At 71.5% G+C, this 91,131-nt stretch carries 84 protein-coding genes, 1 tRNA gene, 1 pseudogene and 1 riboswitch; of the genes and pseudogenes, 45 read left to right on the top strand and 41 right to left on the bottom strand.

Annotated elements, in window-relative coordinates:
• Window positions 1-8: 8 nt before the first annotated feature.
• On the bottom strand, window positions 9-2,111 hold the full coding sequence (locus ADL15_RS24890) for a glycosyl hydrolase family 95 catalytic domain-containing protein (protein ID WP_067695931.1): 2,103 nt from the start codon (window positions 2,109-2,111) through the stop codon (window positions 9-11).
• A 45-nt stretch (window positions 2,112-2,156) separates the two neighbouring features.
• Between ADL15_RS24890 and ADL15_RS24885 the strand changes: the two genes are divergently transcribed.
• Both ADL15_RS24885 and ADL15_RS24880 read left to right on the top strand, forming a co-directional pair.
• On the top strand, window positions 2,157-4,154 hold the full coding sequence (locus tag ADL15_RS24885) for a beta-galactosidase (protein WP_067695928.1): 1,998 nt from the start codon (window positions 2,157-2,159) through the stop codon (window positions 4,152-4,154).
• A gap of 10 nt (window positions 4,155-4,164) precedes the next feature.
• The gene (locus ADL15_RS24880; RefSeq protein ID WP_067695925.1) at window positions 4,165-4,752 is read left to right on the top strand and encodes a hypothetical protein; all 588 of its coding nucleotides are present in this window, start codon (window positions 4,165-4,167) and stop codon (window positions 4,750-4,752) included.
• Here ADL15_RS24880 and ftrA read toward each other — a convergent pair.
• Complete coding sequence (ftrA, locus tag ADL15_RS24875; RefSeq protein WP_067695922.1) at window positions 4,731-5,711, bottom strand: transcriptional regulator FtrA; 981 nt, start codon at window positions 5,709-5,711, stop codon at window positions 4,731-4,733. The genes ADL15_RS24880 and ftrA overlap by 22 nt on opposite strands.
• Window positions 5,712-5,782: 71 nt before the next feature.
• Here ftrA and ADL15_RS24870 point away from each other — a divergent pair, with 71 nt between their 5' ends.
• Window positions 5,783-6,205 (top strand): rhodanese-like domain-containing protein, encoded by a 423-nt coding sequence (locus ADL15_RS24870; protein ID WP_067695920.1) that lies wholly within the window; start codon window positions 5,783-5,785, stop codon window positions 6,203-6,205.
• Between the two features lie 207 nt (window positions 6,206-6,412).
• Here ADL15_RS24870 and ADL15_RS57120 read toward each other — a convergent pair whose 3' ends face one another.
• Both ADL15_RS57120 and ADL15_RS24860 read right to left on the bottom strand, forming a co-directional pair.
• Window positions 6,413-6,652: a maleylpyruvate isomerase N-terminal domain-containing protein gene (locus ADL15_RS57120; RefSeq protein ID WP_067695917.1), complete on the bottom strand. Its 240-nt coding sequence runs from the start codon at window positions 6,650-6,652 to the stop codon at window positions 6,413-6,415.
• Window positions 6,649-7,878: an FAD-binding protein gene (locus tag ADL15_RS24860; protein WP_067695914.1), complete on the bottom strand. Its 1,230-nt coding sequence runs from the start codon at window positions 7,876-7,878 to the stop codon at window positions 6,649-6,651. The genes ADL15_RS57120 and ADL15_RS24860 overlap by 4 nt, the downstream gene beginning before the upstream one ends.
• Before the next feature lie 156 nt (window positions 7,879-8,034).
• On the opposite strand from ADL15_RS24860, the gene ADL15_RS24855 reads away from it, so the two are divergent.
• From ADL15_RS24855 to ADL15_RS24840, 4 genes are all read left to right on the top strand, one after another.
• Entirely contained in the window at window positions 8,035-8,592 is a 558-nt protein-coding gene (locus ADL15_RS24855) for a PadR family transcriptional regulator (protein WP_067695911.1), read from the top strand.
• An 82-nt stretch (window positions 8,593-8,674) separates the two neighbouring features.
• Window positions 8,675-9,556, top strand: a complete 882-nt coding sequence (locus tag ADL15_RS24850; protein WP_067695908.1) for a response regulator — start codon at window positions 8,675-8,677, stop codon at window positions 9,554-9,556.
• Window positions 9,557-9,886: 330 nt separating this feature from the next.
• Window positions 9,887-10,765, top strand: coding sequence for an MHYT domain-containing protein (locus tag ADL15_RS24845; protein WP_067695905.1), 879 nt, complete (start codon window positions 9,887-9,889; stop codon window positions 10,763-10,765).
• Between the two features lie 95 nt (window positions 10,766-10,860).
• Window positions 10,861-11,847 (top strand): 3-oxoacyl-ACP synthase III family protein, encoded by a 987-nt coding sequence (locus ADL15_RS24840; protein WP_067695902.1) that lies wholly within the window; start codon window positions 10,861-10,863, stop codon window positions 11,845-11,847.
• Between the two features lie 88 nt (window positions 11,848-11,935).
• Here the strand turns inward: ADL15_RS24840 and ADL15_RS24835 are convergent, their stop codons facing one another.
• Entirely contained in the window at window positions 11,936-12,265 is a 330-nt protein-coding gene (locus tag ADL15_RS24835) for a hypothetical protein (RefSeq protein ID WP_067695899.1), read from the bottom strand.
• A gap of 235 nt (window positions 12,266-12,500) precedes the next feature.
• On the opposite strand from ADL15_RS24835, the gene ADL15_RS24830 reads away from it, so the two are divergent.
• Complete coding sequence (locus ADL15_RS24830; RefSeq protein ID WP_157441586.1) at window positions 12,501-13,133, top strand: hypothetical protein; 633 nt, start codon at window positions 12,501-12,503, stop codon at window positions 13,131-13,133.
• An 89-nt stretch (window positions 13,134-13,222) separates the two neighbouring features.
• On the opposite strand, the gene ADL15_RS24825 is transcribed toward ADL15_RS24830, so the two are convergent.
• The 4 genes from ADL15_RS24825 to ADL15_RS24810 form a co-directional block, all read right to left on the bottom strand.
• Window positions 13,223-15,820 (bottom strand): lipopolysaccharide biosynthesis protein, encoded by a 2,598-nt coding sequence (locus tag ADL15_RS24825; protein ID WP_157441585.1) that lies wholly within the window; start codon window positions 15,818-15,820, stop codon window positions 13,223-13,225.
• Between the two features lie 229 nt (window positions 15,821-16,049).
• Complete coding sequence (locus ADL15_RS24820; protein WP_083971695.1) at window positions 16,050-17,246, bottom strand: magnesium and cobalt transport protein CorA; 1,197 nt, start codon at window positions 17,244-17,246, stop codon at window positions 16,050-16,052.
• 80 nt (window positions 17,247-17,326) lie between these two features.
• Entirely contained in the window at window positions 17,327-18,064 is a 738-nt protein-coding gene (locus ADL15_RS24815) for an ABC transporter permease (protein WP_067695890.1), read from the bottom strand.
• A gap of 2 nt (window positions 18,065-18,066) precedes the next feature.
• Window positions 18,067-18,993 (bottom strand): ABC transporter ATP-binding protein, encoded by a 927-nt coding sequence (locus ADL15_RS24810; RefSeq protein ID WP_232344318.1) that lies wholly within the window; start codon window positions 18,991-18,993, stop codon window positions 18,067-18,069.
• A 62-nt stretch (window positions 18,994-19,055) separates the two neighbouring features.
• Here ADL15_RS24810 and ADL15_RS24805 point away from each other — a divergent pair, with 62 nt between their 5' ends.
• Window positions 19,056-20,012 carry a helix-turn-helix transcriptional regulator gene (locus tag ADL15_RS24805; RefSeq protein ID WP_067695886.1) on the top strand — a complete coding sequence of 319 codons (957 nt, stop codon included), beginning with the start codon at window positions 19,056-19,058 and terminating at the stop codon, window positions 20,010-20,012.
• A 102-nt stretch (window positions 20,013-20,114) separates the two neighbouring features.
• Here ADL15_RS24805 and ADL15_RS24800 read toward each other — a convergent pair whose 3' ends face one another.
• Window positions 20,115-20,651, bottom strand: a complete 537-nt coding sequence (locus ADL15_RS24800) for a GNAT family N-acetyltransferase (protein ID WP_067695883.1) — start codon at window positions 20,649-20,651, stop codon at window positions 20,115-20,117.
• A 25-nt stretch (window positions 20,652-20,676) separates the two neighbouring features.
• Here ADL15_RS24800 and ADL15_RS24795 point away from each other — a divergent pair, with 25 nt between their 5' ends.
• The 3 genes from ADL15_RS24795 to ADL15_RS24785 all read left to right on the top strand — a co-directional run bounded on the left by ADL15_RS24795 (window position 20,677) and on the right by ADL15_RS24785 (window position 24,887).
• Window positions 20,677-22,068, top strand: a complete 1,392-nt coding sequence (locus ADL15_RS24795; RefSeq protein ID WP_067695880.1) for a beta-N-acetylhexosaminidase — start codon at window positions 20,677-20,679, stop codon at window positions 22,066-22,068.
• 205 nt (window positions 22,069-22,273) lie between these two features.
• Window positions 22,274-24,211: a M48 family metallopeptidase gene (locus tag ADL15_RS24790; protein WP_067695877.1), complete on the top strand. Its 1,938-nt coding sequence runs from the start codon at window positions 22,274-22,276 to the stop codon at window positions 24,209-24,211.
• A gap of 175 nt (window positions 24,212-24,386) precedes the next feature.
• A complete protein-coding gene (locus ADL15_RS24785) occupies window positions 24,387-24,887 on the top strand; it encodes a hypothetical protein (RefSeq protein ID WP_067695874.1) in 501 nt (166 codons plus the stop codon).
• 75 nt (window positions 24,888-24,962) lie between these two features.
• Here ADL15_RS24785 and ADL15_RS24780 read toward each other — a convergent pair whose 3' ends face one another.
• Window positions 24,963-26,081: a hypothetical protein gene (locus tag ADL15_RS24780; protein ID WP_067695869.1), complete on the bottom strand. Its 1,119-nt coding sequence runs from the start codon at window positions 26,079-26,081 to the stop codon at window positions 24,963-24,965.
• Between the two features lie 12 nt (window positions 26,082-26,093).
• On the bottom strand, window positions 26,094-26,798 hold the full coding sequence (locus ADL15_RS24775) for a hypothetical protein (protein ID WP_067695867.1): 705 nt from the start codon (window positions 26,796-26,798) through the stop codon (window positions 26,094-26,096).
• Between the two features lie 379 nt (window positions 26,799-27,177).
• On the opposite strand from ADL15_RS24775, the gene ADL15_RS24770 reads away from it, so the two are divergent.
• Genes ADL15_RS24770 through ADL15_RS24755 form a run of 4 tightly spaced genes read left to right on the top strand, consistent with a single transcriptional unit; the run spans window position 27,178 to window position 31,381 of the window.
• Window positions 27,178-30,009 carry a sensor histidine kinase gene (locus ADL15_RS24770; protein WP_067695864.1) on the top strand — a complete coding sequence of 944 codons (2,832 nt, stop codon included), beginning with the start codon at window positions 27,178-27,180 and terminating at the stop codon, window positions 30,007-30,009.
• A complete protein-coding gene (locus ADL15_RS24765) occupies window positions 30,009-30,428 on the top strand; it encodes a roadblock/LC7 domain-containing protein (protein WP_067695861.1) in 420 nt (139 codons plus the stop codon). The genes ADL15_RS24770 and ADL15_RS24765 overlap by 1 nt, the downstream gene beginning before the upstream one ends.
• Entirely contained in the window at window positions 30,418-30,804 is a 387-nt protein-coding gene (locus ADL15_RS24760) for a DUF742 domain-containing protein (protein WP_067695858.1), read from the top strand. The genes ADL15_RS24765 and ADL15_RS24760 overlap by 11 nt, the downstream gene beginning before the upstream one ends.
• Window positions 30,785-31,381: a GTP-binding protein gene (locus tag ADL15_RS24755; protein ID WP_067695855.1), complete on the top strand. Its 597-nt coding sequence runs from the start codon at window positions 30,785-30,787 to the stop codon at window positions 31,379-31,381. Before ADL15_RS24760 ends, ADL15_RS24755 begins: the two co-directional genes overlap by 20 nt.
• Before the next feature lie 33 nt (window positions 31,382-31,414).
• On the opposite strand, the gene ADL15_RS24750 is transcribed toward ADL15_RS24755, so the two are convergent.
• Window positions 31,415-32,893 (bottom strand): BTAD domain-containing putative transcriptional regulator, encoded by a 1,479-nt coding sequence (locus ADL15_RS24750; RefSeq protein ID WP_067695852.1) that lies wholly within the window; start codon window positions 32,891-32,893, stop codon window positions 31,415-31,417.
• Between the two features lie 140 nt (window positions 32,894-33,033).
• On the opposite strand from ADL15_RS24750, the gene ADL15_RS24745 reads away from it, so the two are divergent.
• Complete coding sequence (locus tag ADL15_RS24745) at window positions 33,034-33,813, top strand: hypothetical protein (RefSeq protein WP_067695849.1); 780 nt, start codon at window positions 33,034-33,036, stop codon at window positions 33,811-33,813.
• An 18-nt stretch (window positions 33,814-33,831) separates the two neighbouring features.
• On the opposite strand, the gene ADL15_RS24740 is transcribed toward ADL15_RS24745, so the two are convergent.
• Window positions 33,832-34,890 (bottom strand): LacI family DNA-binding transcriptional regulator, encoded by a 1,059-nt coding sequence (locus ADL15_RS24740; RefSeq protein ID WP_232344316.1) that lies wholly within the window; start codon window positions 34,888-34,890, stop codon window positions 33,832-33,834.
• A gap of 130 nt (window positions 34,891-35,020) precedes the next feature.
• On the bottom strand, window positions 35,021-35,218 hold the full coding sequence (locus tag ADL15_RS24735; protein WP_067695843.1) for a hypothetical protein: 198 nt from the start codon (window positions 35,216-35,218) through the stop codon (window positions 35,021-35,023).
• 110 nt (window positions 35,219-35,328) lie between these two features.
• Here ADL15_RS24735 and ADL15_RS24730 point away from each other — a divergent pair, with 110 nt between their 5' ends.
• Both ADL15_RS24730 and ADL15_RS24725 read left to right on the top strand, forming a co-directional pair.
• Window positions 35,329-36,387 carry a lactonase family protein gene (locus tag ADL15_RS24730; RefSeq protein ID WP_067695840.1) on the top strand — a complete coding sequence of 353 codons (1,059 nt, stop codon included), beginning with the start codon at window positions 35,329-35,331 and terminating at the stop codon, window positions 36,385-36,387.
• A 248-nt stretch (window positions 36,388-36,635) separates the two neighbouring features.
• Entirely contained in the window at window positions 36,636-38,363 is a 1,728-nt protein-coding gene (locus ADL15_RS24725) for a substrate-binding and VWA domain-containing protein (RefSeq protein WP_067695837.1), read from the top strand.
• 66 nt (window positions 38,364-38,429) lie between these two features.
• Here ADL15_RS24725 and ADL15_RS24720 read toward each other — a convergent pair whose 3' ends face one another.
• A complete protein-coding gene (locus ADL15_RS24720; protein WP_067695943.1) occupies window positions 38,430-39,551 on the bottom strand; it encodes an ROK family protein in 1,122 nt (373 codons plus the stop codon).
• A gap of 86 nt (window positions 39,552-39,637) precedes the next feature.
• Here ADL15_RS24720 and xylA point away from each other — a divergent pair, with 86 nt between their 5' ends.
• The 3 genes from xylA to ADL15_RS55610 all read left to right on the top strand — a co-directional run bounded on the left by xylA (window position 39,638) and on the right by ADL15_RS55610 (window position 44,768).
• Window positions 39,638-40,822: a xylose isomerase gene (gene xylA / locus ADL15_RS24715; RefSeq protein WP_067695834.1), complete on the top strand. Its 1,185-nt coding sequence runs from the start codon at window positions 39,638-39,640 to the stop codon at window positions 40,820-40,822.
• 2 nt (window positions 40,823-40,824) lie between these two features.
• Window positions 40,825-42,225, top strand: coding sequence for a xylulokinase (gene xylB, locus ADL15_RS24710; protein ID WP_067695831.1), 1,401 nt, complete (start codon window positions 40,825-40,827; stop codon window positions 42,223-42,225).
• A gap of 179 nt (window positions 42,226-42,404) precedes the next feature.
• Window positions 42,405-44,768, top strand: a complete 2,364-nt coding sequence (locus ADL15_RS55610) for a pectinesterase family protein (RefSeq protein WP_083971693.1) — start codon at window positions 42,405-42,407, stop codon at window positions 44,766-44,768.
• A gap of 5 nt (window positions 44,769-44,773) precedes the next feature.
• On the opposite strand, the gene ADL15_RS55605 is transcribed toward ADL15_RS55610, so the two are convergent.
• Both ADL15_RS55605 and ADL15_RS55600 read right to left on the bottom strand, forming a co-directional pair.
• Entirely contained in the window at window positions 44,774-45,040 is a 267-nt protein-coding gene (locus tag ADL15_RS55605; protein WP_232344319.1) for a glycosyltransferase, read from the bottom strand.
• A 184-nt stretch (window positions 45,041-45,224) separates the two neighbouring features.
• Window positions 45,225-45,704, bottom strand: a pseudogene (locus tag ADL15_RS55600) (glycosyltransferase); the annotation flags it as partial.
• 82 nt (window positions 45,705-45,786) lie between these two features.
• On the opposite strand from ADL15_RS55600, the gene ADL15_RS24690 reads away from it, so the two are divergent.
• Window positions 45,787-47,250 carry an MFS transporter gene (locus ADL15_RS24690; protein ID WP_067695828.1) on the top strand — a complete coding sequence of 488 codons (1,464 nt, stop codon included), beginning with the start codon at window positions 45,787-45,789 and terminating at the stop codon, window positions 47,248-47,250.
• On the opposite strand, the gene ADL15_RS24685 is transcribed toward ADL15_RS24690, so the two are convergent.
• The 7 genes from ADL15_RS24685 to ADL15_RS24655 form a co-directional block, all read right to left on the bottom strand.
• A complete protein-coding gene (locus ADL15_RS24685) occupies window positions 47,164-48,774 on the bottom strand; it encodes a glycoside hydrolase family 13 protein (RefSeq protein ID WP_067695825.1) in 1,611 nt (536 codons plus the stop codon). The genes ADL15_RS24690 and ADL15_RS24685 overlap by 87 nt on opposite strands.
• 63 nt (window positions 48,775-48,837) lie before the next feature.
• A complete protein-coding gene (locus tag ADL15_RS24680; RefSeq protein ID WP_232344315.1) occupies window positions 48,838-49,533 on the bottom strand; it encodes an HD domain-containing protein in 696 nt (231 codons plus the stop codon).
• A 66-nt stretch (window positions 49,534-49,599) separates the two neighbouring features.
• Window positions 49,600-50,646: an MHYT domain-containing protein gene (locus ADL15_RS24675; protein WP_067695820.1), complete on the bottom strand. Its 1,047-nt coding sequence runs from the start codon at window positions 50,644-50,646 to the stop codon at window positions 49,600-49,602.
• A 196-nt stretch (window positions 50,647-50,842) separates the two neighbouring features.
• Complete coding sequence (locus ADL15_RS54400; RefSeq protein WP_014688232.1) at window positions 50,843-50,986, bottom strand: GPGG-motif small membrane protein; 144 nt, start codon at window positions 50,984-50,986, stop codon at window positions 50,843-50,845.
• 47 nt (window positions 50,987-51,033) lie between these two features.
• The gene (locus ADL15_RS24665; protein WP_067695814.1) at window positions 51,034-51,786 is read right to left on the bottom strand and encodes a metallophosphoesterase family protein; all 753 of its coding nucleotides are present in this window, start codon (window positions 51,784-51,786) and stop codon (window positions 51,034-51,036) included.
• Window positions 51,783-52,031, bottom strand: a complete 249-nt coding sequence (locus tag ADL15_RS24660; RefSeq protein ID WP_067695811.1) for a hypothetical protein — start codon at window positions 52,029-52,031, stop codon at window positions 51,783-51,785. Before ADL15_RS24660 ends, ADL15_RS24665 begins: the two co-directional genes overlap by 4 nt.
• 8 nt (window positions 52,032-52,039) lie before the next feature.
• Window positions 52,040-52,624, bottom strand: a complete 585-nt coding sequence (locus tag ADL15_RS24655; RefSeq protein WP_067695808.1) for a nucleotidyltransferase — start codon at window positions 52,622-52,624, stop codon at window positions 52,040-52,042.
• 140 nt (window positions 52,625-52,764) lie between these two features.
• On the opposite strand from ADL15_RS24655, the gene ADL15_RS24650 reads away from it, so the two are divergent.
• Window positions 52,765-53,520: a nucleoside/nucleotide kinase family protein gene (locus ADL15_RS24650; RefSeq protein ID WP_067695805.1), complete on the top strand. Its 756-nt coding sequence runs from the start codon at window positions 52,765-52,767 to the stop codon at window positions 53,518-53,520.
• A 24-nt stretch (window positions 53,521-53,544) separates the two neighbouring features.
• Here the strand turns inward: ADL15_RS24650 and ADL15_RS24645 are convergent, their stop codons facing one another.
• Window positions 53,545-54,228 (bottom strand): SDR family NAD(P)-dependent oxidoreductase, encoded by a 684-nt coding sequence (locus ADL15_RS24645; protein ID WP_067695802.1) that lies wholly within the window; start codon window positions 54,226-54,228, stop codon window positions 53,545-53,547.
• Between the two features lie 546 nt (window positions 54,229-54,774).
• On the opposite strand from ADL15_RS24645, the gene ADL15_RS24640 reads away from it, so the two are divergent.
• Complete coding sequence (locus ADL15_RS24640; RefSeq protein ID WP_067695799.1) at window positions 54,775-55,776, top strand: sigma-70 family RNA polymerase sigma factor; 1,002 nt, start codon at window positions 54,775-54,777, stop codon at window positions 55,774-55,776.
• Window positions 55,777-55,842: 66 nt separating this feature from the next.
• Here ADL15_RS24640 and ADL15_RS24635 read toward each other — a convergent pair whose 3' ends face one another.
• The 3 genes from ADL15_RS24635 to ADL15_RS24625 form a co-directional block, all read right to left on the bottom strand.
• The gene (locus tag ADL15_RS24635; RefSeq protein WP_067695795.1) at window positions 55,843-56,805 is read right to left on the bottom strand and encodes a C40 family peptidase; all 963 of its coding nucleotides are present in this window, start codon (window positions 56,803-56,805) and stop codon (window positions 55,843-55,845) included.
• A gap of 13 nt (window positions 56,806-56,818) precedes the next feature.
• Window positions 56,819-56,967: riboswitch (cyclic di-AMP (ydaO/yuaA leader) on the bottom strand.
• Window positions 56,968-57,145: 178 nt separating this feature from the next.
• Entirely contained in the window at window positions 57,146-57,469 is a 324-nt protein-coding gene (locus tag ADL15_RS24630; RefSeq protein ID WP_067695792.1) for a DUF3817 domain-containing protein, read from the bottom strand.
• Window positions 57,470-57,522: 53 nt separating this feature from the next.
• A complete protein-coding gene (locus ADL15_RS24625; protein WP_067695788.1) occupies window positions 57,523-57,954 on the bottom strand; it encodes a hypothetical protein in 432 nt (143 codons plus the stop codon).
• 99 nt (window positions 57,955-58,053) lie between these two features.
• Here ADL15_RS24625 and ADL15_RS24620 point away from each other — a divergent pair, with 99 nt between their 5' ends.
• Window positions 58,054-58,575: a DUF1360 domain-containing protein gene (locus ADL15_RS24620; RefSeq protein WP_067695785.1), complete on the top strand. Its 522-nt coding sequence runs from the start codon at window positions 58,054-58,056 to the stop codon at window positions 58,573-58,575.
• Window positions 58,576-58,899: 324 nt separating this feature from the next.
• The gene (locus ADL15_RS24615) at window positions 58,900-59,739 is read left to right on the top strand and encodes a GAF and ANTAR domain-containing protein (RefSeq protein ID WP_157441584.1); all 840 of its coding nucleotides are present in this window, start codon (window positions 58,900-58,902) and stop codon (window positions 59,737-59,739) included.
• A 115-nt stretch (window positions 59,740-59,854) separates the two neighbouring features.
• Here ADL15_RS24615 and ADL15_RS24610 read toward each other — a convergent pair whose 3' ends face one another.
• The 5 genes from ADL15_RS24610 to ADL15_RS24590 all read right to left on the bottom strand — a co-directional run bounded on the left by ADL15_RS24610 (window position 59,855) and on the right by ADL15_RS24590 (window position 63,640).
• Window positions 59,855-60,166 carry an antibiotic biosynthesis monooxygenase family protein gene (locus ADL15_RS24610; protein WP_067695782.1) on the bottom strand — a complete coding sequence of 104 codons (312 nt, stop codon included), beginning with the start codon at window positions 60,164-60,166 and terminating at the stop codon, window positions 59,855-59,857.
• 53 nt (window positions 60,167-60,219) lie between these two features.
• Window positions 60,220-61,926 (bottom strand): MDR family MFS transporter, encoded by a 1,707-nt coding sequence (locus tag ADL15_RS24605; protein ID WP_067695779.1) that lies wholly within the window; start codon window positions 61,924-61,926, stop codon window positions 60,220-60,222.
• Window positions 61,923-62,342, bottom strand: coding sequence for a MarR family winged helix-turn-helix transcriptional regulator (locus ADL15_RS24600; protein ID WP_083971698.1), 420 nt, complete (start codon window positions 62,340-62,342; stop codon window positions 61,923-61,925). Before ADL15_RS24600 ends, ADL15_RS24605 begins: the two co-directional genes overlap by 4 nt.
• 143 nt (window positions 62,343-62,485) lie before the next feature.
• Window positions 62,486-63,085: a class I SAM-dependent methyltransferase gene (locus ADL15_RS24595; RefSeq protein ID WP_067695773.1), complete on the bottom strand. Its 600-nt coding sequence runs from the start codon at window positions 63,083-63,085 to the stop codon at window positions 62,486-62,488.
• Between the two features lie 63 nt (window positions 63,086-63,148).
• Window positions 63,149-63,640 carry an AfsR/SARP family transcriptional regulator gene (locus tag ADL15_RS24590; protein WP_067695770.1) on the bottom strand — a complete coding sequence of 164 codons (492 nt, stop codon included), beginning with the start codon at window positions 63,638-63,640 and terminating at the stop codon, window positions 63,149-63,151.
• 214 nt (window positions 63,641-63,854) lie between these two features.
• Between ADL15_RS24590 and ADL15_RS24585 the strand changes: the two genes are divergently transcribed.
• Window positions 63,855-64,514 (top strand): response regulator, encoded by a 660-nt coding sequence (locus ADL15_RS24585; protein ID WP_067695766.1) that lies wholly within the window; start codon window positions 63,855-63,857, stop codon window positions 64,512-64,514.
• Between the two features lie 102 nt (window positions 64,515-64,616).
• Window positions 64,617-66,029, top strand: coding sequence for a hypothetical protein (locus tag ADL15_RS24580; protein WP_067695763.1), 1,413 nt, complete (start codon window positions 64,617-64,619; stop codon window positions 66,027-66,029).
• Window positions 66,030-66,068: 39 nt separating this feature from the next.
• On the opposite strand, the gene serA is transcribed toward ADL15_RS24580, so the two are convergent.
• The 3 genes from serA to ADL15_RS24565 all read right to left on the bottom strand — a co-directional run bounded on the left by serA (window position 66,069) and on the right by ADL15_RS24565 (window position 69,427).
• A complete protein-coding gene (gene serA / locus ADL15_RS24575) occupies window positions 66,069-67,286 on the bottom strand; it encodes a phosphoglycerate dehydrogenase (protein ID WP_083971697.1) in 1,218 nt (405 codons plus the stop codon).
• Between the two features lie 387 nt (window positions 67,287-67,673).
• A complete protein-coding gene (locus ADL15_RS24570) occupies window positions 67,674-68,774 on the bottom strand; it encodes a sensor histidine kinase (RefSeq protein WP_067695760.1) in 1,101 nt (366 codons plus the stop codon).
• Complete coding sequence (locus ADL15_RS24565) at window positions 68,771-69,427, bottom strand: response regulator transcription factor (RefSeq protein WP_067695757.1); 657 nt, start codon at window positions 69,425-69,427, stop codon at window positions 68,771-68,773. The genes ADL15_RS24570 and ADL15_RS24565 overlap by 4 nt, the downstream gene beginning before the upstream one ends.
• Before the next feature lie 124 nt (window positions 69,428-69,551).
• Here ADL15_RS24565 and ADL15_RS53205 point away from each other — a divergent pair, with 124 nt between their 5' ends.
• From ADL15_RS53205 to ADL15_RS51710, 5 genes are all read left to right on the top strand, one after another.
• Window positions 69,552-70,130, top strand: a complete 579-nt coding sequence (locus ADL15_RS53205) for a hypothetical protein (RefSeq protein WP_067695754.1) — start codon at window positions 69,552-69,554, stop codon at window positions 70,128-70,130.
• On the top strand, window positions 70,127-71,182 hold the full coding sequence (locus ADL15_RS24555) for an efflux RND transporter periplasmic adaptor subunit (protein WP_067695751.1): 1,056 nt from the start codon (window positions 70,127-70,129) through the stop codon (window positions 71,180-71,182). The genes ADL15_RS53205 and ADL15_RS24555 overlap by 4 nt, the downstream gene beginning before the upstream one ends.
• The gene (locus ADL15_RS24550; RefSeq protein ID WP_067695748.1) at window positions 71,179-71,838 is read left to right on the top strand and encodes an ABC transporter ATP-binding protein; all 660 of its coding nucleotides are present in this window, start codon (window positions 71,179-71,181) and stop codon (window positions 71,836-71,838) included. Before ADL15_RS24555 ends, ADL15_RS24550 begins: the two co-directional genes overlap by 4 nt.
• Window position 71,839: 1 nt before the next feature.
• Window positions 71,840-73,033 carry an ABC transporter permease gene (locus ADL15_RS24545; protein ID WP_067695746.1) on the top strand — a complete coding sequence of 398 codons (1,194 nt, stop codon included), beginning with the start codon at window positions 71,840-71,842 and terminating at the stop codon, window positions 73,031-73,033.
• A gap of 92 nt (window positions 73,034-73,125) precedes the next feature.
• Complete coding sequence (locus ADL15_RS51710) at window positions 73,126-74,166, top strand: hypothetical protein (RefSeq protein ID WP_083971689.1); 1,041 nt, start codon at window positions 73,126-73,128, stop codon at window positions 74,164-74,166.
• Between the two features lie 72 nt (window positions 74,167-74,238).
• Here ADL15_RS51710 and ADL15_RS24535 read toward each other — a convergent pair.
• Window positions 74,239-74,314 (bottom strand) — tRNA-Arg (locus tag ADL15_RS24535).
• A gap of 13 nt (window positions 74,315-74,327) precedes the next feature.
• Entirely contained in the window at window positions 74,328-75,407 is a 1,080-nt protein-coding gene (locus tag ADL15_RS24530) for an alpha/beta hydrolase (RefSeq protein ID WP_067695743.1), read from the bottom strand.
• 187 nt (window positions 75,408-75,594) lie between these two features.
• On the opposite strand from ADL15_RS24530, the gene ssb reads away from it, so the two are divergent.
• The 9 genes from ssb (at window position 75,595) to ADL15_RS24485 (ending at window position 85,687) form a co-directional block, all read left to right on the top strand.
• Window positions 75,595-76,224, top strand: coding sequence for a single-stranded DNA-binding protein (gene ssb / locus ADL15_RS24525; protein WP_067695740.1), 630 nt, complete (start codon window positions 75,595-75,597; stop codon window positions 76,222-76,224).
• A 248-nt stretch (window positions 76,225-76,472) separates the two neighbouring features.
• Window positions 76,473-76,931: a hypothetical protein gene (locus ADL15_RS24520; RefSeq protein ID WP_067695737.1), complete on the top strand. Its 459-nt coding sequence runs from the start codon at window positions 76,473-76,475 to the stop codon at window positions 76,929-76,931.
• 22 nt (window positions 76,932-76,953) lie between these two features.
• Window positions 76,954-77,931, top strand: a complete 978-nt coding sequence (locus ADL15_RS24515; RefSeq protein ID WP_067695734.1) for a cobalamin biosynthesis protein — start codon at window positions 76,954-76,956, stop codon at window positions 77,929-77,931.
• A gap of 67 nt (window positions 77,932-77,998) precedes the next feature.
• Window positions 77,999-79,525, top strand: coding sequence for a cobyric acid synthase (locus tag ADL15_RS24510; protein WP_067695731.1), 1,527 nt, complete (start codon window positions 77,999-78,001; stop codon window positions 79,523-79,525).
• Between the two features lie 126 nt (window positions 79,526-79,651).
• Window positions 79,652-80,731, top strand: coding sequence for a M48 family metallopeptidase (locus ADL15_RS24505; RefSeq protein ID WP_067695728.1), 1,080 nt, complete (start codon window positions 79,652-79,654; stop codon window positions 80,729-80,731).
• A 44-nt stretch (window positions 80,732-80,775) separates the two neighbouring features.
• The gene (locus ADL15_RS24500; protein WP_373872916.1) at window positions 80,776-82,122 is read left to right on the top strand and encodes a dipeptidase; all 1,347 of its coding nucleotides are present in this window, start codon (window positions 80,776-80,778) and stop codon (window positions 82,120-82,122) included.
• Between the two features lie 18 nt (window positions 82,123-82,140).
• A complete protein-coding gene (locus tag ADL15_RS24495; protein WP_067695720.1) occupies window positions 82,141-83,619 on the top strand; it encodes an FAD-dependent monooxygenase in 1,479 nt (492 codons plus the stop codon).
• A gap of 29 nt (window positions 83,620-83,648) precedes the next feature.
• Window positions 83,649-83,984, top strand: coding sequence for a hypothetical protein (locus ADL15_RS55595; RefSeq protein WP_232344320.1), 336 nt, complete (start codon window positions 83,649-83,651; stop codon window positions 83,982-83,984).
• Between the two features lie 182 nt (window positions 83,985-84,166).
• A complete protein-coding gene (locus tag ADL15_RS24485) occupies window positions 84,167-85,687 on the top strand; it encodes an ATP-dependent DNA ligase (protein WP_067695717.1) in 1,521 nt (506 codons plus the stop codon).
• A gap of 4 nt (window positions 85,688-85,691) precedes the next feature.
• Here the strand turns inward: ADL15_RS24485 and ADL15_RS24480 are convergent, their stop codons facing one another.
• Window positions 85,692-86,159 (bottom strand): hypothetical protein, encoded by a 468-nt coding sequence (locus ADL15_RS24480; protein WP_067695714.1) that lies wholly within the window; start codon window positions 86,157-86,159, stop codon window positions 85,692-85,694.
• 10 nt (window positions 86,160-86,169) lie between these two features.
• Window positions 86,170-87,144, bottom strand: coding sequence for an SURF1 family cytochrome oxidase biogenesis protein (locus tag ADL15_RS24475; protein WP_067695712.1), 975 nt, complete (start codon window positions 87,142-87,144; stop codon window positions 86,170-86,172).
• A 138-nt stretch (window positions 87,145-87,282) separates the two neighbouring features.
• Here ADL15_RS24475 and ADL15_RS55590 point away from each other — a divergent pair, with 138 nt between their 5' ends.
• Both ADL15_RS55590 and ADL15_RS24465 read left to right on the top strand, forming a co-directional pair.
• Window positions 87,283-90,171, top strand: coding sequence for a cobyrinate a,c-diamide synthase (locus ADL15_RS55590; protein WP_232344314.1), 2,889 nt, complete (start codon window positions 87,283-87,285; stop codon window positions 90,169-90,171).
• 306 nt (window positions 90,172-90,477) lie between these two features.
• On the top strand, window positions 90,478-91,128 hold the full coding sequence (locus ADL15_RS24465) for a TIGR03086 family metal-binding protein (RefSeq protein WP_067695709.1): 651 nt from the start codon (window positions 90,478-90,480) through the stop codon (window positions 91,126-91,128).
• Window positions 91,129-91,131: the final 3 nt, after the last annotated feature.

Genomic DNA, 91,131 nt, shown 5'->3' with positions numbered 1-91,131 from the left:
GGGGTGGGTCAGAGCGGCAGGTGCAGGTGGAGCGGGGTGTTGGCGGTGAGGGGGACGGTGCGGGTGCCGCCTGGCCAGGTGATCACGGCGGTTCGAGGGGATGCGGAGGTCAGCGTGGCCTTCAAGGAGTCCGGTGCCCAGGACAGGTCGACGCGGACCGGGCCTCGGGCGAGCAAGCCGGTGACGCACCCGGTGGGCCACTCGGCGGGTAGTGCGGGCAGCAGGCGCAGCCGGGCCACGCCGTCCGGGAGTACGTCGCGGCTGGCCAGCAGCATGGCCGCGACCAGGGCGGGCAGGCCGCCGGCCAGGTCCACGTTGAACATGTGGTCGCGGTTGTGGGTGGGCACCAGGTTCGGGCGCCAGTAGGCCGACGAGATGCGGGTCAGCGCGGCGTGCGCCTCGGCGGCCAGGCCCAGGCGGGCGGCGGCGACGCCGAGCAGGGCCAGGCCGTACCCCATCTCGTCGGAGGCCTCGCTCAGCCACCACCGCAACCGGGAGCGGACCGCCTTGACCGCCGCGGCGCGCAGCGCCGGATTTTCCTCGATCACCGGGTCGCCGGAGTAATAGAACGGGTAGAGGTGGCTGCAGTGCCGATGTGCGTGGTTGTCGTCGAAGCGCGGGTCGAGCCACTCGGCCAGCTCGCCGTCGGCGGTGATCCGGTAGGGCGGCAGCGCGTCCAGCAGGGTGCGCCAGCGTGGCGCGTCGGCTGCCGCCGGGTCGAGGTGGAGCAGCGCACGCAGCACGTCGCCGACTGCCTGCACGTCCAGGGTCGCGTCCACAGTGGCCTGCGAGCCGGTGTTGCCCGGGTGGTTCTCCGGTGAGTAGGACGGGCTGAACCGGGCGCGGCCGTCGACGATCTCGGCGAACGCCAGGTGGAACGCGGCGACCTCGCGCAGGTAGGGCAGGGCACGATCGGTCAGGAAGTCCACGTCGCCGGTGTGCTGCCAGTGCTCCAGGTAGAGCCGGCCGAGCCAGGCCGCGCCGGCGGTCCAGAAGGTCAGGCACCAGATCGGTCCAAAGTGGTTCTGCCGGCCGTGCGTGCCGAGGTGCGCCGGGGCGTAGAGGCCGGGCAGGCCGTAGAGGCGGCGGGCGTTCTCGCGCAGGTCGTCGCGGAGCTCGTCGAGCAGGTCGAAGAGCGGTGGCATCAGCTCCGGGGTGCCGGTGGTGTGCACGGCGAGCAGTGCGGCCTGCAGGTTGCCGTCGATCGTCCAGGCGCTGCGCCACGGCGGCGACCAGGTGCCGCTCCAGACGCCCTGCAGGGTCGGCGGGCGGGTGCCGGTGCTGCTGATGATCGCGTAACGGCCGGCGTCGAAGAGCTGCTGGGTGCGCGGGTCGGGCAGCTCGAGGCGGACCCGGTCGAACAGGTCGCCGTGCTCCGCCGCGTGCGCGGCGAGCAGCTGATCAAAAGAAGGCAGATCAGGGAGGGCGTCCGGTTCCAGGCCGGGGGTGGTCCGGGCGACGATCAAGACCCCATTTCTGGTACGCCATGAGCGCGCCGTCACGGTGTACCCGGGCAGCGCCTCCGGCCAGTCCGCGCCGGTGAAGCGGGCGGTCAGCGCGAGGTCGTCGACGCGCACGTCGATCGGGCGTTCCGGGGTGCCGTCGATCGGGGCGAGCGACACCGTCCCGCCGCACCCGGTGACCCGGATGATCAGGGCGTCGGCCGGGCGGGACACGAACGCCTCGCAGGTCACCCCGTCCCACGCCGACACCACGACACCGGTGCGGAAGTCGGTGCCCCGCGACCAGCCCGGCCCCGGCCGGTCCGGGGTGAACGTCAGGGTGGCCGTTCCGATCAGGGGGTCGATCCAGCGCGTCGATGCGTACCCCGGATGGTCTTTGATCGCGAGGTCGCCGACCTCGGTGGCGGCCTCGGCGAACCGGCCCTCGGACAGCATTTTCCGCAGGCGCGGCAGCGCCGAGGCGGTGTCCGGCGCCGGCAGCGGCTCGGTGACCGGCTGGAACACCGCCTCGTGGGCGAGGGTGAAGCGCAGCGCGGCGGGGGAGCCGTAGCAGAGCGCGCCCTGCCGCCCGTTCCCGCTGATCAGCGCGTGCTCCCAGTCGTCCGTGGTGATCGGGGAGTGGAAGGCCGGATTGACGTTGATGCTCACGCCACCTACTTTGTTTAGAATCAAAACTAAAGTCAAGGTGGTGCGATGCTGTTCTTCGGCGGCGACTACAACCCCGAGCAGTGGCCGGAAGAGGTCTGGGCCGAGGACGTCGCGCTGATGCGGCAAGCCGGCGTCACGATCGTCTCGCTCGGCGTCTTCGCCTGGTCGCATCTGGAGCCGGAGGAGGGCCGCTTCGACTTCGGCTGGCTCGACCAGATCATGGATCAGCTGCACGCCGGTGGGATCAAGGTCGCGCTGGCCACCCCGACCGCCTCGCCGCCGCCCTGGTTCACCCTGGCCCACCCGGAGGGCCTGCCGGTCACCGCGGACGGCGTGCGCCTCACCCACGGGAGCCGGGACACCTACTGCGTGTCCGCTCCGGCCTACCGCGCCGCCGCCCGGGGCATCGCCGGCGAGCTGGCCGCGCGCTACGCCCGGCACCCGGCGCTGGCGCTCTGGCACGTGCACAACGAGTACGGCACGGACTGCCGCTGCGACCTGACCGCCACGGCGTTCCGCGGCTGGCTGCAGAAGCGGCACGGTGACCTGGACACCTTGAACGACGCGTGGACCACCGCGTTCTGGAGCCAGCGCTACTCCGACTGGGCGCAGATCATGCCGCCCCGGGCCACCCAGTACCTGCCGAACCCGGCGCAGGTGCTGGACTTCCGCCGGTTCCTCTCCGACGAGCTGCTGGGCGCGTACGTCGAGCAGCGTGACCTGCTCCGCGCGGCCAACCCGGACATCCCGGTCACCACGAACTTCGTGCAGGGCGGCTGGGTCAGCGTCGACCACGCGCGCTGGGCGTCCGAAATGGATCTCGTTGCGGTCGATCACTACCCGGCCGCCGCGGACCGGAACGCCGAGGCCGAGACGGCGTTCGGCGGCGACCTGGCCCGGGGCTGGGCGGGCGGCGGCGAGTGGCTGCTGATGGAGACCGGGCCGAACCTGATCTACACGCCCGGCCGGATGCACGCCAAGGAGCCCGGCCGGCTCACCCGGCACAGCCTGAACTACCTGGCCCGGGGCTCGCGCGGGGCGATGTACTTCCAGTGGCGGCAACCGCGCGGCGGCGCCGAACTGTTCCACTCGGCGCTGGTGCCGCACGCCGGCCCGGACAGTCCGGTGTTCCGGGAGGCGGTCGGGCTGGGGCGGACCCTCAAGGCGCTGGACGGGCAGGTGACCGCGCCGGTGCCGGCGCAGGTGGCGATCGCCTGGGACGCGCCGTCGTGGTGGGCGCTGCAAGGGGGCGGGCTGCCGGCGGCCGACATTGATTACCTGGGGGCGGTGCAGCAGGCACACCGGGCACTGTGGACCTCCGGGGTGGCCACCGACTTTGTCTTCCCGGGGCGGGACGGGTTCGCGGCGGGGCTCAGTGCGTACAAAATAATTGTCCTGCCGCATCTCTACCTGGTGTCGGATGAGGTCGCGGCGGCGCTGCGCGACTTCGTCGCGAGCGGCGGACATCTGGTGACCGGGCATCTCAGCGGGATCGCGGACCCGGCCGGCCGGATCCGTCTCGGCGGATATCCCGGCGCCTTCCGGGATTTCCTCGGGGTCCGGGTGGTCGAGTGGCGACCGCTTCCGATCGGTACGACGATCGCCCTCGACAACGGCGACCAGGGCGTGCGCTGGAGTGAACGGGTCGAGACGGCCGGCGCCGAGACCCTGGTCCGGTACGCCGGCGACGTGCTGGCCGGCGCCCCCGCGATCACCCGTCACCGGCACGGCGCCGGCACCGCCTGGTACGTCTCGCCCGGCCTGGACGACGACGCGCTGCGCCGGCTGCTGGACCGGGTGGCCACCGAGGCCGGCGTGCCACCGGTGCTGCCCGGCCTGCCACCGCACGTCGAAGCGGTCCGCCGCGGTGACCTGGTGTTCCTGTTCAACCACGGCGAGACCCCGGGCACGGTGCCGCTGCCCGCACCGGCCACGAACGCGATCACCCGGCGGCCGCTATCGGAATCGGTCACGGTGCCGCCCGGCGGAACGATGGCCATCGAACTCGAGTCCCGCTCCGACGCCGGTTGCCCGGCCGGGTGACACTGGTGCGGTGAGTGACCTCGGCACCGAACAGCCCGTCGACGCGCCGGCCCCGGCCCCTCGCCGCCGCCGAAAAGCGACCTTCATCGCGCTCGGCGTCCTGGTGGCCGTGGTGCTGGTGCTCGTCCTCTGGGGCCGGCTCAACCCGCCGTCGGCCACCACGATGCGGGACACCGCGCTGAGTGGCGTCCTGGCGACCGGGGGCCCGGCCGGTTGGACCGCGGTCCGCGAACCGCTTCTGCAGTCCACCGACAACTCCGACGTGGTCGACGCGGGCACCTGGGAGGACCGTGACGGCGTGCCGGTGCTCGTCGGTGACACCACGTTCACCGTGGTCTGGTCGGTGTCCCCGGGAACCGCGGAGGCCTGCACCGCGCTGGGTGACTGGGTCGGCAACCGGATCGTCGGCGAGGCCCGGGCCGAGGCGGCCACCAGCTGCCGGGAGGCCCTGACGACGAAGCCCGCCGGGACCGGCGCGTTCGACGCCTACGGCACCGAACCGACCGAGAAGAACGGCTCCGGACGGTATCTCTACAACGGCTGGAGCACCACGGACGGCCTGTTCGCGAGCCTGACCTACGAGGCTCCGACCGCCTGACCGTCCTTCTCTCGGAATGCTCGGCGATAGGCGGACGGTGACGTCCGCATGGTGCGGGTGAAGTGGTGCCGGAAGGTGACCGCGGTGTCGAAACCGACCGCGGCCGCCACCTCCTCGATCGGTGACCCGGTCGTCTCCAGCAGCGCCAGGCTGGCGTGCACCCGCTGGTCGATCAGCCAGCGGATCGGTGACCCGCCGGTGGCCCGGGCGAAGTGCCGCAGGTACGTCCGCGCCGACATGTGCGCGCGCCGGGCCAGCACCTCGACGGTGATCGGCTCGACCAGATGGCCGAGCGCCCACTCCATGCTCCGGGCCAGCCGGTCGTCGGCCGGGTCGTCGGTCACCGGCGCCTCGATGAACTGCGCCTGCCCGCCGTCCCGGTGCGGCGGCACGACCAGGCGCCGGGCGACCGCGTTGGCGATCGCCGGGCCGTGGTCACGGCGGACCACGTGCACGCAGAGGTCCAGCCCGGCGGCGCTGCCCGCGCTGGTCAGCACGTCGCCGTCGTCCAGGTAGAGCACGTCCGCGTCGACCTCGACCTGCGGGTGGCGGGCGCGCAGGATCTCCGCGTACCGCCAGTGCGTGGTGGCCCGGCGGCCGTCGAGCAGGCCCGCTCCGGCCAGCGCGAATGCTCCCGAGCAGATCGACATGATGCGGGCGCCCCGGGCGTGCGCCGTGCGCAGTGCCGTGACCAGGGCCGGCGACGGGTCGACCCGGACGTCGGGCACGCCCGGGACGATCAGGGTCTGCGCGGCGGCGAACGTGTCGAGGCCGTGCTCGGTGTGCAGGGCCGCGCCGCCGACCACCCGGACCGGGCCGGGGGTCTCGGCGCAGATGGTCAGGTCGTACCAGGGGCGGTCGAACTCCGGGCGGGGCAGGCCGAACACCTCGGTGACGATGCCCAGCTCGAAGACCGACATGCCGGGGTAGGCCAGCACGGTGACCGTCCGTCGTGACATGGCGAAATCTTAGCGGTGGATGGCATTCGCGCCACTGGGCCGATCGGTCGCGCGGCGGCACGATCAGTGCCATGACCAGCGCTATCGAGCATTTCAGCAACCGGCTCCGCTACGAGACCGACGTCAGCGACGTGCACCACGACCTGGAGGCCGGTACGCCCGGCGTGGTGGTGGTCGACTCGCGCAGCACCGAGTCCTGGGACCAGGGACGCCTACCGGGCGCCGTGCACCTGCCGACCCGGGAGATCGCGGCCCGGGCCGCCGAGCTGATCCCGGCCGGCACCTCGGTGATCACCTACTGCTGGGGGCCGGGGTGCAACGGGGCGACCCGGGCCGCGCTGGAGTTCGCCCGGCTCGGCTACCCGGTCAAGGAGATGATCGGCGGCTACGAGTACTGGGTCCGCGAGGGCTTCCCGGTCCGGTCGGCGGCGGGCGACCACTCCCGCCCCGCCGACGAGCTGACCGCCCCCGCCGGAGTCACCTGCGGCTGCTGACCCGCCGCCCGCCCCCAGCTGGTCCCGCCGCGCGCCGCCCGCCCCCGGCTGGTCCCCAGGGGTGTCTCAGGGTGCCGGAGGCACCCCTGAGGCCCCGCCACGGTCCGGTCGCGGTCCAGCTTGCGGTTCGTGCGGCTGGTTGTCGGGGGTGTCTCGGGGTGCCGGAGGCACACCTGAGAGCCAGCCGGGGTGGGGGTCAGCTGAGGGTCAGGGGGTGCGGTGGTCCGGGCGGTAGTAACCGGCGGCGGAGACCTGCGCCGCCTCCGGCGCCGGCGCGGTCAGCATGCCGGGCAGCCAGGCGAGGGCGACGTGGACGTGGGCGAACAACTCGCGTACGGACCACGGCGCACACCGGGTCGGCCGGCCCCAGTCGTCCCGCGCCCACCGGGAGGCGACGTGCCCGAGAGCGTCCGCCTCCGCCCGGAACGTCGCCAGGACCGTGCTCATCCGAGCAGTCGCTCGAGGAGCTCGTTGCGGAACTTGCCGGCCGGGTCGAAACGCCCGGCCAGCGCGGTGAAGTCGGCGAAGCGCGGGTACTCGGCGAGCGCCGCGGTGGTGAAGACCTTGCCGAGGTGCGGGCGCGCGCCGAGCGGCCCGAGCACCTTCTCCAGGTCGGCGACGACCGGCAGCACCGCGTCGGTGTCGGCGATCCAGGTGAAGTGCAGGGCCAGGCTGTCCCGCTGGTGGTTGGGGGAGAGCCACAGGTCGTCGGCGGCGATCGTACGGATCTCGCAGACCTGCAGGACCGCCGCGACCCGCTCGCGGAGCTCGGCCACCGCCTCGATCGCGGCACCGGCCACCGACCGGGGCAGGTGCCACTCGGACTGCAGCTCCTCGCCGCTGCTCGGGGTGAACTCCATCCGGAAGTGCGGCAGCCGCTCGTGCCACGGGCCGGGCACGCCGCCCTGCTCGGTGCAGCTCTCGGCGGGCATGCCGGGCACCGGGTGCCGCGGGCCGTCGGCCAGGGTGGCGCCGAAGTAGTCGTCGCCGGTCATCGGCTCGACCCGCTTGAGGAAGACCTGGTCGATGTCGGTGCCGGCCCAGGTGGTGAACAGGCTGACGCTGTACCCGCCGGCGAGGATCTGCTCCAGCTGCGAGCGGACCGCGGCGACCGGCAGGTTCTCGTAGACGTACTGCCGGAGCTCGAAGGAGGGCTGCACGTCGAGGGTCAGGGCGACGACCGGGCCGAGGGCGCCGAGGGCGGCCACCGCGCCGGGGAAGTCCGCGTCGCCCCGGGCCAGCGTGATCAGCTCGCCGTCGGCGCGGACGATCTCCAGGCCGGCCACTGCGGTGGCCAGGTTGCCGTGCCGGACCCCGGAGCCGTGTGTCGCGGTGGCGACCGCGCCGGCCACCGAGATGTGCGGCAGCGACGCCATGTTGTGCAGGGCGAGGCCCTCGGCGTGCAGGCGGGTGGCGAGTTCGCCGTACCGGATGCCGCCGTCCACCCGGACCGTGGTCCGGTCCGGTCCGATCTCGACGATCCGCGGCAGGCCGGCCAGCGACAGCAGGTCGCCGTCGGTGTCGGCGAGACGGTTGAACGAGTGCCCGCTGCCCAGCACGCGGAGCTTCGAGGCGGCCGCGACCATCTCGCGGACCTCGTCGACCGAGCGCGGATGGAGCACCCGCCGCGCGCCGAAGGTGATGTTGCCGGCCCAGTTCGTCAGAGGTTCCACCGAGCCAGCCTACGACCACCGGCGGGCCCGCGATCGGCGTGATCCATCAGGCCGGTGATGCCACATTGTGGGACGGCAGGTGCCAACACCGGCCTAATCGGAGAGCAGGGTCAATATTGGGTTGTCTCTAGGTGTATACGCCCATAACGTTGGTCCATGCCGCTGGATGCCTCACGGAACAGTCTGGTGCTGCCGATCCTCGGGTTCCTCGGGGAGCGGCCGGCGCATGCCTACGATCTGGCGACCCGCCTCCAGGAGCGGTACGCACACCTCACCGCGACCCGCAGCACGGTGACCACCCTGCTCAAGTCGCTGCACCGGAACGGGCTGGTGTCCGCCCGCGAGCCGGGCCAGGTCGGCAACCGGCCGCCCCGCACCGAGTACGAGCTGACCGCCCGCGGGATCTCCGGCTTCCGGGCCAAGCTCGAGTCCGGGCTGCGGGACAGCCCGGTCGCCTCGATCGACTTCGCGCTCGCGGTGGCCTATCTGGGCAGCCTCCCCGCCGATCAGGCGGTCGTCCTGCTGACCGCCCGGGCCGAGCGGCTGGCCGCGGAGCAGGCCGGGCTGCCGTCCGGATCCGGGGCGATGGCCGAGCTGCACACCCTCGAGCACGGGTACTGGAGTGGCCTGGTCTCGGCCGAGCTGGCCTGGATCGCTGCCCTGGTGGAACGGATCCGGAGCGCCGAGCTGGCCTGGGCGGCCCAGCCCTCCTGACTATGTCCCGATTCTGCGGATATCGGGGCTTCCGTGGGTCTACAGTCGGTGCGATCGTGCGACCGACCGAGGGGGGCAGGTCATGGCGTCCATCGTGATCGCGGAGGACGACAAGGACATCGCCGACGTGCTGTCGGCGGTGCTGGCCGGCGCCGGACATGCCGTGCAGGCCGTCCCGGACGGCCCGGCGGCGCTGGACATGATCGTTCGGGTCGCGCCCGACCTGGTCATCCTCGACCATCACATGCCCGGGATGAGCGGCATCGAGGTGGCCTACCGGCTGCGCTCGGAGAAGTCCACCGCGGCGATCCCGGTGATCATGTTGTCCGCGGCCACCCCGGCCGCGGCGCGCGGGCTCTGCGACATCACCATCACCAAGCCGGTCCGCGCCAAGCACCTGCTGGAAGCGGCCGACGAGCTGCTCGCGGCACGGGCGGTGGACCGGGTGGCGCCGGAGATCACCAACCAGATGACCGACGTGCCCCGGCTGCTCGCCGTCTCCGGCTTCCTCGCCCGGCCGGACTTCGCCGCCGGGCTTGACGCGTTCGCCGAGCGGCTGGCCGAGCTCGCCGGGGTGCCGACTGCGGTGATCACCCTGATCCTCAACGACACCGTGGTGGTGGCCGGGTCGTACGGGTTGCCGACGTGGGTGCGGGAGGCGGGCGGGGTGCTCGCCGAATGGTCGCCGGACACCATCGTGGTGGCCGAGGACGTACCGGTGCTGATCGGCGACAGCCGGGCCGGCGACGAGTACGCGGACACGCCGCTGTTCGCGGTGAGCGGGGTGCGGTCGTACGCGAGCGTCCCGTTGCACTCGCCGGAGGGCCACATCATCGGCACCCTCTGCGTGATGTCCGAGACGCCGGGCGCCTGCACCGAGAGCACCGTGCAGATCCTGCACTCGCAACGGATCTCGGCGCTGGATCTGCTCTCCCCGGCGGGGCACGCGTCCGCTGCGTCATAACGCCATCACGCTGCGCTCTTCGCATTCACCGGTCCCATGGGGGCCGGTGAATTTCGTTTTAATTACTGAACGTTACTATTAATCTTGCAACTATAAGATCGTCCGATTTGTAGTCGGATCATGACGGATCTGACATCAAGGCCCTTGATTAGGCAAAACGGGTCGTGGTATCGGCGATTCGGATGATGCTTCATCGGCCATGACCCCAAATCGAGATCATCTGCTCGTGCGCACGTAACGAAACATGGATCACAATCGGTGACGGCTGCAACGAGTGTGGGGCAGTATGCAGCGCGGCAAGGCTCTTCACCAGAGAGGGAGCGCGGCACCATGGCGGAGATCCATCACTTCGATCACGGATGGGTTACCCCGGCAGTCAGTTACCTGCTGTCGGTGCTCGGCTCATTGCTTGGTCTGACCAGCGCGGTCCGGTTGCGGTCGGCCCGCAGCAGCGCCGAGCGCGGCTGGTGGCTGGTCCTGGCCACCGTGGCGATCGGCGCGACAGGTATCTGGAGCATGCACTTCGTGGCGATGCTCGGCTTCGAGGTGCAGGGCACCCCGATCCGCTACGACGTCGGCCTCACCGCGGCCAGCATCGTGATCGCCCTGGCGGCGGTCGGCGCCGGGCTGGCCATCGCGCTGCTCGGCACCGCGGCCCGGCAGGTACGGATCCTGAGCGGCGGCGTCCTGGCCGGCCTGGGCGTGGCCGCCATGCACTACACCGGCATGGCCGCGATGCGGCTGAACGGCGAGATCCACTACGCCGGCGCGCGGGTCGGCCTCTCGGTCGTGATCGCCGTGGTCGCCGCCACCGTCGCCCTCTGGCTCACCCTGGTGGTCAGCAAGCCGGCGATCCTGTTCGTCTCCGCGCTGGTGATGGGCATCGCGGTCAACGGCATGCACTTCACCGGCATGTCCGCCATGTCGGTGGTGGAGGAGCCCAGCTTCGGCACCATCGAGGGCGCCACGGCCGGCTCGCTGCTGGTCCCGATCGGCCTCGCGGTGATCTTCGGAATCATCGGCATGGTGTACGCGCTGATGGCCGCGCCCAACGAGGAGGACCGCGCGGCGGCCGACTACCTCAACGCGCGGATCGACGCCCGGCTGGCCAAGCAGGCGGAGCAGCAGCAGCAGGCCAGTGCGAGCGCGACCGGCCGGGGCACGCTCGGCAACGGGGCCTGGACGTACCGGGACCGATCGCAGAAGTAGCGCCACCCGATTGACGAAGCCCCCGGTCCACACCGGCCGGGGCTCTTCTAGTGCTGGGCAAAATATCCGTCTATTTCCGGCAATTGGAGGCAGTCATGGCGGTCGGGATTCTCGGGACCGGTTCGTATCTCCCGGCTCAGGTGGTGACCAACGTGGACCTGGCGGCGCGGGTGCCGGACGCCGACCCGGACTGGGTCGCGCGGAAGACCCTGATCGAGGCCCGCCGGTTCGCCGCCCCCGACGAGGCGGCCTCCGACCTGGCCGCGCACGCCGCCCGGGCCGCCCTGGAGCACGCCGGGGTCGCGGCCGCCGAGATCGACTACGTGGTGGTCGCCACCTCCACCGGCGACTCGCCCCAGCCACCCACCTCCAACCTGGTGCAGAACCTGATCGGCGCGGACCGGGCCGCCTGCTTCGACGTGAACGCGGTCTGCGCCGGCTGGGTCTTCGCCCTCGGTGTGGCGAACGGCCTGGTGGCCACGAACCCGGGCGCGCTGGTCCTGGTGATCGCGGTGGACGTCTACTCGCGGATCCTGGACTTCGGCGACCGGCGCACCGCGGTGCTCTTCGGCGACGGTGCGGGCGCGGCCGTGGTCGGCGCCGTACCGGACGGGTTCGGGATCATCGACCTGGAGCTGACCTCGAACGGTGCGGCGAACGGCCTGATCTACGTCAAGGCCGGCGGCAGCCGCCTGCCGGCCTCGCCGGAGACGGTCGCGGCCGGCGACCACTACTTCCGGATGAACGGCCGCGGCGTGCGGGACTTCGTGGCCACCGCGGTGCCGCCGGCGCTGACCGCGCTGCTGGCCCGCTCCGGGCGCAAGGCCGGCGACGTGGACCACTTCGTGCCGCACCAGGCCAACGGGATCATGCTGCAGGAGCTGGTCACGGCGGCCGGTCTGGAGAGCGCGCGGACCCACCTGACCCTGCAGCGGTACGGCAACGTGGGCAGCGCGTCGCTGCCGGTCACCCTGGACGACGCGAACCGGGCCGGCGCGTTCCGGCCGGGTGACCTGGTGCTGCTGGCCGGGTTCGGCGGCGGCATGTCCCTGGGCGCGTGCCTGCTCCGCTGGGGCCGCTGACCGCTCCCGCTCCTCCGGCTGGTGGTGGCGGCTGCCTCGTGGGTCTTGAGGCAGCCGCCACCACCAGCCGGGGAAACCCTGCGCTGGGCTACTTCGGCTGGACCAGCCAGTTCCAGGCTTTTCTGAGGCCGCTGTCCTGGCGCGCGGCGGGCAGGTCGGCGCTCGGCCGGGCCAGGCGTTCGGCCGGCTCGGTGACGATCGCGCCGTGCTCGTAGAGGCCGGCCACCTGGTCGCCGGTGGCGAACCGTGGCCCGTCCGGTGTGCTGATCAGCAGCCCGTGGAAGATGTCCTCGCGTTCGTCGGCGAGCACGCGTGTCACGGTGCCGACCGGGTCGCCGCTGGGTGTGCAGACCGGGACGCCCTCCCGAAGGACCAGGTAGGCGACCGGTTCGCCGAGGTCTTCCGCGTTCTCCGTCATGGGCGTGGCTTTACCCCGCCGGGCTCGTTTCAGTCACGCGTAACGGAAATCTTGCGCGGCCCGGCATCGGCTTTTCGTATGACCGAATGGTGGCGATTTGTCCACATTAAGGTTGGTGTCCGGAAACGCCGGAAATTAAGGGGTGTTCGGTAGGCCATTTCCCATATTGTCCTTTTCGCCGGGCGGCCCACCGCCGACCGGTTGAACAGAGGGCATCGGAGGATTCGTAATGCACATGAGTCGGCGAATCGGAACAATTTTCGCGCTTGCCACCGCAGCGGCCGGGATGGCCACCACGGTCGCGGCGACGCCGGCGACTGCGGCACCCGCGGCGCCTCGGGGCCCCCAGCCGACCAGCATGTGGCTCAAGCCGGTGCAGGCCGGCGCGGCCAGCTGGGTCGACATCGCGTGGCGGACCGACCGGAACATCTGCGACGCGCAGGTGCAGGTCCGGGGCGAGCGGGTCCGGGTGGACTACGCGGGCAACCGCCGCTCGGCGATGTTCCTGCGCGGTGCCGCCCTCTCCACGCGGCGCGGCGACGTCACCCGGATCCGGGTCACCCCGGACCGCAACCTGGTCGGAGTGACCAAACTCTGGGCGACCATCTCGTACGACGACTGCGGGCGGCGCGCTCGCACTCAGACGCGCACCACGGTGCTCTCGCTGCCGGTGCTGCGCTCCACCTCGCCGGGGGGTCACGGCGGTCCGGGCGCTCCCGGGACCGGCCACCCCGGCGGGCCCACCGGCCAGGGCAACCACGGCAACCACAACCAGGGCGGCGCCCACCCCGGCGGCGGCCAGCCCGGCGGCGGTGACCAGGGTGGCTCGAACCACGGTGGGCCGGGGCAGGGCGGCGGTCACCACTGACCTGAGCCCCGGATGAAAGAGGGCGCGCGGCCGGCTTCCCCCCGGCCGTGCGCCTTCTTCATGCGTACAAGATCGGGGTCGTGAGATCGTCAGCGACGAGCCATGATCAGTCCGGCCGGGTCGCTGCAGACCAGGTCCAGGGCGCGCTCGAGCAGCTGCGGGTCATAGGTCGAGGCGTGGAACGTGGCCTCCAGGTGCAGCACGCCGTTCATCTCGCTGGTGGTCAGCGTGATGCCCTCGGGACCGTTGAGCGTCGGCACGCTCTGGTTGATCCGGCCGGTCGCGTCGACCGCCCACGGCAGGTCGCTGAGCATGTCGTGCCGGCCCTGGTTGCTGAAGGTCAGCCGGGGCTGCGGCTCGACCGCGATCTCGGCCGGGAACGGGTCCGGCATGCCGGGCGCGCCGGTCAGCATGATCTTGCCCTCGCGCAGCACCATCATGGTCAGCAACCGGCCGGTGGCCAGCTCGGCCTTGAGCGTGCGGTGGATCGACAGCGGGTCGGTGAGGCTCGCCGGCCGCAGGTACGGGCCCATGCAGAAGTTGCTGTCGATGCTGACGCCCTTGCCCAGGTAGCGCCGGGCGTCGGCGAGGAACGTGCCGCCGGTCAGGTCGGGCCGCAGGCCCAGCTCGACCAGAGCCGAGGTGAACGCCGCGAAGGTGATCGCCGAGGTGGTGACGCCCGGGGCGTACTCGTCGCGCCAGCTGCGCATGTCGGCGAGCACCAGGGCCGAGCGCGCGGTGCGCACGGTCAGGTCGGCCCGCCACGGCCGGGTCGGCGCGGGTGCCTGGTGTGGCGGCTTCGGGAAGCTCAGTCCCGCCTTCCACCGGTCCGGGTGCAGGCCGAACTGCTTCCACCAGGCCTTCGGCAGCGCCGCACGGTGCCGTACGGACGGGGCGATCCGCGCCGCCCGGCCCTCGTTCGCGGCTTGGATCAGCTCGTGCAGCAGGGTGTTCACCGGGCCGGCGTCGCCGTACGCGTGGGACACCTTGAGCGCCACGTACCCGCCGCCGGCCAGGATCCGCACCGGGTGGTGTGCCCTCGGCTCGGCCTGCAACCGCCGGGTCATCTCGTCGAAGTCCACCGGGCCCGGGCCCAGATCGGTGACCGCGTCCAGCACGTACGTCGCGAAGCTGGCCGCGTCCATGTGCTGCCACTTCGCGCCGGCCCGATCCAGCCGGGAGACGGCGCGGTGCGTCGCGTCGGCGGTGTGCAGGCCGACGAGCGCGGCGCGCAGCCGGTCCGCGGTGACACCGGTCAGCGGGCCGACCGTGCGGATGTACTCGAGCGGCAGCCAGGCACGCTCGTGCAGGGTCAGGCTGGTGGTGGACATGACATTCACTCCCTCTGCCATCGCCGTCTCGTCGACGACGGGCGCGAATACAACCTTCAGCACGATCGGTGCGACCAGCACGGCCTCGATCGCCATCACCACGGCCACCCAGGTGACCAGGTCGTTCAGGTCGCCGTGGCTGCCACCCCACCAGGCGGCCAGCAGCTCGGCGGCGCCGGCGAAGACCGAGAAGATCCCGGCGCCACGGACCCGGTTCTGCACCCGGGAGACGGCCAGGAAGAAGTGGTGGAAGACGAACGGCACGTAGGTCAGGGTCAGGATGGCCAGGGCGGTGTCGGCGGTGTCCGCGTACTGCTTGCCGAAGACCGACATGATCGGGTGGGCCAGCACCATCACCACCAGCGCGACCGGGAGCCCGCCGCCGAGGCAGATCAGCAGGCCCATCCGGACCTTGCTGCGCAGCGCGGCGCGGTCCCCGCTGGCCACCGCGAAGAGCGTGAGCGCGACGTTGCCCGGCACCATGGCCAGGAACGACAGCACCATGAACGCGGTGTAGAAGGCGGCATTCGCCTCGGCCGACAGCACCGCGGTGACGATCAGCGGCAGGGCCGCCCGGGGCAGGTAGGTGGCCAGGTTCAGCAGGTTGTGGTCGAGGGTGGCCCGGCCGCGGCCGCGCAGCAGCGACACCCGGGGCCGCAGCGAGTCGAGCATCCCGCGCCGGCGGATCGCCCCGTGCAGGATCGCTGTCGACGCGACCACGCCGGCCACCCAGGTGAGCAGCAGCTCGCCGCCGGTCAGCGTGATCGGCAGCAGCGCCAGCAGGCCGAGCAGCACCAGCTTGATCACCGAGAACCAGGCGTTGCGCATCAGCTGCAGCGGGCCCTGGAGCAGGCCGACCATGGCCTCGTCGAGGACCAGTGTCATGGCGTTCAGCGCGATGCCGGTGACCAGCAGCGCGGTGGCCGGCACGCCGCCCATGGCCTGCTGCAGGCTCGGGATCCAGAGGTGCGCGACGGCCACGTAGAGGACGCCGCCGACGGTCGCCGCGGCGCCCGCCACCAGCAGGCACGTCGAGATCAGGTCCCACTTGCCGCGGGAGATCGAGGGCAGGTCGGAGATCAGCATGGTGCCCATGCCGAACATGCCGATCGTGCCGATCAGGGTCATCGCGGACACCGCCGCGGAGGCCTGGCCGACGGCCGAGGGGGAGGCCACGTGCGCGGCCACCCACCAGTACGCGAACCCGAACGCCGACGTGATCAGCGTGGTCGCCATCAACGAGCCGGCGTTCAGGAAGAGGTCGACGTGACCGCGCAGCGAGGCGAGGACGCCGCGCTCGCCGGGCGGTGCCGTGCCCTGCCGCGGAGCGGCGTCTAGTGCCGTCACTTCAGTCATCCCCCAAAGATCGACGCCACCAGAAACTAGTAACTCGCCGTGTTTGCGGGGAGAGGGTAAGCCGCTGGGCTTCGCCTACCGTCCGGTGTAGAAGTCGGCCGAACGGATAGCCGACTCGACCCGATCAGGGGAAAAGGGTCAGCTCAGCGAGGATAGCGGTCCGAAGTGGACTTCTGGACGGCTGCTCGCTGTGACCTTGGTCGCCGCTACTCTGGGTGATTGCTGGCGCTCAGAGCCAGCCGGCCTTCTTGAGCCGCCAGTAGAGGCCGCCGCCGAGCCCGGCCATCGCCGCGATGGCGCCGGTGAAACCGTACGGCGAGTCCAGTCCGGGCATCACCGCGAAGTTCATCCCGTAGATCCCGGCGATCACCGTCGGTACCGCGGCGATCGCGGCCCACGAGGCGATCTTGCGCATGTCGTCGTTCTGGTCGATCGAGATCTGCGCCAGCCGGGCCTGCAGGATCGAGTTGACCAGGTCGTCGAAGCTCGCCACCCGGTCCACCGCGCGGCTCAGCCGGCCACGCACGTCCTCCAGGTAGGGCTGCAGCCCGGCCGGGAGGTTCCGGGCCTCCAGCAGCCGGGTGAGCGGGTCGGCCAGCGGCAGCACCGCGCGCTTGAACTCCACCATCTCCCGTTTGAGCTGGTAGATGTGGGCGATCCCGTCGGTGCGGACGGTCGCGAAGGTCTCCTCCTCAAGGCGCTCCAGGTCGCGTTCGACGTGGGCGGCCACCTCCAGGTAGTTCTCCACCAGGCGGTTGCCGACCGCGTACGCCACCGACCACGGGCCGTGCCGCAACACGTCCTGGCGGGTCTCCAGCTCCTCGCGGACCGCCCGGAGCGGGCCGACCGGGCCGTGCCGCACGGTGATCGCGAACCACGGGCCGATCAGCACGGTGATGTCACCGGTCTCGACCACCTCGGAGGTGGCGGTCAGCCGGTCGTGCTCGACGTAGCGCGCGGCGCGCAGCACCAGCCGGGTCACCTCGCCGACGGTCTCCACCCCGGGCCGGTGGCCGCCGCTGGTGGCGTTCTCGGCGACCAGCTCGTGCAGGCCGAACACCTCGGCGACCACGGTCATGGTGGCCTGGTCCGGCTCGTGCAGGCCGAGCCAGACGAACGCGTTGCGGCGGCGCCGGGCGATCCGGGCCGCCTCCGGGTAGGGCACCTGGCGCGGGTGACCCGGCTCGGCGCGGCGCGCGCCACCGGCGTAGACCGCGCAGTCCACCACCGCGTCCGGGTTGCCGTGGCGCTGCGCCGGTGCGTGGCCGGCCGATCGGCGCAGCCCGTCCAGGCGCAAGCCGTCCAAGAACTGGCGGAAATTCCCGGGCAACAGCTCGCCGCGCAGCAGGGCGCCGGGCCGCTGGAGGATCCTGCGCGGGGACTCGTCCCGAGCAGTGTCACGCCGGCCTCGTTCCCGACCGAGCATCCGCCCGCCACCTTCCTGCTCCATCACCCCGGTCGCGGTTTCGCCGGGCGATGCGAGAAAGAAGGTAGCGGGCGGGCGGGTCAGTCGGAGCGTTGCATCGCCCGGACACCGACGAACAATCCGAGCAGGCCCACCCCGGCCGCGGCGATCAGTCCGTGGACCGTCGTCCGGGACCAGACGTCGCCGTCGAAGAGCGCCCGCTCGGCGTTCACCACGTACGTCATGGGGTTGATCTGGGACAGCGACCGCAACCAACCCGGACCGTTGTCGATCGGCAACAGCACCCCGGCCAGCAACAACAGCGGGAAGAGCAGGGTCTGCTGCACGGTCCAGAACAGCCACTCCTGATTCTTCGAGGCGAGCGCCAGGGTGTACGACAGCGCGCCCAGCCCGACGCAGAACCCGGCCAGGATCAGCAGCCCGAGCACCGCGCCGGTCAGGTGCAGCCGGAAACCGAACGGCAGGCAGGCCAGCACGATCACCGCGGCCTGGGCGATCATCGGGACGATCTCCTTGAGCGCCCGCCCGATCAGCAGCGCGGGACGTCGCAGCGGGGTGACCAGCATCCGCTCGTGCGAGCCGGTCTGGATCTCGTAGAGCAGGTTCGAGCCGGTCATCGACGAGCCGAACAGGCAGGACATCACGATGATCCCGGGGACGAACCACTGCAGCGACGACCCCTCGGGCAGCAACGGCGCGAACAGGGCCAGGAAGAACAGCGGCTGGACCATCGAGAAGACGATCGAGAACGGGCTGCGCAGCACCGGACGAAGCTCCCGGCTGAAGACCACGCGGGTGTCGGCGACCAGGGAACTCATGATCAGGCCTCCTCGTTGCGCAGGCTGCGACCGGTCAGGGTCAGGAAGACGTCGTCGAGGGTCGGGCGGGTGACCTCGACCGAGTGCACCGCGACGCCGGCGGTCCGCAGCTCCTCGATCGCGCCGGGGACCATCCGCGGCCCGTCGTCGGCGGAGACCTGGACCCGGTCGCCCTCGCGGACCCCGTTGAGCAGCCCGGCAGCCGTCGTCGCGTCGGTCTCCGAGCCGAAGCCGAGGAACACCCGGTCGCCGACGTGCTTGGCCTTCAGCCGCTGCGGGGTGTCGTCCGCGATGATCCGGCCGTGGTCGATGACGATCACCCGTTCCGCGATCGAGTCGGCCTCCTCCAGGTAGTGCGTGGTCAGCACGATCGTGGTGCCGTGCTCGCGACGCAGCCCGACGATGTGCTCCTGCAGGTTGGCCCGGTTCTGCGGGTCCAGCCCGGTGGACGGCTCGTCCAGGAAGAGCAGCTCGGGCGCGTGGATCAGGCCCATCGCGATGTCCAGGCGGCGGCGCTGGCCGCCGGAGAGCGAGGAGACCGTACGGTCGGCGACCTCGCCCAGGCCCAGCGACTCGATCAGCTCGCCGGCCCGGGCGCGCGCCTGACGGACCGGCAGGCCGTACGCCCGGCCCTGGCTGATCAGCTCGTCCCGGCCGCGCTGGCTGTGCCCGGCGCCGTTGCCCTGTCCGATGTAGCCGATCCGGCGCCGCACCTCGCGCTGCTTGGCGACCACGTCGAAACCGGCCACTTCGGCGCTGCCCCCGGTCGGCGGGATCAGCGTGGTGAGCATCCGCAGCGTGGTGGACTTGCCGGCGCCGTTCGGCCCGAGCAGGGCGACCAGCTCGCCGTCCGCGACCTCGAGCGTGATGCCGTCGACCGCGGTCACGCTCTTGAACCGCTTCGTCAGTTCTCGTGTCGCAATCATCATGGCTTCGACGCTAGTTTTCATTGCGGCCAACTCCTGTCCGCAATGAAAGGTTGTCTGGGCTGATGGCGAACACGAGTGCCCGGATGCTGCGACTGCTGTCGCTGCTGCAGACCCACCGCTACTGGCCCGGCACGGAGCTGGCCGACCGGCTCGAGGTCAGCCCGCGCACCCTGCGCCGGGACGTGGACCGGCTGCGTGAGCTGGGCTATCCGGTGGACGCCAACCGTGGCGTGGCCGGTGGGTACCAGCTGCAGGCCGGCGCCGCCATGCCACCGCTGCTGCTCGACGACGAGGAGGCGGTGGCCATCGCGGTCGGGCTGCGCAGCGCCGCGGCCGGCGCGGTCGCCGGTTTCGAGGAGACCTCGGTGCGGGCGCTGGCCAAGGTGATCCAGTTGCTGCCGCCCCGGTTGCGCCGCCGGATCGACGCGCTGCAGGCGGTGACCAGCCCCGGCATCTTCGGCGGCGGCCCGACCCTGGACGCCGGGGTGCTGACCACGATCGCGATGGCCACCCGGGCCGAGGAACGGCTGCGCTTCGACTACACGCCGCGCGAGGGCGCCGGCTCGCGACGGCACGTCGAACCGCACCGGCTGGTACCGCTGGGCCGCAAGTGGTACCTGCTGGCCTGGGACCTGGACCGGGCCGACTGGCGCAATTTCCGGGTGGACCGGATCGCCGGCCCGGTGCCGACCGGCGCCCGCTTCCGGCCCCGGGAGATCCCGGGCGGAGATCCGGTGGCCTGGTTGCGGTCGCGGATCAGGGCAATCCCCAATCGGTACGAGGTGTCCGTGCTGATCCGGGAGTCACCGGAGGCGATTCGCGCCTTCGTCGGCAACTGGGGCGATTGTGAACCGGTGCGCGACGGCGTCTGTCGACTTCGGATGAACGTCGACGACCTGCGCTGGCCGGCCATGGTGCTGGGCGTGCTGGGCGCGCCCTTCACCGTCGAATCCCCGGACGAGCTGCGCGAACTGGTCCGCACGGCGGGCGCGGCGCTGTCCCGCGAAGGATCACTCTGATGTGGACGGACCGACGCCCCCGTGGCGTCGGTCCGCATCAATGAAGGTAGCGACCGGGTGCGACACTTTCGCGTCACGTTTCGGTCGTGGCTTATATAAAAATCACGTGATGAGATGCCGGCTGCGGATGTGGTCGTCGTGCCACTCCGCGCCGACCAGGAACCGCTTGACGCCGATGATGTCGAAGCCGTGCTTGGCGTAGAACTTGGCGGCCCGGACGTTCTGCTGGTTCACCCCGAGCCAGCAGGTCGCGGCGCCGGTCGCGGCGGCCGCGTCCAGAGTGGCCGCCATCAGGGCCGCGGCCGCGCCCGAGCCGTGCCGCTCGGCGGAGAGGTAGAACTTGCTCAGCTCGACGCTGGTGTCCGGGTCCACCACGGCGGCCACGTCCGGATCCGCGATCGGGCCGCGGACCAGCATCGCGTAGCCCAGCGGCTGATCCTGATCCGACACGATCAGCACGGTCCGGTCCGGGTCGGCGAGGTAGTCGGCGAACCGGGCCACGGACAGGTGGGTGGCGATGAACGTATCGATGTCTGTCTGTTCAGTGCCCGGTGGGCAGGCTAATCCGAAGGTAAGTGTCGCCAGGGCGTGTAAAGGTTGCTCGTCGCCATGGGTGGCGTGACGCACAGTTATCGCCATAGCGAAACAGTTTAGAGTGTTCAGAGTGCGCCCTCTGACGAAGCGGCTCGGCGATGTGATCCCGGCGCCCGCTCTGGTAGTTCCGGAACCGGCCGTGACCTTCACTCTCTCCCCTGACACGACGACCTGGCTGGCTGCTCTCCCCGGCGCCGGTGACGAGAACGGGGGAGTCCGCCTCGAGCTTGACGACGCCGCCGGGCTCGGCGCGGAGGGCTACCGCCTGGCGATCGCCGGCGACGGCGTGACACTGCGGGCCGCCACCCGGGCCGGGCTCTTCTGGGGTGTGCAGACGCTGCGCCAGCTGGCCGCCGGGGACGGTGTGCTGCCCGGCGGGGTGATCGAGGACCGGCCGCGCTATGCGTACCGCGGGGCGATGCTCGACCTGGCCCGGCACTTCTTCACCGTCGACGAGATCAAGGCGCATCTCGACCTGTTGATCCAATTCAAGATCAACCACCTGCACCTGCACCTCACCGACGATCAGGGCTGGCGGCTGGAGATCCCGGGCTGGCCCCGGCTCACCGAGATCGGCGGGGGCCCGGGCACCGGCTGCGACGGCGCCGGGCCCGGCTTCCTCACCCTGGCCGAGTACGCCGAGGTGACCGCGTACGCCGCCGAGCGGTTCGTGACCGTGATCCCGGAGATCGACATGCCCGGGCACGTGAACGCGGCGCTGGTGGCGTACCCGGAACTGACCGTGGACGGGCAGCCGATCGCGCCGCGTACCGACGCCGAGGTCGGGTACAGCTCGCTGGTGGCCGGCAAGGAGGAGACGTACGCCTTCGTCGAGGCCGTCCTCAAGACCGTCGCCGACGCCACCCCGGGGCCGTACCTGCACATCGGCGGCGACGAGTGCCTCTCCACCTCGCCCGAGGACTACCGCGCGTTCCTGGCCCGGGTGCTGCCGCTGCCCGCGAAGTACGGCAAACGGGCGATCGGCTGGCACGAGATCGCCGGCGTCGAGCTGCCCGCGGACACCGTCGTGCAGTACTGGCGCCCGGAAGCCGAGGCGCCGAGCGTGGTCGCGTCCGGCCGCCAGGTGATCATGTCACCGGCCGACCGGGTCTACCTGGACATGAAGTACGACGAGAACACCCCGATCGGGCTGGACTGGGCCGGCCTGGTCCCGGTCGCCCGCTCGTACGACTGGGACCCGGCACACCGCCTCGCCGGTCTCCCCGAGGAGTCGGTGCTGGGTGTCGCCGCCCCGCTCTGGTCGGAGACCCTGCGCAGCCCGGCCGACGTGCAGTACCTCACCTTCCCCCGGCTGCCCGCCGTCGCCGAGGTGGCGTGGACCCCGCAGAGCGGCCGGGACTGGGCGTCCTTCCGCGACCGGGTGGCCGCGTTCGGGCCGCGCTGGGAGGCCGCCGGGGTCAACTACTTCCGCTCCCCGGAGATCGACTGGCCGTCGGCCTGATCGGCTCGGGGCTCCCAGCCGTACCTCCAGCCACACGCCTACGCTGTCGGCCCGTCCGTTGTTTCGGCCGGGAGCAGGTGTCGGCCCGTCCGTCGTTTCGGTCGGGAGCCGGTGTCGGCCCGTCCGTTGTTTCGGCCGGGAGCGGTGTCGGCTTGTTGAGGAGCCGGGTCGGGTGACCGGCTTTGATCGGTAGGAGGAGAGCGGCTTGAGCAACGACGCGCGAGCGGCAACCAGGTCGGCCACCGCCCTGGCCGGGTTCCTGGTCGTCGCCGGACTGCAGCTGGCGGTGGTGCTCGCCGTGCTGTGGACGGTGCTGAAACTGCTGCCCTCGGACTTCGCGTTGCGCGCCGGCGTGCCTCTGAGCCTGGCCACCTTCGGCGCGCTCGGGTACGCCACCTGGCGCGCCCTGCACAGCCGTCGCCGGGTGCCGGCCGGGGTCGCGGTGACCCGGGCCGACGCGCCGGAACTCTGGGCGCTGGTCGACGGCGCGGCAACCGCCGCCGGGGTGAGCCCGCCGGACGGGCTGACCGTGGTCGCCGACGCCACCGTGGTGACCGGCGAGCAGACCCGGGCGCTCGGCCTGGTCGGCGGCCGCCGCGATCTGTACCTCGGGCTGCCGCTGCTGCAGGCCTGGGACACCGCGCGGGTGCGCGCCGCGGTCGCCCATGAGCTGGCGCACGGCTCGACGCGGCTGGGCCGGTGGGCGCCGGCGGCGTACCGGGGCCGGGTCGTGGTGGGGCGGCTGGCGTCCCGCTGGGGTCGCGGCCGCAACCCGGTCGCGGTGGTCCTCCGGGCGTACGCCGAGGTCTACCGCCGCCGGGACGCGCCGTTCAGCCGGGCACAGGAGCTCGCCGCCGACCGGATCGCGGCCGAGTACGCCGGCCCGGTGGCGGCCGTCGCCGTGCTGCGCGACCTGCCGGTGCTGGCCGGGATGCAGCGGCTGTTCCACGCCGAGTACGTCGGGCCGGGCTGGCAGGCCGGGCACGTGCCGGAGGACGTGTTCGGCGGGTTCCTGCGGGTGCTCGCGGCGCGCGGGGAGGACGTGGCGATCCTGCGAGCGCGGGGTGCGGAGCCGGGCGGCGCCTGGGACACCCATCCCCCGCTGGCCGAGCGGCTGGCCGCGCTGACACCGCCGGCCCCTTCCGAGGAGGCGGCTACCGACGAGGCGCCTGCGGTCGAGCCGGCGCCCGAGTCGGAGGAGACCGCCGACGAGCTGGTTCCCGACCTTCCCGGGCTCGGCAAGGCGCTGCAGGCCGTGGCCTTCCCGTCGCACGGTCGTACCGAAGTGGGGTGGGACGACTTCCTCAGCGTGGCGCGCACCGCCGAGATGGAACGGGAAGCCGAGGCCGCACTCGCGACCGTGTCCCGGGCGGTCGGTGTGCCGGTACCGGATGCCGAACGCGTCCTGGAGCTGGCGGCCGACGGCCGCCTCAAGACCGCCGCGGCCACCATCTTCCCCGGCCTCTCCCCGGAGGAGACCGCCGACCGGATCGTCGACCTGCTCTCCCTGATGCTGGCCCTGGCCGCGCTGCGCAGCGACGTGGCCCGCTGGCGGCACAACTGGACCGGCACCGCCGAACTGGTGGCCCGGGACGGCAACCACCTGAACCTCACCGACGTGGCCGCGGCCGCCGCCGACCCGGAACAGGCCGAGGCGGTCCGCGCCTACCTCACCCAGATCGGGGTGGATCTGGCCGCGCCGGTCGGCGACCGCCCGGCGGCCCGGGCGCAGGTGCTCGGCGGCCTGGTCAACCTGTCGGCGGACGGCGGGCGGACCGACCTGCTCGTCACCGACCTCGGTTTTCTGCTGGTCCCCGGACTGGCCCGGGGCAAGGGCGGCGACGCGAAGCGGCGGCTCCACCAGATCGCGGCGACCGGTGTCCCGGTTTCTTCTGCTGCTCCGGAGTCTCCGGAGGGGCAGACCGCGGTGGCCACCATGGAAGCACCGGTGGACGGGCGCCGGTTCGTGCCGTTCGTGGACGTGGCCGCGGTGACCGCGCTGCCCGGGCGGCGGCGGGGCTGGGTGCTCGGTCTGCACGACGGCGGCAGCCTCACCCTGCGGTCGTCGTTGGACACCGAGGAACTTCCCGGCGGCTGGGCGGCCTGGGAGGACGCGGTCACCTTCCTGGCCGGCACCCGGTGACCCGCGGGTCCGGCCCGGGTCCGGAAGTATCCCGAGTCTCGTCTGCGACGAATGAATACCCCGGGCGTCACTTCAGGCGACAATGACCTCAGTTGTTGGCTTCGGGTACGCCTTAAATGGGTAGCAGGAGTCCGTCCCCTGCCGGGACGATGGCAGGGACGCTGGGGAGGCGCTGATGGAACGGGGCCCGATGGCGCTGTTCGGGGCCATCGTCGCGGTCGGAGTGGGTCCGGCACTGTGGCTGGGCGTGCAGCTCGGCGCGGTCGACGCGCCGGTCAGGCCGCCCGGCACGACCATTCTTCAGCAGCTTCCGGCGGCCGAGGCCGACCCGGGTGGCGCCGGCGCCGGCGAGGAGTCCGAGACCAGCGCCCCGACCGTCCGGTGGACCGTGCCGGCGTCGAACCGGCGTCCACTGACTGCCAGCCCGTCACCCTCGCCGTCGGTCAGCGCCTCGGCCAGCCCGTCGGCGTCGGCCTCGCCCAGTGCCTCCGACTCGCCGGGGACTCCCGAGGCCACCGAGTCGCCGGCGCCGTCGGCGGAGCCGTCCGAGCCGTCGTCCGAGCCGAGCGACCCGCCCACCGAGTCCACCCCCGAGCCGGAGCCGTCCACCTCGTCGGCGGACCCCAGCGACGAGCCGACCGAGCCCGGTACCGACCACCCGGAGTCGGAGCTGTAAAAGCACTGGTCAAGGACGCTGGACATGCGAAAGGGGGAGCCGATTCAGGCTCCCCCTTCTCGGTACGACCTGAGCTCAGAGCCCGAGCAACCGGTCCAGGATGTCCCGGTACGCCCGCAGCTCCACCCGCAGCGCCTCGGTGTCGTCGCCGCCACCGGAGAGCGAGCCGCGGTGCTCGCGCAGTGCGGTGGTCAGCTTCTCGATGGTCTCGTCGACGAGCGCGGCCGCCTCGGCGGTGCTCGCCTTCGGGTCGTCGACGAAGTGCAGCTGGACGTCGCGCCACCGGTCCCGCAGCGGCTGGGTCTCAGCCTCCGGGAAGAACGACTTCGAGCCGCTGATCTCCGAGGTCACCGGCGCCACGGCCGGTACGGCGGCGACCGCCACCACCGGCTCCGGCTCGGTCACCACGACGTCGTCGGCCTTCGCCTCTTCGACCTTCTCGACAGTGCCCTGTCCCATGGAACGCTCCGCCTCGTCCTTTTCGGCCTGCTCCTCGTCGGCGACCTGCTCGTCGGCGACCCGATCCTCTTCGCCGGCCCGATCCCAGGTGGCCGCCTTGTCCGTGGTGTCCTCGACGTCGGTGGTGTCCCGGTCGCCGTCGAGGGCGTCCTGGTCGGCCTTGACGGTGTCGTGGTCGATCCCGGCGGTGTCGCGGTCGGCTTCGACGGTGTCGTGGTCGGTCCCGACGGTGTCGTGGTCGGTTCCGGCGGTGTCGCGGCCGGCCTCGACAGCAGCCTCGTCGGTCGTGTGATCGTCGAGGCTGTCCCTGCGGTCGAGATCGTCCTTGCGGTCGATGTCGTTCGTGCGGTCGTCGAGATCGACGTCAACGGCGTCGTTGTCGTCGGTCTTGGCGCCGCTGTCGGACCAATCGGTCGTGCTGCTGTCGGATTCATCCGACGTGCCGGTCCGGAACGACGTGTCGTCGCTGAGGTCCGGGCGAGCGTCGAGGTCGCTCTGGTGGCCGCCGATCGGCTGGGTCACGTCGCTGCCGGCGTCCTGGTGCACGTCATTGATCTTCGTGGTGTCGTCGTCGCTCAGATCGCGGTGGGCGCCGGACTCGGCCGGCCGGCCGTCCGGGCCGTCACCGGCCGGTGCGTCCTGCCACGGCGATCCGGCCCGCTGCTGCGGCACGGCGCCGCTGCGCTCGTCCTGGTCGTCGACGTTGTCCTTGGCCTCGTTGGAGAAGAAGCGCATCGTGGGTGCTCCTCAGCGGCTGGTGGCGTCGGGCCGGGAAGGGGCGACGCCGGATTCGGGGGCGGGCTGCTCGCTCACGGAACGGTCCTCGGCGGTCGTGGTGACGTCCTCCGTGGCCGTACGCGGTGCGGGTACTGACGCGGTGCTGCCGGCGCTCGACACCGGGTCCTCACCGAGCAGGTCGGCGAAGAGGGCCCGGTAGTGGACCAGCGCCTGGCGCAGGTCCTCGGTGCCGGTCTCGTCATTCTCGCCGGACTCGCTGGTGTTGTTCTTACTGCGCTGGCTGATCTCGTGCGCGGCGCGGTAGTGCTCCAGGGTGGTGGCATGCTCGACGGAGAGGTCGGCGACCCGCTCGTCGTAGTCGCCGGTCGGGTAGCCACGTTCGCCGATCAAGCTCGTGACCAGCTCGTCGGCGGTCTCCACCGCCTCCTTCGGACTGTCCACGAACCGGATCTGGACCTCTTCCCAGGCGGCGGCGTACGTCGCCCGGTGCTCCGCGGAGAGCGGCTTCAGTTCCAGCTTGGCGTGCCGCTTGGTGCGCTCGGTCAGTTCGCGTTCCGCCTCGGTGCGGTTGCCGGTGTCGGCGACCACGCGGTCGTATTCGGGCCCGAAGGTCTGCTGCAACCGGCGTCGCCGCGCGGCGCGGACCCCGAGCACGATCGCGGCCAGCACGAGCAGGACAGCGACGATTAGGACGATGGTGGCGGTGGGGGACATCAGGCTTCCTCCTTCTTCCCCGGTAGGTATTCCCACTCGGACCCGTTCATCAATCGCGTTCGGCGAAACCGTCCGGAAATCGGGCCCGATGCCGGGCTGTCACCCTCCGGTGGCCGAGAGTTCGCAGCCGGGGCGGGTCGCCGGGCGCGATCTGTCGTAACTCCGACGATCGGGGAACGAAGATCCACCACGGTCTCCGGTGGACAAACGGAATGGAAGGGAAGTTTTCGATGACTTGAGAGCTAGCTGTGACGCACGTCTTTACGTATTCTTCCGGAGCGCATCTTGCCCGGGGCGCAGCCGTCTGCTTCTGATCGGTCGTTTCCCGGACCGGTGGTGTGCCGCCTTTCCCCTACCGGACCCACTCGGGCGGAGCTTGATGAGAAGCCGCAACTGGTCGATCAGATCGAAGATCATCGCGATGGTCTCGGTGCCTCTGGTCGCGCTGCTCGCGCTCTGGGGTTTCGCGACCGCGGCGACGATCGGTCCGGCGATGGACCTGCTCTCGGCTCGCGACGCGGTGCACCGGCTCGGTGACCCGGCCCTGCAGTTGATCGCGCAGTTGCAGCGCGAGCGCCACTTCTCCGCTGTCTACCTGTCCGCGCCGAAGACCCCGATCACCGATCTGAAGGCCCAGCGGGCCGCCACCGATCAGGCGATCGCCGGGTTCCGCTCGGCGGCCGGCGATCTCGAGATGAGCGACGACCTGCAGGTCCGGTCCGAGGCGCTGTTCTCCAAGATCGACGACCTGGAGGGCACCCGGACCCGGGTCGACCGCCGCGAGGTCGAGCTGCTCAACATGGTGACCGCGTACGACGACGTGGTGGACGCCGGCTTCAACGTCTCGTCGGCTGCCGCGGTCTTCTTCCACGAGCGGGTCGACCGCGAGGTCCGTGGCCTGATCACCGGCTACCGCGGCCAGGAGTACCTGAGCCGGGTGGACGCGATGCTGGCCGGCGCGAACGCGGCCGGCACGATCGACCAGCCCTCCCGGGGCCGGCTGATCGAGTACATCGCCACCTCGCGCTACCTGCTCAAGACCGGTGTGGAGGACATGCCGGAGGGCGCACAGGGCGACTACTCCCAGCTGATCACCAGCGGCAAGTCCTTCGTACGGCTGGACGAGCTGCAGAACCTGCTGATCAACCGGAGCTACACCGGTGGCCAGCCGCCGGTCAGTGGCGCCGAGTGGCAGCCGATCTACGACCAGGTCTCCGCCGACCTGCGCGCGTTCGAGTTGCGCACGGTCGACGAGGTGGCCTCGGACGCGACCCCGTTCGCGGTCCGGGTCTTCCTCTGGCTGGGCCTGTCCGCGCTGCTCGGCCTGGTCGCGTTCATCCTGGCCATCTGGGTGTCGGTGCGCGTCGGCCGGTCGATCGTGGGCCGCCTGATCAAGCTGCGCCGGGAAGCCCTGGAGATGGCCACCGACCGGCTGCCCACCGTGGTCCGCCGCCTGCAGCGCGGCGAGGCCGTCGACGTGGACGTCGAGACGCCCCCGCTGGAGTACGGCCGGGACGAGATCGGTCAGCTCAGCCAGGCCTTCAACGACGTGCAGCGCACCGCGGTGCAGTCCGCCGTCGAGGAGGCGAACGTCCGGCGCGGCATCAACGAGGTGTTCCTCAACATCGCCCGGCGCAGCCAGACGCTGCTGCACCGCCAGCTCTCACTGCTGGACAAGATGGAACGCCGGGAGACCGAGCCGCAGGAGCTGGAGGACCTCTACCGGGTCGACCACCTCGCCACCCGGATGCGGCGGCACGCCGAGGACCTGGTCATCCTGGCCGGCGCGGCACCCGGCCGGGGCTGGCGCAACCCGGTCCCGGTGATCGACGTGGTCCGTGGCGCGATCAGCGAGGTGGAGGACTACAAGCGGGTCGACATCCGCGCGGTGGGCCAGTCCGCGCTGTACGGCCGCTCGGTCGGTGACGTCATCCACCTGCTCGCCGAGCTGATCGAGAACGCCGCGTCGTTCTCCCCGCCGCACACCCGGGTGCAGGTCTCCGGCCAGGTGCTGCCGAACGGCTACGCGATCGAGGTCGAGGACCGTGGCCTGGGGATGACCCCGGCCGGGCTCGAGGAGGCGAACCGGCGGCTGGCCGAGCCGCCCGAGTTCGACCCGGCCGACAGCGCCCGGCTCGGCCTGTTCGTGGTGGCTCAGCTGGCCACCCGGCACAACATCCGGGTGTCGCTGCAGCCCTCGCCGTACGGTGGCATCACCGCGATCGTGCTGGTCCCCGGCGACCTGGTGACCGAGGCGCCCGGTCCGGCGATGCCGGCCGGCGCCTCCAACGGCAACCCGCAGGGTGGCGGCAGCGGCTCCCCGAAGGGCGGGAACACCCCGCTGGTCGGTTCCGGCCGCGACGATCCGTCCCGCAACTCGCTGGCCGCCCTGCAGTGGTCCGGCAGCGGCGAGCTGCAGCAGGTGCCCTCGATCCCGCGGCCGCGGGTCAACGGCGAGAACGGACCGGCCGCGGTGACCGCGCCGGCGGGCCTGGAGAACGGGAAGCGGGCCACCGCCGAGAACAACGGACCGGCGCCGAGCTCGGTCGCCTCCGGGTTCACGCCGGACGGCCTGGTCCAGCGGCGACGGGTGCGGCGGATCCCCGAGGTCCCGCCCGCCGAGCTGCCGCCCGAGGCCACCCCCGGACGACTCGACGACGTGGCCGGCGCGCTCGGCGCCCGATCGGTGCCCCGCAACTCGGCGCCGGCCGCGCCGACGTCCGCACCGCCGGCGGTCACACCGGAGGCGGAGGCGCAGGCCGCCACGCCGGTCGTGCCCGACGAGGAGACCGTGCAGCTCGGCGTGGACGGCCTGCCCAAGCGGGTCCGGCAGGCCAGCCTGGCGCCGCAGTTGCGCCAGCCGGTGGTGGAGCAGGAGTCCACCGCACCGGAACGCACCCCGGAACAGGTACGTACGCTGATGAGCGCGTTGCAGATGGGCACCACCCGGGGCCGCATCCAGGCGTCCCGGACGCCTGCGGCGCCGAACGAGGAGAAACCGCCGGTCAGCACGGACGGCGACCAAGACGGGAGTGCCGCGCAGGCGAGCGGCACCGGGTTCGCGGAAGCGGCTACCGTCATTTTCCCGGCTCTCGTGGATCTCGCGGGCGCCGGTGACGAGACAGCATCCGGGGCGGGGGACGGCGCGGACGGCGACCACGCCGACAGCCCTGGCGGCATTCAAGTGAACAGGCCGGAGAAGGACGCATAGTGGCACAGACGACGAAGCAGAGCGCGAATCTCACCTGGCTCCTCGACGATCTCGTCGAGCGGGTGCCGACCGCACAGCAGGCCGTGGTGCTCTCCGCGGACGGCCTGATGCTCGGGGCCTCGGCCGCGATGAGCCGCGAGGACGCGGAGCATCTCTCGGCGATGGCGGCCGGATTCCAGAGCCTGGCCAAGGGCGCGAGCCGGCATTTCCAGGCCGGGCAGGTCCGCCAGACGGTGGTGGAGATGGAGGAGGCCTTCCTCTTCGTCACCGCCGCCGGGCAGGGCGCCTGTCTGGCCGTCCTCGCGTCGGCCGACGCCGACCTGGGCCTGATCGCGTACGAGATGGCGATGCTGGTCACCCGGGTCGGACAGACGATGAGCGCCCCGGAGCGCACCATTTTGGCGCCCGATGCCCTCTGAACCTTCGAACACGGCGCACGACTGGATGGACTATGACGCCGGTCCGGTGGTCCGCCCGTACGCGATGACCCAGGGTCGTGTCGCACCGTCCGGTGGCGACTTCGACCTGGTCGCGTTCGTGGTGGCCACCGTCCCGGACCTGGCGTCCGGCATCCAGATGCAACCCGAGCACCACGCCATCGTGGCCGCGGCCTGGGAGCCGATCTCCGTGGTCGAGGTGGCGTCCCACCTGGACCTGTCGATCGGCGTGGTCCGGGTTCTCCTTGGTGATCTACGCTCAGCGGGTCTCATCTCGCTGTACGAACCCCCGGCGGCCACTCAGCCGCACGACGTCGACGTACTCAAGGCGGTTGTCAATGGACTCCGTGCGCTCTGACCGCAGTGGCGGCTCGCGCATCCCCGTCGCGCTCAAGATCTTGATCGCGGGCGGCTTCGGCGTGGGTAAGACCACCATGGTCGGTTCGGTCAGCGAGATCCGGCCGCTGCAGACCGAGGAGATTCTCACCGGGGCCGAGGGCGCCGACGATCTGTCCGGCGTGGAGGGCAAGACCACCACCACGGTCACCATGGACTTCGGTCGCATCACGATCACCGAGGACCTGCAGCTCTACCTGTTCGGCACGCCCGGGCAGGACCGGTTCTGGTTCCTCTGGGACGAGTTGTCGCAGGGTGCGCTCGGTGCCGTGGTGCTGGCCGACACCCGCCGGCTGGCGGACTGCTTCCCCTCGATCGATTACTTCGAGCAGCGGGGCACGCCGTTCGTGGTCGCGGTGAACTGCTTCGGCGCCGACCAGCGGTTCGGCCCGGAGGCGGTGTCCCGCGCCCTCGACCTGGACCCTGGTGTGCCGGTGGTGCTGTTCGACGCCCGTGACCAGGTGGCCGCCCGTAACGTCCTGATCGAGCTGGTCGAGTACGTGGCCCGCCGCCAATACGCGTCCGCCGGCAGCCGCTAGGAAGCCGGCAGCCGCTAGGAAGCCGGCAGTGAGCTAGAGCCCCGGCAGGCAGATCAGCCAGGACTCGACCCGCCGCAGCCGCGAAGGTGGCAGCAGGCCGCGCAGCACCAGGTCGGCCGGCTGCCGGAACGGTCCGTTCTGGTGCCGGTCCAGGCCGATCCGGTGCGCGTCGAACGGGGTGACCCCGGGCAGCCGGGTGAACTCCTGCGGCGGGGCGTGGTTCAGGTCGATCAGCCCGCCGTCGTCGAAGTACCGCAGCAGGTCGGGCCGGCCGATCCCGGCCTGCACCGCGCCGAGCGGGTTGACCGCGGCGAACCGGCGGGCCAGGTCCCGCCGGGTGCGGGCGGCCCGGGTGTCGCCGCGCTGCGACGCGAGGATCACGCCGTGCAGGATGGACGACAGCGTGAGCACGAACAGCGAGGCGACCGCGACGTCCTCGGCGGTGCTGGTGACGTCGGAGTCGAGCGGGCTGGGGTCGACCGCGAACCACACGACGATCCACGGCACGGCGGCGAAGTAGAGCGCGGCGACCAGGTAGTGCCGTCGCCGGCCGCGCTGGATCGCCGCGTACAGGAAGTAGACCCAGCCCGCGAGCCCGCAGGTGAACAGCGGCAGCAGCCCGGCACCGACGATCTCCAACCAGTGTGCGGCGTCGCGCCGCGGCTGGGTCATCGCGGCCGGGAACGTGATGCCGGGCATCGGCGACACCGGCGCGGCCGGCGGGCTGTAGGGCTGCGGAGGTGGCGAGACCGGGTCGGGTGACGGCGGCTGCTCCAGCTCGCCGCGCAGGATCCGCCGGTGCACGTCCTGCATCCGCTCGCCCGGCTCGGCGCCGATCTCGTCCAGGAAGTACTCCCGGGCGTCCCGGAACACCGCGAGCGCCTCGGCCTGCCGACCGGCCCGGTGCAGCGCGACCATCAGGTGCGCCCGGAGCCCCTCGCGCAGCGGGAACTCACCGGTCAGCCGGGTCAGCTCGGTCACCAGGCCGTGCTCGTCGCCACCGGCGAGCCGGAGCTCGGCCCACAGCTCCCAGGCGCCGGCCCGGTCCTCGCTCAGCCGGGTGCGCGCGGCGTCGAAGACCGGCCCGGTCAGCCCGGCGAGCGCGTCGCCGTGCCAGCGGGCGAGCGCGTCCCGGACGATCGCGGCGGCCGGCTCGGGCCGGCCCGCCCGGTACTCGGCGCCGGCCCGGGCGATCTCGGTACGGAACAGCTCGGCGTCCACCGCGCGGGCGTCGACCTCCAGCGAATACCCGCCGCCGGTCAGCGGGAGCCGTTCCCGGCCGAGGGTGCGCCGCAGCCCGGCCACGTACTTCTGGACCACGTTGGCGCCGTTCTCCGGCGGGTCCTCGCCCCACACCGCGTCGACGATCCGGTGGGTCGGCACCGCCCGGCCCGGTTGCAGCAGCAGGACGGCCAGCACGGCCCGCTGTTTGGCCGGGCCCAGGTCGACGGGATCGGTTCCCCGGAAGGCACGCAACGTGCCGAGGATCTCGAACCGCGGTTCCGGCTCCACCGCCGGTTACCCCCTGTGAGCAGCACTTTTACGGAAACGGCAGCGGGACGGCAGCCGGCAGCAGCATATCCGCAGCGCGACGGCAGACCCACCCCGGAGGCTTCGATGTGTCGATGTGACCTTCGTAGAGAGACAAGGCGATGACTGTGCTGACCAAGCGACTGGCCGCGGTGGCCGCCATCGGAATCCTGGCCGGCTGCGGGCAGGCGACCGAGGCCGAGCAGCCGACACCGCCGACGCCCGCGGAGACCCTGAAAAAGGCGGTGCCGGCGGCGTCGGCCGAGCCGTTCCACTACGTGATCAAGGGCGGGACCCAGGGGTTGTCGGGTGTGGTCGACACCGCGGGCAAGGCGATGACGACGGAGATCAGCGAGAAGATCCCGGAGGCCGGCCTGACCCTGAGCATGACGTTCATGGTGATCGGCGAGGACTCCTGGGCGAAGATCTCGTTCGGCGACGCCCCGGCGAACCTGGGCCTGCCCAAGCTGCCGAAGAAGTGGATGAAGCTGGACCTGTCCCGACTGGGCGCCGACGCGAAGAAGGACCTGACCTACGACGGGCAGAGCGACCCCGGCTTCGTGAGCACCCTGATCGACGCGGCCGACGGGCTGACCGAGACGTCGCCCGGCCACTTCACCGGCACCGTCGACCTGACCGAGGCGACCGAGGCCGACGTGGTGGAGGCGGCCACCCTGACCGCGCTGGGTGCGAAGGCCAAAGCGGTGCCGTTCGAGGCGGTCCTGGACGACCGGGGCCGGATCAGCACGGCGACCGTGAAGGTGCCCGCCGCCGGCAAGGTGAAGGCCGACACCTATCTGGTCACCTACGACCGGTACGGCAGCGCCCCGTCCCCGCAGGCGCCGGCCGGCTCGGCCCAGGTGGCGGCGCCGAAGGCGGCGTACGAGCTGCTGAACGGCTGAGGGCGGACGGCGCGCGGGTCAGACGGGGGTCCGCGCGCCCTCCGCCGGCGCCGGCCCGGTGCTGCCACGGACCACCAGGGTCGCCGGCAGCACCATGTGCGGCGCCTCGCCGGGGGAAAGCCGCAGCGCCGCGTTCAGCAGCGCTGCGGCACTGCGGCCTTTCTCCTCCACGTCCTGCCGGACGGTGGTCAGGCCGGGCTGGATCTGGGTGGCGATCGGGCCGTCGTCGAAGCCGACCAGGGACAGGTCCTCCGGGACCCGCAGCCCGAGGTCGGCGGCGGCCTGCCGGACGCCGAGCGCGGTGACGTCGGAGAAACAGAGCACGGCCGTCGGCCGGTCCGGCCGGGAGAGCAGTTCCCGGGCGTCGCGGCGGACGTCGTCGACCCGCTCGAACGGCTCCCGGATGACCGGCGGGTGGATGCCGGCCGGTGTCAGCACGTCGTCCCAGCCGAGCCGGCGCTGGACCGAGGCGTATCCCTCGACGGGCGTGGCGGCGTCGGTGAGCAGCCCGAACGGCCCGTGCGCGCCGACCACCGCGTATGCGATCCGGCGGTGACCCAGGTCGATCAGGTGCTGGGCGGCGGCCCGGGCGCCGTCCCGGTCGGCGACGTTGACGCAGGCGTAGCCGTCCACCGGGGCCTGGTCGACGAAGACCAGCGGCAGCCGGCGGCGGTGCAGCCAGGAGACCGCGGGTGAGGTCGGGTCGCAGGAGTAGACGAGCGCGCCGTCCATCGCCACGTCCCGGGCCGGGATCAGGTCGCCGGTGCCGGCCGAGGTGAGCAGCGTGATGGCCAGGCCGGTGGGCGCCAGCTCGTCGGCGATGGCGCCGAGGAAGCCGCCGGCCACCAGGTCGGTGAACGCGTACCGCAGCGAGTCGGTGAGCAGGATGCCGATCGTGCCGGTGGTGCCCTTCGCGAGCGCCCGGGCGGTCGGGTCGGGCCCGGCGTAGCCGAGCTCCTGAGCGGCGTCCAGGATCCGCTGCCGCAGCTCCGGCGAGAGCTGGTCGGGGCGGGAGAACGCGTTGGAGACGGTCATCCGGCTCACACCGACGCGGTCCGCGATCGTCTGCAACGTCACCCTGGGCACCCCTACACCGTAGGTCGGGCCGGCGGCGCGCCTCCAGCCGGACGGTGGCCGGAGCGGCACCCCTACACCGTCGGGCGGGCGGCGCGCCTCCAGCCGGACGGTGGCCGGAGGCGCGCCCCCGTCATCGGAAGAGGGCTTCGGGGCGGCGTCCGGCCGGTGCGATCGCGGCGGACACCCGGTAGAGCGTGCGGGCGAGCGAGAGCCGCAGGTACGGCGGTCGCGGCGGAGCCTCCGGCACGACCGGGGCGTCCGGCCGTGCGCTCAGGAGTTCGCGGTTCGTGGCGTGCAGGCCCCGGAGGTAGGTGGTGGGCAGTTCCATGACTTCCTCCCCTGACTGGTTTCTATACCGGTACAGTAAGCCGCCCTTCTGTACCGGTCAAGAGGGCACCCTGCCACGTTTCCGGTGCGGCCTGTGGTGGGATCTGTGGCATGGGCGCGAACGCTGAGTACCTCTTCGTCGGTTGTTACACGGGTGACAAGGGAGGCGACGGTGACGGCATCGACCTGCTGCGGCGGGATCCATCGACCGGAGGGCTGACCCGGCTCGGCCTGGCCGCGCGCACCCCGTCGCCGTCCTTCCTCGCGCAGCACCCCACCCTCCCGGTGCTCTACGCGGTGAACGAGCTGGACGAGGGCACGGTCTCCGCCTTCGCGGTGGCCCCGGACTGCTCGCTGACTCCGCTCGCGGTCCGGCCCACCGGTGGCGCCGACCCGTGCCACCTCGCGGTCACCGCGGACGGCCGGCACCTGGTGGTGGCGAACTACGCGAGCGGCTCGGTGTCGGTGCACCCGCTGGACGCCGAGGGCGCGCCGGGGGAGCGCAGCGACCTGCTCACCCTGGCCGGTTCCGGGCCGGACCAGGAGCGCCAGGCCGGCCCGCACGCGCACCTGGTGGCGCCGGACCGCAACGGGCCGGACGTGCTGATCTCCGACCTCGGCTCGGACCGGGTCTGGCGGTCCCGGCTGGACCCGATCTCCGGTCGCCTCGGCCGGCCCGAGCCGGCGGTGGAGGCCAAGCCCGGCACCGGTCCGCGGCACCTGACCCACTCGGCCGACGGGGCGCTCGTGCTGGCCGGCGAGTTGTCCGGAACGCTGAGCTGGCACCGCCCGGCCGGTGGTCCGACGTGGGCGGCGCGCGGCGAGGTGGCGGCGAGCACCGCGACCGGCGCGGTCTATCCGTCCGAGGTGGCGATGGGCCGGGACAGCCGGTTCGTATACGTGGCGAACCGCGGTCCGGACACCGTGTCGACCTTCGCGTGGGACGGTGAGAACGCCACTCCGATCGACGAGTCGCCGACCGGTGGAGTGTGGCCGCGACACATGATCTTGATTGGCGATCACCTCTACGTAGCCAATCAGCGTTCACACAACGTGACGGTATTCCGCGTCGATCCGGACAGCGGAATTCCCTCTTTGCAGGGGGATCCGACCAGTGAGCCGAGCCCCACCTGTCTGCTCCGATGGAACCGGACGATGATCAGGCCATAGGCGTCATCGGTCACCCGGGCATGTCCGTGATCTTTCCAACTAAATCCGGCGCCCGGGTGGCCAGAGGCGATACTGATCGAGATCGAGCAGTCACTCTCTGTCGCTTCTAGATCAAAGAACGCCAATCTGAGTAAGTTTCGGCCGAACGTATATGGCATTCAGGTCTTGGGATGCGCAGTATGGAGCGCGTGTCTGGCCGCCATCGTAGGAACTTCAACTTAAAAGGGGCGAGCGTCGTCGGTGGTGCGATGGCGATCGTCGTCGTAATCACGGGTACGTGGTTCGCATATAGCCGTCTGACGGATTCGAGCTGCACCGGTTCCATCAAGCTCAATGTCGCGGCGGCTCCCGAAATATCACCCGCTGTCACTCAGGCCGCCCAGAAGTGGTCGCAGGAGGGCGGCAACATCGACGGCACCTGTGTCTCGGTCGCCGTTGCCGACGTGGCCTCTGCCGACGTCGCCAGCGTGATCGCACGTGAGCACGGCGTGAACCTGACCGGACTGGGTGACCCATCCGGCTCGGTCGCGGTGCCCGACGTCTGGCTCCCGGACTCATCCACCTGGCAGCTGCGCCTGCAGAACGAGGCGTCCGGCTTCGTGCCGACCAAGTCCACCTCGGTGGCGCAGAGCCCGCTGGTCATCGCAGTGCCCAAGCCGATCGCCGACAGTCTCGGCTGGCAGGGCAAGAAGGTCTCCTGGAACGCCCTGCTGGGCAAGCTGACCGCGTCGGCTGACACGCTGAAGTTCGGCATCGTCAACCCGGCCCGGGACGCCTCCGGTCTGATCACACTGATGTCCGTCGGTCAGTCGATCGGCACCGGCGCCGGTGCGCTGGAGAAGCAGGTGTCGGCACTCACCTTCGTGTCGCAGAACCTGTCGCAGCTGCGGGACGAGCTGCTGCAGCGATTCCCCCGGGCGGCCGACGAGGCCTCCATCGCGGACAGTCTCGGAGCGGCTCCGCTCTCCGAGGAAGACGTGATCTCGTACAACGCGAAGCGTCCGCCGGTCGAGCTCAGCGCGGTCTACCTGGAGCCCAGCTCCGTGCCGCTGGACTACCCGTACCTGGTGCTCCCGCAGGTCGTCGACGGTCAGAAGATCAGTGCCGCGCAGGCCTTCCTGCAGCAGCTGACCTCGGGCTCGTTCAAGAACCTGCTGGCCACCCAGGGGCTGCGGTCGCCGGACGGCACGTACGGTTCCGGCTTCGTGGCTCCGGTCGGCGCCCCCGCGGCGTCCCCGGCGATCACCACCGGCAACTCCGCTCAGGGTGGCGGTGACCAGGGCGGCACCGCCGCGGCCGGTCTCGACGCCAGCGCGGTGAGCAAGGTGGTCGGTTCCTGGAACGCGATCACGCAGGCCGGTCGGGTGCTCGCGGTCTTCGACGTCTCCGGTTCGATGAACAACGTCGTGCCCAACGCGGGCAACAAGACCCGGGCGCAGGTGACCCAGGCGGCCGCGGTGACCGGGCTGTCGCTGTTCAGCGACGCGTGGTCGGTCGGTGTGTGGCGCTTCTCCACGGACATGGGGCCGAAGAACCGGCCCTGGGAGGAGCTCATCCCGATCACCTCGCTGGCCGGCACCGGCCGGGACCGGGTGCAGGCGACCATCCCGAAGTTGTTCCCGAAGCCGGAGGGCAACACCGGTCTCTACACGACCGTGCGGGACGCCTACAAGTACGCCCAGGCGAACTGGAAGGCCGGCAAGGTCAACTCGGTCATCCTGTTCACCGACGGCGAGAACCAGGACGAGGCGGGCATCTCCCAGGGTGCCCTGCTGAACGAGCTGAAGAAGATCCAGGACCCGAAGCACTTCGTGCGACTGGTGCTGATCGGCATCGGCGACGAGGTCGACAAGAACGAGCTGAACACGATCCAGAAGGCGGTGAAGGGCAGCGGCGTCTTCTTCGCGCCGGACCCCGCGAAGATCACCGACATCTTCCTGCAGGCGATCGGCTCGCGGACCGGCGTCGACAACTGACCCACGGATCCTTCGCGGTCGCCGTCCCTGCCGGGGCGGCGACCGCTTTCCTTTTCCGGTACGACCTCAGCCCGCCCGGCGCAGCCACCCGGCCGGGTCGTCGCGCACCCCGCGGATCACCGAGTCGGCCGCTCCGCGCACCGCGGCATCGGTGCCCAGTCGTGCCGCCCGGAGCGTGACCGGCGCCAGCCCCGCGGTCAGCACCCGCCGCCGCAACTCCGTCTCGATCCCGGCGCGCAACCGCTCGAAGTGCAGCGCGTACGCCCCGCCCAGCACGATCATCGGCACGTCGAGCAGGTTGACCGCCGCGGACAGCGCGATACCGAGCGCGGCGGAGGCCAGCGGCTCGTCGGCGGTGAGCGCCTCCTGGCCGGCGTACTGCTCCAGGCAGCCGCGCGAGCCGCACCGGCAGGGCCGCCCGTCCGGATAGACGGTGAGATGCCCGATCTCGCCGCTCCAGCCCCGCACACCGCGGTACAGCTCGCCGTCGATCACCAGTCCGGCGCCGATGCCGATCTCGCCGGACACGTACAGGAAAGTGGCTTCGGCCCCGGCGACCCGCAGCTCACCGAGAGCGGCGAGATTGGCCTCGTTGTCGACGACGACCGGCAGGTCGGCGATCTCCGGCACACCGCGCAGCAGCGTCGGCGCGTCCACGTCCTGCCAGCCCAGGTTGGGGGCGACCCGGACCAGGCCGGTGGGTGAGACCAGGCCGGGCACGGCGAGCGCCATCCCGGCCACCACGAGCCCCTCGGCCTCGGCCGCGAGCCGGGCCCGGGCGGCCAGCCGGCCCAGTGCGGCGAGCGCGTCGGGTGCGGCGGCCGGGCGCTGGTCGGCGTGCTCGGTGAAGCGCTGCCGGACGGCGCCGGTCAGGTCGACCACGCAGGCGGCCAGGTAGTCGACGTTGATCTCACAGCCCAGCCCGGCCGGCCCGGCCGCGGTGAGCGCGAGCCCGGCCGCCGGACGTCCGGCCCCGGTGCGCGGCGGCGGGTCCAGCTCGGTCAGCAGGCCACCCGCGATCAGGTCGTCGACGAGCGCCGAGACGGTGGCCCGGGTGAGCCCGGTGACGGTCGCGAGGGCGGCCCGGGACGGCGGATCCGCGCTGTTCGCCACGGTGTTGAGGAGGAGCGCGAGATTATGGGCTCGGATGCTCGACTGCCGGACGGGAACACTCGAAGGGTTGATCATCCGGGCCGTCACGGCCTTGACAATGCCATACGCCCGCCAAATAATTCAACCAATAAACAAATCGAAGGCGTTTCCCGGAGGTAACCGTGTCGGTTCAGCCCACCCGTGAAGACAAGTTCTCCTTCGGTCTTTGGACCGTCGGCTGGCAGGCGCGCGACCCGTTCGGCGATGCCACCCGCGCGGCCCTCGACCCGATCGAGGCGGTGCACAAGCTCGCCGAGATCGGCGCGTACGGCATCACGTTCCACGACGACGACCTCGTGCCGTTCGGCGCCGACGCGCAGACCCGGGACGGCCTCATCGCCGGGTTCAAGAAGGCGCTCGACGAGACCGGCCTGATCGTCCCGATGGTGACCACCAACCTGTTCACCCACCCGGTGTTCAAGGACGGCGGTTTCACCAGCAACGACCGCACGGTCCGGCGGTATGCGCTGCGCAAGGTGCTGCGCCAGATGGACCTCGGCGCCGAGCTGGGCGCCAAGACCCTGGTCCTCTGGGGGGGCCGCGAGGGCGCCGAGTACGACTCGGCCAAGGACGTCCGCGCCGCCCTGGACCGCTACGCCGAGGCGCTCAACCTGCTCGCGGAGTATTCCGAGGACAAGGGCTACGGCTTCCGCTTCGCCATCGAGCCGAAGCCGAACGAGCCCCGCGGCGACATCCTGCTGCCGACCGCCGGCCACGCCATCGCGTTCGTGCAGGAGCTGGAGCGCTCCGAGCTGTTCGGGATCAACCCCGAGGTCGGCCACGAGCAGATGTCGAACCTGAACTTCGCGCAGGGCATCGCCCAGGCGCTGTGGCACAAGAAGCTGTTCCACATCGACCTGAACGGTCAGCACGGCCCGAAGTACGACCAGGACCTGGTCTTCGGCCACGGTGACCTGCTCAACGCGTTCTCCCTGGTCGACCTGCTGGAGAACGGCGCCGACGGCAGCGCGGCCTACGACGGCCCGCGGCACTTCGACTACAAGCCGTCGCGCACCGAGGACTACACCGGCGTCTGGGAGTCGGCCAAGGCCAACATCCGGATGTACCTGCTGCTCAAGGAGCGGGCCAAGGCGTTCCGCGCCGACCCGGAGGTGCAGGAGGCGCTCGCCGCGTCCAAGGTCGCCGAGCTGAGCGCGCCGACCCTGAACCCCGGCGAGACGTACGCCGACCTGATCGCCGACCGGGCCGCGTTCGAGGACTACGACGCGGACGCCGCCGGCGCGCAGGGCTACGGCTTCGTCCGGCTCAACCAGCTCGCGATCGAGCACCTGCTCGGGGCCCGCTGACCATGGCGCTCGTTGCCGGGATCGACAGTTCGACCCAGTCGTGCAAGGTGGTCATCCGGGACGCCGAGACCGGGAAGCTGGTCCGGGAGGGCCGGGCCGCGCATCCGGACGGCACCGAGGTGCATCCGGACGCCTGGTGGGCGGCGCTGCAGCAGGCGATCGCCGAGGCCGGTGGCCTGGACGACGTGGCCGCGGCCTCGGTCGCCGGGCAGCAGCACGGCATGGTCGTGCTGGACGAGAACGGTGACGTGGTCCGCCCGGCGCTGCTGTGGAACGACACCCGCAGCGCCGGCGCGGCCGCCGACCTGATCACCGAGCTGGGCGGCGGTGCCGCGTGGGCCGAAGCGGTCGGCATCGTGCCGGTCGCCAGCTTCACCCTGACCAAGCTGCGCTGGCTGGCCCGCAACGAGCCGTCGCTGGCCGATCGGGTCGCCGCGGTCTGCCTGCCGCATGACTGGTTGACCTGGAAATTGTCCGGGTCTACCGATATTGCGGACATCAGGACCGACCGCAGCGACGCCAGCGGGACGCTCTACTGGTCCGCCAAAACCAACCAGTACCGTCCTGACCTGCTGGAACTAGGGTTCGGCCGACGGATCCAGGTGCCCGAGGTGCTGGGCCCGACCGGGATCGCCGGTCACCTGCCCAACGGCGCGCCGCTGGGGCCGGGCGCCGGCGACAACGCGGCGGCCGCCCTCGGCACCGGCGCGCTGCCCGGCGACGTGATCGTCTCGATCGGCACGTCCGGCACGGTCTTCGTCTCGTCCGACGCGGCGCCGGTCGACCCGAGCGGCACGGTGGCCGGTTTTGCCGACACCACCGGGCGGTTCCTGCCGATCGTGGTCACGCTCAACGCGGCCCGGGTGCTGGACGCGGCGACCAAGCTGCTCGGCGTCTCGCACGACGAGCTGTCCCGCCTGGCGCTCTCCGCGCCGGCCGGTGCGGACGGCCTGGTCCTGGTGCCATACCTGGAAGGGGAGCGGACCCCGAACCGGCCGGACGCCACCGGCGCGATCCACGGGCTGACCCTGAAGACCTCCGACCCGGCGCACCTGGCCCGGGCCGCGGTCGAGGGGATGCTCTGCGCGCTGGCCGACGGCTTGGACGCGCTCGTCGGCCAGGGTGCGCAGGCGAACCGGATCGTGCTGGTCGGCGGCGGTGCGCGGAGCGAGGCGGTGCGCCGGATCGCGCCCGCGCTGTTCGGCAAACCGGTGCTGGTCCCGCCGCCCGGCGAGTACGTCGCGGACGGTGCGGCACGGCAGGCCGCGTGGGTCACCGCGGGTGGGGACGTCCCGCCCGCCTGGTCCGCGGAAACCCCTTCGTCGTACGAGGACGAGCCGGTCCCACTGATCCGCGAGCAGTACGCGGCCGCCCAGCACGCCGTGCTGGACCGCCCCCGCTGACCAGTCCCGGTCCCGGCTGGCTCCCAGGGGTGCCTCAACGCAGGTGAGGCACCCCTGAGCACCAGCCGGTGACATCTTTTTCGCGGAAACCTGTTGTCGCCCCGCCGCGGCCACATCTACGTACTCGACAGCCGGCCGACCCCCCTCGGCCGATCCCCGTACGTAGGAAGGGATCCGCAGTGGCATCTCGCAAGCGGAAACTGTTCGGCGCGGCGGCCGCCCTGGTCGTACCGGCCGGCCTGATCGGCTGGGCGGTGCTGCCGTCGAACGCCGCGACCGTTCCGGCGGCCGGCACCACGTACACCTTGGCGGTGACCAAGAGTGGCAAGTGCCTCGACGTGCCCGCGGCCTCGAAGGACAACGGCGCCCTCCTGCAGCAGTGGGGCTGCACCGCAGGTGCGGCCTGGCAGCAGTTCACCCTCGTCGCGTCCGGCGCGAACGTCCTGATCCAGAACGTGAACAGCGGCAAGTGTCTCGACGTGCCGGGCGCCTCGACGGCCTCGGGCACGCAGCTGCAGCAGTGGGGCTGCGTGGGCTCGCAGACCAACCAGCAGTTCAAGCTGACCGCGAGCGGCACCGGCACCTACCAGATCGTCAACGTCGGCAACGGGCTCTGCGTCTCGGACCAGGGCGCGTCCACCGCGTCCGGTGCGGCGATCATCCAGGAGACCTGCACGGCCAACTCGAACAAGCAGTGGGCGTTCACCCCGGTCACCACCGGTGGCGGATCCTTCACGGTGGCGGCGGACGGCACCGGCACCTACAAGACCGTGCAGGCGGCGATCGACGCGGTCGGCACCGGCAACACCAGCCGCAAGACGATCACCATCAAGCCGGGCACCTACCGGGAGATCGTCACGGTCCCCAGCACCAAGCCGTTCCTCACGCTGCAGGGCGGCGGCGACTCGGCCGACGACGTGGTGATCGTCAACAACCGCAGCTCGGCCGGCGGGTACGGCACCGCGGGCAGCGCCACCGTCACGGTCAGCGGCAAGGAGTTCGCCGCCACCAACCTGACCGTCGCCAACGACTACGGCGAGGGCAGCCAGGCGGTCGCCGCGAACCTGAACGCCGACCGGCTGGTCTTCGACAACGTCCGGTTCCTCGGCGCGCAGGACACCCTGCTGGTCAACACCGGGCGCAGCTACGTCACGAACTCCTACGTCGAGGGCACCGTCGACTTCATCTTCGGCGGCGGCACCGCGGTCTTCAACGCCACGAAGGTCTACCAGAAGCGGACCAGCGGCGGCCCGATCACGGCGGCCAAGACCGATGCGGCGGCCGCGTACGGCTTCCTGTTCTACAAGTCCACGGTGATCGGTGCCGCGAACAACGTGACCCAGCTCGGCCGCCCGTGGGGCGCCGCCGCGCAGGTGCTCTACCGCGAGTCGAGCCTCAGCGCGACGATCAAGACCGCGCAGCCGTGGACCGACATGTCCTCGAACACCTGGCAGAACGCCCGCTTCCTGGAGTACAAGAACACCGGCTCGGGCGCGACGACAAACAGCAACCGGCCGCAGCTGACCGACGCGCAGGCCGCCACGTACACCCCGCAGAAGTATCTGGCCGGCTCGGACAGCTGGAACCCGATCACCGCGGTTGCCGCCACGCCGACACCGACCGCGTCCGCGTCCACCGCCCGGACCTGGTCGAACACCGCGGACGGGTTCGCCTCCACCGGCGGCGGCACGACCGGTGGCGCGGCCGGCACCACGGTCACCGTCACCACGCTGGCCGACCTGACGAAGTACGTCACCGCCACCGAGCCGTACGTGATCAAGGTGGGCGCGGCGATCACCGTCACGCCGAAGGGCGCCGAACTCAAGGTCAAGTCGAACAAGACGATCGTCGGAGTGGGCACCAAGGGGCAGATCCTGCAGGGCGGGTTCTTCCTCGGCGCCGGGGTCCGCAACGTGATCATCCGCAACCTGACGATCAAGGACGCGGCGATGACCGAGGACGACCCGGACGACAAGGTCTACGACTACGACGGCATCCAGATGGACACCGCCGACCACATCTGGATCGACCACAACACGATCACCAACATGAACGACGGACTGATCGACAGCCGCAAGGACACCACGTACCTGACCGTGTCGTGGAACGTGCTGTCGAACGAGAACAAGGCGTTCGGGATCGGCTGGACCGACAACGTGACGGCCCGGATGACCATCCACCACAACTGGATCCACGACACCAACCAGCGCAACCCCAGCGTGGACAACGTGGCGCTGGCGCACCTCTACAACAACTACATGCAGAACATCACCTCGTACGGGAACCTGTCCCGGGGCTCGACGAAGCTGGTGCTGGAGAACAGCTACTTCGACAACGTGGCCAACCCGTACAACGTCGACGACCTGACCAAGGGCCAGCTCAAGCAGTCCGGCAGCGTGGTGGTGAACTCGACCGGCAAGCAGGTCACCAACGGCGCCGCGTTCACGCCGTCGACCTACTACGCGTACACCCTGGACGTCGCGGCGGACGTGCCCGCGCTGCTGAAGAAGTACGCCGGCCCGCAGGCGACCATCGGCAACTGACCCCCTCAGGCGACGGCCGGGTCCGCCTCGCGGGCCCGGCCCAGCCGATGCGCGTCGAGAAACCCGTCGACCGCTTTCGACCAGGGAAACCGCTCGGCCTGCGCCCGGGCCGCCGCGCGCCGCTCGACGACCGGCCGCTCCAGCAGGTCGCGGACCGCCGCCGCGTACGCCACCGGTGTCCCGTCCGCCGCCACCCCGGCCGTGCCGATCACCTCGGGCAGCGCGCTCACCGACCGGGCCACCACCGGCGTGCCGCTGGCCAGCGACTCCAGCGCGGCCAGCCCGAACGTCTCGATCGGTCCGGGCGCCAGCGTGACGCCCGCAGTGCAACAGCACCGGCTGCTCCGGCGCGGCCCATCGGCGGCGCAGGCGCGGGTCCCGGTTCGCCGGCCGGAACCGGGTCAGATCAACACCCAGGGGTACGCGGACCGGCGCCGCCCCGAGCCGGGTGAACTCACGTTCCGCCCAGCCGGTCGTGCAGACCACCGAGTCAAAAGCCTTCACCGTACGAGCGTTGAGCCGGTCCGCCGCGCGCAACCCGAGTGACCGGCCCGGCCCGAACATCCGCAGCAGACCGTCCAGGCTCTCGTGCGACACCATCATCGACGGCACCCCGGCGCGCCGGGACCACGCGCCCAGCCAGCGCAGCGTGGACCGGTCGTGCACCTCGATCCGGTCCGGCCCGAGGCGCTCCAGCAGCCCGCCGACCGCGACCCGGTTCAGCAGCACGCGGTATCCGCCGAGACCGGGCACGAGCGGGCCGGGGACGGTGAGCACCCGCCCGTACGAAAAATGCTCGTCGGAGGCACGCGGACCCGGCACGACCAGGACCGCCCGGTGTCCCGCCTCCTGATATCCCCGGCCGAGTTCCCGCAGCGCGGTGCGCAGACCGCCGGAGGTCGCGTGGACGAAGTTGGCGATCCGCACGATGAGCATGTGACCAGATCATCGAAAACCGGGGTCGGCCCGGCAACGCGGCCCTGTCCACCGGCCGAACTCTCGCTAACCTCTACCCGTGATGGGCAGCGGCGGGACCGCGCACCGGGTGTACAGCGTCGTGGTCTTCGTGATCCTGGCGTCGCTCGACAACGTCGCGATCGGCATCGTGCCCCCGCTGTACGGCAGCATCGGCGACGACTTCGGCCTCGGCGAGGGCCACATCGCGCTGGCCACCACGATCATGTTCCTGACCAGTGCGGTGGCCGCGATCGGCTGGGCGTACGCCGGCGACCGCACCGACCGCAAACCGGTGCTGCTGGCCGGCACCGGGATCTGGATCGCCGGCACCGCCTGGTCCGGCCTGGCCGGCGGTTACGCGTCGTTCCTCGGTGCGCAGATCGTGGCCGCGGTCGGGCTCGGCGCGGTCGCCTCGGTGAGCTTCTCGGTGGTCAGCGACCTGATCTCGCCGAAGCGCCGGGGCCTGGTGATGAGCTTCTGGGGCCTGTCGCAGGGCGTCGGCACGCTGGCCGGCACCCTGGTCGGCGGGATTCTCGGGCACACCGACTGGCGCCAGCCGTTCCTGGTCACCGCGGTCGCCGGGTTCGTCGCCGGGGTGGCGTACCTGTTCACCTACAACGTGCCGCGCGGCGACAGCCAGCCGGAGCTGGCCGGGGTGGAGTACGACGAGCGGATCCACCACGACCACCTGCCGGTGATCCTGGGCCGGCGCACCAACATCTGGCTGATCCTGCAGGGCGGCACCTCGCAGATCGCGTTCGGCTCGCTGGTCTGGCTGCCGGTGCTGTTCCGGGCCCGGGCCGAGGACCAGGGCTACTCCACCGGTACCGCGGTGCTGGTGGGCAGCGTGTTCGCGACGATCTTCCAGCTCGGTGCGGCGCTGTCGATCCTCGGCGGGCTGGCCGGTGACCGGCTGCAACGTCGTACACCGCGGGGCCGGGCCCTGGTCGCGGCGGTCGGCGTGCTCGCGGCGGTGCCGTTCTACATCGTGCTGTTCTTCGTCCCGATGACGATCACGGTGCCGGACGGCGCGGCCACCGGCGCGGTGATCCGCGGGGTGCTGGACAACGTGGTGACCGAGCCGACCGTCGCGGTCTGCCTGGCCGTCGCGGTCTTCGCGCTGATGCTGACGTCGGCGAACTCGCCGAACTGGTTCGCCATGATCGCCGACGTGAACCCGCCCGAGCACCGGGGCACCGTCTACAGCCTCGGCAACCTGGTCAACGGCGCCGGCCGGGCCGGCGGCAACGCGCTGGTCGGAGTGGCCTTCCAGCGGCTGTCCGGGGTGTTCCCGCCGCCGCTGAACTACGCGGTCGGGCTGGCCGCGTTCCAGCTCTTCTTCATCCCCACCGGGATCATGTACTGGCTGGCCAGCAGGACGGTGGCGGCGGACATGACCGCCACCCACGCCGCCCTGCTGGCCAAGGCGTCCGCGAGGTCAGACCGCGGCCCAGACCGTGACGTCGGTGGGCACCCGCCCGTCGCCGTCGAGCGGCTCGCTGCTCAGCAGGACCCGGGCACCTGACGGCAGCTCGGCGGCCTCCTGACCGAAGTTGGTCAGCACCAGGATCTCGCCGTTGCGGAAGGCCAGGACGTCGCCCTCGGTCGCCGACCAGACCAGTGCGCCGTTGCCGAGGTCATGCTCGCGCCGGGCGGCCAGCGCCGACCGGTACAGCTCCCAGGTGGAGCCGGCCACGCCGATCTGCCGGTCCAGGGCGTACTCGGCCCAGATCGCCGGCTGCGGCAGCCAGCTGTCGTCGCCCGGACCGAACCCGTACGACGGCGCGTCCGCCTCCCACGGGATCGGCACCCGGCAGCCGTCGCGCCCGCGCTCGGTGTGCCCGGACCGTTCCCAGGCCGGATCCTCCCGGACCTCGTCGGCGAGCGTGGTGTGCTCCGGCAGCCCCAGCTCCTCGCCCTGGTAGAGGTACGCCGAACCGGGCAGCCCCAGCATCAGCAGGCTGGCCGCCCGGGCCCGGCGCAGGCCCAGCCCGGTGTCCGGCTGCGGGTCGCCGATCCCGATGCCGGGCTTGCGTCCGGTCTCGGCCGGGAAGCCCAGCCGGGACGCGTGCCGGACCACGTCGTGGTTGGAGAGCACCCAGGTGGTGGTCGCGCCGACCGCGCCGGTGGCGGCCAGCGAGGAGTCGATCACCGCGCGCAGCTCGGCGGGCAGCCAGGGCGCTTCCAGGTAGGGGAAGTTGAACGCCTGGTGCATCTCGTCCGGGCGGACGTAGCGGGCCAGCCGCTCCTCGGGCTGCACCCAGGCCTCGGCGACCAGGATCCGGGCCGGCGAGTAGCCGTCGAGCACGGTGCGCCACTCGCGGTAGATCTCGTGCACGCCCTCCTGGTCCCACATCGGCGGCGGCGGGCCGACCGGGTCCAGGCCGCCGAGCACCACCGACGGCTGGGTCCAGTCGGTCAGGTCGGCGTCCTTGATCAGGCCGTGCGCCACGTCCACCCGGAAGCCGTCCACCCCGCGGTCCAGCCAGAACCGCAGGATGTCGAGGAACTCGGCGCGCACCTCGGGGTGGTCCCAGTTCAGGTCGGGCTGGGAGACGTCGAACAGGTGCAGGTACCACTGGCCGTCGTCGGTCCGTTGCCACGCGGAGCCACCGAAGACGCTCTGCCACGAGTTCGGCGGCTCGGCCCCGTCGCGGAAGATGTAGCGCTCCCGCTCCGGGCTGCCGGGCGGCGCGGCGAGGGCGGCCCGGAACCAGGCGTGCTCGCTGGAGGTGTGGTTCGGCACCAGGTCGACGATGACCTTCAGACCGTGGTCGTGTGCCGTGGCGATCAGCTTGTCGGCGTCGCCGAGGCTGCCGAAGCGCGGGTCGACGTCGCGGTAGTCGGCCACGTCGTACCCGGCGTCGTGCTGCGGGCTGACATAGAAGGGTGAGAGCCAGACGGCGTCGATGCCGAGCTCGCGGAGACGGGGCAGGCGCGTGGTGATGCCGGGCAGGTCACCCATGCCGTCGCCGTTGGCGTCGGCGAACGAGCGCGGGTAGATCTGGTAGATGACGGCATCGCGCCACCAGGCGTCAGTGGAGGGCATGCCATCAGCGTATTCGGGCGGCCGGGCCCGCTCGTCCAGGATGGCGGCTTCGGGCGGCCGGGCTCACTCGTCCAGGATGGCGGCGAAACGCTCCTCGGCGAGGTCCAGCTGGTCCAGGATGTGCTCCTTGGCCTGGGTGGAGAGCGGCGTGTCCGGCCGCCCGATCAACTCGCGCAACTTCGGCACCAGCGGGCGGTACTTGGTCGCCGACCGGTGCGCCTTGTCCAGCGTGGTGTGGATCACGCCGACCCCGTTGTCGGTGAAGTCGGAGATCTTGATGACCCGGGCCCACGGGCTGCGGTCCAAGCTGTCCGCGACGTGCTCCCGGTACTGCTCGTGCCGGTCCCGGAGCGGGTCGTACTCCGGGTTCGTGACCGACCGGACCAGATCGGAGACCCGCGGGTTGAACCGGTTCGCGAGCACGCCCAGGGCCGCTTCAGTGGCTTTTTCGTACGACGTGTCCGGCGGCAGCCCGGCCAACTCGGCCGGATGATCCTCGACCGCGTCGTGCAGCAGCGCCGCCACCAGCACGTCGACGTCCCGCACCGCGTAGTACCGGATGATCCGGATGGCCACCCGCAGCAGATGGTTCAGATACGGCTCCCGCACCCGCCGGTCGGCCGCGTGCAGCGTGGTGGCCAGTTCCAGGGCCTCGGTCAACTGTTCCCGTTCCCCGTCGGGGAAGGTCTCCAGCTCCAATCCGAACCGTTGCCGGAGGCCGGCCTCGCCGTACACCTCGGTGATGGCGTGCAGTGGCATCGAGAGCAGCATTCTTGGTGCCATGCGGATCAGATATACCGGATCTTCGGCCGTGGCGGGGAACCCTTACGTGCCGGATGTGGCCGGACCCGCGACCGGACCCATCGGACCACCCGGTTCAGCGAACGGCTCCCGGGGGATCAGCGGCGGGATCGGGGTGACCGTGGGGACGTTCGCCACCACCGGCTCGAACGTCGCCGAGCCGGTCGCGGTGCGGGGTGCCGGCGACGGGCGGCCCGCACCGGCGGCCCGTCCGGTCGCCACCGCACGGGCGGCCGGGGACATCCGGATCGCGCCGATCGAGCCCTGCCGCAGCGCCCAGGGCTGCGCCGGTTCGGCGTGCACGCCGCGCTTCGGGGTGCCGGCCCCGTCGGTGAACTCCTCCTCGGTCATCGCCTGCAGCGCGCTCAGCGCCACGCCGACGATGGTGGCCGCGGTGATCAGGGTGATCGGCACGATCATGGTGAGCGGCCGGATGCCGCTCTGGACCGGGACGATCGCCGGGTCCATCCGTACCGACATGGCGGCCATCCCGGTGTAGTGCATGCCGCAGACCGCGATCGCCATCACCGCGGCGGCGCCGGCCACCCGGCCCAGGCCGCGTACCGAGACGGTGAACCACAGCGCGGTCGTGCAGGCCACGATCGCGATCAGGGCGGACGCCCCGACGAGCGTCGGGTCGTAGTGCACCACCGCGGAGAGCCGCATGCCTTCCATCCCGGTGTAGTGCATGGCCAGCACCCCGCCACCGGTCAGCACGCCGGCCGCGACCGTCTTGGCCGGGCTGGGCGCGCCGTGCCCGACCACCATCAGCCCGATCCCGACCGTCACCACCGAGAAGAGCAGGCTGAGCAGGGTGACCGGCAGGTCGTAGCGCACCGGGCTGTCCGGGACGTCGAAGCCGAGCATCGCGGCGAAGTGCATCAGCCAGATGCCACCCCCGCCGATCGCGAAGGCCGCGATCACCAGCCACCGGTTGCGCCGGCTGCGACTGTGCGCGTTACGGGCCCGCTCGGTGCAGAGCAGCCCGGCGAAAGATCCGAGGTACGCCAGCAACGTCGCAGCTACCGGGTTGAATGCGCCATAGGTGAAGTGGTGAACGTGAGCTGCCACTGACTTACCTCGCGAAGGTCGGCATTGGTCCGCGGGGGATTGAGTCAGAAGTCAGCTGTCCTACATCGCACCTTGTGTGCGTTGATGCACCAAAGAGACCGGAGACGCGGGCAACGAAAAACCGGGACCGTCCCGCGTCTGGCGCGAGGCGATCCCGGTTGCCGATGCCGACAGTTGGGGGTGTGGGGGATGCCGATCAGGTGAAGATGCTGACGCCACCGGGGCCCACGAGGAGGCCGACGATGATCAGCACGACACCCCAGAGGATCTGGCGCCGGAACAGCGCGAGGATACCGGCGACGACGAGGATAACGGCGAGAATCCAGAGCAGTAGGTCCATGTCACTGCTGGTACCCGATGTCCGAAAATCGAAAACCTGGTTCCGGATCACACATTTACGAGAGCGGTGTCCTTCGTGTCCACGGTGTCGCTGAGCAGCTGATACACGTTGTACGCCTGCTTGATGACCGGGTGCGCGACGTTGCGAACCGGCACACCGCCCGGCGTCCGGCCCCGCTCCGAGCCGTGGTGCGCGTGCCCGTGCAGGGCCAGCGCGGTCGGCGCCTCGTCGATCGCCTGCCCGAGCTGATAACAGCCGAGGAACGCGTAGATCTCCAGCGGTTCCCCGGCCAGTGTCTCCGGGACCGGCGCGTAGTGGGTCAGCGCCACCAGCGCGTCGCACTCGATCGATCGGAGTGCCTCGCGCAGGGCGGTGGCGTACCGCTCGCTGGTGCCGACGAAGTCCTTCATCTCGCGTTCGCCGAAGTTGCTCGCGCAGGCGCCGGCGAACCCGCCGCCGAACCCCTTGGTCCCGGCCACCCCGAGCCGGTGCCCGTTCAGCTCCAGCACGGTCGTGGTGCCCTCCAGGACGGTGATCCCGGAGTCGGTGAGCACCCGGGTCACGTCGTCCTGCGCGTCGCTCTGGTGGTCGTGGTTGCCGAGCACCACCACGACCGGCACCCCGAGGCCACCGAACTCGGTGGCGAAGCACTTCGCCTCGTCCACCGTGCCGTGCCGGGTCAGGTCACCCGCGATCAGCAGCGCGTCGGCCCGGTCGGGCAGTTCCTCGAGGGCCGGTCGGAACCGGCCCACCACATCCTTGTCCACGTGGACGTCGCCCACGGCGGCGATCCGGATCATGAAATCTCCTCCACCTCGGCCGGGGCCTGGGTCCGGGTGATGCCGATGTCGCAGGCGATCTCCAGGTCCGGATAGTGCGCGGTGATCTGCCGGCAGATCTCGTCGCGCCGCGTCGCGCTCTCCACCTCGCCGCTGAGCACCAGCACGTTCTCCCGGCGCTGCACGGTGACGCCCTGTTCGGCGACCCGGTCGTGCTCGGCGAGCAGCCGCTGGATCTCGGCTTCCAGATCGATCTGTTTGGTCATCTCTGCACCTACCCTCCTCGGACGACTGCGTCACGGGCCGGGAACGGCACGACGTCGAGCCGGTCCAGCAGGACCAGGAACGCCTCGGCGTACGGCGACGCGGCGGTCTCCCGCGCCACCCGCTCCCAGTCGATCAGCTCGCGCAGCGAGCGGGCGACCGGCAGCCCGTGTGCGAAGTCGCAGTGGTGCTGGCTGAAGCTCATCAGCTTGTGGATCATCAGCTGGGTCGCCGACAGCACCGGCATGTAGATCGCCTCGACCGAGATCCGCTCGGTGTCGGCGAGTGTCTCGTCGGTGACCGGTGTCTCCACCGGGCGGTAGATCAGATCCACCATCCGGCCCTCTTCGAAGACCTTGACCAGCCAGTCCTCCGGCGGTTCCTCGGTCTCGAAGCCGACTCCGGCCAGCTCCTGCAGGGCCCGTTCCTTGTCCTGCTCGCGGATCAGAAAGTCCACGTCGTGGTCGCTGGAGTGCCCGCCGTGTGCGTACACGGCGAAACTCCCGCCCAGTGCGAAGGGGATCTCCGCCGTTTTGAGGGTCGCGGCGACACGCTTCATCGTGCCGGCCAGCCCCTCGTCGACGCGATGCGGCATGGTGACCTCCCTGTCAGGTGTCCAGTTGGTGACGACTACCCCGAGTGGCCACGCCTTGAACCCCCGGCGATCATTCTGATCCGCTTCCCGCCGGTCGCACCGTGGACCGCCGGGTGCGATACCCGGCTACCGTCAGTGGGATGTCGTCCCCCGAGCACCTCGCACCCGGGCGCCCCGGTGATCTGGCCGGCCCGCGCACCATCGCCCTGGTCGGCATCGACGGTTCCGGCAAGACCACCCAGGCCCGGCTGCTCGCCGCCGAGCTCGCCGCGTCCGGCCTTCCCGCGGTCTACCGGCAGAACGCCGGTGGCCGGGCCTGGTTCGGCAAGCGGGCCGTGCGATGGGGCCGCCCGGACGCCGACGCGCTGCTCGGCCGCCGGGGCATGCTGCTCGTCGAGTCGGTGCTGCGGTGGCTCTCGATCGTCCGGACGCTGCTGCGCCGCGCGCTGCGCCGGGAGATCGCGGTGATGGACCGCTACGCGTTCTGCCAGTACGCCAGCCTGCGCGCGCGGGGTGCGCGCCCGGCGGCCGAGCGCCGCGCCCGGCTGGCCTACCGGCTGTTCCCGCACCCCGACGTCACGTTCCTGCTCGCCGTCGACCCGGCGGTGGCCCAGGAGCGGATCGACCGGCGCGGCACCGACCAGGAGTCGATGGAGTACCTGACCGCCGCCGACCGGGCCTACCGCTCACTGCCGGAGTTCCCGGAGTTCGTGGTGATCGACGCGAACGGGACACCGGACCAGGTGAGCGCCGCGATCCGGGCCGGTCTGGCGGCCGCCACCCGCCCGGCGGCACCGGCCCCGCGCCGGATCCGGATGCGGACGCTGGTCCTGGCCGGGGTGCCGGTGCTGGCCGGAGCCGCCGTTCTGGGCTGGCAGCTTGCTGAATCTCTCTAGTTCTCTCAAAGATTGCTGAGAGCGTCAGGCCTGGCCGTAGACCGGGATCTGCGCGCCACTGGTCGGTGACGAGACGTCCGAGGCCAGGAACACGATGGTGTCGGCGATCTGCTCCGGGCGCACCCAGCGGTCGTGTGCGGCGTCCGGCATCGACGTCCGGTTCGCCGGAGTGTCGATCACGCTGGGCAGCACGGTGTTGCAGCGCACGTTCTGCTTGCGGTATTCGACCGCGACGGTCTGCGCGAACGCCAGCACCGCGGCCTTCGAGGTGACGTAACCGGCCGCACCGGGGAACGGCGCCACCGCGGCCCGGGACGAGACGCACACCACCGAGCCGCCGCCGGCCGCCACCAGGTGCGGCAGCGCGGCCGCCGTGACCAGGTAGGTGGGCCGCAGGTTCGCGGTGAACATCGCCTCGAAGTCCTCCACCGGGGTGTCGGCGATCAGCCCGCTCGCGGCGTACCCGCCGACCAGGTTGACGACGGCGGTGAGCGGGGCCGCCGGGTCGCCGGTGGCCGCCGCGACCGCGTCGGCGGCGCCGGCCGCTGTGGTGAGGTCGGCCGGGACGGGCAGTGCGCCGGCCGGCAGCCGGTCTTCGCTGCCGGGCCGGACCGGAGCGACGACGCGCCAGCCGGCGGCGAGGAACGCGACCACGGTGGCGGCGCCGAGCCCGCCGGTGCCGCCGGTCACAAGAGCAGTGTTGGTCATGCCAAGCATCCGAGCAGGTTGTCACCCGCTCGTGGGTGTGCGCTTGCTCACTTCACCGGACGTTCGAGGCCCGCAGCGGGAATGTCACCTGTTCGGGGAACGTCACCCGGGTAGGCGAGTGAACTACGGCCTGGGGTGGCGCATTGTGACCGATGGTCCCGTTCGGCCGCCGCGTCCGGGCGGGTGGGATCTTTTTGATGTTCACGTTTGTTTCAGGCCCGTCAGCGGCCGGTCGATGCTCCACGTGAACCCCAACGGCGGAAACCCCGTAGATAGAGGGTGACGAGCGTCGCGGCGCCCAAGGTGATGCCCGTCGCTGTGGACGATGAGAGGCCGATGGTGTTATGAGGCGCGCGACGGGTACCCGTCTATACGCAAGGCGGTCGCAGAGAGACCGCACTCAGCTACCGCGCACTGGGCTCTCAGGTAAGACCCAGGCATTCGTGACACTTTCGACCCACCAGCCGGAATCAGCGCAGGCAGTCATTTGTTGTGTAGATGTCAGCACCGCAATGCACGAGCCGCGGACGTTACGGGAGAGGGCTGATGGACGCAGGTAATGCCCGTAACAGGGTTAGTGACGGCAATGAGGGGACCGTGGGCAACGTGGAGAAGAACACCGTGATGCGTACCGACCAGGTTGCCGAGGAGCGCGACCTCGTCGGAGTCTACCTGCACGAAATCTCCCGGACGCCGTTGTTGGACGCCGCGCGGGAGGTCGAGCTCTCCAAGGCGATCGAGGCGGGCCTCTACGCCGAGCACCTGCTCGAGCAGGGCGAAGAGCGTCGCGGCATCAGCCGGGAGGAACTGGAGCGCCTGGTCACCGAGGGCTCCAAGGCAAAAGACCTGTTCATCCGCGCCAACCTGCGGCTGGTCGTGTCGATCGCCCGCCGCTACGTGCGGTCGGGCATGCCGATGCTCGACCTGATCCAGGAGGGCAACACCGGCCTGGTGCGCGCGGTCGAGAAGTTCGACTACGAGCGCGGCTACAAGTTCTCGACGTACGCGACGTGGTGGGTGCGCCAGGCGATCAGCCGGGCCATCGCCCAGCAGGAGCGCACCGTGCGTCTCCCCGTGCACCTGGTCGAGGACGTCAACCGGATGCGCAACGTGACCCGCCAGCTCGTCCGTGAGCTGGGCGGCGACCCGGAGCCGGAGCAGGTCGCGGCGGCGCTGGGCGTGACCGTGGAGCGGGTCAACGAGCTCACCCGCTGGGCTCAGGACACCGTTTCGCTGGACACCCCGGTCGGCGACGACGGCGACACCAACCTGGGTGACCTGGTCGCCGACAGCGACGCGCCGTCGCCCGAGGAGATCGTGCTGAACGCGCTGGAGCGCCAGCGCATCGAGGGCCTGCTGAACCACCTGGACGACCGCTCGGCCGGCATCATGCGGGCGCGGTACGGCCTGGAGGACGGCCGGGAGCACTCGCTGACCGAGGTGGCCTCGCGCTTCTCGCTCAGCCGGGAGCGGATCCGTCAGCTGGAGATCCAGGCGCTCGGCCGGCTGCGTGAGCTGGCCCGGGCCGAAGGCCTGCAGGCCGCCTGATCACCTAGACCGACAGAAGGCCGGTGCCCCGCGAGGGGTACCGGCCTTCTTCGTGTGCGGTGCTGGTTACTTGACCCGGCCGTATCCGTACGGGGTCATGATGTTGATCGAGCGGTGCAGCACATCTCGACCGGCCGAGGGCGCGTCGATGATCATGCCGCCTCCGACGTAGAGCGCGACGTGCCCGAGCGATCGGTAGAACACCAGGTCACCCGGCTGGAGATCGGCCTTGCTGATCCGGGCCGTGGCGCTGTACTGCGCGGCGGCGTTGTGCGGCAGGGACTTGCCCGCCGCCGCCCACGACGCCAGGGTCAGACCCGAGCAGTCGTACGAGTTGGGGCCCGCGTCGCCGAAGCCGTACGGCTTGCCGACCGCGCCGAACGCGTACGTGACCGCCTTGCCGGCCGAGCCCGGGATGTTCGGGATCTCGCCGGTGTACGACCCGCTGCTCTCGGTGGGGCTGCCGAACGCGGTCTCGCGCATGTCGAGCAGCTTGTCGAGGTCCTTCTTGATCTTCGTCTTCTGCGCGGACAGCTCCTGGACCTGGAGACCCTGCTTCTTCTCGGTGGTCTTGAGAGCCGCCTGGCGGTCGGTGAAGGTCTGCGTGGTGTCGGTGTAGGTGTCGATGTCCTGCTGGTTGGCCTTGCTGATCTGATCCAGGTAGCTCATCCGCTGCAGGACGCTGTCCTGGTCGCCGCTGAGCAGGATGGTCATCGGACCCACCCGGCCGGTGATGTACGACGTCGTGGCGATCGTCTGCATCTTGGAGGTGGCCTGGACCAGTGCGGCCTGGGCCGGCTTGAGCGAAGCGCTCAGCTTCACCGCGTCGGCCTTGGTCTTCTTCAGGTCGAGGCGCATCTTGTTGTACGCCTCAGTGACGTCCTCGAGCTTGTCCGAAGCCTTGTCGATCTGCTTCTTCAGCTCTTCCTTGGACGGGGCCGCGTGCGCGGCGGTAGCTCCCGACGTGGTGATCGCCAGCGCGGTCAGCGCGACCACCAGCGCCCGGAGCCTGGTGCGGGGGAGTGGCACGAGTCAGGGGCCTTTCTTCCGCTTGTGCCGCCTACCGGGTTAGCTGACGGGTTCGGGCTGGAAGAAGAGCCCTACCGCTGTGAAGCGGATTCACCCCCGGGACGTGGTTCCCCGGTTCGCAAGCGACGACTGATGTCGCCCATGATTCGGCGGCGTTGGCCGGCGCCATCGGAGGGTTTGTGGCTGCGGACCGAACCAACCGCATCAACTTATCGGTGCAGAAAACAAAATCAAGTCCCTGCCGAGTGTTTTCTGCCAATAGTCGCTGTTGCGAACTTAATCCCGATAACCGGCTGTTATTCGATCCACGCTGAGCGTTATTTCGCGCCGATGGAACGGACTAATCGTTCAGCGCGGGTTCGAGCGCGGGATTGGTCGCCCAGTGCCGGGTGACCTGACGCTCGGCCCAGAACGAGAAGAACGGGATGGTGCCGGCCAGCATCACGATGATCATCCGGCCGAACGGCCACCCGGCCCGGCGGGACAGGTCGAACGTGAGAAGCAGATACGCCATGTAGAGGAAGCCGTGCAGCGGGCCGATCATCGCGACCACCGCGTCGTTGTCGCCGATGTACTTCAGCGGCATGCCGACCAGGACGAGGACGACGAGGAGCACGCCGACGATCCAGGCGATGGTCCGGTAACGAATGAGGGCGCCCTGCACGGGGGTTCTCCTTCTGACTCTCTGGCGAGACTAGTTCTCAGCGGGGGGACGGGCTAGCCCGTGACGGTGCGGCGGCGGGGATAGTCGGCCGGGCGGGCGCCGGGGTGCGCGGCCAGCCAGGTCAGGTAGTCGTTGTACGCCTCGAGCTCCGGATCGGACTCGGTGGCCACGACCGGCCGTGCCGCGACCCGGACCGGGCGGCCCAGGGTGATCGGGGCATCCGGATCCCGCGCCGGCGCCGGCGCGTCCACAGCGGGCTGCTCGTCGGCGGGGCCGAGCTTGCGCCGGTGCAGCTGGATCTCGCGGATCCAGATGAACACCACGAAGCCGGCGAAGACCGGCCACTCGAACATGTAGCCCCAACTGAGCGAGTTGCCGTTCGTCGCCCGGCTGAACTGCCACCAGCCGAGCCCGAGACAACCCGCGGTCAGCACCAGCGCCAAGAGGTGCCGGGCGATCCACGCCGGAGTCCACAGCCCTTTCATGCCCACGAGCCTACCGGCGGGTTTGGCGACCGCCCGCCCGGGCAAGCGTGCAGCTGACGGAACGGCTCCCCGGCCTTCTGACGAAGGGACCCCCAACCCATGACCAGCCTGCAGGCTCGGGCCGCCGCGACGGCCCAGGCTTATTCGCCGCACGAGCACCGGCCCCTCAGCGGCTACGTCGTCGCGATGGGTACTTTCGGCGCGCTCGCGGCCAGCCTGGCGGCCGCCGCCAAGCTCACCGGCCACTCCGCCCCGGACCGCCCCTCGCCGGCCGACGTGGTCCTGCTCTCGATCGCCACCCACAAGCTCAGCCGCCTGATCGCCAAGGACTCGGTGACCAGCCCGCTGCGGGCGCCGTTCACCCGCTACACCGAACCGGCCGGCGCCGCCGAGCTGAACGAGGAGGTGCGGGACTCCGGCAGCAGCCTGCGGCACGGGATCGGCGAGCTGATCACCTGCCCGTTCTGCCTGGCCGTGTGGGTCGCCACCGGGCTGACCGGCGGGCTGGTGCTGGCACCCCGGCTGACCCGGCTCGCCGCGACCGCGCTGACCGCCACCGCGGTCTCGGACTTCCTGCAGATGGCCTACGACGTCGCCAAGCGGAAAGCGGAGGGCGACTGAACCTCTTTTGTAACTCGGGTCACAAATCCTACTGGAATCCCGATCGGGTGCCGAAGGTTGTGAACGGATGCCGGTGTTGCTTGTGTCCCCGGGCCTCACCCATCGCCTGCACGGAATACCAGTTCGGCTGGAGCCGTGTTGAGCCACTCGCCGCGAGGCGACCTGCACACCGGCATCTACTCTGCTCGGCCCCCGGTTCACCCGGGGGCCGAGTTGTTTTTCCGGTCGTACTTTCCGGTGCCAGCTGGGTTTAAACGGACAACACCCCCCGATAGGGGCACCGAACCGGGGCCGAGCCGGATCGACATGGCTAGGATCCGTCGGGTGTCAGTACCGCAACGTCGTGTACCGGCCGCGCAGCGCGGCATCCGGTCCCGCCGACGCGTCACCTCGGGTGACGCCACCCCGCCGGGCCAGGGCAGACGTCTCGTCGCCGGGGTCCGGCCCCGGCGTACCACCACGCTGCTGTCCGAGGAGGGGCCGCACCCGGTCGAGCTGGCCGGGCTGCTGCACGAGGTCACCGTCCGGCTGCTGACGGCCGAGACCCTGAGCCAGGCGCTCGACCGGCTCGCTGCGCTCACGGTCGGCGCGCTGCCGGGCGCGGTCCGCTGTTCGGTCGCGCTGATCGGCGAGGGCGGGCCGGCCACCGTCGCCGCCGCCGGGTCCGCCGGTGAGGCGTCCGACCGGTCCCAGTACGCCCACGGCGCCGGTCCGGGGCTGGAGGCGGCACGGACCCGCACCCTGATCACCACGGACGATCTGGGGGCCGATGAGCGCTGGCCGGAGCTGAGCGAGGCGGCCCGGGAGGACGGCATCGGCGCGGTGGCGGCGATCCCGCTGGACGTGCAGCGGACCGCGGTGGGCGCGCTCAGCGTGTCCCTGGGCCGGGCCGGCGAGGTCGGGCCGGATCTGCTGCTGACCGCGATGGCGGTGGCCGGTCAGGCCGAGGTGCTGCTCGGCGAGCTGCAGCGGCGGGAGGCGCTGGCCGAGGGCGCCGTGGTGGACCGGGCGGTCGGCGTGATCATCGCCCAGCGCGGGTGCGGGGTGCAGGAGGCGTACCGGATCCTGCAGGACAGCGCCCAGCGGCTCGGCCTGGACCGCGGCACGGTCGCCGACCGCCTGGTCGCCGCCGCAGCCCGCCACCGCGGCGAACCCCACTCCTGACCCCGCAAGCGTGTGAAGTTTCGGTGCGGAGCGCACCCAAACTTCACACGCTGCGTGGGGCACGGTCGTGCGTGGGGACTTTCGGTGCGGAGCGCGCCGAAACTTCACACGCTGGTTAGGCGGTGGGCTTTTCGACGCGCTGGATGACCTCGAACTCGAGGAGGCTGGCGCCGGAGGCGACCGGCTTGGCGCGCTCGCCGGCGTGGGCGGCCTTGGCGCTGCCCTGCGACCAGTTCTGGAAGGCCTCCTCGGACTCCCAGCGGGTGTAGACGAAATACCGGTTGTCGCCGGCGACCGGGCGGAGCAGCTCGAAGGCGAGGAAGCCGGGCTCGTTCTCCACCGCTCCGGCGCGGGCGGCGAACCGCTTCTCCAGCTCGGGGCCGGCGCCCTCGGGGACCTCAATCGCGTTGATCTTCACAACAGCCATGGGCCCCACGCTACTGGTACGGACGGGTGCTCCGTCCGTACCAGAAGCTCTTGTCAGTGAGCGGGACCGGCGCCGCCTGCCTTGACCCCGGCGGGGTTGCCGTCGCCGTCAGCGGCGGCCTCACCCTTCGCCTGCGCCGCGTCGGCGGCGCGCTGGCCCTGCGCGGACCGCTGGCCCAGCGGGATCTCCGGGAGGAAGAGGACCACGATCAAGCCGATGATCATGATGCTGAAGGCCATCAGGTAGACCACGTGCACGCTGTCCGAGAATCCGACCTTGAACGGGTGCGCGATCACGTCGGTCAGCTTGCCGATGAACGACGTGTCACTGAGCGCGTCACCGCTGGTCGCCTGCTTGAGCAGCTCGGCCTGGCTCGGATCGGACTGCAGCGCCTGCTGGAACTCGGGCGTCTTCTGCGCCGCGGTGAAGCGGTCGGCGATGTTGCCGGGCAGGACGTTGAACAGCACCGACAGGAAGACCGCGGTGCCCAGCGTGCCGCCCATCGAGCGGAAGAACGTGACCGCGCCGGTGGCCACGCCGATCTCCCGCGGGGAGACCGCGTTCTGCACCGCGGTGATCATCGGCTGCATGTTGCCGCCCAGGCCGAGGCCCATCAGCACCATCACCAGCATCGTCCGCCACAGCGGGGTGTCCGCGCCGACCAGGGAGAACAGGAAGAGCGCGATCACCATGAAGGTGCTGCCGATGATCGGGAAGATCCGGTACCGGCCGGTCCGGGAGATCAGCTGACCGGAGACGATCGAGCCGGCCATGATGCCGAACACGAACGGGATCATCTGCAGGCCGGCCATGGTGGCTGAGGAGCCCTTGACGATCTGCAGGTACAGCGGGACGGTCATCAGGCCGCCGAACATCGCCATGCCCAGGATGGTGCTGGAGGCCGCGCCGACCGCGACCGTACGGTTGCCGAACATCCGCAGCGGCAGCAGCGCCTCGTCCTTGTACGCCCGCTCGATGAACACGAAGGCGATGATGCCGACCACGCCGACCACGTAGCAGAGGATCGACCGGCCGGAGTCCCAGCCCCAGGTCCGGCCCTGCTCGGCGACGGTCAGCAGCGGCACCAGGCCGACGATCAGCGCGACCGCGCCCGGCCAGTCGATCCGGTGGCTGACCCGCTGGTGCGGCAGGTGCAGCACCCGGGCCACGACGGCCATCGCCGCGATGCCGATCGGCACGTTCAGGTAGAACACCCAGCGCCAGCCGTCCACCCAGAGGATCTGGTCCCGGCCGGCGAAGAAGCCGCCCAGGATCGGGCCCAGGACGCTCGCGGTGCCGAAGACGGCCAGGAAGAAGCCCTGGTACTTGGCGCGCTCGCGGGGCGGGACGATGTCCCCGATGATCGCCAGCGCCAGCGACATCAGGCCGCCGGCGCCGATGCCCTGGATCGCCCGGAACGCGGCGAGCTGGTACATGTCGGTGGAGAGGCCGCAGAGGAACGAGCCGACGATGAAGATGCCGATGGCGAACAGGAAGAACGGCCGCCGGCCGTAGATGTCGGAGAGCTTGCCGTACAGCGGTGTCGAGATGGTCGACGTGATCAGGAACGCCGTGGTGGCCCAGGCCTGCAGGTCGAAGCCCTTGAGGTCGTCGGCGATGGTCCGGGTGGCGGTCGCCATGATCGTCTGATCCAGGGCGGCGAGGAACATGCCCATCATCAGGCCGGCGAGGATCGTGAGGATCTGCCGATGGGTGAATTCCGCGGCCGAGTCGTCGGCCCGCGGACTGGGGTGGCTCACGCGATCTCCCGTGGTGGTGCGCCGAGGTCGGTGCGCAGCAGCGCCTCGACGGAGCTGTTGAATTCTTCGAAGAGCTGGGCGAAAGCGTCGACCCGGTCGGCCGGCCAATCGCTCAGCGCCCGCTCCAGCAGGGCGGTGCGGGCCGATCGCAGGCGCTCACAGGCGTCCACCCCGGTCTCGGTCACCGCCAGCCGGGAGGCTCGGCCGTCCGCCGGATCCGCCTCCCGCCGGGCCAGACCCGCCTTCACCAGCTGAGCGACCTGTCGGCTGACCGTCGACGGGTCGGACTGCTTGAGCTCGGCGAGGTCGGTCACTCGCATCGGTCCCATCGCACGCAACGGCAGCAACAGCATCAGCGCGGAGAACTCGGCACCGAGGTCCCCGGTCTTGAGCATGCCCCGGAAACGCGGTCCCATCCGGATCAACCGGATGATTTCGTCGGATAGCCGTGCGGTGCCGGCCGCGACTTTCTGCTCGTCGTGCACGTTATTGCCGTCCTCATGGGCGCGGGGACAATACGTGTAGCGTACAAGTTGTTGCGTGGTGAACGCATTTCGGGTCAGCGCATCCGCCAGACCCCGGTCCGCAGCTCGCCGGTCTCCTCCAGGTGCACCGGCACCGGCACCACGTACTCGGTGACCAGCGTGAAGAGTCGCTCCGGGAAGTACCCACGCCCGGGGTCGCCAACCAGCACCGACGCGCTGTTCCGGCGGGCCGCGCGCAACTGCGTGGTCATCTGCGGGGCGACGATCGGGCTGTAGAAGACGTCACCGGCGAGCACCAGCTCCGGCTCGTCCACCCGGTCGGTCAGGGTGAGGCCGTTCGCGGCGGCGTTGCGGTGCGCGGCGGCGACCGCCTCCGGATCGATGTCGGTGACCGCGACCTGGGCGGCGCCGCACCGGGCGGCGGCGATCGCGGCCACCCCGGAGCCGGTGGCCACGTCCAGCACCCGGCGGCCGGCCGCCTCGTCCGGATGGTCCAGCAGGTACCGGGCCAGGGCCTGGCCGCCGGCCCAGACGAACGCCCAGAACGGCGGCGGGGTGTCACTGCGGAACTCGCCGCCGGTCAGGTCGAAGAGCCCGACCGGGGCGGTGACGAGGTGGAGCGAGAGCTCCGGGGCCAGGGGGACCGGCAGCAGAGCGGTGGGGGCGTCGAGCACCCGGCGATTGTCCGCCCGGGAGCGCTCGCCCGCTCGGGGTTTATCGGTGTTTCCCGGTCTTTTTCAGACCGCGTGCGCCGGCTCGGCCGGGCGGGCCATCAGGAGCTTGGCACGGTACTCGGCGCGCAGCGCGGCGGCCCACGGGGTGTTCTCGTCCTCCAGCAGCGGGCGGGAGGCCAGGAAGGCGGCGGCGGTCAGCGGGCGGGTGGCGCGTTCCGGCGAACGACCGGCGGCCGCGTCGATCAGCTGATCGAAGGTGGAGACGTCGACCCGGACACGCTCAGTGTCCAAGTGGTAACGTCCGCGCCGGCCGACGACCACCGAGTCCCGGTCCCGGGCACCCGGCTCCAGGGCGTCGCGCAGCACCTTGAGGTCCGACTTCACGGTCGCCGGCGGCGCTCCGACCAGGTCGGACAGCTCCACAAGCGACTGCTCGCCGTGCAGCGCCAGGAGGGCGAGCAGCTGGCGGGGGCGGTCGCCGCCGAAGTCGTCACCGGCGAGGCGGACGCCACGGGTGCGGACCTCGATGCTGCCGAAGAGCTGGATGTCGTACATGATTCGGAATCGTGTCTTCGGCGAAACCCGGCGGCAAGCCCCAATGCGGGGGGTGCCCTCGGCCGAAAGACTGGCTAAGACGACCGCTCGGGTGGCAACCTGGCGTCGCCGCGGTACAACGGTCGCCTATTGGTAGGGCGGGCGCCGGGCTGGGTAGTCCTTAGACTGCGCGGGGCCCGAAAGGCTTAACCGCTGGATAGAGGATGGTGCACGGATGAGGAACGACGAGGCGATCCGAGTGCTCGTCGTCGACGGGCATCAAACCTTCGCCGAGCTGCTCGGGCACGCCCTGGCCGGGCAGCCCGACCTGCACTGGGTGGGGCACGCCCGGACCGGTCAGGAGGCGCTGAGCCTGTCGTCCGAACTGTCGCCGGACGTGATCCTGCTCGATCCGGAACTGTCCGATAGTGACGGCATAGCCATCGCTCAGTTGATCAGAGTGCGCCAGCCGGACGTGCGTGTGGTGATCCTCACGGCCCGCGAGGACCCGGCGCTGATCGGCCGGGCGACCACGTTCGGCGCGGCCGGCTTCATCTCCAAGAACGGCGCCCTGGCCGACGTGCTGCACGCGCTGCGGACCGCACACGGCGGCGGGATGACGGTCTCCACCGACATCATGGCCCGGCTGCTGCGCAGCACCAGCCCAGCGACCGTGACCAGGGCGAGCAGCGGGCTCACCGCCCGTGAGGACGAGGTGCTGCAGCTGATGGCGGCCGGGCTGGACGCCCGCGCGGTGGCCCGCCGGCTGGGCATCAGCGTGCACACCTGCCGGGGCTATCAGAAGGCGGTCCTGGCCAAGCTCGGGGCGCACAGTCAGCTCGAAGCGGTGGCGATCGCGACCCGGCGTGGACTGGTCCGACCTGACCACCGGTAAATTCCACGATCACGCTGCGATTCCGCTCATCCGCGGAGGCTTGCGATCCGTATTGCCTTGCGAGCGCCACGTGACGGCGCTGCAGGGGAGAGGAAATCCGCCGTGGACCGTACCGCCATCGACGGCGAGACGCCGGAGCCCGCGAGACAGTCGCCGGAGCCGACGGGCGACGAGCTGCCGCACCGGCGTCCGGCTGACCGTGAACGGATCTATCGTCGTCCGCCCGCGACGGAACCGGCCGAGCCCACCGAGAGCGGGATGCCGCCCGGGTGGTTCGGTGGCGACGCCGCGCCCGACACGGCGCCGGCGGTGAGCCCTCCGGAGTTCGGGCCCGCTTCGCCGGGTGGACCGGGGCGCGCCTCGTTCGGTTTCAGCGCCGGGCCGATCAGTGGGAACCGTCCGCTGACCGAGCCGGACGCGAGTGGGCTGCCGATCGTACGGAAGAAGGCCGGTGACCCGACGCCGACCTCGCCGGCAGCCGGAACCTGGACGGCACCGGAGGCGGCCGCTCCGCAGACGTCCCGGATGGACACCGCCTTCGGTTCGTGGGAGGGCACCACCTGGGCGGGCGTCGGCTCGCCGGAGCCGCTGCCGCCGCCGCTGCCCGAGCCGGCGCCGTTCGCCCCACCGACGGCTTTCTCGTCGCCCGCGCCCGCGGCCTTTCCCCAGGGGCCGGTTGCTTCGGAGGCCGCGTCCGCCTACGACGGCCCGTCCCCTTCCTACGCCGGCCCGTCCGCGCTGCGACCGCCGCGCCGGCAGTCCCGGCTGGTCACGGTCGGGATGACGGTGCTCGGTGTGGTCGCCGTGCTGGTGATCGCGATGACCGGGGTGGTCTTCTACTCCGGGCCGGACTCCACGGTCAACCAGATGCTGAACCTCGGCGGTAACGGCAACGGCGGCAGCGGCGGCCCGCACACGGTCACCGCGCCGCTCAACGGCCGGACCGCCGCCGCGTTCGAGATGCTCGCGGCCAGCGACCGGATCAAGGTACGGGTCGGCGACACCGGCGAGGACCTGTTCCGGATCAGCACCCCGGAGGACTCCCCGGTGCGGCCCAGCCCGCAACTCACCGACGACAGCGTGCGCCTGCAGGTGACCCGGGACGGCGACGGCGCGGACGGCGAGGTGAACGTGGTCCTCTCGCTCAAGGTGCGCTGGTCGCTGCGCTTCTCCGGGTACGCCGCGGAGCGCGAGGTGGACCTCGGCCAGGGCCAGGTCGAGAAGATCGAGGTGGTCGGCGGGACCCGGCGGGCCGTGATGGCGCTCTCCGCGGCGTCCGGGACGGTGCCCGTGAAGATCACCGGCGGGGTCGAGGAACTGACCCTGACCGCGCCGACCGGCAGCCCGATCCGGGTCAAGGTCGGTGGCGGGGCGGGGACGGTCACGGCGGGTTCCCGGACACTGCGGGACGTGGCGCCGGGCTCCACGCTCACGCCGAAGGACTGGGACACCTCGGGGCGGTACGACGTCGAAGCCGCCTCGAAGATCACTCTGCTGAGCGTCGAGACCAGTTGAGGAACGGGCCCGCGGGGGCCCGTTCCTCGCACACTCAGGTCAGGACAGCACGCGCAGGCGGACGGTCTGCTCCATGGCGCGCAGCTCCTGCAGCACCTCGTCGCTGTAGCCCTTGCCGATGTCGGTGATCAGGTAGCCGTACTCGCCGCGGGTGCTCAGCAGCTGGCCCTCGACGTTCACGTTGTGCTCGGCCAGCACCTGGTTGACCTTGGCGAGCACGCCCGGGGTGTTGATGTGCACGTGCACGACCCGGTGCAGGCCGGGCTGCTCGGGCAGGACCACACCGGGCAGGTTGACGCTGAGCGTGGTGTTGCCGTCGATGAGGAACTTGGCCAGCTTGTTCGCCACGAAGCCGCCGATGTCCGACTGCGCCTCCTCGGTCGAACCACCGATGTGCGGGGTGAGGATCACGTTCGGCAGGCCGCGCAGCTCGGAGAGGAACTCGTCGCCCCGGCCCTTCGGCTCGACCGGGAACACGTCGACCGCCGCGCCGGCCAGGTGACCGCTGGCCAGCGCGTCACGCAGCGCCAGGTGGTCGACGACGATGCCGCGGGACAGGTTGAGGAACAGGCTGCCCGGGCGCATCTGCGCGAACTGCTCGGCGCCGAAGAACCCGGCGTTGCCCAGCCGGCCGTCCACGTGCAGGGTGACGACGTCGCACGTCTCCAGCAGCTCTTCCATGCTGGCGCAGCGGTGCGCGTTGCTCAGCGCGAGCTTGTCGGCGGTGTCGAAGAACGAGACCGACATGCCGAGGTTCTCGGCGAGCACGGACAGCTGGGTGCCGATGTTGCCGTACCCGACGATGCCGAGGCGCCGTCCGCGGATCTCGTGCGCGCCGTCCGCGGACTTGTCCCAGACACCGGCGTGCATCAGCGTGTTCTTCTCGGTCAGCCGCCGGGTCAGCGCGATGATCTCGGAGATCGCCAGCTCCACCACCGAGCGGGTGTTCGAGAACGGCGCGTTGAAGACCGCGACACCGGAGGCCGAGGCGTGGGTCAGGTCGATCTGGTCGGTGCCGATGCAGAACGCGCCGATCGCCACCAGGCTGTCCGCGCTCTCCAGCACCTTCGCGGTGACCTTGGTCTTCGAGCGGATGCCGAGGAGGTGCACACCGGAGATGCGCTCGATCAGCTCGGCCTCGTCCAGCGCGCTGGACACGGACTCCACCTCGAAGCCGTCCTCCTTGAGCCGGGACACCGCATCGGGATGGATGCTCTCCAAGAGCAGGACTCGCACCTTGGCCTGATCGATCATCATCTTCCGTTCCATGTTTCGGTAAGGCCGCCCGGGCCGCCACGCCGAAGCCCAGTTCACAGGGCGTCAAGCCTAGTCCCCTCGGTGGTGAGGGCCGGTGCGGTGTGGGTGAGGTCCCAACAACCGGTCGGTCGTACGGCCGGAGTCGTTCGCCCGGTTCATTCCGCTTGCGGTTAGTGCAACGCGCGATTTCGGATCCTGGCAGCGCGCTGCGCCGACGGAAACGGATTTCCCGCCGGTTGGGTGGTCCCGCGTTTCCCATCGGTCGGGTGGTCCCGGGGCCGCAAGGCGCGCTGCGGTCCGGTGCGGGCGCGGTGTCGCGGCGGCCTCACGGGCGGGACTCGGCTCGTAGCCTGCGGACGCGCGCTCCGTATGCGTACCCGATAGGGGTTATGGGGCGCGGGGGAGCAGGACGGTGACGTCGAGGCCGCCGGTGTCGCGGGCGTCGGCGTGGACGTCGCCGCCGTGCGCGCGGGCGACGGCGCGGACGATGGAGAGGCCGAGTCCCGCGCCCGGGCCGGCCAGGCGCTCGGTGCGGAAGCGGTGGAACGGCGCGAACAGGCCGGGCACCTCGTAGCGGGGGATGACCGGGCCGGAGTTGGAGACGCGCAGCTCCACCCAGCCGTCCGGGCGGGTCAGCGTGGTCACCCGGACCCAGCCGTTCTCCGCGACGTTGTGCCGGACGCCGTTCTCCACCAGGTTCTGCACCAGGCGCTCCAGCAGCACCGGGTCGCCGAGCACGGCCGCCTCGTGCGGGTCGGCGACCACCTTGACGGTGTCCGAGACGGCCACGTGGTCGACGATGTCGGCGAGGTCGACGTAGGACCGCTCGGTCACCTCGCGGTCCGAGCGGGCCAGCAGGAGCAGCCCGTCGATCAGCCGGCCGTGCCGGTCGTTGATCGCCAGCAGGGTGGTGCCGAGCTGGCGGACCTCCGGTGAGACGGTCTCCGGGGTCAGCGCCACCTCGAGCAGCGTGCGGTTCAGGGTCAGCGGGGTGCGCAGCTCGTGCGACGCGCTGGCGATGAACCGGCGCTGCCCGTCGAACGACCGGTCCAGCCGGGCCAGCATCAGGTCGAACGTGTCGGCGAGCTGTTTGACCTCGTCGTCCGGCCCGGCCAGGGCGATCCGCTCGTGCAGCCCGCGGTCGGCGGCCGGTGACTCGGCGATCCGGCGGGCGGTCGCGGTGATCTGGTGCAGCGGCTGCAGCATCCGCCCGGCGATCAGCCAGCCCAGCGCGATGGCCGCGGCGCTGATCACGACGAGGGCGATCGCGCCCTGGGTGAGCACGGTGTGCATGGTGTCCGCCTGGGTCTCCCGGATCACCGTCTTGAACAAGACGTCGCCGTTCGGCGGCGTGGCGACGTCCTCGCGCTGCATGGAGCCGGCGGCGGTCACCTTGGACTGGCCGCCCAGCACGTAGATCGAGCCGAGCAGGATCAGGCCGGCCAGCAGGAACAGGCCGCCGTAGACGAGGGTGAGCCGGCGTCTCATCGGATCCGATACCCCACTCCGGGCTCGTTCAGCACCACCGGCGGGTCGCCCAGCTTGCGGCGGAGCTTGAGGATGGTCATCCGGACGGCGTGGGTGAACGGGTCGGCGTTCTCGTCCCAGGCCTTCTCCAGCAGCGTCTCCGCCGAGACCGCGGTGCCGTCGGCCCGCAGCAGCTCGGCCAGCACCGCGAACTCCTTGCGGGACAGCGGCACGTACCGGCCGTCCCGGTGCACCTCCCGGCGGTACGGGTCGAGGCTGATCCCGGAGCGGCGCAGCACCGGCGGGGCGGCCGGGCGGGCCCGCCGGCCGAGCGCCGCGACCCGGGCCGACAGCTCCCGGAACGCGAACGGCTTCGGCAGGTAGTCGTCGGCGCCCAGGGAGAGCCCGGTGACCCGGTCGTCGACACCGGCCGCCGCGGTCAGCATCAGCACCCGGATGCCGGCGTTGCGCTCGGCCAGCACCTGGCAGACCTTGTCGCCGTGCACCACCGGCACGTCCCGATCCAGCACCACCACGTCGTAGTCGTTCACGTCGATCCGCTCCAGGGCGGACCCGCCGTCATAGACGACGTCCACCGCGTGCGCCTCGTGCCGCAGGCCCTGCGCCACCGCGTCGGCCAGCAGCGGTTCGTCCTCCACCACCAGGATCCGCATGGCTCCATAGTGGCCCCGCCGGCCGTCAACTCGGCGTCATCGTTTTCCGTGACGCCCGGGAAATGCCGCGCTCGCTCTACTTCGGTGCGTGGCGGCCGGACGGCCGCCGACGAAGGAGACGACGATGAGGACCAGAACGACTCTGGCACTCGGCGCGCTGCTCACGGTGCTGGCGGCGGGGTGCGGGCAGAGCCCGGGGCAGGACCCGGGCGTGGCGACCGCGCAGAGCGCCGGCGTGACACCGTCCGCCAGCGCGTCCGCGAGCGACGACAGCGGTGGCGGCCAGGACGACCAGCTCAAGTTCTCCAAGTGCATGCGGGAGCACGGGATGACCTGGTTCCCGGACCCGAGCAACGGCGGCCTGCGGGTGAAGGTCCCGTCGAGCGTCAAGAAGGAGGACTTCGACGCCGCGCAGAAGGCCTGCCGGGAGTTCTCCCCGGGCGGCGAGGACGGCCCGAAGATCACTGCCGCGGAGCTCGATCAGATGCGGCAGATGTCGCAGTGCATGCGCGACAACGGGATCACCAACTTCCCGGACCCGCGGCCCGACGGCGGCATCCACATCGACCAGAAGCTGGGCATCGACCCGGAGTCGCCGACGTTCCAGGCCGCGCAGAAGAAGTGCGAGAAGCTCATGCCGCGACGCGGCGAGGACACCAAGGAGGAAACCGGCACCGGTACGAGCTCCGGTGGTGGCGCATGAGCCGGAAGTGGACGACCGCCGCGGTGGCGGGGGCGCTGGTGGCCGCGGGTGCGGCCGGGTTCGTCCTGGTCGGGGGTCTGCCGGAGGGGGAGAGCCCGGCGCAGGCCGGCAGCAGTCTGCCGCCGGCGACCGCCACCGTGACGAAGGCGACCCTGGTCGACAAGGAGGACCACGACGGGACCCTGGGGTACGGCGACAGCACCGCGCTCGCCGCCGGCCTCGGCGGAACGGTCACCTGGCTGCCCGCGACCGGCGCCACCGTCAAGCGCGGCAAGCCGCTGTACAAGGTGGACAACCAGCCGGTGGTGCTGATGTACGGCGCGCTGCCCGCGTACCGGTCGCTCGGCTCCGGTGACGAGGGCGCCGACGTCAAGCAGCTCGAGAAGAACCTGTGGGCACTGGGCTACCGGGGTTTCACCGTCGACGACGAATACACCGCGGCCACCGCCGACGCCGTCGAGGACTGGCAGGACGACCTGAACCTGGACGAGACCGGCCGGGTCGAGCTGGGCCGGGTGGTGGTCAAGCCCGGCCCGGTCCGGATCGACTCGCACACCGTCGAGGCCGGCGCCGTCGTCCAGGCCGGCGGCGAGCTGCTCGAGCTCACCGGCACCGGCCGGGTCGCCGTCGTCGACCTGGAGGTCGCCGACCAGCGGCTGGCGAAGAAGGGCGCGAAGGTCGAGGTGACCCTGCCGGACGGCGACGTGGTGCCGGCTCGGATCTCCGGCGTCGACACCGTCGTCGAGCAGGCCGAGAACCCGAGCGAGGACGACACCACGAAGATCCAGGTGACGATCACGTTCGGCAAGGCGCCGGCCGGGCTGAGCGAGGCGGCGGTGGGCGTGCTCTTCGTCGCGTCGCAGCGGACGGACGTGCTGACCGTCCCGATCAACGCGCTGCTGGCCCTCGCCGAGGGCGGGTACGGCCTGCAGATCGTCGACGGCACCAGCACCAGGACCGTGGCGGTCGAGGCCGGGCTGTTCGCCGACGGCCGGGTCGAGGTCTCCGGCGGTGGCCTCACCGCGGGCATGAAGGTGGGAGTGCCGGCATGAGCCAGGTCATCGCCCTGAGCGGCGTCACCAAGAGATATCCCGGCGGGGTCACCGCGCTGTGCGACGTGGACCTGACCGTGGAGGCCGGTGAGCTGATCGCCATCGTCGGACCGTCCGGCTCCGGCAAGTCCACCATGCTGCACATGATCGGGACGCTCGACCGCCCCTCGGCCGGCACGATCAGGATCGACGGCCACGACGTGGCGGCGCTGTCCGACCGGCAGCTCTCCGCCCTGCGGGCGCGGTCGATCGGCTTCGTGTTCCAGCAGTTCCACCTGGCGCCGGGGCGGAGCGCGGTGGCCAATGTGGCGGACGGGCTGCTCTATTCCGGCGTACCGAAGAAGGAGCGGGAGCGACGCGCGCGGGCCGCCCTGATCCGTGTCGGTCTCGCGGATCGTCTCGGGCATCGCCCGCACCAGCTCTCCGGGGGTGAGCGGCAGCGCGTCGCGGTGGCCCGGGCGGTGGCCGGCGACCCGGCGGTGCTGCTGGCCGACGAACCCACCGGCAACCTGGACTCGGTGGCCGGCGCGGGCGTTGTCGACCTGTTGCGGGAGCTGAACGCGGCCGGCACCACGGTTCTGGTGATCACCCACGATCACGAGATCGCCGGCTCGCTGCCGCGCCAGGTGCCGATGCGCGACGGGCGGGTGGTCTGAGATGCCGCGGTCTCGTCTGTTGCGCCCGGCCCGGCTCAGCGGCCCGGACCTGTTCCGGCTGGGCGGTTCCGGACTCCGGGCCCGGCCGCTGCGCGCGGTGCTCTCCGCGCTGGGCATCGCGATCGGCATCGCCGCGATGGTCGCCGTGGTCGGCATCTCCGCCTCCAGCCGGGCCGACCTGGACCGGGCCCTGGCGGCGCTGGGCACCAACATGCTCACCGTGGCGCCGGGCGACACCATGTTCGGCGACGCCGCCACCCTGCCCGACGAGGCGCTCTCGATGATCAAACGGATCGGGCCGGTGCTCTCGGCGACCGCGACCGGGACGGTCACCGACACACCGGTCTACCGCAGCGATCGGATCCCGTCCGGCGAGACCGGCGGGCTGTCGCTGGTCGCGGCGCAGCTCGACCTGCTCGGCACGGTCGGCGCCACGGTCGCCGAGGGGACCTGGCTGAACGCGGCCACCGCGAAGTATCCGGCGGTGGTGCTCGGGTCGGCGGCCGCCCGGCGGCTCGGCGACGTGCCGTCGGTCTACATCGGCGGCCGCTGGTACCGGGTGATCGGTGTGCTGAACAGCGTGCCGCTCGCGCAGGAACTGGACAACTCGGTGATGATCGGGTGGCCGGCCGCGAAGGCGTACCTGGACTTCGACGGGCACGCCACCACGGTCTACACCCGCTCGGTGGAGTCGCAGGTGGAGGCGGTGAAAGCGGTGCTCGCCGCGACCGCCAACCCGCAGAGCCCGGACGAGGTGAACGTGTCCAACCCGTCCGACGCGCTGCCCGCCAAGCGGGCCGCCGCGCAGACCTTCAACGCCCTGCTGCTCGGCCTCGGCGCGGTTGCGCTGCTGGTCGGCGGGATCGGGGTGGCCAACACGATGGTCATCTCGGTGCTGGAACGGCGGGCCGAGATCGGCCTGCGGCGGTCGCTGGGCGCCACCCGGGGGCAGATCCGGACCCAGTTCGTCGCCGAGTCGCTGCTGCTGTCGCTGCTCGGTGGGGCCGGTGGGGTGCTCGGCGGGTTCGCGGTGACCGCGGTCTACGCCACCACGCAGGACTGGCCCACCGTGGTGCCGCCCTGGGCGCTCGCCGGCGGGCTCGGCGCGACCCTGGCGATCGGCGTGATCGCCGGCCTCTACCCGGCGATCCGGGCGGCCCGGCTGGCACCGACGGAGGCGCTCGCGGCGGCCTGAGTTTATTTTTTCCTTGCGCGTTGATCCGCTGTGGGAGCGATCCCGTATCGAAGCCCGAAGCATCTCTTTGCCATTGGGGAAGGCACGGGCCAATGAACAGGTCTCGATTGAACAAGTCGCGCGGGAACGTGCGCCGCTGGCAGGTCGTCGCAGTCGTGGGTGTCGCGGTCACCATCGCGGGCATCGGACTCGGCGTGGCCTCGGCCGCGGAGGCCGCACCGACGGTCAACTGCCCGCAGGTCAACGTCAATGTGGCGATCCCGGCGCAGGCACAGAACGAGGTGAAACAGAACCTCGCGCTGCTGCAGACCCAGATCGACGAGGCCAACAAGCGGCTCGCGTCGAGCGCCGGCCAGGGTGGCAAGAACTTCATCCAGAACGCCATCCTCGGCCCGCTCAAGGACAAGCGCTTCTCCACGATCAACCGGATCGAGACGGCGATCGGCCGCAACGCGGCCAAGCCGAACCTGAACGCCGAGGGACTGTCCACCTGCACCCTGAACGGTGCCGCGACCGGCGGGAACACCGGGAACAACGGTGGCGCCACCGCCACGCCGGTGGCCACCGCCACCAACGCGGTGCCGGGCGGCAACCTGGGCATCCTGACGAACAGCTGCGACACCAGCAAGCTGCAGGCGCACGACGGTTTCCAGAAGGGCGACCGCTGCGTCTCCACCGAGTTCGGTGAGGTGGCCGCGGCCGCCAACGACGCGTCGCTGCTGATCACCTCGGCACCGCGGCAGGTCAACCGGAACCAGGCGTTCACGCTGAAGATCAGCACCCGGAACCTGATCCGCGACCGCTTCCTCGCGGCCGGCCAGGGCGGGTACTACGTGGAGTCCAGCGTCCTGCAGAACGGCCTGGTCCGCGGGCACTTCCACACCGCGTGCCGGATGCTCGCCAGCACCAACTCGGCGCCCGCGCCGGAGCCGGTCCCGGCGTTCTTCGTCGCGACCGAGGACAGCAAGGGCGGCCGCACCCCGGACACGGTCACCATCCAGGTGCCGGGTCTGCCGCAGGCCGGCACCGCGCAGTGCGCCTCGTGGGCCGGTGACGGCTCGCACCGCATCCCGATGATGGAGCGCGCCAACCAGACCCCGGCGTTCGACACCGTCCGGATCCGCGTCCGGTAACCGATTCTCCGCAGCACGCAGCAGGCCGGCGACTTCGTGAAGTCGCCGGCCTGCTGGCTGTTCAGGGGAGGGTGGCGCGCCCGGTAGGATTCGAACCTACGACCGACGGATTAGAAGTCCGTTGCTCTATCCGCTGAGCTACGAGCGCTGGCCAGCACATACTAGGCGGTCGTGCCGGACTTGTCGTCCGCCTCGTCGGCGGCCTGCTCGACAGCGGCTTCGGCGGCCTCCAGCACCACGCTCCGGCCCGCCTGGTCCTCCGGCGCCGGCGGGACATCGATCTCCGGAGTGCCCGGCGCGGGGACGAACGCGTCGACCCAGCGGCCCACCTCACGGAAGACCTCGGCGCGGACCTGTTTGCCGGAGAGCGTCAGATCGTGCTTGCCGCCGTTGAACTGGGCGATCGTGACCCGCGGCCCGAGCCTCGGCGACCAGCGCACGATGTGCTCGACATCGAGAACAGAATCGGACACGTGCACGTCGTCGTGCCACTCGCGGCCGCGGTAGGTCCGGTCCGAGCAGGCGACCAGGATCGGCGCGTCGATGGCGAGACCGGCCTGCAGCCGGCGGTGGCCGCGACGGATCGCCGCCAGCCAGCCCATCGTGACCGGGAAACCCAGGATCGGCTTCCAGGCCAGGTCATAGGACCACTCACCGTGGAAATCCTGGTGCAGGCTCTTGCCGTACAGGCCGAGGGAGGGCGACGGCATTTTTGTGTACGGGGTGCGGCCGGTTGCCGCGATCACCATCGACAGCGCCGGTCGACGCATGAACCAGGGCATGTTGAAGTCGAAGAACGGGCTGTTCAAAAACAGTCCGTCGACGATTCCCTGCCCGCGTCGCGCGTGCGCCCACAGCGAGGTGATCAGCCCGCCGGTGGAGTGCCCGGTCACCAGCAGCTGATCGTGGCCGTCCTCGGCGCGGATGATCCGGGCCGCCTCGTCCAGCTCCGGGAAGTAGTCGGTGAGGCTGCGTGCGAAGTTCGGCGTCTGGTGCGGCAGCAGACTCCGGCCGTACTTGCGCAGGTCGAGGGCGTAGAAGTCCCAGCCGCGCTCGACGAAGAAGTCGGCCATGTGTGTCTGGAAGAAGTAGTCGACGAACCCGTGGACGTGCAGCACCGCCCGGCGGGACGGCTGCTCGGCACGTCGCCGGATCAGGGTGGCCACGACCGGGCCCTCGTCGTCGGAATCCAGCTCGATGGTGTGCCGCTCGTAAGGCCAGCCCAGGACGTCGGTCTCCACCCGGTCAGGTTACCCGCGGGTATGCGCTGGTGCGCCATATCAGATCGACCAAGATCCGGACCGGTCGTGCACAGTCCGGCGCCGTGCACAGCGAGATCCGCCCGACGTCGCCGCCCGGACCAGGCTCTGCCTCGTCCGCCGCGGCCGGCATCCCGGGCCGCGGCACCCCGACGTCAAGGAGAGAACAGTGTTCGACACCACCATCGCCGTGGTCGGCAACGTGCTGAGCAAGCCCGAGTGGCGCCGCACCAAGGAGACCAACCAGCTCGTGGCGAACTTCCGGGTCGCGTCCACCGCCCGCCGCTACGACCGGGAGAAGAGCTGCTGGGTGGACGGCAACACGCTCCGGGTGCGGGTCAGCGCCTGGCGGCGGCTCGCGGAGAACGTCGGCGCCTCGATCAGCGTCGGCGACCCGGTGGTCGTGTTCGGCCGGCTCTACACCCGGGACTGGCAGGACGACGAGGGCAACCACCGGGTCTCGTACGAGATGGAGGCCATGGCGATCGGCCCGGACCTGGCCCGCGGCCGGACCCGTTTCTACCGCAACAAGCCGTCCGCGACCAGCGCGGTCGAGGGCGCGGAGGCGGACACCGTGGCCGGCGGCGAGCAGGCCGACGCGGTGACCGACGCACCGGTCCGGTTCGGCGAGGGCCTGCCCGAGCTGCTCCCCGGCGAGGGCGAGCCGGACTTCCTGGAAGTGGTGGCCGGGCTCGCCGAACTGGCCGACGACGAGAAGGACGAGGCGGACGAGGCCGCGCCGGCGGCGACCGAGTCCCGGCGTGGCCGCCGCTCGAAGCGGGAACCGGTTGCCGCCTGAGACCTTCCCCACCGCCGCCGCCCGGCGGATCTCCCTGCGGATCCGGACCGGGCGAGTGGCGCCCGGCGGCCCGGCCGGCTCGGGGTCTTCAGGCCGGGCCGCCGGTTGCGGAACCCGCGGCGTGCCAGTTTGTCGACGCCGGCCTATTCCCTCTATCGGGATGGGCCGATCGGGCCGGTGCAACCGGCCGTCGGGCGGAGCGGCCCGATTGGTCTCAAGACAACCCCACCCGGCAGACTGAAGCAGTGATGCTGAAGGACATCCGCGCCATCGTCGACGACACGATGGTGCTCTCGCCGGAGGATCAGGACGCCGAACAGGTAAACACCAACTGGTTCGGTGCGCCGCCGCATGAACGCATGGGCATGTCGCCCGACGAGGTGGTGACCGTATTCGAGGAGACCGCAGCGGTGTTGCGGGATCAGGTGGCCCGGTCCGGGCACCAGGGCACCGTGACGTACTACGTCTGGCACGACGGGGAAGCCGGTCAGCTGCGCTGCTCGGTGTGCACCCGCAAGCCGGGCGATCTGGTCTTCCCGGTGGCCTACCAGGTGACCGACGATCTGCGGGCCATCGTGGTGGAGTTCTTGGAGGATCGCGCACCCGGCTCCATTCAGTGGGGTGCGCTGGAACCGATTCCGTTCCCGGAGTCGGAACCGGTGCCGATGGCCGTGTGGGCGTTCGACCTGACGCCGTTCGGCCGCTGAGTAGTTCTGGGAAGGACATCGAGTGCCGCATCGGTGGACCGCGGACGCGGCCGGGCTGATCGCCGGATATCTGCTGGACGCCGCGATCGGCGACCCGCGCCGGTTCCATCCGGTCGCCGGCTTCGGCACCGCGGCCGCCGCGCTGGAACGCCGGGTGTACCGCCCCCGGCGTCTGGCCGGCGCCGCGTTCACCGCGGTCGCGGTGGGCACGCCGGTGCTGGCCGGACTGGCCGCCGCCCGGGCGACCCGGCGGTGGCCGATCGCCCGGTTCGCGCTCACCACGGCCGCCACCTGGACCGTGCTCGGTGGCCGGACACTCCGCAAGGAGTCCCGGGTGATGGCGCGGCACCTGGAGGCCGGTGACCTGCCGGCGGCCCGTGGCCGGCTCAACCATCTGTGCGGGCGGGACCCGTCCGCGCTGGACGAGCCGGAACTGGCCCGGGCCACTGTCGAGTCGGTCGCCGAGAACACCTCGGACGCGGTCGTCGCGCCGCTGTTCTGGGGTGCCGTGCTCGGCCCGGCCGGTCTGCTCGGCTATCGCGCGGCGAACACTCTGGACGCGATGGTGGGGCACCGGTCGGCACGGTACGAACGGTTCGGGACGGCGTCGGCGCGTCTCGACGACCTGCTGAATCTGGTGCCGTCGCGGCTGACCGGGCTGCTGACCGTGGCGGTGGCGCCGATCGGGCGCGGGTCGCCGCGGGAGACGTTGCGGGTGTGGCGGCGGGACCGGAACGATCATCCGTCGCCGAACTCGGGACAGTGTGAGGCGGCGATGGCCGGGGCGCTGGGGGTGCGGCTCGGTGGGCGGAATGTCTATTTCGGACGTAGTGAGGTGCGGCCGTTGCTCGGGGACGGACCGCGGCCGGCGGCGGTGCATCTGCGGCGGGCGGCGCGGGTGTCGGGGGCGGTCGGGGTGGTGAGTGTGCTGCTGGCGGCTGGTGGTGCGCTGGTCAGGGGTGGAATCGGCGTGGCGCTGCGGCGCCGGGGCAGGTGTTGATCGTGATGTGGAACAGGCGGCGGGGGTGGGGGTGGGGCCCCAACGGGGCCACCAGCGGAGGTCGATCATGACCGGGGGACTGCTGGTCGCCGGCACCACATCGGACGCCGGCAAGAGCGTCCTCACCGCCGGCATCTGCCGTTGGCTGCACCGCAACGGCGTACGTGTCGCCCCGTTCAAAGCACAGAACATGTCCAACAACTCCGTCGTCGTCCTCGGCCCGGACGGCCGCGGCGGTGAGATCGGCCGGGCCCAGGCCATGCAGGCCGAGGCGTGTGGCCTCGCCCCCGACCTCCGGTTCAACCCGGTGCTGCTCAAGCCCGGCAGCGACCGGTCCAGCCAGGTCGTCCTGCTCGGCGAGGCGGTCGACACGGTGACCGCGGGCAACTACCGGCTGCTGCGCCCCAAGCTCGCCGAGGTCGCGTACGCCACCCTCACCGACCTGCGCGCCGACTACGACGCGGTGATCTGTGAGGGCGCCGGCAGCCCCGCCGAGATCAACCTCCGCGAGGGCGACTTCGTCAACATGGGTCTGGCCCGGCGCTTCGGGATGCCGGCGATCGTGGTCGGTGACATCGACCGGGGCGGCGTCTTCGCTGCCTTCTTCGGCACCCTGGCCCTGCTCGCCGCCGAGGATCAGGCGCTGGTCGCCGGTTTCGTGATCAACAAGTTCCGGGGTGACCTGGGCCTGCTCCAGCCGGGCAACGACATGATCACCGCGGTGACCGGGCGGCCGGTGCACGGCGTGCTGCCGTTCCACCGCGACATCTGGCTGGACGCCGAGGACTCGCTGGCGTACGGGACCACGCTGGGCCGGCCCGGCCCGCCGCGTGGCCGGGAGTGGCTGCGGGTCGCGGTGATCCGGCTGCCGCGGATCTCCAACGCGACCGATGCCGAGGCGCTCGCCGCCGAGCCGGGCGTACGGGTGCATCTCACCGTCGAACCCGGTGACGTCGCCGACGCCGACCTGGTGATGCTGCCCGGCTCCAAGGCCACCGTCAGCGACCTGGCCTGGCTGCGCGAGACCGGCCTGGCCGACGCGGTGCTGGCACACGCCGCGGCGGGCAAACCGCTGGTCGGGGTGTGCGGCGGCTTCCAGATGCTCGCCGAGACGATCCACGACGAGGTGGAGAGCGGCCACGGCACGGTGCCCGGCCTCGGCCTGCTGCCGGTCGGTGTCACCTTCGCGGCCGGCAAGACCCTGGCGCACGCCGCGGGGACCGGGCTGGGCGCGCCGGTGGCCGGCTACGAGATCCACCACGGGCAGGTGTCGTCCGGCGCCGCCGAGCCGTTGCTGCACTACGCCGACGGCCGGCCGGAGGGTGCGGTGGCCGGGCACGTCTACGGCACGCACTGGCACGGCGCGTTCGAGTCCGACGAGTTCCGCCGGCGCTTCCTGACCGTGGCGGCCGGGCAGGCCGGGCGGCACGGGTTCACCGTCGCTCCGGACACCCGGTACGCCACGATCCGCGAGCGCGCCCTGGACGTGCTCGGTGATCTCGTGGCCGAGCACCTGGACACCGCGGCGCTGTGGCAGCTGATCGAGAAGGGCCCGGTCGCGGGGCTGCCGTTCGTTCCCCCGGGCGCCCCGTAGGGGGTTGACCCTGAAGACAGCGTTGCGCTCCGGGCGTACGTTGAACCGGGCCCGGCGCCGACAGCGGGCCGTTGGAAAAGCGCAGCCACGACCGTCGCGCCAGCGGCGGAGAACGGGGTTTGATCCATGACGACCGATGATGAGAACCGGCCGGTACGCCGCCGCGTGACGCTGACCGGGATCAGCTCCCGGGCCTGGGAGCATCCGGCCGACCGCGGAGCGCTGTCCGCTCTGCGAGAGCTGCGCGGCTTCGACGACGTGGTGAAGACGTTCTTCGGGATGTGGAACGAGCGCGGGTTCCGGCTGAGCTACCTGGCCGGTTCGATCCGCGTGGACCACCGGCAGTACCCGCGGGTCTACCAGCGGTACACCGAGGCGGCCAGCACCCTGGACATCGCCGAGCTGCCCGAGCTCTATGTCACCCAGTCGCCGATCATCAACGGTCAGGCGATCGGTCTGGACAAGCCGTTCATCGTGATCACCACGGGTGCGGTGGAGAAGCTCGACGACGACGAGCTGCGGGCGGTGCTCGGGCACGAGCTCGGCCACGTGCGCAGCGGCCACGCCGTCTACAAGACCATCATGATGATCCTGACCAGCTGGGCGGCCAACCTGAGCTGGATCCCGATCGGCGCGATCGCGCTGCGGGCGATCATCGCGGCGATGCTGGAGTGGTGGCGCAAGGCGGAGCTCTCCGCCGACCGCGCCGGTCTGCTCGCCGGGCAGGACCCGGCCGCCTCACTGCGGCTGCTGATGAAGCTGGCCGGCGGCGGCGACCTCTCGCAGATCGACACCACCGCGTTCCTGGAGCAGGCTGCGGAGTACGAGGGCGGCGGCGACCTGCGGGACAGCATCCACAAGATCGGGATGACCGCGTGGAGTACCCACCCGTTCCCGGTCGCCCGGGCCGCCGAGCTGCGCAAGTGGGTCGACTCCGGTGCGTACGCGCAGATCCTCGAGGGCGACTACCCGCGGCGGGACTCCGATGGCGACGCGTCGGTGACCGAGGACGTCAAGGCGGCGGCCAAGTCGTACCGTGAAGATTTTGCGAATTCGCAGGATCCGCTCGTCGGGCTGGTGCGCAGGTTCGGCGGTGGCGCGGCGGACATGGCCGGGTCGGCGGCCGGCCGGGCGATGAACTGGGCCAACGACGCGGCCCGGCGGGGGCGCCGGGACGGCAACGGCGGCGAGGGCGAACCGGGCTGATCACACGAACTGTCCTACGGCAGTTCTACGATCGGCTCATGAGCTTGAGTGAATCCGACCTGCGCGCCACCATCGCGCAGTTGATGCCCGGTGTCCGTGCCGACCTCGAACGGTTGGTCCGGATCCCGGGCATCGCTTTTGAGGGGTTCGACCACTCACATGTGGAGCGCTCCGCCGAAGCGGTCGCCGAGCTGCTGCGGGGCTGCGGCCTCGACACGCAGATCGTGCGGCACGGCGGCCAGCCCGCGGTGATCGGCCGGAAACCCGCACCGCCCGGCGCACCCACCGTGCTGCTCTACGCGCACCACGACGTCCAGCCGGCCGGCGACCCCGCGCTCTGGGCGAGCGACCCGTTCGAGCCGGTCGAGCGGGACGGGCGGCTCTACGCCCGCGGTGCCGCCGACGACAAGGCCGGTGTGATGGCGCACGTGGCCGCACTCCGCGCGTTCGGCGACCAGCTCCCGGTCGGCGTGGTGGTCTTCGTCGAGGGCGAGGAGGAGTACGGCTCGGACTCCCTCGACGCGATCATCCAGGCGCACCTGGAGGAGCTGCGCTCCGACGTGATCGTGATCGCCGACTCCGGCAACTGGGACATCGGCCGGCCCGCGCTGACCACCTCGCTGCGCGGCCTGGTCAACCTGTTCGTCGAGGTCAAGGTGCTCAAGAGCGCCGTGCACAGCGGCATGTTCGGCGGCGTTGTGCCCGACGCGCTGATGACTCTGTCCCGGCTGATCAGCACGCTGCACGACGACAGCGGCGAGGTCGCGGTCGGCGGGCTGTTCGGCCGCGAGGGCGCCAGCGTCGACTACCCGGCCGACCGGTTCCGGCTCGAGGCCGGGATGCTCGACGGCGTCAGCATGATCGGCCAGGGCACCATCACCGACCGGATCTGGACGAAGCCGTCGATCTCGGTGCTCGGCATCGACGCGCCGGGCACGCTGGAGGCGGCCAACGCCCTGCAGGCGACGGCCAAGGCGAAGATCGGCGTCCGGGTCGCGCCCGGCGACGATCCCAAGGCGGTGTTCACCGCGATCAAGGACCACCTGGAGAAGAACGTCGCGTGGGGCGCGCACGTCGAGGTGACGTTGGAGAGCGACGGCAACCCGTGCGTGATCGACGCGACCGGCCCTGGTTACGAGGCTGCCCGGTCCGCGTTCCGCTCCGCGTGGGGCGGCGTCGAGCCGGTGGACATGGGCATCGGCGGCTCGATCCCGTTCATTGCCACCTTCCAGGAACTGTTCCCCGGTGCGACGATCCTGGTCACCGGGGTCGAAGACCCGCACGCCGCGGCGCACGGTCCGAACGAGAGCCTGCACCTGGGCGAGTTCGAGCTGGTCTGTGTGGCCGAGACGCTGCTGCTCAAGAACGTCGCGGAGATCATGACGAAGTGACATGAGAGGGAGTCGCTGATGGCCGAGCTGTCGTGTGAGGTCCTCGTGGTGGGCGCCGGTCCGACCGGGCTGATGCTCGCCAACTGGCTGACCCGGCTCGGGGTGCACGTGCTGGTGGTGGACGGCAAGGACGGCCCCACACGTGAGTCCCGGGCGCTCGTGGTCCAGGCGCGCAGCCTGGAGATCTACGACCAGCTCGGCATCGGCGATCAGGTGCTGGACGCGGCCCACCGGGCGGAGGGGCTCGCGCCCGGCAGCGGGGCCCGGGTGTTCGGGCGGGTGCCGCTCGGCCCGCTCGGGCAGGGGGTCACGCCGTATCCGTACCTCGAGGTGCTCGAGCAGAGCCGCAACGAGGAGATCCTCTACGACAACCTGCGCAAGCTCGGCGGCGACGTGGTCTGGGAGACGGCGGTCACCGCGGTCGCCCAGGTCGAGGACGGTGTCGAGGCGAAGGTCGGCAACGACACCGTGCGGGCCCGGTTCTGTGTGGGCTGTGACGGGGCGAATTCCGCGGTCCGCCGGGCCCGCCGGATCCCGTTCGAGGGCAGCACGAACGCGCTCCGGTTCTACGTGCTGGACGCGGCAGCGGCGGCCGGGCTGGTCGCCGAGTCGGTGAACGTGCGGCCCGGCGGGCGGGACTTCCTGCTGGCCTTCCCGATGCCGGGGCGGGGCAACTGGCGGTTGATCGGCATCGTCCGGGACTCCGACGGCGACGGCGGGCTGGACGAGGAGGACGTGCGGGCCCGGCTGCGGGAGACGTTCGCGGTGACGTATGCGCAGGCGCGCTGGTTCGCCACGTACAAGGTGCACCACCGGATCGCCGCGGCGTTCCGGGACGGCCCGTTCCTGCTGGCCGGCGACGCCGGGCACGTGCACTCGCCGGTCGGCGCGCAGGGCATGAACACCGGTTTGCAGGACGCGCACAACCTGGCGTTCAAGCTGGCCGACGTGCTGCGTGGCCGGCGCAAGGACACCTGGCTCGACCGTTATGAGGCGGAGCGCCGCCCGGTCGCCAAGACCCTGGTGGCCACGACCGACCGGCTCTTCCGGGCGATCACCTCGGACCGCAGGCTGAACCGGTTGCTGCGGACCGCCCTGATCCCGCTGCTGGCGCCGGTGGCGGTGCGGGCGCTGCCCCGGACGGCGGGCGGGTCACGGCTGTTCCAGTACATCTCCCAGGTGCGCATCCACTACCCGCTGGGCCCGCAGGCGCGCACCCCGGACGGCCGCCGCGACCCGGTGATCGGCCGCCGGCTGCCCTGGGCGGGCGGCAATTTCCGGGTCCTGCGCAGCGCCGACTGGCAGATCCACGGCTACGGCGGGGTCGAGGGCGTCGAAGCGCCCGATCTCGGCCTCCCGGTGCACGTCTTCCCGGCGGCGCCGTCGACGCTGCTCACACCGGGTTTATTCTATCTGGTCCGGCCGGACGGCTTCGTCGCGGCGCGGGCCGAACCGGCCGACGCGGAGGTGAAGTTCCGCCACGCCATGACGATGTGAGCGGCGATCATTCCTGTTAGGATTCGAACATGCGTTCGATAACTGCTGTTCCGATGCGCAACGGTCCGGCCCCCGCCGGCCAGGGCAGTGGTGGCCAGGGCGGCGCGGCTCGGGTCAAGCCTGCGGGGCCGCGCGCCCCTCTCGATCGTCTCCGGGTCCGCGACCGGATCGAGTCGATCGCCCGGCTCCGCGCCGCGGTCCGGGCGCTGGGTGACGTCGACGTCTCCGGCTGGGACGACGCCACCCTCACCGATCATCTCGACGAGCTGTCCCGGGCGTTGTGCGGGATCGACGCGGAGCTGACCCGGGTCGCCGAGGCGGTCCGCGCCCGGGGCTTCCGGATCGCCGAGCCACGCGCGGCCTGATGCACCGACCAAGATCAAGATCAAATTCATGATGTCGTGCGTCCGCCGGGGTGCAGATCGTCGCTCCCGCCGGGACCCTGCGGGCTTCGCTGGCCGCTGGCGCGTCCAGACCGCGAAGCCCTCCGGGCGACGTCCGTGGGTGGTCGCGGAAAACCCGGTTCTTTGCTGCCAGGATGGGGATCATGCGGTTCCTCGACATCACCGCCACCTCGGCGGCGGTCGCCGCGACCGGCGGGCGGAAGGCGAAGATCGAGCTGCTGGCCGACGCGCTGCGCCGGCTGGATCCCGGCGAGATCGCGGCCGGCTCCGCGTTCCTCGCCGGTGAGCTGCGGCAACGACAGACCGGCGTGGGGTATGCCGGCCTGCGCGACCGACCGGCCCCGGCGGCCGAGCCGTCCCTGACCGTCGCCGCGGTGGACACCGCGGTCGCCGAGATCGCGACGGTCGCCGGCACCGGGTCGCAGGCCCGCCGCCGTGATCTGCTCGGCGCGCTGTTCGCCGCGGCCACCGCCGACGAGCAGCAGCTGCTCGTCGGCCTGTTCAGCGGCGAGTTGCGCCAGGGCGCGCAGGCCGGGCTGCTGGCCGAGGCGATCGCGGTGGCGGCCGGGGTGCCGGTCACCGTCGTACGCCGGGCCCTGTTGCTCTCCGGCGACCTCAAGCAGGTCGCCGTCGCCGCGCTGACCGGTGGCGCGGCCACGCTCGCCGAGATCCGTCTGCGGGTCGGCACCCCGCTCACCCCGATGCTGGCGCAGAGCGCACCCGACGTCGGCGCGGCCCTGCTGGCCACCGGCACGCCCGCGGTGGCCGACACCAAGCTGGACGGCATCCGGATCCAGGTGCACCGCTCCGGCGACCAGGTGGCCGTCTTCACCCGCAGCCTCGATGACATCACCGCCCGGCTGCCCGAGGTGGTGGCCGCCGTCCGGGCGTTGCCACTGCGCGAGGTGGTGCTCGACGGCGAGGCGATGGCGCTCGACGCGCAGGGGCGTCCCCGGCCGTTCCAGGAGACGTCCAGCCGGGCGGCCACCCGCGGCACGAGCAACCCGATCGCGCTCCTGCCGTACTTCTTCGATGTTCTTCATCTGGACGGCGCCGACCTGCTGGACGAGCCGGGCCGGGTGCGCTGGGCCGCGCTCGCCGAGGCGCTGCCGGCCGGGCTGATCGTCGGGCGCACGACGGTGGAGACCGAGGAGCAGGCGGCCGCCGCGTTCGCCGCCGCCCTGGCCGCCGGGCAGGAGGGCGTCGTGATCAAAGCCCCCGACGCGCCCTACGACGTGGGCCGCCGCGGCTCGGCCTGGGTGAAGGTGAAACCCCGGCACACCCTGGACCTGGTGGTGCTGGCCGTCGAGCGGGGGCACGGCCGGCGGCAGGGCTGGCTGTCCAACCTGCACCTGGGCGCCCGGGATCCGGAGACCGGCGGGTTCGTGATGCTCGGCAAGACGTTCAAGGGGCTCACCGACGAGCTGCTGCGCTGGCAGACCGAGCGGTTCCAGCAGCTGGCGGTCGAGGACGACGGCTGGGTGGTGCGGGTCCGCCCGGAGCAGGTGGTCGAGATCGCCTTCGACGGGGTGCAGACGTCGCCGCGTTACCCGGGCGGGGTGGCGCTGCGGTTCGCCCGGGTGCTGCGGTACCGCGAGGACAAGTCCGCGGCGGAGGCCGACACCATCGACGCGGTCCGGGCGATCGGGGCGCGCCCGGCCTGACCGGTCAGAGCGCGGCCAGACTCCGTACGTAGTTGACCTGCTGGTTGATGGTGACGACGTCGTCCTCGTCGTGCACCGCGACCCGGGCGACGTAGTGCCGGGGCCCACTGGTGACGGTGACCTGCACGGTGCCCTGCGGCGCCGACTCCTTGACCAGCAGGAGCAGCATGCTCAGCCCGGCGGTGACGCAGATCGCGCCGAAACCGACGAACTTCGCCCAGGTCGGGGTGCGGCGCTGGCTCACCCAGAACTCGTTCACCTGCCACTGCGATCCGGCCAGCGGGAAGTCACCGGCCGGCGTACGGATCAGGGTCGACGTGATGTCGATCTCGGCGATCTGCACGATGACCGGGCCGTCCGCGGACGCCGGCGAGGCGGCCGGCACCGACGGCGAGATGGCGGGCGCCGGTGGTGGCGGGCCGGGCGAGGCCGGTGCGGGGGTGCCCCAGGGTTCGTCCGGCGGGAAGGTCATGCGCAGGAGATTAATCGGCGCCGTTCTGCGCCGCGAGACGGCGGTCCGCCTCCTCGACCCGGTCCAGCGGCTTCGCGGCTTTCCGCGCGGTTTTCTGCGCGGCGCGGCGCTGGTCGGCGGCCTCGACCCGGTCCACCGGCTTCTCCGCTTTCGCCGTGGCGCGGCGCTGGTCGGCGGCCGTTACCCGGTCGGGTGATTTCTCGGCGGGCGGGACCGGCGAGCCGGGCGGCGCGTTCAGGCCCTGTGCCTCACGGCGGGCCTGGTAGCCGTACAGGGCCAGCGCCATGATCGAGAACAGCCACCACTGGACCGCGTACCCGCCGTTCTGCCAGGCGTCCTCGTGCGGGATCGGCACCCGGACGAAGGCCGGATCGTTGGCCGGTGTCTGCGAGTTGACCAGCACGTACGCCCCGTAGACCGGGAACGGCAGCTCGGTGGCCAGGCGCGGCACGCTGATCCGCCGGGTGTCCAGACGGCCGTCCCGTCGCTCGACCGGGGCAGGTCGGCTTTCTGACAGGTGAAGTTGACCGACAACGGTCACCTCGCCGGTCGGCGCCGGCGGCACCACGGGCGGGGCGAGCGCCCCAGCGGCGGCCGGCGGCACCCAGCCGCGGTCCACGAGCACCGCTGTTCCATCGGCGAGGATCAGCGGGGTGACGATCTCGAAGCCGACCTCGCCCTCGACGGTGCGGCCGCGCGCCTGAATTTCGTGCGCCGTGTCGTACCGCCCGGTGACCGTCACCTTTGTCCAGGCCAGCGCTTTCCCGGGGGAGGCGCCGGGAGTGCCCGGTGCGGACGGTGCGGCCAGAGCCGAGGTCAGCGGAACCGCCTGGACGGAGTCGGCGGCGTCGATCCGGTTATTGATGTCGGTGCGTTCGTGGTACCGGCGGAGCTGCCAGTTGCCGAGCAACACCATGATCACTGAGGCGACCACGGCCAGCGCGGCGGTGGCCAGCCAGCGGGGGGTCAACAGGAACCGGTACACCCCCAGAGGCTACCCGGCGGAGGGGTAGCCCCCGTCGCAGCCGGGTACTGTGCGACTTTCCGGCAGTCAATATCACGTGACTACCGGTCCGCGTAACCCTCGGGGGAGACATTGATCACCGCCCAGCCTCGTCTGGTCGTGAGCGCGCCGTCATCCGGCCACGGCAAGACCGCGATAGCCGTCGGGCTGCTCGCCGCGATGGCGTCGCGGGGCATCCCCACGGCGGGCTTCAAGGTCGGCCCGGATCACACCGATGCGGCGTACCTCGGTCTTGCGGCCGGACGCCCGGGCCGCAACCTGGACCCACGCCTGGTCGGCGCGCAGCGCATCGCGCCGCTGTTCGGGCACGGCGCGTCCGGGGCGCAGCTCTCGGTGATCGAGGGCGCTATGGGTCTCTTCGACAGCCTCACCGGCCAGCCGGAGATCGACGGCACCGCCGCGGTCGCCGCCGCCCTGCGCGCGCCGGTGGCGCTGGTCGTGGACGTGGCCGCGATGGGTCACTCGCTCGCCGCGCTGGTCCACGGGTTCCGGATGTTCGACGAGATGGTCCACCTGGGCGGCGTGATCCTGAACCGGGTGGCCTCCCCCCGCCACGAGCAGATGCTGCGCAGCGCCCTGGACGACATCGGCATGCCGGTGCTCGGCTCACTGCGCCGCGGCGACCTGCCCAACGTGCTCCCGTCCCGCGCGCACGGCCTGGTGCCGGTCGCGCACCGGACGGTCGAGGCGGGGCGCGCGGTGCGCCGGCTGGGCGAGGCGGTCGCGCAGTCGCTCGACCTGGACCGGCTGATGGCGCTGGCCAACTCCGCGCCGGCGCTGCCCGGGCCGCTCTGGACGCCGTCCGAGGCCGGTGAGCCCACCGAGCTGCGGCCGGTGGTCGCGCTCGCCGGTGGTCCGGGTGCGCCTTACACGTATGTCGAGACGGCCGAGCTGCTGACCGCCGCGGGCGCCGAGGTCGTCGTCGTGGACCCGCTCCGCGACGAGTCGCTGCCGCCGGGCACCCGCGCGCTGATCGTCGGCTCCGGGCTCCCCGAGGGGTACGCCGAGGAACTCTCCGCCAACCGCCGTCTCTGCGCCGACGTGGCCACGTTCGCCCGGGACGGCTGGCCGGTCGTCGCCGAGGGGGTGGCCCTGCCCTGGCTCGGCCGCGAACTGGACGGCCGGGTGATGTGCGGGGTCCTCGACATCACCGGCACCACCGGCGAGCAGACCGTCGCCGGCTACCGCGAGGCGACCGCGCCCGGCACCTCGGTGCTGGCACCGGCGGGCGCGCGGATCACCGGCTACAAGCAGCACCGCGCGGTGGTCACCCCGCGCGCCGGCGCCACGCCCGCGTGGACCTGGTCGGGCGGCAACCCGGAGGGCTTCGTCTGGCGCCAGGTGCACGCGTCCCAGCTCGGCCTGCACTGGGCGGCCGCCCCGGAGATCGCGAAGCGGCTGGTGCTGGCCGCGATCGCCGGCCCGGCCAAGTCGAGCTCCGGTCAGCAGATGGCCGGCTCGGTCATGAGTGGCTCCATGGTGAGTGGCTCGGCGCCGCAGATGCCCGGTGGGCCGCCTCAGCCGATGCCTCAGCCGGCACCTCAGGCCGCGCCGCAGACCGCGCCTCAGCCGCAGCCTCAGCCTCAGCCTCAGCCGATGAGCGTTTCCATGTCGTCCGGCCTGGCGCAGGGGATCCCCGGATCCGGTCCGGCTCCGGCCGGCCAGTCGGCGCCGGGCCCGATTCCGGCCGGTCAGCCGGGTCAGCCGGGTCACAGCCCGGCGGGATCTTCCGGAGCGGGCGCGTTCCCGGTCCGGCAGTCCGAGTCCAACGGCTTCCCGGCCGGTCCTTCCGGCCCGGGCGGCTTCCCTGCCGGCCAGTCCGAGTCCAACGGCTTCCCCGCCGGACCGTCCGATTTCGCGGGTTTCCCCGCGCGGCCGTCCGGACCCGGTGGCTTCCAGCCCGAGCCGAGTGGTTACTCCGCAGGCCCGTCCGAGTTCGCGAGCTTCTCACCTGGCCAGCCCGAACCCGCTGGCTACTCCGCGGGCCCGTCCGAGTTCGCCGGTTTCCAGGCCAGCCAGTCCGAGCCCGCCGGACCGTCCGGACCCGGCGGCTTCTCCTCAAGCCAGTCCGAGCCCGGCGGCTTCCTTTCGAGCCAGCCCGAGCCCGGCGGCTTCCCTGCGGGGCAGTCCGGGTTTGCCGGCTTCCAGGCCGACCAGTCCGAGCCCGGCAGTTTCTCTGCGGGCCAGCCCGAGCCCGGGAATTTCCCGGCTGGACAGCCTGATCCCGGCGGCTTTCCGGCGGGGCCGTCCGGTCCTGGTGGTTACTCTGCTGGTCAAGCTGAGCAGGGTGGTTTTCCGGCGGGGCCGTCCGGTTCTGGTGGTTACTCTGCCGGTCAGTCTGAGCAGGGTGCTTTCCCGGCCGGTCAGTCGGAGCCTGGGGGATTCCCCGCGGGGCCGTCTGAGTTCGCCGGCTTCCAGGCGGGGCAGCCTGAACCCGGTGGCTATCCGGATGGACCGTCGGAGTTCGCCGGCTTCCCGCCCGGCCCTGCCGGACAGTCCGGATATGTCGGGCAGGCCAGATCTGGCGGCCAGCCGGGACCTGGTGGGCACGCTGGACCTGGCGGTCAGCCGGGATCTGGTGGGCCTGCCGGATCTGGCGGACGGCCCGGGCCTGGTGGACATGCCGGATCTGGTGGACATGCCGGATCTGGCGTGGGCCCGGCTGGAGTTTCCGGAAGTGGCGCGGGGATGACGTCGCCCGGCCCGATGCCTGGTGCGATCTCCGGTTCGCAGTCCGGCGGGATGCCGTCCGACCTGACGCCGACGAGTGGCCCGGTGCCCGGGATGATCCCGCCCGGGATGGTTCCGCTCAACGGCCCGGCGTCATCGGGCGGCCCGAGCCACCCCCGCCAAGCCTCCAGCATCTCCAACGGTGGCCCGGTGCACGGATCTCCCGGGGCAAGCCCGGCCTACGGCCAGGACGCCGTCCCGGACAACCGCCCGACCTCCGACATCCCGATGCCGTCCGGGCCGCAGTCCCGCGACTGACCCGGGGCCGGCGTGCAGGGCTGCTGCGCGGCACCGAACGTGTCCCGCCGTCGCGCGGACGTTCCCTCGCGCTGACCGATTTCGGTCGGGGGTGTGGGTGGCCCGGCGCTGCGATCCGGAGCGTGTCCGCCGGCGCCGGCCCGCCGGTGACCCGGCTGCGCTGGGCACCTGAGGCGCGGAGCGCGGGCGGCCGGACCGGGTCGGCTCGCCGGAAGCGGCCCAGCGTGCCAAACGGTGTGCCGTGGTCCGTAAATTGTCGTACCCGCCTCGTACCGTGAGGGGCACGACAACCGAAGGAGGCTGACCGTGGCCGCTCGTCTGCCGCTGGATCTGGACCCGCCGGTTCGTCGGCTCAGGGCACTGCTGCTGGGGATCGACGACCGCGACCTGGCCGCGCCCACTCCCTGCCCGGGCTGGTCCGTCGCGACCCTTCTCGATCACCTGATGAGCCTGGCCGGGGCGTTCACCGCCGCCGCACACGGCACTGCCGACGCGAGTGACGGCCCGCCGCCACCGCCGTCCGCGGCGCACCTGTCGCCACACTGGCGCAGCCGCCTGCCGATTCTGCTGGAGGAGCTCGCCACCGCGTGGCGGGAGCCGGCCGCCTGGCGCGGAGAGGCCCGAGCCGGCGGGGTCACCATGCCCGCCCGTGAGCTGGGCACGGTCGCCGCCAACGAGCTGGTCATGCACGGCTGGGACCTGGCCCGCGCCACCGGCCAGGACTTCGCCGCCGACCCGCGCGTGCTGGCCACCCTCGTCGACTTCCTCGCCGCCGGCCCGGCCGGGGGCACCCCGGGCTTCCTGGGCCCGCACGTCCCCCTCGACCCGGACGAGGACGGCCTGCCCCGAGCCCTGGCCCTGGCCGGCCGCGACCCAGCCTGGCGCCCACCCCGCTCCCGATCCATCCCTTCCGCCTCCCTGCACCGCGACCAGCCCCCAGCCCCCCACCCCGCCTAACCC

Source organism: Actinoplanes awajinensis subsp. mycoplanecinus (assembly GCF_001509495.1).
GTDB classification, from domain to species: Bacteria; Actinomycetota; Actinomycetes; order Mycobacteriales; family Micromonosporaceae; genus Actinoplanes; species Actinoplanes palleronii.
The sequence above is the reverse complement of the archived record's forward strand: the minus strand, read 5'-3'. Positions and strand labels throughout refer to the sequence as shown.

Excerpts from the sequence above, each read along its gene's own strand:
- ADL15_RS24885 (WP_067695928.1), top strand. The coding sequence starts at position 2,157 with ATGCTGTTCTTCGGCGGCGACTACAACCCCGAGCAGTGGCCGGAAGAG.
- ftrA (WP_067695922.1), bottom strand. The coding sequence starts at position 5,711 with ATGTCACGACGGACGGTCACCGTGCTGGCCTACCCCGGCATGTCGGTC.
- ADL15_RS24870 (WP_067695920.1), top strand. The coding sequence starts at position 5,783 with ATGACCAGCGCTATCGAGCATTTCAGCAACCGGCTCCGCTACGAGACC.
- ADL15_RS57120 (WP_067695917.1), bottom strand. The coding sequence starts at position 6,652 with ATGAGCACGGTCCTGGCGACGTTCCGGGCGGAGGCGGACGCTCTCGGG.
- ADL15_RS24855 (WP_067695911.1), top strand. The coding sequence starts at position 8,035 with ATGCCGCTGGATGCCTCACGGAACAGTCTGGTGCTGCCGATCCTCGGG.
- ADL15_RS24850 (WP_067695908.1), top strand. The coding sequence starts at position 8,675 with ATGGCGTCCATCGTGATCGCGGAGGACGACAAGGACATCGCCGACGTG.
- ADL15_RS24845 (WP_067695905.1), top strand. The coding sequence starts at position 9,887 with ATGGCGGAGATCCATCACTTCGATCACGGATGGGTTACCCCGGCAGTC.
- ADL15_RS24840 (WP_067695902.1), top strand. The coding sequence starts at position 10,861 with ATGGCGGTCGGGATTCTCGGGACCGGTTCGTATCTCCCGGCTCAGGTG.
- ADL15_RS24835 (WP_067695899.1), bottom strand. The coding sequence starts at position 12,265 with ATGACGGAGAACGCGGAAGACCTCGGCGAACCGGTCGCCTACCTGGTC.
- ADL15_RS24830 (WP_157441586.1), top strand. The coding sequence starts at position 12,501 with ATGAGTCGGCGAATCGGAACAATTTTCGCGCTTGCCACCGCAGCGGCC.
- ADL15_RS24825 (WP_157441585.1), bottom strand. The coding sequence starts at position 15,820 with ATGACTGAAGTGACGGCACTAGACGCCGCTCCGCGGCAGGGCACGGCA.
- ADL15_RS24820 (WP_083971695.1), bottom strand. The coding sequence starts at position 17,246 with ATGCTCGGTCGGGAACGAGGCCGGCGTGACACTGCTCGGGACGAGTCC.
- ADL15_RS24815 (WP_067695890.1), bottom strand. The coding sequence starts at position 18,064 with ATGAGTTCCCTGGTCGCCGACACCCGCGTGGTCTTCAGCCGGGAGCTT.
- ADL15_RS24810 (WP_232344318.1), bottom strand. The coding sequence starts at position 18,993 with ATGATGATTGCGACACGAGAACTGACGAAGCGGTTCAAGAGCGTGACC.
- ADL15_RS24805 (WP_067695886.1), top strand. The coding sequence starts at position 19,056 with ATGGCGAACACGAGTGCCCGGATGCTGCGACTGCTGTCGCTGCTGCAG.
- ADL15_RS24800 (WP_067695883.1), bottom strand. The coding sequence starts at position 20,651 with ATGGCGATAACTGTGCGTCACGCCACCCATGGCGACGAGCAACCTTTA.
- ADL15_RS24785 (WP_067695874.1), top strand. The coding sequence starts at position 24,387 with ATGGAACGGGGCCCGATGGCGCTGTTCGGGGCCATCGTCGCGGTCGGA.
- ADL15_RS24780 (WP_067695869.1), bottom strand. The coding sequence starts at position 26,081 with ATGCGCTTCTTCTCCAACGAGGCCAAGGACAACGTCGACGACCAGGAC.
- ADL15_RS24775 (WP_067695867.1), bottom strand. The coding sequence starts at position 26,798 with ATGTCCCCCACCGCCACCATCGTCCTAATCGTCGCTGTCCTGCTCGTG.
- ADL15_RS24770 (WP_067695864.1), top strand. The coding sequence starts at position 27,178 with ATGAGAAGCCGCAACTGGTCGATCAGATCGAAGATCATCGCGATGGTC.
- ADL15_RS24760 (WP_067695858.1), top strand. The coding sequence starts at position 30,418 with ATGCCCTCTGAACCTTCGAACACGGCGCACGACTGGATGGACTATGAC.
- ADL15_RS24755 (WP_067695855.1), top strand. The coding sequence starts at position 30,785 with ATGGACTCCGTGCGCTCTGACCGCAGTGGCGGCTCGCGCATCCCCGTC.
- ADL15_RS24745 (WP_067695849.1), top strand. The coding sequence starts at position 33,034 with ATGACTGTGCTGACCAAGCGACTGGCCGCGGTGGCCGCCATCGGAATC.
- ADL15_RS24735 (WP_067695843.1), bottom strand. The coding sequence starts at position 35,218 with ATGGAACTGCCCACCACCTACCTCCGGGGCCTGCACGCCACGAACCGC.
- ADL15_RS24730 (WP_067695840.1), top strand. The coding sequence starts at position 35,329 with ATGGGCGCGAACGCTGAGTACCTCTTCGTCGGTTGTTACACGGGTGAC.
- ADL15_RS24725 (WP_067695837.1), top strand. The coding sequence starts at position 36,636 with ATGGCGATCGTCGTCGTAATCACGGGTACGTGGTTCGCATATAGCCGT.
- ADL15_RS24720 (WP_067695943.1), bottom strand. The coding sequence starts at position 39,551 with ATGATCAACCCTTCGAGTGTTCCCGTCCGGCAGTCGAGCATCCGAGCC.
- xylB (WP_067695831.1), top strand. The coding sequence starts at position 40,825 with ATGGCGCTCGTTGCCGGGATCGACAGTTCGACCCAGTCGTGCAAGGTG.
- ADL15_RS24690 (WP_067695828.1), top strand. The coding sequence starts at position 45,787 with ATGGGCAGCGGCGGGACCGCGCACCGGGTGTACAGCGTCGTGGTCTTC.
- ADL15_RS24685 (WP_067695825.1), bottom strand. The coding sequence starts at position 48,774 with ATGCCCTCCACTGACGCCTGGTGGCGCGATGCCGTCATCTACCAGATC.
- ADL15_RS24680 (WP_232344315.1), bottom strand. The coding sequence starts at position 49,533 with ATGCCACTGCACGCCATCACCGAGGTGTACGGCGAGGCCGGCCTCCGG.
- ADL15_RS54400 (WP_014688232.1), bottom strand. The coding sequence starts at position 50,986 with ATGGACCTACTGCTCTGGATTCTCGCCGTTATCCTCGTCGTCGCCGGT.
- ADL15_RS24665 (WP_067695814.1), bottom strand. The coding sequence starts at position 51,786 with ATGATCCGGATCGCCGCCGTGGGCGACGTCCACGTGGACAAGGATGTG.
- ADL15_RS24660 (WP_067695811.1), bottom strand. The coding sequence starts at position 52,031 with ATGACCAAACAGATCGATCTGGAAGCCGAGATCCAGCGGCTGCTCGCC.
- ADL15_RS24655 (WP_067695808.1), bottom strand. The coding sequence starts at position 52,624 with ATGCCGCATCGCGTCGACGAGGGGCTGGCCGGCACGATGAAGCGTGTC.
- ADL15_RS24650 (WP_067695805.1), top strand. The coding sequence starts at position 52,765 with ATGTCGTCCCCCGAGCACCTCGCACCCGGGCGCCCCGGTGATCTGGCC.
- ADL15_RS24645 (WP_067695802.1), bottom strand. The coding sequence starts at position 54,228 with ATGACCAACACTGCTCTTGTGACCGGCGGCACCGGCGGGCTCGGCGCC.
- ADL15_RS24640 (WP_067695799.1), top strand. The coding sequence starts at position 54,775 with ATGGACGCAGGTAATGCCCGTAACAGGGTTAGTGACGGCAATGAGGGG.
- ADL15_RS24625 (WP_067695788.1), bottom strand. The coding sequence starts at position 57,954 with ATGAAAGGGCTGTGGACTCCGGCGTGGATCGCCCGGCACCTCTTGGCG.
- ADL15_RS24620 (WP_067695785.1), top strand. The coding sequence starts at position 58,054 with ATGACCAGCCTGCAGGCTCGGGCCGCCGCGACGGCCCAGGCTTATTCG.
- ADL15_RS24610 (WP_067695782.1), bottom strand. The coding sequence starts at position 60,166 with ATGGCTGTTGTGAAGATCAACGCGATTGAGGTCCCCGAGGGCGCCGGC.
- ADL15_RS24600 (WP_083971698.1), bottom strand. The coding sequence starts at position 62,342 with ATGGGACCGCGTTTCCGGGGCATGCTCAAGACCGGGGACCTCGGTGCC.
- ADL15_RS24590 (WP_067695770.1), bottom strand. The coding sequence starts at position 63,640 with ATGTACGACATCCAGCTCTTCGGCAGCATCGAGGTCCGCACCCGTGGC.
- ADL15_RS24585 (WP_067695766.1), top strand. The coding sequence starts at position 63,855 with ATGAGGAACGACGAGGCGATCCGAGTGCTCGTCGTCGACGGGCATCAA.
- serA (WP_083971697.1), bottom strand. The coding sequence starts at position 67,286 with ATGATGATCGATCAGGCCAAGGTGCGAGTCCTGCTCTTGGAGAGCATC.
- ADL15_RS24570 (WP_067695760.1), bottom strand. The coding sequence starts at position 68,774 with ATGAGACGCCGGCTCACCCTCGTCTACGGCGGCCTGTTCCTGCTGGCC.
- ADL15_RS24565 (WP_067695757.1), bottom strand. The coding sequence starts at position 69,427 with ATGCGGATCCTGGTGGTGGAGGACGAACCGCTGCTGGCCGACGCGGTG.
- ADL15_RS53205 (WP_067695754.1), top strand. The coding sequence starts at position 69,552 with ATGAGGACCAGAACGACTCTGGCACTCGGCGCGCTGCTCACGGTGCTG.
- ADL15_RS24555 (WP_067695751.1), top strand. The coding sequence starts at position 70,127 with ATGAGCCGGAAGTGGACGACCGCCGCGGTGGCGGGGGCGCTGGTGGCC.
- ADL15_RS24550 (WP_067695748.1), top strand. The coding sequence starts at position 71,179 with ATGAGCCAGGTCATCGCCCTGAGCGGCGTCACCAAGAGATATCCCGGC.
- ADL15_RS24545 (WP_067695746.1), top strand. The coding sequence starts at position 71,840 with ATGCCGCGGTCTCGTCTGTTGCGCCCGGCCCGGCTCAGCGGCCCGGAC.
- ADL15_RS51710 (WP_083971689.1), top strand. The coding sequence starts at position 73,126 with ATGAACAGGTCTCGATTGAACAAGTCGCGCGGGAACGTGCGCCGCTGG.
- ADL15_RS24520 (WP_067695737.1), top strand. The coding sequence starts at position 76,473 with ATGCTGAAGGACATCCGCGCCATCGTCGACGACACGATGGTGCTCTCG.
- ADL15_RS24510 (WP_067695731.1), top strand. The coding sequence starts at position 77,999 with ATGACCGGGGGACTGCTGGTCGCCGGCACCACATCGGACGCCGGCAAG.
- ADL15_RS24505 (WP_067695728.1), top strand. The coding sequence starts at position 79,652 with ATGACGACCGATGATGAGAACCGGCCGGTACGCCGCCGCGTGACGCTG.
- ADL15_RS24495 (WP_067695720.1), top strand. The coding sequence starts at position 82,141 with ATGGCCGAGCTGTCGTGTGAGGTCCTCGTGGTGGGCGCCGGTCCGACC.
- ADL15_RS55595 (WP_232344320.1), top strand. The coding sequence starts at position 83,649 with ATGCGTTCGATAACTGCTGTTCCGATGCGCAACGGTCCGGCCCCCGCC.
- ADL15_RS24485 (WP_067695717.1), top strand. The coding sequence starts at position 84,167 with ATGCGGTTCCTCGACATCACCGCCACCTCGGCGGCGGTCGCCGCGACC.
- ADL15_RS24480 (WP_067695714.1), bottom strand. The coding sequence starts at position 86,159 with ATGACCTTCCCGCCGGACGAACCCTGGGGCACCCCCGCACCGGCCTCG.